At 74.5% G+C, this 106,677-nt stretch carries 81 protein-coding genes; 33 read left to right on the top strand and 48 right to left on the bottom strand.

Features of this window, described 5'->3' with window-relative positions; genetic code table 11:
- Positions 1-156: 156 nt before the first annotated feature.
- Positions 157-1,011: a hypothetical protein gene (locus tag ACH495_RS11930; protein WP_396857717.1), complete on the top strand. Its 855-nt coding sequence runs from the start codon at positions 157-159 to the stop codon at positions 1,009-1,011.
- 57 nt (positions 1,012-1,068) lie between these two features.
- Here ACH495_RS11930 and ACH495_RS11925 read toward each other — a convergent pair whose 3' ends face one another.
- A complete protein-coding gene (locus tag ACH495_RS11925; RefSeq protein WP_396857716.1) occupies positions 1,069-1,539 on the bottom strand; it encodes a hemerythrin domain-containing protein in 471 nt (156 codons plus the stop codon).
- A 353-nt stretch (positions 1,540-1,892) separates the two neighbouring features.
- Between ACH495_RS11925 and ACH495_RS11920 the strand changes: the two genes are divergently transcribed.
- The 5 genes from ACH495_RS11920 to ACH495_RS11900 are packed head-to-tail and all read left to right on the top strand — an operon-like array spanning position 1,893 to position 6,999.
- Entirely contained in the window at positions 1,893-2,753 is an 861-nt protein-coding gene (locus ACH495_RS11920) for a glycosyltransferase family 8 protein (protein WP_396857715.1), read from the top strand.
- Complete coding sequence (locus tag ACH495_RS11915) at positions 2,740-3,810, top strand: glycosyltransferase family 4 protein (RefSeq protein ID WP_396857714.1); 1,071 nt, start codon at positions 2,740-2,742, stop codon at positions 3,808-3,810. The genes ACH495_RS11920 and ACH495_RS11915 overlap by 14 nt, the downstream gene beginning before the upstream one ends.
- Positions 3,811-3,812: 2 nt before the next feature.
- Positions 3,813-4,880 carry a glycosyltransferase gene (locus ACH495_RS11910; RefSeq protein ID WP_396857713.1) on the top strand — a complete coding sequence of 356 codons (1,068 nt, stop codon included), beginning with the start codon at positions 3,813-3,815 and terminating at the stop codon, positions 4,878-4,880.
- Between the two features lie 2 nt (positions 4,881-4,882).
- A complete protein-coding gene (locus ACH495_RS11905; RefSeq protein ID WP_396857712.1) occupies positions 4,883-6,118 on the top strand; it encodes an MFS transporter in 1,236 nt (411 codons plus the stop codon).
- The gene (locus ACH495_RS11900; protein WP_396857711.1) at positions 6,115-6,999 is read left to right on the top strand and encodes an aminoglycoside phosphotransferase family protein; all 885 of its coding nucleotides are present in this window, start codon (positions 6,115-6,117) and stop codon (positions 6,997-6,999) included. Before ACH495_RS11905 ends, ACH495_RS11900 begins: the two co-directional genes overlap by 4 nt.
- Before the next feature lie 105 nt (positions 7,000-7,104).
- On the opposite strand, the gene ACH495_RS11895 is transcribed toward ACH495_RS11900, so the two are convergent.
- Entirely contained in the window at positions 7,105-7,887 is a 783-nt protein-coding gene (locus ACH495_RS11895) for a PIG-L deacetylase family protein (protein WP_396857710.1), read from the bottom strand.
- 27 nt (positions 7,888-7,914) lie between these two features.
- Positions 7,915-10,833 (bottom strand): type I polyketide synthase, encoded by a 2,919-nt coding sequence (locus tag ACH495_RS11890; protein ID WP_396857709.1) that lies wholly within the window; start codon positions 10,831-10,833, stop codon positions 7,915-7,917.
- A gap of 200 nt (positions 10,834-11,033) precedes the next feature.
- On the opposite strand from ACH495_RS11890, the gene ACH495_RS11885 reads away from it, so the two are divergent.
- Both ACH495_RS11885 and ACH495_RS11880 read left to right on the top strand, forming a co-directional pair.
- Positions 11,034-14,117: an amino acid adenylation domain-containing protein gene (locus ACH495_RS11885; RefSeq protein WP_396857708.1), complete on the top strand. Its 3,084-nt coding sequence runs from the start codon at positions 11,034-11,036 to the stop codon at positions 14,115-14,117.
- The gene (locus ACH495_RS11880; RefSeq protein ID WP_396857707.1) at positions 14,114-15,316 is read left to right on the top strand and encodes a cytochrome P450; all 1,203 of its coding nucleotides are present in this window, start codon (positions 14,114-14,116) and stop codon (positions 15,314-15,316) included. The genes ACH495_RS11885 and ACH495_RS11880 overlap by 4 nt, the downstream gene beginning before the upstream one ends.
- Before the next feature lie 11 nt (positions 15,317-15,327).
- On the opposite strand, the gene ACH495_RS11875 is transcribed toward ACH495_RS11880, so the two are convergent.
- Positions 15,328-16,104, bottom strand: coding sequence for a LamG-like jellyroll fold domain-containing protein (locus ACH495_RS11875; RefSeq protein WP_396857706.1), 777 nt, complete (start codon positions 16,102-16,104; stop codon positions 15,328-15,330).
- Between the two features lie 164 nt (positions 16,105-16,268).
- Between ACH495_RS11875 and ACH495_RS11870 the strand changes: the two genes are divergently transcribed.
- Positions 16,269-17,189: a TauD/TfdA dioxygenase family protein gene (locus tag ACH495_RS11870; RefSeq protein WP_396857705.1), complete on the top strand. Its 921-nt coding sequence runs from the start codon at positions 16,269-16,271 to the stop codon at positions 17,187-17,189.
- A 54-nt stretch (positions 17,190-17,243) separates the two neighbouring features.
- Here ACH495_RS11870 and ACH495_RS11865 read toward each other — a convergent pair whose 3' ends face one another.
- Both ACH495_RS11865 and ACH495_RS11860 read right to left on the bottom strand, forming a co-directional pair.
- Positions 17,244-17,990: an SDR family NAD(P)-dependent oxidoreductase gene (locus ACH495_RS11865; protein WP_396857704.1), complete on the bottom strand. Its 747-nt coding sequence runs from the start codon at positions 17,988-17,990 to the stop codon at positions 17,244-17,246.
- Positions 17,987-19,264 (bottom strand): aspartate aminotransferase family protein, encoded by a 1,278-nt coding sequence (locus tag ACH495_RS11860; protein ID WP_396857703.1) that lies wholly within the window; start codon positions 19,262-19,264, stop codon positions 17,987-17,989. Before ACH495_RS11860 ends, ACH495_RS11865 begins: the two co-directional genes overlap by 4 nt.
- A 130-nt stretch (positions 19,265-19,394) precedes the next feature.
- On the opposite strand from ACH495_RS11860, the gene ACH495_RS11855 reads away from it, so the two are divergent.
- From ACH495_RS11855 to ACH495_RS11830, 6 genes are all read left to right on the top strand, one after another.
- Positions 19,395-20,648, top strand: coding sequence for a 6-phospho-beta-glucosidase (locus tag ACH495_RS11855; RefSeq protein ID WP_396857702.1), 1,254 nt, complete (start codon positions 19,395-19,397; stop codon positions 20,646-20,648).
- Between the two features lie 315 nt (positions 20,649-20,963).
- Positions 20,964-22,784, top strand: a complete 1,821-nt coding sequence (locus ACH495_RS11850; protein ID WP_396857701.1) for a non-ribosomal peptide synthetase — start codon at positions 20,964-20,966, stop codon at positions 22,782-22,784.
- Positions 22,781-24,904, top strand: a complete 2,124-nt coding sequence (locus ACH495_RS11845) for a thymidine phosphorylase (protein WP_396857700.1) — start codon at positions 22,781-22,783, stop codon at positions 24,902-24,904. Before ACH495_RS11850 ends, ACH495_RS11845 begins: the two co-directional genes overlap by 4 nt.
- Positions 24,905-24,958: 54 nt before the next feature.
- Positions 24,959-25,885 carry a TauD/TfdA family dioxygenase gene (locus tag ACH495_RS11840; RefSeq protein ID WP_396857699.1) on the top strand — a complete coding sequence of 309 codons (927 nt, stop codon included), beginning with the start codon at positions 24,959-24,961 and terminating at the stop codon, positions 25,883-25,885.
- The gene (locus tag ACH495_RS11835) at positions 25,882-26,871 is read left to right on the top strand and encodes an alpha/beta hydrolase (protein WP_396857698.1); all 990 of its coding nucleotides are present in this window, start codon (positions 25,882-25,884) and stop codon (positions 26,869-26,871) included. Before ACH495_RS11840 ends, ACH495_RS11835 begins: the two co-directional genes overlap by 4 nt.
- Positions 26,868-27,962: an N-acetylglucosamine kinase gene (locus ACH495_RS11830; protein WP_396857697.1), complete on the top strand. Its 1,095-nt coding sequence runs from the start codon at positions 26,868-26,870 to the stop codon at positions 27,960-27,962. The genes ACH495_RS11835 and ACH495_RS11830 overlap by 4 nt, the downstream gene beginning before the upstream one ends.
- Before the next feature lie 40 nt (positions 27,963-28,002).
- Here ACH495_RS11830 and ACH495_RS11825 read toward each other — a convergent pair whose 3' ends face one another.
- Together ACH495_RS11825 and ACH495_RS11820 are read right to left on the bottom strand one after the other, a co-directional pair.
- Entirely contained in the window at positions 28,003-28,791 is a 789-nt protein-coding gene (locus ACH495_RS11825) for an inositol monophosphatase family protein (RefSeq protein ID WP_396857696.1), read from the bottom strand.
- A 2-nt stretch (positions 28,792-28,793) separates the two neighbouring features.
- Positions 28,794-30,029 carry a glycosyltransferase gene (locus ACH495_RS11820; RefSeq protein WP_396857695.1) on the bottom strand — a complete coding sequence of 412 codons (1,236 nt, stop codon included), beginning with the start codon at positions 30,027-30,029 and terminating at the stop codon, positions 28,794-28,796.
- 79 nt (positions 30,030-30,108) lie between these two features.
- Between ACH495_RS11820 and ACH495_RS11815 the strand changes: the two genes are divergently transcribed.
- Positions 30,109-30,531 carry a VOC family protein gene (locus ACH495_RS11815; protein ID WP_396857694.1) on the top strand — a complete coding sequence of 141 codons (423 nt, stop codon included), beginning with the start codon at positions 30,109-30,111 and terminating at the stop codon, positions 30,529-30,531.
- Positions 30,532-30,542: 11 nt separating this feature from the next.
- Here the strand turns inward: ACH495_RS11815 and galE are convergent, their stop codons facing one another.
- The 6 genes from galE to ACH495_RS11785 all read right to left on the bottom strand — a co-directional run bounded on the left by galE (position 30,543) and on the right by ACH495_RS11785 (position 37,088).
- Complete coding sequence (gene galE / locus ACH495_RS11810) at positions 30,543-31,520, bottom strand: UDP-glucose 4-epimerase GalE (protein WP_396857693.1); 978 nt, start codon at positions 31,518-31,520, stop codon at positions 30,543-30,545.
- Between the two features lie 34 nt (positions 31,521-31,554).
- A complete protein-coding gene (locus tag ACH495_RS11805) occupies positions 31,555-32,421 on the bottom strand; it encodes a glycosyltransferase (RefSeq protein WP_396857692.1) in 867 nt (288 codons plus the stop codon).
- Between the two features lie 268 nt (positions 32,422-32,689).
- Positions 32,690-32,962 carry a hypothetical protein gene (locus ACH495_RS11800; protein WP_396857691.1) on the bottom strand — a complete coding sequence of 91 codons (273 nt, stop codon included), beginning with the start codon at positions 32,960-32,962 and terminating at the stop codon, positions 32,690-32,692.
- A gap of 151 nt (positions 32,963-33,113) precedes the next feature.
- Positions 33,114-34,085 (bottom strand): transcriptional regulator protein, encoded by a 972-nt coding sequence (locus ACH495_RS11795; RefSeq protein ID WP_396857690.1) that lies wholly within the window; start codon positions 34,083-34,085, stop codon positions 33,114-33,116.
- Positions 34,086-34,522: 437 nt separating this feature from the next.
- Positions 34,523-35,581 carry a LacI family DNA-binding transcriptional regulator gene (locus ACH495_RS11790; protein ID WP_396857689.1) on the bottom strand — a complete coding sequence of 353 codons (1,059 nt, stop codon included), beginning with the start codon at positions 35,579-35,581 and terminating at the stop codon, positions 34,523-34,525.
- A 142-nt stretch (positions 35,582-35,723) separates the two neighbouring features.
- Entirely contained in the window at positions 35,724-37,088 is a 1,365-nt protein-coding gene (locus ACH495_RS11785) for an alkaline phosphatase PhoX (RefSeq protein ID WP_396857688.1), read from the bottom strand.
- Between the two features lie 216 nt (positions 37,089-37,304).
- On the opposite strand from ACH495_RS11785, the gene ACH495_RS11780 reads away from it, so the two are divergent.
- Positions 37,305-38,462 carry a serine hydrolase domain-containing protein gene (locus ACH495_RS11780; protein WP_396857687.1) on the top strand — a complete coding sequence of 386 codons (1,158 nt, stop codon included), beginning with the start codon at positions 37,305-37,307 and terminating at the stop codon, positions 38,460-38,462.
- A 30-nt stretch (positions 38,463-38,492) separates the two neighbouring features.
- On the opposite strand, the gene ACH495_RS11775 is transcribed toward ACH495_RS11780, so the two are convergent.
- From ACH495_RS11775 to ACH495_RS11760, 4 genes are all read right to left on the bottom strand, one after another.
- Complete coding sequence (locus ACH495_RS11775; protein WP_396857686.1) at positions 38,493-39,155, bottom strand: response regulator; 663 nt, start codon at positions 39,153-39,155, stop codon at positions 38,493-38,495.
- Positions 39,143-40,369 carry a sensor histidine kinase gene (locus tag ACH495_RS11770; RefSeq protein ID WP_396857685.1) on the bottom strand — a complete coding sequence of 409 codons (1,227 nt, stop codon included), beginning with the start codon at positions 40,367-40,369 and terminating at the stop codon, positions 39,143-39,145. Before ACH495_RS11770 ends, ACH495_RS11775 begins: the two co-directional genes overlap by 13 nt.
- Positions 40,370-40,516: 147 nt before the next feature.
- The gene (locus ACH495_RS11765; RefSeq protein ID WP_396857684.1) at positions 40,517-41,191 is read right to left on the bottom strand and encodes an ABC transporter ATP-binding protein; all 675 of its coding nucleotides are present in this window, start codon (positions 41,189-41,191) and stop codon (positions 40,517-40,519) included.
- Positions 41,188-42,195, bottom strand: coding sequence for an ABC transporter permease (locus tag ACH495_RS11760; RefSeq protein WP_396857683.1), 1,008 nt, complete (start codon positions 42,193-42,195; stop codon positions 41,188-41,190). The genes ACH495_RS11765 and ACH495_RS11760 overlap by 4 nt, the downstream gene beginning before the upstream one ends.
- Positions 42,196-42,416: 221 nt before the next feature.
- Between ACH495_RS11760 and ACH495_RS11755 the strand changes: the two genes are divergently transcribed.
- Positions 42,417-43,622, top strand: a complete 1,206-nt coding sequence (locus ACH495_RS11755) for a sensor histidine kinase (protein WP_396857682.1) — start codon at positions 42,417-42,419, stop codon at positions 43,620-43,622.
- A 5-nt stretch (positions 43,623-43,627) separates the two neighbouring features.
- Positions 43,628-44,263, top strand: a complete 636-nt coding sequence (locus ACH495_RS11750; RefSeq protein ID WP_396857681.1) for a response regulator — start codon at positions 43,628-43,630, stop codon at positions 44,261-44,263.
- 92 nt (positions 44,264-44,355) lie between these two features.
- On the opposite strand, the gene ACH495_RS11745 is transcribed toward ACH495_RS11750, so the two are convergent.
- Together ACH495_RS11745 and ACH495_RS11740 are read right to left on the bottom strand one after the other, a co-directional pair.
- Positions 44,356-44,697 carry a DUF190 domain-containing protein gene (locus tag ACH495_RS11745; RefSeq protein WP_396857680.1) on the bottom strand — a complete coding sequence of 114 codons (342 nt, stop codon included), beginning with the start codon at positions 44,695-44,697 and terminating at the stop codon, positions 44,356-44,358.
- Entirely contained in the window at positions 44,694-48,929 is a 4,236-nt protein-coding gene (locus ACH495_RS11740) for a putative inorganic carbon transporter subunit DabA (RefSeq protein ID WP_396857679.1), read from the bottom strand. The genes ACH495_RS11745 and ACH495_RS11740 overlap by 4 nt, the downstream gene beginning before the upstream one ends.
- Before the next feature lie 92 nt (positions 48,930-49,021).
- Here ACH495_RS11740 and ACH495_RS11735 point away from each other — a divergent pair, with 92 nt between their 5' ends.
- A complete protein-coding gene (locus tag ACH495_RS11735; RefSeq protein WP_396857678.1) occupies positions 49,022-49,567 on the top strand; it encodes a carbonic anhydrase in 546 nt (181 codons plus the stop codon).
- A gap of 13 nt (positions 49,568-49,580) precedes the next feature.
- Here ACH495_RS11735 and ACH495_RS11730 read toward each other — a convergent pair whose 3' ends face one another.
- From ACH495_RS11730 to ACH495_RS11695, 8 genes are all read right to left on the bottom strand, one after another.
- The gene (locus ACH495_RS11730; RefSeq protein ID WP_396857677.1) at positions 49,581-50,426 is read right to left on the bottom strand and encodes a DUF6671 family protein; all 846 of its coding nucleotides are present in this window, start codon (positions 50,424-50,426) and stop codon (positions 49,581-49,583) included.
- A 68-nt stretch (positions 50,427-50,494) separates the two neighbouring features.
- A complete protein-coding gene (locus tag ACH495_RS11725; protein WP_396857676.1) occupies positions 50,495-51,658 on the bottom strand; it encodes a M20/M25/M40 family metallo-hydrolase in 1,164 nt (387 codons plus the stop codon).
- A 1-nt stretch (position 51,659) separates the two neighbouring features.
- Positions 51,660-52,421 (bottom strand): amino acid ABC transporter ATP-binding protein, encoded by a 762-nt coding sequence (locus ACH495_RS11720; protein WP_396857675.1) that lies wholly within the window; start codon positions 52,419-52,421, stop codon positions 51,660-51,662.
- Positions 52,418-53,275: an amino acid ABC transporter permease gene (locus ACH495_RS11715; RefSeq protein ID WP_396857674.1), complete on the bottom strand. Its 858-nt coding sequence runs from the start codon at positions 53,273-53,275 to the stop codon at positions 52,418-52,420. Before ACH495_RS11715 ends, ACH495_RS11720 begins: the two co-directional genes overlap by 4 nt.
- 116 nt (positions 53,276-53,391) lie before the next feature.
- A complete protein-coding gene (locus tag ACH495_RS11710) occupies positions 53,392-54,330 on the bottom strand; it encodes a transporter substrate-binding domain-containing protein (protein ID WP_396857673.1) in 939 nt (312 codons plus the stop codon).
- Between the two features lie 92 nt (positions 54,331-54,422).
- Positions 54,423-55,307 (bottom strand): MurR/RpiR family transcriptional regulator, encoded by an 885-nt coding sequence (locus ACH495_RS11705; protein ID WP_396857672.1) that lies wholly within the window; start codon positions 55,305-55,307, stop codon positions 54,423-54,425.
- Between the two features lie 66 nt (positions 55,308-55,373).
- On the bottom strand, positions 55,374-56,801 hold the full coding sequence (locus ACH495_RS11700; RefSeq protein ID WP_396857671.1) for a hypothetical protein: 1,428 nt from the start codon (positions 56,799-56,801) through the stop codon (positions 55,374-55,376).
- A 131-nt stretch (positions 56,802-56,932) separates the two neighbouring features.
- Positions 56,933-58,198 carry a cyanophycinase gene (locus ACH495_RS11695; protein WP_396857670.1) on the bottom strand — a complete coding sequence of 422 codons (1,266 nt, stop codon included), beginning with the start codon at positions 58,196-58,198 and terminating at the stop codon, positions 56,933-56,935.
- A 203-nt stretch (positions 58,199-58,401) separates the two neighbouring features.
- On the opposite strand from ACH495_RS11695, the gene ACH495_RS11690 reads away from it, so the two are divergent.
- The gene (locus ACH495_RS11690; RefSeq protein ID WP_396857669.1) at positions 58,402-59,880 is read left to right on the top strand and encodes an arabinofuranosidase catalytic domain-containing protein; all 1,479 of its coding nucleotides are present in this window, start codon (positions 58,402-58,404) and stop codon (positions 59,878-59,880) included.
- Between the two features lie 62 nt (positions 59,881-59,942).
- Complete coding sequence (locus ACH495_RS11685) at positions 59,943-62,699, top strand: beta-L-arabinofuranosidase domain-containing protein (protein ID WP_396857668.1); 2,757 nt, start codon at positions 59,943-59,945, stop codon at positions 62,697-62,699.
- A gap of 246 nt (positions 62,700-62,945) precedes the next feature.
- Here the strand turns inward: ACH495_RS11685 and ACH495_RS11680 are convergent, their stop codons facing one another.
- The 9 genes from ACH495_RS11680 to araB all read right to left on the bottom strand — a co-directional run bounded on the left by ACH495_RS11680 (position 62,946) and on the right by araB (position 75,154).
- Positions 62,946-63,935, bottom strand: coding sequence for a LacI family DNA-binding transcriptional regulator (locus ACH495_RS11680; RefSeq protein WP_396857667.1), 990 nt, complete (start codon positions 63,933-63,935; stop codon positions 62,946-62,948).
- Positions 63,936-64,254: 319 nt separating this feature from the next.
- A complete protein-coding gene (locus ACH495_RS11675; RefSeq protein WP_396857666.1) occupies positions 64,255-66,333 on the bottom strand; it encodes an RICIN domain-containing protein in 2,079 nt (692 codons plus the stop codon).
- 174 nt (positions 66,334-66,507) lie between these two features.
- Positions 66,508-68,010, bottom strand: a complete 1,503-nt coding sequence (gene araA, locus ACH495_RS11670) for an L-arabinose isomerase (protein WP_396857665.1) — start codon at positions 68,008-68,010, stop codon at positions 66,508-66,510.
- Between the two features lie 26 nt (positions 68,011-68,036).
- Positions 68,037-69,029, bottom strand: coding sequence for a galactofuranose ABC transporter, permease protein YjfF (yjfF, locus tag ACH495_RS11665; RefSeq protein WP_396857664.1), 993 nt, complete (start codon positions 69,027-69,029; stop codon positions 68,037-68,039).
- Positions 69,026-70,096, bottom strand: a complete 1,071-nt coding sequence (locus ACH495_RS11660) for an ABC transporter permease (protein WP_396857663.1) — start codon at positions 70,094-70,096, stop codon at positions 69,026-69,028. Before ACH495_RS11660 ends, yjfF begins: the two co-directional genes overlap by 4 nt.
- On the bottom strand, positions 70,093-71,634 hold the full coding sequence (locus ACH495_RS11655) for a sugar ABC transporter ATP-binding protein (RefSeq protein ID WP_396857662.1): 1,542 nt from the start codon (positions 71,632-71,634) through the stop codon (positions 70,093-70,095). The genes ACH495_RS11660 and ACH495_RS11655 overlap by 4 nt, the downstream gene beginning before the upstream one ends.
- A 75-nt stretch (positions 71,635-71,709) precedes the next feature.
- Entirely contained in the window at positions 71,710-72,708 is a 999-nt protein-coding gene (locus ACH495_RS11650) for an ABC transporter substrate-binding protein (RefSeq protein ID WP_396857661.1), read from the bottom strand.
- A gap of 95 nt (positions 72,709-72,803) precedes the next feature.
- Positions 72,804-73,475 (bottom strand): L-ribulose-5-phosphate 4-epimerase, encoded by a 672-nt coding sequence (locus tag ACH495_RS11645; protein WP_396857660.1) that lies wholly within the window; start codon positions 73,473-73,475, stop codon positions 72,804-72,806.
- A complete protein-coding gene (gene araB / locus ACH495_RS11640) occupies positions 73,472-75,154 on the bottom strand; it encodes a ribulokinase (RefSeq protein WP_396857659.1) in 1,683 nt (560 codons plus the stop codon). The genes ACH495_RS11645 and araB overlap by 4 nt, the downstream gene beginning before the upstream one ends.
- Before the next feature lie 673 nt (positions 75,155-75,827).
- Between araB and ACH495_RS11635 the strand changes: the two genes are divergently transcribed.
- Positions 75,828-77,462 carry a glycoside hydrolase family 27 protein gene (locus ACH495_RS11635; RefSeq protein WP_396857658.1) on the top strand — a complete coding sequence of 545 codons (1,635 nt, stop codon included), beginning with the start codon at positions 75,828-75,830 and terminating at the stop codon, positions 77,460-77,462.
- A gap of 60 nt (positions 77,463-77,522) precedes the next feature.
- On the opposite strand, the gene mmsB is transcribed toward ACH495_RS11635, so the two are convergent.
- The 8 genes from mmsB to ACH495_RS11595 all read right to left on the bottom strand — a co-directional run bounded on the left by mmsB (position 77,523) and on the right by ACH495_RS11595 (position 88,281).
- Positions 77,523-78,773 carry a multiple monosaccharide ABC transporter permease gene (gene mmsB / locus ACH495_RS11630; RefSeq protein WP_396857657.1) on the bottom strand — a complete coding sequence of 417 codons (1,251 nt, stop codon included), beginning with the start codon at positions 78,771-78,773 and terminating at the stop codon, positions 77,523-77,525.
- A complete protein-coding gene (mmsA, locus tag ACH495_RS11625; protein ID WP_396857656.1) occupies positions 78,770-80,308 on the bottom strand; it encodes a multiple monosaccharide ABC transporter ATP-binding protein in 1,539 nt (512 codons plus the stop codon). Before mmsA ends, mmsB begins: the two co-directional genes overlap by 4 nt.
- An 85-nt stretch (positions 80,309-80,393) precedes the next feature.
- The gene (gene chvE, locus ACH495_RS11620) at positions 80,394-81,533 is read right to left on the bottom strand and encodes a multiple monosaccharide ABC transporter substrate-binding protein (protein WP_396857655.1); all 1,140 of its coding nucleotides are present in this window, start codon (positions 81,531-81,533) and stop codon (positions 80,394-80,396) included.
- A 189-nt stretch (positions 81,534-81,722) separates the two neighbouring features.
- Complete coding sequence (locus ACH495_RS11615; protein WP_396857654.1) at positions 81,723-83,039, bottom strand: PHB depolymerase family esterase; 1,317 nt, start codon at positions 83,037-83,039, stop codon at positions 81,723-81,725.
- Positions 83,040-83,118: 79 nt separating this feature from the next.
- Entirely contained in the window at positions 83,119-84,486 is a 1,368-nt protein-coding gene (locus ACH495_RS11610; RefSeq protein ID WP_396857653.1) for an endo-1,4-beta-xylanase, read from the bottom strand.
- A 191-nt stretch (positions 84,487-84,677) separates the two neighbouring features.
- Positions 84,678-85,814, bottom strand: a complete 1,137-nt coding sequence (locus ACH495_RS11605) for an XdhC family protein (RefSeq protein ID WP_396857652.1) — start codon at positions 85,812-85,814, stop codon at positions 84,678-84,680.
- Complete coding sequence (locus ACH495_RS11600) at positions 85,807-86,403, bottom strand: NTP transferase domain-containing protein (protein ID WP_396857651.1); 597 nt, start codon at positions 86,401-86,403, stop codon at positions 85,807-85,809. The genes ACH495_RS11605 and ACH495_RS11600 overlap by 8 nt, the downstream gene beginning before the upstream one ends.
- Positions 86,404-88,281: an ATP-binding protein gene (locus ACH495_RS11595; RefSeq protein ID WP_396857650.1), complete on the bottom strand. Its 1,878-nt coding sequence runs from the start codon at positions 88,279-88,281 to the stop codon at positions 86,404-86,406.
- 202 nt (positions 88,282-88,483) lie between these two features.
- Between ACH495_RS11595 and ACH495_RS11590 the strand changes: the two genes are divergently transcribed.
- Genes ACH495_RS11590 through ACH495_RS11565 form a run of 6 tightly spaced genes read left to right on the top strand, consistent with a single transcriptional unit; the run spans position 88,484 to position 99,209 of the window.
- Complete coding sequence (locus ACH495_RS11590; RefSeq protein WP_396857649.1) at positions 88,484-89,470, top strand: DUF1702 family protein; 987 nt, start codon at positions 88,484-88,486, stop codon at positions 89,468-89,470.
- Between the two features lie 44 nt (positions 89,471-89,514).
- Positions 89,515-91,407: a CRTAC1 family protein gene (locus tag ACH495_RS11585; RefSeq protein ID WP_396857648.1), complete on the top strand. Its 1,893-nt coding sequence runs from the start codon at positions 89,515-89,517 to the stop codon at positions 91,405-91,407.
- Positions 91,408-91,437: 30 nt separating this feature from the next.
- A complete protein-coding gene (locus ACH495_RS11580) occupies positions 91,438-92,439 on the top strand; it encodes an enediyne biosynthesis protein UnbU (RefSeq protein WP_396857647.1) in 1,002 nt (333 codons plus the stop codon).
- A gap of 32 nt (positions 92,440-92,471) precedes the next feature.
- Entirely contained in the window at positions 92,472-98,132 is a 5,661-nt protein-coding gene (locus ACH495_RS11575) for an SDR family NAD(P)-dependent oxidoreductase (protein WP_396857646.1), read from the top strand.
- A gap of 4 nt (positions 98,133-98,136) precedes the next feature.
- Positions 98,137-98,571: an acyl-CoA thioesterase gene (locus tag ACH495_RS11570; protein ID WP_396857645.1), complete on the top strand. Its 435-nt coding sequence runs from the start codon at positions 98,137-98,139 to the stop codon at positions 98,569-98,571.
- Positions 98,568-99,209, top strand: coding sequence for an NADPH-dependent F420 reductase (locus ACH495_RS11565; RefSeq protein WP_396857644.1), 642 nt, complete (start codon positions 98,568-98,570; stop codon positions 99,207-99,209). The genes ACH495_RS11570 and ACH495_RS11565 overlap by 4 nt, the downstream gene beginning before the upstream one ends.
- Positions 99,210-99,214: 5 nt before the next feature.
- On the opposite strand, the gene ACH495_RS11560 is transcribed toward ACH495_RS11565, so the two are convergent.
- Positions 99,215-99,889, bottom strand: a complete 675-nt coding sequence (locus tag ACH495_RS11560; protein ID WP_396857643.1) for a winged helix-turn-helix transcriptional regulator — start codon at positions 99,887-99,889, stop codon at positions 99,215-99,217.
- A gap of 69 nt (positions 99,890-99,958) precedes the next feature.
- Here ACH495_RS11560 and ACH495_RS11555 point away from each other — a divergent pair, with 69 nt between their 5' ends.
- On the top strand, positions 99,959-100,882 hold the full coding sequence (locus ACH495_RS11555) for a hypothetical protein (RefSeq protein ID WP_396857642.1): 924 nt from the start codon (positions 99,959-99,961) through the stop codon (positions 100,880-100,882).
- Here the strand turns inward: ACH495_RS11555 and ACH495_RS11550 are convergent.
- Positions 100,846-102,726 (bottom strand): AfsR/SARP family transcriptional regulator, encoded by a 1,881-nt coding sequence (locus tag ACH495_RS11550; protein WP_396857641.1) that lies wholly within the window; start codon positions 102,724-102,726, stop codon positions 100,846-100,848. The two genes, ACH495_RS11555 and ACH495_RS11550, sit on opposite strands and share 37 nt — an antisense overlap.
- 114 nt (positions 102,727-102,840) lie before the next feature.
- On the opposite strand from ACH495_RS11550, the gene ACH495_RS11545 reads away from it, so the two are divergent.
- Genes ACH495_RS11545 through ACH495_RS11535 form a run of 3 tightly spaced genes read left to right on the top strand, consistent with a single transcriptional unit; the run spans position 102,841 to position 105,343 of the window.
- Positions 102,841-104,202 (top strand): ABC1 kinase family protein, encoded by a 1,362-nt coding sequence (locus tag ACH495_RS11545; RefSeq protein WP_396857640.1) that lies wholly within the window; start codon positions 102,841-102,843, stop codon positions 104,200-104,202.
- 29 nt (positions 104,203-104,231) lie between these two features.
- Entirely contained in the window at positions 104,232-104,786 is a 555-nt protein-coding gene (locus ACH495_RS11540) for a hypothetical protein (RefSeq protein WP_396857639.1), read from the top strand.
- The gene (locus ACH495_RS11535; RefSeq protein WP_396857638.1) at positions 104,783-105,343 is read left to right on the top strand and encodes a copper resistance protein CopC; all 561 of its coding nucleotides are present in this window, start codon (positions 104,783-104,785) and stop codon (positions 105,341-105,343) included. The genes ACH495_RS11540 and ACH495_RS11535 overlap by 4 nt, the downstream gene beginning before the upstream one ends.
- A gap of 26 nt (positions 105,344-105,369) precedes the next feature.
- On the opposite strand, the gene ACH495_RS11530 is transcribed toward ACH495_RS11535, so the two are convergent.
- Positions 105,370-106,497: an SRPBCC domain-containing protein gene (locus tag ACH495_RS11530; protein WP_396857637.1), complete on the bottom strand. Its 1,128-nt coding sequence runs from the start codon at positions 106,495-106,497 to the stop codon at positions 105,370-105,372.
- Positions 106,498-106,677 lie beyond the last annotated feature (180 nt).

Here is a 106,677-nt window from a genome sequence, read left to right as displayed (position 1 = left end):
GCCGCCGCGCCGGTAGCCCGCCCCGCCGGGGTTTGCGGCGGGCCCCGCGTGGCGGGTGGGGGCTGTTGGGGCTCCCCCGGCGTCCCACTCCGCCCCGGGGGGGGGGGGCGCGCCCCCCGCCGCCCCGACCCTCCAGGTCAACCAAAGGAGAGGTGCATGGCCAGGGGTACGCGCAACAACGCGGTCCTGAAACTCGGTGGGGTGGGCGCCCTCGCGGCGCTCCTGCTCGCCGGCGGACTGCAACTGGCGTCCGCCGACGAGAACGGCGGCTCGGCCGCACCGGCCGCGGCACAGACCGTGAACTGCCCGACGGTACGCGACAAGCTGCCCGCGGTGCCGGCGGCGGCGAACGCCGAGGTGGAACGGGAACTGGCCAACCTGGACCAGGAGATCGCCCGGCAGAACGAGCGCCTGGCGCGGCTCGCGGTCAAGCCCGAGGGCGGCCCGAACTTCGTCAACAACGCCATCCTCGGACCGCTGAAGAGCAAGCGCACCGCCGCGCTCGACCGCATCGAGATCGCCTTCAACCGGATCGGCGCGCAGCGCCCGAACCTGGACGCGCTGGCCACCTGCGGGCTCAACGCCGCCGGCGTGCCGAGTGCCGTCAACGGCGGTGCCGGCCAGGGCGGCGCGACCGGCGGCCAGAACGGTGCCGGTGGCCAGAACGGTGCGGCCGGTGGCCAGAACGGTGGCCAGAACGGCGGGGCGGCGGTCGGGGCGGCCCGGACCGTGAACTGCCCCGGGGTGCGGCTCCCCGCCGTCCCCGCGGCGGCCGCGACCCAGGTGCAGGCCGAGCTGGCCGCGTTGGACAAGCAGATCGCCGAGGCGAACGCCCGCCTGGCCCGGCTCGCGGTCAAGCCCGAGGGCGGGCCGGCGTTCATCGACAACGCCATCCTCGGACCGTTGAAGAGCAAGCGCGGCGCCGCGCTCGACCGCATCGAGATCGCCTTCAACCGGGTCGGCGCGCAGCGCCCGAACCTGGACGCGCTGGCCGCCTGCGGCCTGAACTGACATGTGCGGCGAGGGCCCACCCGGCCACCCGGATGGGCCCTCACGTTCGCCGACGGGTCAGAGTGGACCGAGGACCGCCCTCGGGTCGGCGTCCAGCGCCAGCGTCTCCAGCACGGTGAGCAGTTGCCGCTCCTCGTACCGGAAGTGCGACTCCATGATCGCCGCGACCCCGTCCAGGTGACGGTCCAGCTCGTCGGGCGGGGCGCCCCGGGCCACCGCGTCGCCGAGCCCGGCCACCAGGTACCCGATCATCGAGTGGTCCTGCCGCAGGCGGTGCAACGTGTCCCGCAGCTCCGGATGCCGCGCGGCGACCGCCGGGAAGAGCTCCCGGTCCTCGCCCTCGTGGTGCGCGGTGAGCGCGGCACAGAAGCCGTGACAGAACAGCAGCAGGTCACGGGTCGCCGGCCGGGCCGGCGTACCGGCGGCCAACGCCTCCCGGGTCACCCGTAACGCCTCGCGCAGCCGGTCGTGGACGCGCCGCAACTCCCGGCTCCACGCCACCAGCCTGGCCTGCTCGCCCTCACCCACGGGGTACGGGCGAAGGGACGACGGTCATCGTCGTGCTCCCCTCCGGTCCGGCGCCTCCATGCCTGACACGGACTGCCACCGGCACGCGACGCTGGCCCCAGATTACCCCGTGGGCCGGCGACGGCGGAAACGACCGGCCCACCGCAATTCGCGTCGCCGGCGGGGCCGCACAATGCGTCCGCCGAGGACGACAGCGACGCAAGTAGATCTTCCGATCGGTCATCGCGTCGGGGTAGCCTGCGGTCGGCGCCGGACGAGACACCCGGGCGAATCAGGAATGGCACCGCCATGGTCCGCCGTCGCCGTCCCATTCTCTTTCCGAGAACTGTCCGCGCGAGGCCCAGGAGTGTCGCTTGGCTTTCCCCGACGGCCCAGACGATCCGCACGCGAAACACCCGCAGCCCATTCACATCGCTTTCTGCGTCGACGACAACTACGTGAATCCGATGCTGGTCACCGCGCGATCCGTACGCGGCACCATGGCGCCGACCGGCCGGCCGCTCGTCTTCCATCTCCTCGACGGCGGCCTCAGCCCCGAGGGGCGGGACGCCGCCCTCGACGGGTTGGGCCGGGTCGGCGACGCGCGGTTCCACCAGGTGGCGGACGGGCTGCGCATCCCGGACTGGCACGCCGCGGACAACCCGAACTACAACTGGTGGACCTCGGCCAGCCTGCGCCGCCTGCACCTCGCCGAGGTCGTGCCGGAGAGCGTCGAGCGGGTGCTCTACCTCGACGCCGACACGCTGGCGGTCGAGGACGTCACCGCCCTGCACGACACCGATCTCCAAGGCCGGTGTCTGGCCGCGGTGGGCGTGGACCGGCCGCCGGGCTACTGGCCGGAGGCGTTGGCCGCGGCGGGCGACCGGCGGACCCACACCCGCTACTTCAACTCCGGGGTCCTCGTGCTCGACCTGCACCGCTGGCGGGAGCAGCGGGTCGGCCCCCGGGCCGCCGCGCTCTACCAGGCGCACGAGCGGGTGCTTCGGCACCCGGACCAGGACACGCTCAACATCCTTCTCGACGACCAGTGGGTCGGCGTCGACCCACGGTGGAACCGGCTCGTCCAGTACCACCGGGGAGACCCGTTCGGCCTCGAACGGATGGCCGCGTTGGACACCGACGAGGGCATCCTCCACTTCGGCGGCCGCGTCAAACCGTGGCACGACTCCTACCCCGACACCCCGCTGCGGAGGCGCTACCGTGCATACCAGTGAGGCGACCCCGCCGCCCCCGGCCCGTCCGCTCTCCGTCCTCCAGGTGGTGCCGCCCTGGCTGCCCGTCCCGCCGACCGGGTACGGCGGCATCGAGGCGGTCTGCGCCACGCTCGTCGAGGAGCTGGTGGCCCGCGGTCACCACGTCGAGCTGGTGGCCGGCGGCGGCTCCCACGTGCCGGCCCCCCTGCACACCGCGTTCCCCAAGCCGATGCCCGACCGGATCAACGACAACATCGTCGACCTGGTGCACGCGGCCACCGTGCAGGAGATCGTCGCGGCCGGGAACTTCGACGTGATCCACGACCACACCTGGCTCGGCGCGCTCCTCGCCCCGTTGCGGTCGGTGCCCGCGCTCACCACGATCCACAACCATCCGAGCCGGGAGTGGCTCACGTTCACCGAGATGGTCAGCGCGACCAGCCCGCTCATCGGCGTCTCCCAGGCGCACGTGGACAGCCTGCCCACGGTCACCTGGAGCGGCTACGTGCACAACGGCATCCCCACCGCCCGGTACCCGTTCACGCCGGACCGCCCCCGCGAGGAGTGGGTGCTCTACCTGGGCCGGGCGACCCGGGTGAAGGGCATGCACACCGCCATCGACGTGGCCCGGCAGGCCGGCCGACGGATCGTGCTGGCCGCCAAGTGGAACGAGCCCTCGGAGAAGAAGTACTACGCCGAGTACATCGAGCCCCGCCTCGGCGACGACACGGAGTGGCTGGGCGAGGTCGACTTCGACACCAAGGTCGAGCTGCTGTCCAAGGCGACCTGCCTGCTCAACCCGATCGACTGGCACGAGCCGTTCGGCCTGGTGATGGCCGAGGCGCAGGCCTGCGGCACGCCGGTGGTGGCCCTCCGTCGTGGCGCCGCCCCGGAGGTCGTGGAGCACGGGCGCACCGGCTACGTCTTCGAGACGGTGCCGGAACTCGCCGCCGGGATCGACCGGGCCGCGCAGCTCTCGCCGTACGACTGCCGGGAGCGCGCCGTGCGGCTGTTCGACTCGGCGGTGATGGCCGCCGGATACGAGGCGCAGTACGAGAAACTGATCGGCCGGGCGTAGCCATGCTGCGTGTTCTCCAGGTCATCGGACCGCACGTCGAGGTCCCACCGAAGGCGTACGGCGGCAGCGAGCGGGTCGTCGAGTCGCTGGCGGTGCACCTGCCCTCGGTCGGCGTCGAGGTCACCACGTTCACCGTCGGCAGCTCCCGGGTCCCGGGCGCCACGGCCGCGCACTTCCCGGAACCGCCGGCGCGGGTGGACCGCAACGGGGACCGCTTCTGGGACCGCACCGACGACCTGATCCAGGTCGGGAAGGCGTTCGAGCTCGCGGCCGGGGTGGACGTGGTCCACCTGCACACCGAGTACGGGCTGCCGTTCGCGGCGCTGTCCCCGGTGCCGGTGGTGTCCACCCTGCACTCGTACGCCGGCGAGGGCGGCGGCCTGGAACGGCTGGTCGACAGCTTTCCGCAGGTGCCGTACGTGGCGATCAGCGAACGGCAGCGCGGGCTGTGCCGGCACCTCAACGTGGTGGCGACGATCCCCAACTGCATCCCGCAGGACGTGCTCGACACCTCGCCCCACGACCGGCCGGGCGGGGACCCCTACCTCCTCTTCCTCGGCGCGATCGACGAGCGCAAGGGGCCGGACCGCGCCGTGGAGGTGGCCCGCGCGCTCGACCGGCGGATCCTGCTCGCCGGCCCGGTGTCCCGGTCCAACCGGGCGTGGTTCGACCGGCGGATCGCGCCGCACGTCGACGGCCGCCGCGTCGACTACCTGGGCGACGTGGGCGGGGCCGACAAGCGCCGGCTGCTGAGCGGGGCGGCGGCGCTGCTCAGTCCGGTGCGCTGGCAGGAGCCGTTCGGGCTGGTGGCGGTGGAGGCGATGGCGGCGGGCACGCCGGTGGTGGCGACCCGCGAGGGCGCCCTCGCCGAGATCGTCGAGGACGGGATCACCGGTTTCACGGTGCGCGACCCGGCCGACCTGACCGAGGCCGCCCGGCGGGCCATGACGATCGACCGGCGCCGGTGCGCCGCGCACGCCCGGGCCCGCTTCGACCCGGTCCGGATGGCCCGGGCGTACGCGGAGGTCTACCGCCGGGCACGGGCGGACGTCGACCGGGCCGGCGGCTGATCATGCGGCTCACTCGGCACGCGGCCCGGGCGTTGCTGTCCAACGGTCCGCTGGCGCGCTTCCTGGCCACCAAGACGGTCTCCTCGCTGGCCAACGGCGTCGGTGCGGTCGCCCTTCCGGTGTATCTGCTCGCCGACTCCGGCCCGCTGGCGATGGGCCTGTTCCTCAGCATCTCCACGCTGGCCACCCTCGCCATGCTGCCGGTCGCCGGGATCCTGGCGGACCGGCTGCCCCGGGGCCGGCTGATCCGGCTCGGGTACGCCGTCTCGGCGGCGTCCCCCGTCGCGCTGCTGGTGCTCGACGGGGTGCCCCGGGTGGAGATCCTGGGCGCGGCGCTGGCCGGGGCCGGCGGCGCGCTGGGCTCCCCCGCCACCCGGGCCGGCCTGGCCGACCTGGTCGGGCCCGGCCAACTGGCCGCCGCGCAGGGCCTGGTGTCGAGCACCCAGAACATCGTCAGCATCCTGACCCCCGCCCTGGCCGGGGTGTTCCTGACCACCTCGCCGCCGGCGGTGCTGCTGGTCGCCCAGACCGTGACGTTCGGGTTCGCGCTGCTGCTCACCCCGCACATCGGGCGGGCGGTGGACCAGCCGCGGGCGGAGGGTCCGACCGACGCGGAACGCAGCGCCACCCGCCTGATCCGGCGTACCCCGTGGATCCGGACCGGCCTCATCCAGACCTCGGTGCAGATCCTGCTGGGCTTCGCGCCGGGCCTGGTGCTGATCCGGTTGGTCTCCACCGACCGCTACGGCAGCGCCGGGCTGGGCGCGATCCTCGCCGTCTCGGCCGGCGCCGCGCTCGTCGGCACCGTGGTGGCGGCCGTCCAGATGCCGCGACTGCCCGGTCTCTGGGCGAATCTCGGCTTCGTCTGTTACACCCCGGTGTTCCTCTGTCTCGTCGTCGACGTGCCACTCTGGACATTCGTCGCGGCCATCGCGGTGGGCGGTGTGGGAATCAGCCTGCACGGTGTCTGGTGGTACGCTGCGATCAATGAGGGAGTGGCGGTCGGCCTTCGCGGCCGGGTCAACGCCACCGATCTGATGACCACCAAACTCCTCGAGCCGGTCGGCATGGCCCTGGCAATTCCGGCGAGTTCCCAACTCGGTCTGCGAACCGTCTGCCTGATCGGCGCGACGACATTTCTGGTCGCCCCGGTTCTCGCCCTGCTCACCCGGGGATTCCCCCAGTACGGACAGCATCTGGCTCCCGTTCCCAGCCCTATGGAAAGGAATGCCGCATGACCGCGGTCGGACCGGACATCAACGAAGCGCTCGCCGCCGCACTCATCGCGGACCAGTTTCCCCGGTGGGCGGGCCTGCCGCTCGTCGCCGCGTCGCCGCAGGGCTGGGACAACCGCACGTTCCGGCTCGGCGAGCGACTGACCGTCCGGCTGCCGAGCGCGGAAGGCTACGCGCACCAGATCACCAAGGAGAGCCGCTGGCTGCCGTTCCTGGCGAAGCACCTGTCGGTGCCGGTGCCGAAGCCGCTGGAGCTGGGCCGTCCCGCGCTGGGCTACCCGTACGCCTGGTCGGTCAACGAGTGGCTGGACGGCCAGGTGCTCTCCCGGGCCAAGGTGGCGGACCCGGCGGCGCTCGCCGCCGAGCTGGCCGCGTTCCTGGTGGAGCTGCGGGGCGTGCCGGACGAGGACGGCCCCCGGCCCGGCCCGGAGACCGCGCACCGGGGCGGGCCGTTCGCGTTCTACGCGCCCGAGGCGCGCGCCGCGCTGTCCGCGCTCGGCGTGCGGTCCCCGGCCACCGAGCAGGTGCTCGACGAGGCACTGGCGTCCGAGTGGGAGCACGACCCGGTCTGGTTCCACGGCGACGTGGCGGTCGACAACCTCCTCATCGCCGACGGTCGCCTCGCGGGCGTGCTCGACTTCGGCTGCTCCGGGGTGGGCGACCCGGCCTGCGACCTGGTCATCGCGTTCACCTACCTCGCCGACGAGACCCGGCCGGTCTTCCGGCAGGCGGTGGGCCTGGACGACGACACGTGGCGCCGCGCCCGGGGGTGGGCGCTGTGGAAGGCCGCCATCACCGTGCTGGACCCGAACGCCTCGCCGCTGCGCCGGGAGGAGCAGCAGCGGGCGCTGGACGCCGTGCTGCGGGACCGGGCCGGCGACTGATCGTCGGGTGACGGTGGCGTCCCGGCCCGCGCGGGCCGGGGACGTCACCGTCGCCGGGTGCCGTCCGGCGGTGTGCGACCGCGCGATCGGACGGTTGGACAGCGGTCAGGCCGGGCCCGGACCCAGCTCCCAGGTCAGCTCCGACCGCAGCGGCCCGGAGCGGCTCAGCAGGGCGCCGACGCCGCGCACCTCGTCCATCGCGCCGACGAGGCTGAGCTGCGAGGCGTAGCAGAGCACCGCGTCGCGCTTGCCCGCCCAGATGTCGTCCGGCAGCCGCGTCCCGGGCACCGGGGTCAGGCCGTACGCGCCGGCCAGCGCGCGGTACGCGGCACCGGTGCCGTCGGCCGCCCCGGCGATCGCGGCGGCCGGATCGGCGGCCCAGCCCGGGACGATCGCCGTGTACGGCAGGTCCGCGTAGACGCGCGGCCGGGGTCGAGGCCGGGACCGGGTGGTGAACCACGCCAGCGCCGCGTCGCGGACCCGGGCGTGGTCCGGCTGGTTGGTCGCCAGCGGCAGGTACACCCGGACGTCGGGGGCGAGCGCGTCGAGCAGCTCGGTCAGGCCGGCCAGCCGCCCCTCGGCGCGGTACGGGTTGTCCGGATTGTCCAGCACCACCTGGTCGGCGCCGAGCAGCGCGCAGGCGCGGGCGTCCTCCGCGAGGCGTACCCGGTGCGCCTCCTCGGCGGCGAGGAACCCGCAGTCGGCGTCCCACGACGACAGCGGCGACCCCGGCGGCGGGGGCCCGCCGTGCACGGTGACGACGGCCTTCGGTCCGGGCGTCGCCCGCAGCAGCCCGCCCAGGGAGAGCGCGGCGTCGTCGAAGTGGGTGGAGAGCACCACGACCCGCCAGGCGGGGTCGACCGGCGGCCGGAGCGGTACGGGGGACACGGAACCTCCTCGGGGAACGGGTCGGGCTCAGCCGGCCCGGCCGTCGTCCACGAGCCGCCGGACGAGCTGCGTCTGGCGACCGAGGGTGCGGCTGGCCAACAGGTCACGGATCGGCACCCGGATGCCGAGTTCGGCGTTCACCGTCCGGGCCAGCCGGGTGACGAGCAGGGAGTCGCCGCCGAGGTGGAAGAAGTCCGACTCGGGGGCCAGGTCGTGGTGCCCGAGCAGCGCCGCCCAGGCCGCCCGCATCAGCGCCGACGGGTCGGGGGGTGCGGTGGCCCCGGCATCGGCATCGGCCGTACCGCCGGGGGTGGGCGCGGTGGGCGCGGTGGGCGCGGTCAGCTCGGCGGCGAGCCACCGCGGGCCGGCGAACGGATAGCCGGGCAGGCGGACCGGCCGCCCGGTCGGGCACCAGGCCGTCGCGGGCACCGGCTGGCCGACCGTCCAGAGCGCGCCGAGCGCGGCCAGCACGCCGGTTGCCGCGTCCGCCGCGCCGGGGTCGTGCAGCGCCAGGGTCGGCAGGCCGGCAGCTTCCGCCATCGCGGACAGCGCCCGGCCCGGTCCGATCTCGACGACCAGCGCCCGGGGCACCGCCTCGGCGACCGACGCCATGGCCGCGTCGAACCGGACGGTCCGCCGGGCCTGGTCGGCGAAGACGGCGGCCGGCGGCGCGGTGCCGGCCGGGACGATCCGGCCGTCGACGGTGGAGGCGACCGCCACCACTGACGGACGGGTGGTGACCGCCCGCAGCGCGGCCGCGAGCCGGGGCACCGCCGGGTCGACGAGCCGGGAGTGGAAGGCCCGACGGGTCCGCAGCCGGCGGGTCGGCAGACGCTCGCCGACCCGCGTCCGGAGCGCGTCGATCGCCGCCTCCTCGCCGGCCACCACGCAGCTCTCCGGGCCGTTGACGGCGGCCAGGTCCAGCGGCGGGCCGGTGGCGAGCAACGCGCGCGCCTCGTCCGCGCCGCAGCCGAGCGCCAGCATGGCGCCGGGCGGGCAGTCCTGCATGGCCCGGCCCCGCTCGGTCACCAGGGCCGCCGCCGCCGACAGGTCGAGGACACCCGCCACGCAGGCCGCCGTGATCTCGCCGAGGCTGTGCCCGGCGACGACCGCCGGGTGCAGGCCCAGCGCGCGCAACGCGGTCGCCGCGGCGTACCCGAGCGCGAACAGCGCCGGCTGGGCCAGCGCGGTCTCGTCCAGCTCGTCGGCCGGGAACGCGGCGTCGAGCAGCGCGCGACGCACGGTCGCGGCCAGCGGCGCGGCGAACGCGTCGAGGCAGTGGTCCAGGGCCGCGCCGAAGCCCGGCAGCGCGTCGGCGTAGCCGACGCCCATGCCGGGGAACTGGGTGCCCTGCCCGGGGAAGAGGAAGGCCAGCGGGGCGCAGCCGGCGGCCGGGACCCGGCCGCGGGCGACACCGGTGCCGGCGCGCAGTCGCGCCGCCACCTCGGCCGGGGTACGCCCGGCGACCGCGAGCCGCTCCGGCAGCGCGGCCCGCCCGGTGGCGAGCGTGTGGCACACGTCGGCGAGGTCGGGCGCGTCGGCGGCCAGCCGGGCCGCGAGCCGTTCGGCGGCGCGGGCCAGCGCCTCGGGCTCGGCCGCGGACAGCACCGCCAGCCGGACGCCGGGCGGCCCGGCGGTGCGGGGGCGGGACGGCGGCGCCTCCTCGACGACGAGGTGCGCGTTCGTGCCGCCGATGCCGAACGCGCTCACCCCGGCGCGGCGTGGGCGCGGCCCGGTCCACGGCTCCGCCCGGGTCGGGACGCGCAGCGGGGCGTCCGCGCCGGCCAGCAGCGGGTTGGGCCGGGTGAAGCCGGCGACCGGCGGCACGGTCCCCCGGCCGACCACCAGCAGCGCCTTGATCAGCGCGGCCACCCCGGCGGCCGCGTCGAGGTGGCCGATGTTGGCCTTGAGCGCGCCGACCGGCACCTGCCCCGGGCGGGCGCCGCCACGACGCAACGCGGCGCAGGCCGCCGCCCACTCGATCGGGTCGCCGACCCGGGTGCCGGTGCCGTGGGTCTCCAGGTAGCCGATCGACGCGGCGGGCACGTCGGCGGCGCGCAGCGCCGCCTCGATGACGCGTTCCTGCCCGGTCTGGGACGGCGCGTAGTAGCCCGCCTTGGCGGCGCCGTCGTTGTTCACCGCCGAGCCGAGGATCACGCCGTACGGCTCGGCGCCGTCGTCCAGGGCGTCGGCCAGTCGGCGCAGCACCACGGCGGCCACGCCGGACCCGCCGACCACGCCGTCCGCGTCCCGGTCGAAGGGGCGGCAGTCGCCGGACGCGGACTGGACGCCGCCGGCCAGGTGGAGGTGGCCGGCCTGCGGGAAGTCGAAGCCGGTGGCGACCACCAGCGCCTGGTCGCAGTCCCCGCCGAGCAGGTGCTGGATCGCCGTGTGCACGGCCACCAGGGAGGAGGAGCAGGCGGACTGCACCGCCACGGCCGGCCCGGTGAGGCCCAGCTTGTAGGCGACGCGACTGGCCATGAAGTCCGGCTCGGTGCCGTGCACGAGGTCGTCGACAGTCACCGGGTCGGTGACGCCGCGGGCGATCATCGCCCGCAGGTAGCCGCTTCCGGTGGCGGAGGCGAAGACACCGGTACGGGTGCCGCCGTCCCGGGGCGCGACCCCGGCGTCCTCGAGCGCACGCCACGCGGTCTCCAGCATCAGCCGGTGCTGCGGGTCCATCAGCTCGGCTTCCCGGGGGCTGACCTGGAACAGCGTGGTGTCGAAGTGCTCGGCGCGGTCGAGGTGGCCCCGCACCGGCACGTACGCCGGGTCGTCGACCAGCCGGGTCGGCACCCCGGCGGCGAGGAGTTCGTCGCGGTCGAGCCGGGTGGTGAGGACCTCGCCGTCGACCAGGGCCGACCACCAGTCCGCCAGGTCGACCGGTCCGGGGAACCGGGCGGCCAGCCCGGTCACCGCGACGTCCAAGGAACGGTCCCGCGTCATCTCACCACCGACGATCCCCTCCCGGCGTCGGTGACGCCGAAGGGGGTCCACTGTGCACGGGCGGCGCAGCGGCGGGCAACGCCGCGTGTCCGGGTGGCTGGCGCGGATCCGCCGGACCATGCCACCGTTCTCGCCAGCCCGGCCCCGCTTCCGGGGCGGGCGGGGCGAACTCCGCAGCAGCGGGCGAGAGGAGCCGAGCGTTGCGACCGGAATCGACGCCGGAGCGGGCACCGCTCCGGCCCCTGCCCGATGAGGGACTGCACCGGACCGTCAGTCGGATCGCCGCCGCCAGGCCGCACGCGCGGGCGGTGGTAGCCGGGGACCGGGTCCTGACGTACGGCGACCTCGACCGGCTCGCCGACGGCTGGGCGGCACGGCTGTCCGGGCGCGGGCTGGGACCGGGCGACCTGGTGCCGGTGCTGCTCCCCCGCGGCGCCGACCTGGTGGCGGCGCTGCTGGCCGTGCTCAAGACCGGTGCCGCGTACGCGCTGCTGGACCCGACGTGGCCCGGCGGGCGGATCGCCGACGTGGTCGGGCAGCTCGGTGCCCGCCTCGTGGTCGCCGGGCCGGGCGCGGCCGGCGTCGACGGCGTACCCGTCTGGACGCCGTCGTCGGCGCCGGACCCGGCGCCGGACGGTTTCCGGGCGGCCGAGGTGGGCGGCGACGCGGCCTGCTGCGTCTTCTTCACCTCCGGCACCACCGGGCGGCCGAAGGGGGTGGTGAGCCCGCACCGGGCCACCGCGCGGCTGTTCCGGCCCGGCACGTTCGCGCGGTTCACCCCCGGCACGACGGTCCCGCTGGCGGCGCCGACCCCGTGGGACGCGTTCTCGCTGGAGCTGTGGTCGGCGCTGCTCAACGGCGGCACGTCCGTCGTGGTGGACGAGCCCTACCTGTCGGCGCACTCCCTGCGCGACGGGGTGTCCCGGCACGGGGTGGACACGGTCTGGCTGACCGCCAGCCTGTTCACCATGCTCGTCGACGAGGACCTGGACGCCTTCGTGGGGCTGCGGCAGGTGATGACCGGCGGGGAGCGGATGTCGCCCACCCACGCGCTGCGGTTCCTGCGCCGCCATCCGACGGTCCCGCTGCTCAACGGGTACGGCCCGGTGGAGACCACGGTGTTCGCCACGACGCACCGGGTCACCGAGGCCGACTGCGCGCGGCCGGGTGGCGTGCCGCTGGGCCGCCCGGTGCCCGGCACCGAGGTGCTGGTGCTGGACGGGATCCGGCCGTGCGGCCCGGGTGAGGTGGGCGAGATCTGCGTCGCCGGCGACGGCGTGGCCGTGGGCTATCTCGGCGATCCCGAACAGACCGCGTCCCGGTTCCCGGTGGTCACGCTCGACGGCCGGCCCCGTCGCCTCTACCGCACCGGCGACCTGGGGCGGTGGGCACCGGACGGGCCGCTGGAGTTCCGCGGTCGCGCGGACCGGCAGGTGAAGATCCACGGCCACCGCGTCGAACCGGTCGAGGTCGAGCGCCAGATCGAGACGTCGCTGGGCGTACGGCGGTGCCGGGTGGTGGCCCGCCCCGACGCCGACGGGCGTCCCGCCGAGCTGGTGGCGTTCTGCGTCCCGTCGGTCGACGGCGACGCGCTGCCCACCGCGACCGACGACCTCGCCGCCGTCCTGCTGCCGCACCACCGGCCGGCGGCGGTCGTCAGCGTGGACGCCTTCCCGCTCACCAGCCAGGGCAAGGTGGACGAGGCCGCGCTGCTGGCCCGCGTCCCGGCCGGGCCGGGCCGGCCGACCGGGGCGGCGGCGGCCACCGGGCCCGACGATCCGACGGTACGGCTGGTCGCCGACGTGTTCGCCGCCCTGCTGGGCCGCGCCACGGTCCCCGCCGACGTGTCCTTCTTCGACCTCGGCGGGGAGTCCCTGCTCGGCGGTCGGGCGTGCGCCCGGCTCGGCGCCCGGCTGGGCCGTCCGGTGCCGGTGTCCGCGCTGTACCGCCATCCCACCGCCGCCGGTCTCGCCGGTTGGCTGCGTGCCGCCGTCGCCGCGCCCGGCGACAGCGAGGTGGGCGGCGACGCGGCCGGCGGGCTGCCGCTGACCGCCATGCAGCTCGTCTTCCTCACCCGGCACCTGGTCGACCCGGCCGACCGCACCGGCCACTGCCTGCTCGTCTGGCGGGTCGACGGGCCGCTCGACCGGGCCGCGCTGGAGGCGGCGGTCGCGCAGGTGCACCGGCGGCACGAGCCGCTGCGCGCGGCGTACCGGCCCGATCCGCGACCGGCCGCCTGGGTGACCGACATCGCCCCGCCGGCGCTGGAGGTGCTGCCGGCCCAGCCGTCCGTGACGACCGCGCTCGCCGCGACGCGCGCCACGCTCGCCGAGGAGCTCGCCCCGATGGAGGCGGACGTCTGGCGGACCGTGGTCGTGCCGGTGCGCGCGGGCGCCACCTGGATCTTCGGCTGCGTGGTGCACCACCTCGCCTTCGACGGCTGGTCGGAGGCCGTCCTCGCCCGGGACCTGTCCCGGGCGGCCGGTCACCGGGGCACGGCGGCCCCGCCGCCGGTGTCGCTCGCCGAGTCGGCCGCCCGGCACGCCGCGATGCTGGCGCGCGCCGACGTGCCGGCGCAGGTGACGGCGGCGTGCCGGGAGCTGGCCGGGGTGCCGGAGCTGGTCTGGCCCGGCGAGACACGGGAGCCGCCGGGCCCCCCGGGCCGACTGGTGACCGGCCTGTCGCCGGCCACGGTGGCGGCGGTCGACCGCGTTGCGGCGGGCGCCTCGGTCAGCCGGTTCGTGGTGCTGCTCGCCGCCTGGGCGGAGGTGGTGGCGGAGGTGACCGGGCAGTCGGACCTCGCGGTCGGCGTGCCGGTGGCGCAGCGGTCCGACGTCCGGCTCGCCGAGTCGGTGGGCTGCCACATCGGCATGGTGGGCGTGCGCCTGCGCGCCGACGCGGTCAAGGGCGGCGGGCAGGGGGTCCGCGCCACCGGCGCGGCGGTGACCCGGGCGTTCGCCGCGGGCGAGGCGCCGCTGGCCGCGGTCGTGGAGCGGCTCGGGGTGCCGCGTACCGGCCGGCCGCCCGTGTTCCAGGCGCTGTTCGCGGTGCAGGACAACCCGCCGCCCCGGCTCGACCTGCCCGGCACGCGGACCGAGTTCCTCCGGCAGCCCTACCTGGACCTGCCGCTGGAGCTGCACACCGAGCTGTGGCCCGATCCCGACGGCGGGATGCGGATCGAGGTGGCGTTCCGCCCGGACGCGGTGGGCCGGGACGTGGCCGCCGCGATCTCGGCGCGTCTCACCGACCGGTTGACCGACCTGGACCCGGAGGTACGACAGTGACGCCGCCCGCGCCGATTCCCGAGCGACTCCTCGACCCCGACGCGCACGCCGGTGACGAGCCGTACCGGATCTGGCGGTGGATGCGCCGGTCCGACCCGGTGCACTGGCACGAGCCCGGCGACCTGCCCGGGTTCTGGTCGCTGACCCGCTACCGCGACATCCGCGACGTCTACCTCGACCCGGAGCGGTTCAGCTCGGCGCACGGGGTGCTGCTGCGCCCGACGCGGCGCGGCGACGACGCGGGCGCGGGGCTCACGTTGGCGCTCACCGATCCGCCCCGGCACCGGCACCTGCGGGCCATGGTCGCCGACCGGTTCAGCGAGCGGTGCGCGCGTGGGCTGGCGCAGCCGCTGCGGGCGCAGATCCGGGCGGTGCTCGCGGACGCCGTCGAGCGCGGCGAGTGCGACTTCGCCCACGACGTGGGGGCCCGGCTCGCCATCTCGCTGATCTGCCGCCTGCTCGGGGTGCCGGAGGAGGATCACGAGCTGCTGCTGGCCTGGACCACGGAGGCGTTCGAGGCCGGCACGTCGCTGGTGGCGGACGGGCGGATCGTGCGCTATCTCGTGGAGCTGATGGGCGCGCGCCGGGCCGAGCCGGACGACGACGCGATGAGCCTGCTCGTGACCGGGACGGCCGACGGCGACCCGCTGACCGAGATGGAGGTGCTGCTCAACTGCGAGAACCTGGTGGGCGCCACCGAGAACGCCGGGCTCGCCATGACCGCCGGCCTGCTCGCGTTCCTTCAGCACCCGCAGCAGTGGCGGCTGGTCCGGGACGACCGCGACCGGATCCCGACGGCCGTGGAGGAGGTGTTGCGGTGGACGAGCAGCGCCACGCACAGCATGCGGACGGCCACCCGGGACGTGGAGATCGGCGGGCGGCGGATCGCCGCCGGCGACCGGGTGGTGCTGTGGATCCCGTCGGCGAACCGGGACGAGTCGGTGTTCGCCGAACCCGACCGGTTCGACGTCACCCGGGCGCCGAACCGCCACCTGGCGCTGGGGGCCGGCCCGCACGTCTGCGTGGGCGGGACGATGGCCCGGCACCAGATGCGGATCCTCTGCGCCGAGCTGCTCGACATGGTCGAGCGGGTCGAGCCGGCCGGCCCCGTGGTGCCGCTGCGGTCGATCGCCGTGAGCGGCCAGGCCCACCTGCCGGTACGCCTGACCGCTCGCCGGACCCGCCGGTCAGCGCGGTGACCGGGCGCGGTTCACTCGCCGGCCAGCTTGTCCTCGGCGTAGAGGCTGGCGGCGTCCGCGGCGGTGAGCACACCGGAGTAGATCCGCACCGCGCCGATCGAGCCCGGCCACTGGTCGGAGACGTCGTCCCGGAACCGGGCCTGGCCGAGTTGCACCCCGCCCTCGGCCCGCCACGACGGCCAGCCGTCGGGCAGTCGGGTCTCGCCGGCGTCGTCGTTGCCCGGCACGTAGAGCCGCACGAACCCGGCGTCCAGGTCGTAGACGCCGACCAGCAGCACCCACCGGTCCAGTTCGGACGGCTGGATGACCTGGCGGGAGAACGCGTGGCACCACTCGACCGGGCCGGTCTCGCTGCCGTCCACCGGCGCGGCGGTGAAGTTCCACCGGATGGAGTAGTTCGTCTTCGAGTGGACCGGGTCGTCGATCAGTCGCACGCCCAGATAGAAGGGCGTGTGGGAGGGCCCGTTCTGGCTGACCGCGGTGACCGCGTACCAGTCGTCCGGCAGGGCGGGCGTCGGGCCGGTGCGCGCGCTGTCGAGCCGCACCCAGGCCGCCACGCTGAGGCTCCGGTCGGAGCGGACGACCGGGTCGGTGGTGGAGAACCACTGGGTGGCGCCGTCGAGCGCGTACCCGCCACCGAACTTGCCGCCGGCCGTCCAGGTGGGCCCGCCGTGCGGGACCATCGTGTGCCCGTTGCCCGACGCGTCGTCGACCTCCGCCCGGGCCGGGTCGTCGAACCGCCACCAGGCCAACAGGCGGACCGGGGTCGTGGGGCTGCTCTCGGTCAATTGCTTCTCCTCACACTGGGCCAACGGCTCGCGCCACACTATATCGAACAGACATTTATGGGAAGTCGTTGATCGATCCACCAACAATCGGGAGACTTGTTGACGGATGCCCATCGATGGCAGGATGCGAAAATTGCAGACGCACATTCGAGAGGTGCCCAAGAATGCCTGAAGCATCAGCATCCATCGAGGTCAGGCCGCTTGCCGGGGCGATCGGAGCGGAACTCGCCAATGTCGACCTGAGTGGCGCGACGAGCGACGAGACGGTCGCCGGGATCCGACGCGCACTGCTCGCCAACAAAGTGGTCTTCCTGCGCGACCAGCAGCTCGACCTCGACCGCCAGGTGGCGTTCGCCCGACGATTGGGAACGGTCACCGCCGGCCACCCGATCTACGCCTCGCCGACCGGGCAGCCGTTCCTGCGGGAAATGGATTCCCGGCAGGGCAGCCGGGCCAACCACTGGCACACCGACCTCACCTTCATCCGGCGGCCGCCCGCCTTCGCCCTGCTGCACGCCAAGGTGATCCCGCCCGTCGGCGGCGACACCATGTGGGCCAACATGGCCACCGCCTACGCGGAGCTGCCGGCGGAGCTGCGTCGGCTGGCCGACACGCTCCGGGTGGTGCACAGCAACGACTCGGACTACACCGACGCCACGGTCGGGGCACGCCGGGAGTACATCGCCACCCCGTACGAGTCGGAGCACCCGCTGGTGCGGGTGCACCCGGAGACCGGCGAGCGGGCGCTGGTGCTCGGCGGTTTCGCCCGCCGGGTCGTCGGCCTGGGCCCGTCCGCCTCCCGCGACCTGCTGCGCGTCTTCCAGGAGCACGCGGTGCGCCCGGAGCACACGGTGCGGTGGCGGTGGCGGGTGGGCGACCTCGCCATCTGGGACAACCAGGCGACCCAGCACTACGCGATCTACGACTACGGCGACCAGGTGCGCCGGGCGGAACGGGTCACCGTGGCCGGCCCGGTGCCGGTCGGCGTGGACGGGCGGGAGAGCGTCGCCCTGCTCGGCGACACGGAGGCGTACTCCCGGGACGCGCCGGCCGGCGCGGAACAGCTCAGCGCGGCGGCACGCTGACGGCGGGGCGGCGGCGCCCCGGCTGCCGGCGGCGCCCCGCCCCACCTCCGGACCTCACCAGGGCACCGGACCGTCGTCGTGCAGGAAACCGCCGGACGGCCCACCCGCCGGCAGCGTCGCCAGCTCCACGATGATCCGGGCCCCCGCGCTGACGTGGCGGGTGCCCCGGTAGGCGTTCATGTCCGTGGCGGTCCAGCCCGGCGACGCCGAGTTGATCCGGATGTGGGCCAGCTCCGGGTCACGGGCGAACGCCCTTGCGTACTGGAGGGTCAGCATGTTCAGCGCCGCCTTCGAGCTGGTGTACGCCAACCGCCGGTCCGCGTCGCCGGGAATGCTCGCGCCGGAGCCGGTCAGGGCGAGCGACGCGGTGGTGCTGGAGACGTTCACGACGCAGGCCGCGGTGGCCCGGCGCAACAACGGCAGCATCGCGCGGATGGTGGTCACCACCCCGAACACGTTGACCTCGAACGTCCGGCGCAGGTGGCTCGCGGTCACCTCGAGCGCCAGATCCTCCACGATGGTGCCGGCGTTGTTCACCAACCCGTCCAGCCGGCCGTGTTCGGCGGCCACCCGACCGGCGACCGCCTCGACGGTCGCCGGGTCGGTCACGTCCAGCCGTACCGGCGTCACGGCCCCGCCCCCGGCCGCGATATCGGCCGCCGCCTCGCGGCCGCGGTCCAGGTCCCGGGCGCCCAGCAGCACCGTGGCGCCGCGCTGCGCCAACTGCCGCGCGGTCTCCCGGCCGAGCCCCCGGTTGGCGCCGGTGACCAGCACGACGCGCCCCCGGGCCCGGTCGCTCACCGCACCGCCTCGAGCGCCCGGTCGAGCCGGTCGGCGAGCGCCGACACCCCGTCGTCGTCGATGGTCAGCGGCGGCACCGCCATGGCCACCGGGCCGTGCTGGCGCAACAGCAGCCCCTCCGCCCGGGCGCGGCCCAGCACCCGCTCGCAGGCGGCCACGGAGGCGAACTCGAACACCGCGATCATCCCGAGGCCGCGGACGTCGACGACGTCGCCGCTGCCGGCCGACGGGCCGAACCGGTCGAGCATCCGGGCGCAGAACTGGTCGGCCCGGGTCAGCAGGTCACCCTTGTCGAGGACGTCCAGGGTGGCCAGCGCGGCGGCGCAGGCCGCCGCGTGACCGGACGTGGTGTGCCCGTACCGCAGGCCGCCGATGACCGGCTCGTCGACGAAGCTGTCGAACACGTGGTCCCGCACCGTCACCGCGGCGATCGGCAGGTAGCCGCCGCCCAGCCCCTTGCTGGTGACCAGGACGTCCGGTTCCGCGCCCTCGCGTTGGAAGGCGAACATCCGGCCGGCCCGGCCGTACGCGGTGAACACCTCGTCCAGCACCAGCAACGCCCCGCTGGCGTCGCACAGCTCCCGTACCCCGCGCAGGAACCCCTCGGGCAGGACGATGCCGCCGCCCACGTTGAGGAACGGCTCGACCACGACCGCCATCGGCGGGTCGTCGCCCTCGACGGCCTCCCGCAACGCGGCCAGCAGCGCGGACAGCGCGGCCGGCGTCCGCATGTCCTTGGGCGCGGCGGGCAGCGGCACCCGGGTCACCGGCAGCGGCACCTGGAACGGGTGCTCCACCCGCGGCAGGCCGGAGAGGCTGCGGGCGAGCATTGTCGAACCGTGGTAGCCGGCCGCGAGCGTGACCACCCGGGAGCGGGGCCGGCCGCGCTGCGAGAAGTAGCTGTGCGCGATGAGGACGGCCGCCTCGATCCCCTCGGAGCCGCTGTTGACGAACAGCGTCCGGTGGAGCGCCGGCGGCAGGTAGGCGGCCAGGCGTTCGGCCAGCAGGCCGGCGACCTCGTGGCTGGCCACCGAGATGTCCAGGCCGTGCAGCCGCGCGAGCTGGCGGCGCACCGCGTCGACCAGCTCCGGGTGGCCGTAGCCGCACGTCGAGTTCAGCGAGGACGCGTCGATGTACTCGGTGCCGCCGATGTCCTCGACGTGGTGGCCGGTGCCACGCGCGATCATCAGCTGGGTCCGGTCGGCCGTCACCGGGGACCAGGGGTGCCAGACGTACCGCCGGTCGCGCTCGCGGAGCAGACTCTCGTTAGACATTGACGTCACCCAATCTTTGAGAGAGTAATGGAAATGCGCCCAGAAATCCGGGGCAGAAGTCGACGGGAAGCCGAGCAAGCGCCGATCCGAACTATATTCCAGATCGCTGGACGGACGAAGGGTGCACAACGTGAAGCTCGCGGTCATCGGCGGTGGATCCACCTACACCCCGGAACTCGTCAGCGGGATCGGGCTACGCGCCGACCGCCTCGCCGTCGACGAGGTGGTGCTCGTCGACCCCGACCGGGACCGCCTGGCGGTCCTCGGCCGCTTCTGCGCCCGGCTGCTGCGGGCGCTCGACCGGCCGGTGACGCTCCGCTGGACCGACGACCTGGACGACGGCCTGGACGGCGCCGACGGCGTACTGCTCCAACTGCGGGTCGGCGGGCAGGCGGCCCGCCAGCGCGACGAGTGCTGGCCGCCCGAGTACGGCTGCCTCGGCCAGGAGACGACCGGCGTCGGCGGCCTCGCCAAGGCCATGCGGACCGTCCCGGTCGTGCTCGACATCGCCGAGCGGGCGCGCCACCGGTCGGCGCCGGGGGCCTGGATCATCGACTTCACCAACCCGGTCGGGATCGTCACCCGGGCGCTGCTCGACGCCGGGCACCGCGCCGTCGGCCTCTGCAACGTGGCCATCGGGATGCGGTACGCGCTCGCCGACATCCTCGCCGTCGGGCCGGACCGGATCGCGCTCGACCACGTCGGCCTCAACCATCTGACCTGGGTACGGGCGGTACGGGTGGACGGCCGGGACCGGCTGCCGGAACTGCTGGCCGACCACGCCGAGCGGATCGGCCGGCAACTCGGCCTGCCGCCGCGGCTGCTCCACGACACCGGCACCATCCCGTCGAGCTACCTGCGGTACTTCTACCGCCACGACGAGGAGGTCGCCCGTGGGCGGTCGGGTCCCACCCGCGCCGAGGAGGTGGCGCGGGTGGAGCGGGACCTGCTCGCCGCGTACGCCGACCCGGCCCGGGACCGGGTGCCGGACCTGCTCGGCGCGCGCGGCGGCGCGCACTACTCGGAGGCGGCCATGGCGCTGCTCGACTCCCTGGTCCGCGACGTGGGCGACGTCCAGGTGGCGAACGTGCGCAACGCCGGCACGTTCGACTTCCTGCCGGACGAGGCGGTGATCGAGGTGCCGGCCGAGGTCGGCGCCGGCGGGGTCCGACCGCTCCGACCGGCGCCGCCCGCGCCCCTGCTGCGCGGCCTGATCGCGCACGTGTCGGCGTACGAGGAACTCGCGCTCGACGCGGCGCTGCACGGCGGCCGGGACCGGGTGCGGGCCGCCCTGCTGGCCCACCCGCTCGTCGGCCGGTACGACCTCGCCGGGAAGCTGACCGACCGGCTCCTCGCCGAGAACGCGTCCTACCTGAACCGCTGACGGCGGCGGTTGCCAAACAGGTTTGTCGATACGTAATCTCTGATTGTCCGGCCCCGTCAAACGCTGGGAGAAATACGCGCCAGGGGCCGTCACCGCATCGCCTAACTCACGCGCGACGACACGCGCACAATTCTTCGGCGACCTCGTTCACCCGCGTCGGTCGACCATTTTCCGCCAGCCGCTCAGGGGGTCATGTTGTTGTTGTCCGGACATCGGGCCACGCCTTCGCACACACCGGACGGTCCCGGCGGCACGCCCGCCGACTGCCTGGCGCTGGGACGCGGCGCGCCGCTGCCCCCGGTCCCCCGTCCCCCGGTGCACGAGGCCGTGGCGGACCTGGCCCGCCGCCGCCCCGACGCGCCGGCGGTACGCGACGGCACGACGCGCCTCACCTACGCGGAACTCGACCGGGCCGCCGGCCGGGTCGCGGCGGCCCTGACGGCTGCCGGCGCCGGCCCCGGCAGCCGGGTCGCCGTGCTGGCGGAGGCGTCCCCCACCGTGATCGCCGCCGTGCTGGGCGTGCTCCGCTGCGGCGCGGCGTACGTCCCGATCGACCCGGCCCAGCCGGACCGGCACGTCGCGGCGGTCCTCGCGGACGCCGACCCGGCCGCCGTGGTGGTGACCGACGTGACCGCGTCGCGCCTGGCCGGCGTCACGATCCCGCTGGTGCCGGCCGCGGGCACGGACCGCACGCCGGGCCCGCCGCCGCCGGTCGCCGCCACCGACCCGGCCTACGTGATCTACACCTCCGGCACCACCGGCGAGCCGAAGGGGGTGCTGGTGGAGCACGGGCAGCTCGCCGCGTCCACCGCCGCGCGCCACCTGGTCTACCCGGGACCGTCGGTGTTCCTGCTGCTGTCGTCGCTGGCCTTCGACTCCTCGGTGGCCGGCGTCTGGGGCACGCTGACCAGCGGCGGCTGCCTGGTCGTGGCCGACGCCGACGAGCGGCGGGACGCCGAGCGGGTGGTCGAGCTGGTGGACCGGCACGCGGTGACCCGCCTGCTCTGCGTACCGTCGCTCTACCGCATGGTGCTCGACGTGGCCGCGCGGGACGACGGGCGCCCGCTGCGCTCGCTGGAGACGGCCGTCGTGGCCGGCGAGGCGCTGCCCGAGACGCTCGTCGACCGGCACTTCGCGGTGCTGGGCGCGACCGCGCTGGTCAACGAGTACGGGCCCACCGAGGCCACGGTCTGGGCCAGCTACCACCGCTTCACCGGCCCGGAGCCGGTGTCCGTCGGCCGTCCCGTGCCCGGCGTCGACCTGCGTGTCCTGGACGCGGAGCTGCGGCCGGTGCCCCGCGGCGTGGTGGGTGAGCTGTTCGTCGGCGGCGCCACGGTGGCCCGCGGCTACCTGGGCCGGCCCGATGCCACGGCACGGGCCTTCCGCCCGGACCCGTTCGCCGACACCGACGGCGCCCGCATGTACCGCACCGGCGACCTGGTGCGCTGGAACGAGGCCGGCACGCTCGACTTCCTCGGCCGCCGCGACGACCAGGTGAAGATCCGGGGCCACCGGGTGGAGCCGGGCGCGGTCGAGACGGCGCTGCGCGCGGCGCCGGGGGTACGCGAGGCCGTCGTCCTGCCCGACGCCGACGGCGAGCGGCTGGTGGCGTACGTCCTGGGGTCCGCCGGCACCACGCCCGCCGGGGTACGGGACGTCGCGGCGGACCGGCTGCCGCCGATCATGGTGCCGGCCCGGGTGCACGTGCTGGACGACTTCCCGCGTACCGCCAACAGCAAGGTGGACCGGGCCCGGCTCCGTCGGCTCGCCGAGGAACGGACGCCGGAGCCGGAGCCGGCCGCCGCGCCGGCCGGGGACGAGCTGACCGCCCGGGTGTCGGCCGCCTGGGCCGAGGTGCTCAAGATCGCCGAAGTCCCGGTGGACGTCAACTTCTTCGACCTCGGCGGCCACTCGCTGGCCGTGTTCACCTTGCAGGACGCGCTCGACCGGCACGTCGGCGCCCGCCCGTCCATGGTGGCGCTGTTCCAGCACACCACCGTGGCCGCCCAAACCGCGCTGATCCGCGGCGCGGCCGACGGCGCGCCGTCGGAGCCGCCCGATCCCCCGGCCGGGCCACGTCGCGACCAGGTCGCCCGGATGCGTCAGCTCCGCAGCCGCCAGGGAACCGACCGATGAGCGCCGACCCCGGCATCTGGCTGCACCGGGAGGCGGAACGCCCCGGGTCGGGGCCGCGGCTGGTCTGCTTCCCGCACGCCGGCGGCTCGGCCTCGCTGCTGCGCGGCTGGTCCGAGCTGCTGCCCGACGTCGAGGTGTACGTGGTGCGCTATCCGGGGCGCGCCGAGCGGATCGCCGAACCGGCGCCGACGGACCTGCCGGACCTCGCCCGCCGCATCGCCGACGCGGTACAACCGCTCGCCGACCGGCCGCTGGCGTTGTTCGGGCACAGCATGGGCGCCGCCGTCGCCCTGGAGACCGCCCGCGAGCTGGAACGCCGGGGCGTCCGGCTGGCGCACCTGTTCGCCTCCGGCTCCCGCGACGGCGAGCTGCCCGGCCCGGACGAGCTGGCGTTCACCGACGACCCGGACGCGGTCGCCGACGAGTTGGTCCGCCTCGGCGGCACCGACCCGGAGCTGGCCGCCGACCCGATGTTCCGGGAGCTGGTGCTGCCGTACGTGATCAGCGACAGCCGGATGTTCCACGCCTACCGGATGGCCGCCGGCCCGGTGCTGGCGTGCCCGGTGACCACTGTGGTCGGCGACGACGACGAGCACGCCGACCGCCGGCCGTGGCGACGGCTGACCACCGGCGCGTTCCGCGAGGTGGGCCGGCCGGGCGGGCACTTCTACCTGGTCACCGACCCGCCGGTCGAGGCGCTGACCAGCGGGCTGGCCGCCGCGGGCGCGGACGCCGCGGCCGGCGCCGACCCGGCGGGCGGCACCGACACGCGTGGCACCGACACGGCGGGCGGCGGCACCCGCGCCCTGGACGCCTCGGCCCGGATCCAGACCGCGATCCGGGACAAGCGCCTCGGGGCCGAGCTGCGGCCGGACGTCATCGAGGGCATCGTCGCCGACTACGTCGCCGGGCGGGTGCCGGACCACCAGATGGCCGCCTGGCTGGCCACCGTCGCGTGCCGGACGATGAGCATCGCGGAGACCGCCGCGCTGACCCAGGCCTACCTGGCCGGCGGCGAGCGGCTGGACCTGCGCGACGTGGACGGGCCGGTGGTCGACAAGCACAGCACCGGCGGGGTCGGCGACAAGGTCAGCCTCGTCGTGGTGCCGGTGGTCGCCGCGTGCGGGGTGGCCGCGGTCAAGATGAGCGGACGCGGCCTCGGCCACGCCGGCGGCACCATCGACAAGCTGGAGTCCATCGCCGGGCTGCGGCTCGACCTGGACCCGGCCGAGGTCCACGCCGTCCTGCGCCGCACCGGGATGGTGATCACCGGGCAGAGCCGGTCGTTGGCCCCCGGCGACGGCGCCACGTACGGCCTGCGGGACGTCACCGGCACTGTCGACAGCATCCCGCTGATCGCGGCCAGCATCATGAGCAAGAAGATCGCGGTCGGCGCGGACGGCCTGGTGCTCGACGTCAAGACCGGCGCGGGGGCGCTGCTGCCGGGGGCCGACGAGGCGCGGCTGCTGGCCCGCACGATGGTCGACCTCGCCGGGCGGTTCGGCCTGCGCTGCCGGGCGGTGCTCGGCGACATGAGCCAACCGCTCGGGTACGCCGTCGGCAACGCGCTCGAGGTCCGGGAGGCCCTCGACGTGCTGCGCGGCGCGCAGGTGCCGGGCGTGACCGAGACCTGCGAGGTGGTCGCCCGGCTCATGCTGCAGAGCGTCCGACCCGACCTCGACGACGCGACGGCCGACCAGCGGGTACGCGCGGCCCTGACCGGCGGGGCGGCGTACGAGCGGTTCCTGCGGTGGGCCCAGGCGCAGGGGGCCGACGTCCGGATGCTGGACGATCCGGACCTGCTCCCGACCGCGCCCCACCGGGTGCCGGTGACCGCGTCGCGGGGCGGCTGGGTCCGGGCGGTCGATCCCCGGGCGGTCGGCGCGGCCGCGGTGCGGGTCGGCGCGGGCCGGCTGCGTCACGAGGCGCCGCTGGACCACGCCGCCGGGCTCGTGCTGCGCCGGCGCGTCGGCGACGAGGTCGCCGCCGGCGACGTGCTCGCCGAGGTGCACCACGGCGGCGGCGACGTGGCCACCGCGCTCCACCTGGCCGAGCACGCCTTCACCATCGGCGACGAGCCCCCCGGGCCGACACCCGCGGTCCACCACCTGCTCGTGTGACCCGCGCCTCCGGCCGATCCGGCCCGGAGGACCGACGACCCCTGGAGACGGACCATGCACCCAGTTACCGCCGACCGGCTCCTGGCCGCGACCGGATCGGTACGGACCACCTTCGACCGGATCCCCGCCGACCCGGTGACGATCGCCGACCCGGCCCACCTCGGCCACGACGAGGCCGCGGAGACGGTCCGCCGCTACGACCGGCACGGCTTCGCCATCATGCGGTTGCCGCGCGGCCCGTTCACCGAGGAACGGCTGCTGGACGTCGCCGGGTCGCTCTGCCTCGGTGAGCCGTTCGTGCCCCCGCTCTACACGCTGGCCGGTCGGCAGGCGCCCAAGGTGTCCCAGATCTCCGCCGCCCGCAACGCCGGCACCCGGGACGCGGGCCACCCGTCGTTCGGCCACACCGTCGGGCAGGAGCTGCACTGCGACGGCACGCTCCAGGACATCGGCTACGTGAAGGCGTCCCTGCTGCTGTGCGAGATGCCGGCCGCCTCCGGCGGCGACTCGCTGCTGTTCAACGCGTCGGCGGCGTTCGTGGAGCTGGCCGGCGCGGACCTGGCCGCCGCGCAGGCGCTGACCGTGCCCGGCACGCTGGTGCGCCGCGCCACCATCAACGGCAGCGCCGACGTGAACGCCGGTCCGGCCTTCACGGTGCAGGACGGCCGGCTGGTGAACCGGTACAGCGTCACCGAGACCGACTCGTGGGCGGTGCCCGCCGGTGTGGACGCGGCGGCGCTGGAGCGCGGCATCCGGTTCCTGGCCGCCGCGAGCCAGCCGGGCAGCGCCCACTTCGTCCAGCTCCGGCTCGACGCCGGGGAGATCATCGTGTTCGACAACACGCGCATCTCGCACGGTCGCACGCCCTACCGGGACGCCCCCGACCGACGCCGCTGCATGTTCCGCAGCCTGCACCTGCGCCAGCCGCGGGTGCCCGTGCTCGCCGCGGACGGCGCCCGGGGGCCGGAGGCCGGACGATGAGCGTCCCGGTGGACGTCGGGCCGCCGCCGCCGTTCGACCCGGAGCTGGCCGGGCCGCTGCGGGAGATCCTGCGCCGCCGGCCCAGCTCGATGACCCCGGACATGATCCCGGCCGACCGGGACCGGATCCGGGCCGGCGGCCTCTCCGACGACGCGATCTCCCGGGGCGGCGCGTTCCGGGTGTCCCGCCACCGGGTTCCCGGCCCGGCGGACGCGCCGCCGGTGCCGCTGCTGGTCTGCCGGCCCACCACGGTCGCCGGGCCGCAGCCGGTGGTCTACACGATCCACGGCGGCGGCATGGTGGCCGGCACCAGCAACAGCGTGGAGCTGATCGGGGAGCTGGACCGGGCCCAGGCGCTGGGCGCGGCGGTGGTCAGCGTGGACTACCGCCTGGCGCCGGAGCACCCCGACCCGGCCCCGGTCGAGGACTGCTACGCCGGCCTGCGCTGGGTGGCGGAGCACGCCGGGCGGGAGGGGTTCGACGCCGGCCGGATCGTGGTCAGCGGCGCGAGTGCCGGCGGCGGCCTGGCCGCCGGGGTGGCGCTGCTGGCCCGGGACCGGGGCGGCCCGCGCCTGGCCGGTCAGATGCTGCTCTGCCCGATGGTCGACGACCGGTGCGACAGCGCGTCGTCCGTGCAGTTCGACGGGCGCGGTGTCTGGGACCGGGTCTCCAACCTGACCGGGTGGACCGCGCTGCTCGGCGAGCGCCGGGGCACCGGCACGGCGTCCTGCTACGCGGTGCCGTCGCTCGCCACCGACCTGGGCGGGCTGCCGCCGGCCTTCGTGGACGTGGGATCGGCCGAGGCGCTGCGCGACGAGGGGGTCAGCTACGCCAGCCGGATCTGGCGGGCCGGCGGCCGGGCCGAGCTGCACGTGTGGTCCGGCGCCTTCCACAGCTTCGACGAGTGGGTGCCGGAGGCGGAGGTCTCCCGCGCCGCCCGCGCGGCCCGCCTGAGCTGGCTGCGCCGGACGCTGGACGCCGGGTGAGCCGGCCGGCCGGCGCGGCACCACCGGCCGGGTCCGCCGTGGCCGGCGGGGAACTGCCGGCCGAGCACGCCGTGGCCGGCGGGGAGCTGCCGGCCGTGCTCGCCGTGGACGGCGGCAGCACCAAGACGGACGTCGCGCTCATCGCCGCCGACGGCACACCGCTGTCCGAGGTACGGGGGCCGGGCCTGCGGGAGGACGCACCGCCGGCGGCGACCCTGCGCCTGCTCGGCGAACTGGTCGACACCGCGCGGCGGCGGGCGGGCCGGCCGGCCGGACCCGTCGCGCGGCACACCTCGGCCTGCCTGGCCCACCTCGACCTGCCCGACGAGGAGACGGCGATGGCCCGGGCGCTGGGTCGGGCCGGCTGGAGCACGACGGTGGACGTCCGCAACGACACCTTCGCGGTGCTCCGGGCCGGTCTGGCCGGCGACGCCGGGGCTACCTGGGGCGTCGGTGTCGTCTGCGGCACCGGCATCAACGGCGTCGGCCGTGACGCGCACGGGCGGGAGGCCCGGTTCCTGGCCTTCGGCGGGGACACCGGCGACTGGGGTGGCGGCAACGACCTCAGCGCGGCGGCGTCGTGGTCGGCGATGCGGGCCGAGGACGGGCGGGGGCCGGACACCGCCCTGCGCCTGACGATCCCGGCTCACCTCGGCCTGACCAGCATGCGGGCGGTGGCCGTCGGGCTGCGCACGGGCCGGGTGTCCCGCGCCGACCTGGCCGGGCTGACCCCGGTGCTGTTCGCCACCGCGGCCGGCGGGGACGAGGTCGCCGCCGCGCTGCTGACCCGGCAGGCGGAGGAGATCTGCGTGATGGCCGGCGTGCTGATGCGCCGGCTGGACCTGCTGGACGCCGCGACGCCGGTGGTGCTCGGCGGCACCGTACTCGCCCGGCGGCACCCGCCGATGACCGCGGCGATCGCCGCCGGCATCGCGGCGCGCGCGCCCCGAGCGGTGCTGCGGGTGCCCACGGTGCCGCCGGTGGCCGGCGCCGCCCTGCTCGGGCTCGACCACCTCGGCGCGGGACCCGACGCCGAGCGTCGGCTGCGGGCGGCCTACGGCGAACGGACGGCGCCGGCGGTCCGGCCGTAGGGCCTGTTCCGCGGCACTGGCCGGCCCGACGAAACCGGCGCTAGCCGCGTCCGGCCGGCCGGTCCGGGTCGACGAGCCGGCGCAGCGCCCGGTGCAGCGACGGCCCGGCGGCGAGGATCCCGCTGCCCATCGGGGACGAGGCGCCGCCGGCCTCCTCGACGACCAGCGCCCCGGCCGCCCAGTCCCAGCGGGACAGCTCGTCCTCGTAGAAGGCGTCGAAGCGGCCGGCGGCCGTCCAGCAGAGGTCCAGCGCGGAGCTGCCGGTGCTGCGGATGTCCCGCGCCCGGGCCAGGACCCGGGCCACCGCCCGCGACTGCCGCCGCCGGGACCGGGCCCGGTAGGAGAACTCGGTGGCGACGAGCGCGGCGTCCAGCGCCACCGGCTCGTTGACCGCGAGCGCGACGCCGTCGAGCCGGGCGCCCCGGCCCCGTACCGCGGTGAACGTCTCGTCGCGTGCCTCGTCCCGGACCACGCCGACGACCGGCTGCCACCGGCCGTCCCGCCACCGCTCACAGGCGACGCTGACCGCGTAGTGCCGGATGTCGTAGAGGAAGTTCACCGTGCCGTCCAGCGGGTCGACGACCCACCGCAGACCGGTCTCCGGCACCCGGTCGGCGCCCTCCTCGGAGAGGATCCCGTCGCCCGGCCGCGCGGCGCCGATCAGCGCCACCACGGCCGCCTCGCTGGCCCGGTCGGCCTCGGTGACCGGATCGGTGGGGGAACTCTTCCGGCCGAGCTCCACCGCCCCGCCGAGGCGCCGGCGGATCTCCTCGCCGCCCCGGCGGGCGGCCCGGGTCGCCAGCGCGAGCAGGTCGTCCTCGCCCGCCACGGCTATCCCGGTTCGCCGACCCAGGTGACCCGGCGGGCGACCCGGGCCGCCTCCGCGGCCACCGCGTCGCGCCAGCCCGCCGAGAAGCGACCGACCGCCGGCAGGACGCGGGCCTCGTCGACCTCGCCCTCGTCGTACGGCAGGGCCAGCCCGGCCAGCGGCAGCGCCTCGACCGCGGCCCCGTCGTCGAAGAGGTCACCGACCGCCGGGTCGACCGGACGACGCCCGGGGTCGAGCGCCGCGCCGACGACGAGGACGCTCCGGCCGGCCACCCGGCCGCGCAGCGTACCCACCGGCCGGCCCTCCCCCACCGCCCGCAGCTCCCGCCGGAACTCGAGATACCGGGCGTTGGCCTCGACGTCGCCGATCGCGTGCGCCAGCTCCACGTCCGGGCCGGGCCACTTGCGCAGGAAGCGGCGGTAGTTGGCGGTCTCGGTCACCCGGTTCGCGGCGGTGTCGCGCAGGTGCGGCAGGTGCAGGGCGTACACGTCCGGGCGCAGCACGATGGGGGTGCCGCTGGCGCAGACACGGTAGCTCCACTCGAGATCGTCGACGCCCCAGCCGCGGAAGCTCTCGTCGAAGTACAGCCGGTGCTCCCGCACCAGCGCGCGGGGCAGCGCGATCAGGCCGGTCCAGCCGAACGCCCACGGGATCACATGGTCCACCTGGAAGCGCGGGTCGGCCGGCCAGTCCGGGGCCGCGGCCATCGCGTCGAGGTTCGCCAGGTGCGCGTCGTACGGCAGCGGCTCGATCGACGTGACGTCGCCGTCGTTGTTGTTGCCGTACCCGACGACCTGGCCCACGACGCAGACGCGCTGGCCGAACGCGAAGTGCCGGTCGTAGAGGTTGCGCAGGGCGTCCGGCGGCAGCAACGTGTCCGCGTCCATCTGCACCACGATCTCGCCGCTGGCCTGTCGCATGGCGAGGTTCCGGGCGTGCGGGATGTGGAACTCGCGGGAGCTGACCACCGAGACGATGTCGAGCCGGTCGGTGAACCGGCGGCACAGGTCGACGTACTCCTCGGCGTACTCCATGGCGCCCACGACGACCTCGAACTCGGCGCGGTCCATGGTCTGCCGGGCCAGGCTCTCCAGGACCAGGCCGAGGTTGTGCAGCCGTCTGCGGTAGGGGATCGAGACGCTGATCTTCGGCAGCGTCGGTCCCCGGTCGGTCGTCCGGTCATCCGTGTGCGGCGCCGCGACCCGTCGCCCGGCATCCGCCTCCGCAAGGAGCGTCATGCCGGGATCGTGGCACAGGCTTCTCATCGACGGAACTGACTGCCCCGGGCGGGCTGGCCACCACCGCTAGGGTCTGCGCATGGTCGCGATCCGCACCGGCAGCGCCGGGCTCAACGTCTCCGACATCGGCCGCTCGACGGCCTTCTACCAGCGGGCCCTGAACGTCGAGGTGATCCGGTCGTCCGCCGACGCGGACCGCCCGTGGGTCCATCTCGGTCAGGACGGGGAGGTGCTGCTCACGCTCTGGCAGCAGTGCGACGGGCCGTTCGCGCGCCGGCGGGCCGGCCTGCACCACCTGTCGTTCGAGGTGACCGACCTCGCCGAGCTGGGCGCGGTGGAGGCGGCGCTCCGGGCGGCGGGCGTGGCGATCCGCGCCGGTGCCACCGGCCAGCTCTTCTTCCACGACCCGGACGGGATCCGCCTGGAGGTCTACGCCCGGCAGGGCCCGCCGGTGGACTGGACGCTGCCGCCGGCCTGCGGCTTCTACGACGAGGACGACTGAGCCGCGGCGGGTCACCGCCGGGCGACCACGCCCCGGAAGTCCCGGTGGAAGCGCCACGCGTCCTCGACGATCCGGTCGAGCGAGGAGCACAGCGGCTCCCACCCGAGGTGTCGGCGGGCGCGCTCGTTGGCGGCCAGCAGCGTGTGCGGGTCGCCGGGACGGCGGGCCCCGTACGCGACCGCGAAGGACCGCCCGGTGACCTGCTGGACCATCTCGACGACCTCGCGGTTGGTGGCGCCGGTCCCGGTGCCGAGGTTGTAGACCGCGTGCCGGCCGGGACGGTTGCGCCGCAGCGCCAGCTCCACGGCGCGGGCCAGGTCGAGCACGTGGATGTAGTCGCGGACGCAGGTGCCGTCGCGGGTCGGGTAGTCCGCGCCGTGGATGGTGAGGTCGCCGCGCCGCTCGAGGGCCGCCTGGAGCGCCGTCGGGATCAGGTGCGTCTCCGGGTCGTGCCGCTCGCCCACGTCGCGGTACCCGCCCGCGGCGTTGAAGAAGCGCAGGCTGGTGGCGGCGAGGCCGTGCGCGGTGGCCTCGCTCGCCAGCGCCATGTCCACCGCGAGCTTCGTCATGCCGTACGCGTTGACCGGCCGGGGCGGCTGGTCCTCACCGATCGGCAGCCGGACGGGTTCGCCGTAGGCGGCACAGCTCGACGCGAAGACGATGTCGCGGATGCCCCGCTCCCGCATCGCGTTGAGGAGCTTGATGCTCCGGACCACGTTGTTGTCCCAGTAGATCTCCGGTCGGGGCACCGACTCCCCCACGTACGCGTAGGCGGCCAGGTGCACCACGGCGTCGATCCGCTCGTCGCGCGGCACCGCGTCGGCCAGCTCGGAGATGTCGGCCCGCACGAGGCGTACCCCTCGGGGCACCACGTCGGCGAATCCGCGTACCAGGCTGTCCAGCACGACGACCCGGTGGCCGGCGTCCCGCAGGTAGCGGACCGTCACGCTGCCGATGTAGCCGGCGCCGCCGACGACCAGCACGTTCATGCTCGTGACCCGTCCGGTCCGGCGGCCCGGCCGGCTACCGGACTCGGCCGGCGTCCGGAGCGCCGTGTCCCCGGCTCTCCAGTTCCCGGGCCAGCTCCGCGGCCCGGACCCGGGCCCGCTCCGCCCGCTCGGGGTAGGCGTGCGCGGCCCAGCTCCCGCCCTCGGCGTGCAGCACCGGGACGTCCACCGTGGTGTAGGTCCGCCCGAGCGCGGTCATGACCCGGGTGAACATGCCGAACGTGTCGTAGAAGCCGCCGACGGCGGGGTCGCCGCTCATCACCCCCACCGGGCTCATCCCGACGTGCCGGGCGACGGAGACGACCACGTCGTCGCGGCGTACCAGCGTGCAGGCGTGCGGGGAGCGCACGTGCAGGGGCCCCTGGAACTCCTTGCGGCTGGGGCCGTTGCGGCCCCCGCGGGACCGTTCGAAGGCCATCTCGATGATGTCGCCGAACGCGATCTGGGCCCACAGGTCGGCGTCGTCGGACCGGGCCATGGTGGCGGTCGCCGCCCAGAGGTTCCGGTCCTGTTCCATGGCGGCGACGAGCGCGTCGAGGACGCCGGGCGCGGGCACCTCGACGTCCGAGTCGACCAGCCAGTAGTAGTCGCAGTCCTGGTGCTGCACGACGAAGTCGCGCAGGCCGTCGCCGGTCGAGTCGAGGCGCTTCGCGGCGATGACGGGCCCCGGGTGCGGCCACCGGCTGGGCAGGAACGGCACGTCGCACCGTTTCGCCATCTCGGCGACCAGCGCCACGTCCGGGTCGGTGGACGAGTTGTCCATCACGGTGATGGCGAGGTCGTCGCGGGACCACGAGTCGGTGGACAGGACCACGGACGCCAGCGCCACGGCGGCGAGCGCCGAGGTGTTGTGATTGATGATCAGACAGTTCACCTTCGTCATGTCCGAGCTTCTCCCCTGTAGGTGGACGCGCGTCGTCACCCGCCGGGTGGCGGGCGGGTCGTGGCGGGGTGGCCGGTGCGCGGCGATCGGCGGGACCGCCCGCTCCGTACGCGTCGCCGCGGGCCGTCGAGGTCGCCGAAGATATCGAAGGTCATCATAGCAACGTGGATGCTGTCCGGGCGGTACGCGCTGGTCGAGCCGCCGCCGGCCCCCGCGACCGCGGGGCGGGGCCGAGCCCCGCCCCGCGTCGGCCCGGAGCCACCCGGGATCAGCAGTCCGCGGTCAGGGTCGCCTTCCAGTAGTGCTCCGACCCGGCCGGCGAGTAGGTGGTGCCGACCTCCCGGCAGGAGGGGCTGTAGGCGGTCATCTGGTTGACCGCCGCGGTGTGGGCGTCCGAAGGCAGGTAGCCGTAGCCGACGAACGTCCGGGTCGCGGTCACCGTCGCGCCGGCCGGGGCCGCCGTCACCGCCGTCGCGGCGAGCGCGGCCAGCGCGGCGACGCCGACGGTCACCGCCCGGAGCAGACCGGGTCTCCTGGTCATGGTGGGTTCTCCCTCCTCCACCGGCTCGGCCGGAGCCGGACCGGCGGCGCCTGGCGGCGGACGCGGGCCGCCGCCCTTCTCGCGGAGCAGCCTGCCCGTCCGGCGGAGGTGTGTTCAACCGATCGCTCGAGCGGTTGCACACCGGAGGCGGTCAGGCCGAGGCCCGCAACCGGTGCTCCAGCCGCTGGGCGAGGTCCGACCACTGGCGGGCCAGCGATCGCGCCACCTCCGCCACGACGAAGGCGACGTGCGGCGGCAGCTGGTCCATCAGGCCCTCGCAGGAGTGGGGGCCGTTGTTCTGCACGAACATGGTGCGCAGCAGGGCCCGGCCCGGTTCGCTGAACCGCACCGAGGGGTCCCGGCTGAGGCTGTGCAGCAACGCCGGGCCGTTCTTCTCGGCCGGCGCGACGTCCGGCGGCGGGTGACCGTCGTACCGCATCCGGCGGGGACCGGAGTCGGTGGGGCAGTCCCCGAGGCGGTCGAGCGGGTGAGCGTGCGCCGCCTCCCGCGCACCGGCCGGCACCGGGTCCTCGCCGCGGCGCAGTCGCTCGCGGACGTCCCGCACGGTCGACGGGGACACGCCCACCTCCTGCGCCACCTCCCGCAGCGAGGCGTCGGGGCGCCGGGCGATGACCTCGCTCGCCAGCCGGCGGGCGTGGGCGCTGCTCAACGGACGGACCCGGCCGTCGCGCCCGATCCGGCCGGTCGGCTGCGGTCCACCGGCACGGCCCAGGTCGGCCCGGATCGCGGCGACCGTGCTGGGGGCCAGGCCGGTGGAGCGCGCGATCCACCGGTCGGCGCGGTGCGGGTAGGCGCCGAGGATGCGGACCGCCGCCGCGCGCCGGTCCGCGACGGTGAGGGGCAGCCCGTGCGCGATGTTGAGCCGGACGGCCCGGACGAACGCGTCGACCTCGTCGCCGTCGAAGAACTGGACGCTGATCCGTTCGTGGCCCCGTAGCTGCGTCGCGCGCAGGCGGTGCATGCCGTCGATCACCCGCATCGATCCCCGGTGCACGAGGATCGGTGGCAGGTCGGGGACCAGCTCCGCGAGGAGCCGTACGTGCCGCTCGTCCTCACCGTCGAGCCGGGGCGAGTCGGCGGGCAGCAGCGTGCTGACGGCCACGGACTCGCCGGCCGACACCGACGTGACGACGGGTGGACCGCTCCGCTCCGGCGGAGATTCTTCCGGCTCTCTGCTTACCTGTGTGGTCAACCTGCACCCCCGGATTCGCAGTAGGTGGTCGGGGCGCGCCACTGACGTCGCCCCGGCGGCCGGGCCGGTTCGCGGCACGCCGCGGCCCGATCCCTCTGGTTCGATGGGCGGGCGGCGAACCCACGGCCGGAACGGCACGGGACGCGGGTCGGCCCAGCCGCGCGTCTCCGTCGTTCCCCGGTCTCGGCTGCGGCGATCGACGCCATGGGCACCGATTTGAACGTTACACAGATCGTAGTCGACCTCCCTGGAAGTTGCGACATAGACAGGGATGAGCCGGTTTGATCTTCTAGGGGTTCCCCTACCCGGGCGGCGACCGTGCCGCCGACCCGCGTCCGGCGCGCCGGTCAGGTCGTCCGGCGCGGCACCAGACGCGGCGCCAGCAGGCCGGCGGACGGCGCGGCGTCGGCCCCGTCCAGCTCGGCGAGCAGCCGGCCCACCACCAGCGCGCCGCACTGCTCGACCGGCTGGTACACGGTGGTCAGCGGCGGGTCGACAAGCGCCGCGGCCGGAACGTCGTCGAAGCCGGTGACCCCGACGTCCCGGCCGACCGTCAGGCCCGCCCTCCGCACCGCCGCCACCGCGCCGATGGCCATCGCGTCGCTGGCGCACACCAGCGCCAGCCGCCGCTGGGGGTGGCGCGGTCGCCGCAGCACCCGCTCGGCGAGCGCCCGCCCGTTGTCCACACTGTCCGGGCCCTCCTGGATCGCCACCAGCGGCGGCAACGCCCGCCGCCGGAGCGCACGGAGCCACCCGGCACGACGTTCGTCGCTCATCGCGCCCGCCGCCCAGCCCAGGAACGCGATGTCCCGGTAGCCGCGGTCCACGCAGTGCTCGACCGCCAGCTCCAGACCGAGCGCGCCGTCGACGTCGACCCAGGGGAACGTCTCGTCGTCCGGCGCCCCCCAGGGCCGGCCGAACATCACGAACGGCACCCCGGCCGAACGGAGCATCGCCGGCCGGAAGTCGTCCAGCCGCGCCTCCATCAGGACGACCGCGTCGATGGCCGCCTCGACGAACAGGTCCTCGTACGCCTCGACCTCCTCCACGCCCCACGGTGCGGTCACCAGGCGGACGGTGTAGCGAAACGCCTTCAGGCGAGCGCACAGCTCCTGCAGGAACCGGTCGAAGATCGGCCCGTTCAGACCGTCCGGGACCGCCTTGAGCCGGACCGCCACCGACCGGGCGGCCGACGCCCGCATGGCACGTGCCCCGCGGTGCGGGCGGTAGCGCAGCTCCCGCACCACGGCCAGCACCCGGTCGAGCGTCTCCGGCGCCACCCGCTGCGGCGCGTTGATGGCGTTGGAGACGGTCTGGGTGGACACACCCGCCCGGACCGCGACCATCGCCAGGGTCGGCCGGCGACGCCGGCGATCCGCGCCACGGTCTGGGACACCGGGGACCATCGGGAAATTCTAGATCGATCCGGCCGATCCGGCCGACCGGGTCGTTCGGCGGGCGCCCCGGCGACGACCGCGCCGCCGCCGGCCGGGGCCGTGCAACCGCCCGGTACGAGCGGTCGCACGACCCGACCGACGCCGGCGGCGGTCACCGGCAGAACGGGCCGGTCACCGCGAACGTCGTGCCCGGCGCCTGGATGTTCACGTAGAGGGTCCGCCGGTCGTCGGCGAAGCACACGCCCGCGAACTCGCCGAACACCGGCTCGGTGGCCGAGCCGGTGTTCTGCCGGTTGCGGGCGAACGGGTACGGCCGGCCGGCCCGGGTCACGCCCATCAGGTAGTTCTCGCCGTCGCCGTCCTGGCAGATCATCAGCCCGCCGAACGGGGTGACGCAGATGTTGTCCGGCGTCTCGAACAGCGGGTCGTCCGTGCCGTCGGCGTGGAAGATGACGACGAGCGTGAGGCAGCGGGTCGCCGGCTCGTACCGCCACACCTGGCCACGGTGGGCCGCCGCCGCCCCCTCCTCCGGGCGGGCGTAGGACGAGACGAAGTAGGCCGCCCCGTCCACGCCCCACCAGGCGCCCTCCAGCTTGGCGGAGTGGGTGACGCCGGCCGGCCCGTAGTCCTGGTAGCGGGTCGGGGTGGTGGTGGCCGACGGGTCCGGGACGTCCATCCATTCGACCCCGCCGATCGTGGTGCCGGGCTCGCGGACGGTCGACAGGTCGGCGACGCCCGGCACCCGCATGGCCTGGAGCCGGCCGCCGGCCCGCAGGCTCCCGTGCCCGCCGAGCGGCCGCCGCGGGAGGAACCGGTAGAAGCAGCCGAACGCCTGGCCGGACGCGTCCTCGGTCTCGTACACCGTGCCGGTGCGCGGATCGACGCAGATCGCCTCGTGCGGGAACCGTCCCATCGCGGTCAGCGGCGTCGGGTCCGCGTTGCGGGCGTCCCGGAACGGATCCACCTCGAAGATCCAGCCGTGGTCCTTCTCGTACCCCTGGTCGCCTCGGCGGAGTTCGGTCTCCTCGCAGGTCAGCCACGTGTGCCAGGGCGTCACCCCGCCGGCGCAGTTGACCGCGGTGCCGGCGACGCCGACGTACTCGCCGACGCGTCGGTGGCGGCGGTCGAGGGCGAGCACGGTCACCCCGCCCTTGCCGCCCGGGTCGAAGGTCCGCTCGGGCGGCCCCACCACCGGGTGCCGTGCGTCCGGGTGGTTCTCGTGGTTGCGGGTGAGGCGGACCTGCCCGCCCAGGCCGGCGAACGCGCCCATGCCGTCGAAGTAGCCGGGCACCCGACCGCCGGCGTACGGGTCGTCCTCCCGGGACAGGATCGTGTAGCGGAAGCCCGGTGGCAGGTCCAGGATCCCGGCCGGGTCGGGCACCGGGTCGCCGTAGCCCGCTCCCGGATGGGCCAACGCGGGCGCGGCGGTGAACAGGGCGTCCGTCGTGCCCGCCAGGACGATCCCGAGGCCGGCGACGCCGGCCCCGGTCAGCAAGCTTCTCCGGTCGAGAGTCACGTGAGCCTCCATCGTTGTTCGACGTGGATCAATGTTAGGGACGTTCGCCGGATGCACAACCTCGGCGAACCCCTGCCTTCGCCGGTCGCAGGGGTCGCCCCACCCCAGCGGGGTGGTGCCTGCGGTACCCGCGTCGGGCAGCAGGCGGGATGGAGGGCGGGCCCCGGTTGCCCGAGGCTGGAAGCCGTACCCGACACCGTCCACCGAGGAGTCGTCATGACCCGCCGAACCGTCCCGATGGCCGCCGGCGCGCTGGCCGTGCTGACCGCCACCGCGCTGGGCGTGCCCGCCGCGTCCGCCGCGCCCACCACGACCGGGCGGCCCGACGTCGTCCAGCAGCACCTCGACCGCCTGGTCTCCGCGCAGCGCTTCCCCGGCGCGCTGGCCTCCGTCCGGAGCGCCGACGGCCGGGTGCGCGACCTCACCGCCGGGGTCGGCGACCTACGGACCGGTCACCGCGTGCCCACCGACGGCCGGGTGCGCATCGGCAGCAACACCAAGACCTTCACCGCGGTGGTCGTCCTCCAGCTCGTCGGCGAGGGCCGGATCGACCTGGACGCCACCGTCGAACGCTACCTGCCCGGCCTGGTGCGGGGCCACGGCAACGACGGGCGACGGATCACGGTACGCCAGTTGCTCCAGCAGACCAGCGGCCTGCCCGACTACGACGACGTGCTGTTCACCGCACCGCAGGACCTGGTGGACCGCGCGCACGCGTACCTCGAACCGCGGCGGCTGGTGGACGCGGCGCTGACCCGGCCGCGGCGGCACGCCCCGGGCACGACGTGGGAGTACAGCAACACCAACTACGTGCTGGCCGGGCTGATCGTCGAGCGGGTCACCGAGCGCCCGATCGGCGAGGAGATCACCCGGCGGATCATCGAGCCGCTGCGGCTGCGCGACACCTCCTGGCCGGGCGTCGGCGACCAGCGCCTCACCGGCCGGCACCCGCGGGGATACGTGGCGGTCGCGCCGGGCGCGCCCTGGATCGACGTGACCGAGATGGACCCGTCCCTGGGCTGGGCCGCCGGGCAGCTCGTCTCGACGCCGGGCGACCTGCGGACGTTCTTCGAGGCGCTGCTCGCCGGCCGGCTGCTCCGACCCGCGCAGCAGGCCGCCATGATGCGCACGGTGGACGCGCCGGGGTTCGAGCCCACCGGGGGGTGGGCCTACGGCCTGGGCATCGCCCGGCACGACCTGCCGTGCGGCGGCCACGCCTGGGGGCACGGCGGCGACATCCAGGGCTTCGAGACGCGCAACCTGGCCACCACGGACGGGCGCAGCGCGGTGGTCGCGGTGACCGGGCTCCCGACGTCGCTGGACATGGTCGAGGCGGTCTCCGCCAGCGTCGACGCGGCGCTCTGCGCCCGCTGACCTCGGTACCGCCTCCGGCCGGCGCGTCGCTCAGGCGGCGCGCCGGCCGTCGTTCAGGTAGCGCAGCACGGCCGTGACCCGACGGTCGGCGCGGTCGTCCGGCGGCAGGTGGAGCTTCGCGAAGATGTTGCGGATGTGCTTGTGCACCGCGCCCTCGGTGACGAACAGCCGCTCGGCGATCGCCGTGTTGCCGAGCCCCTCCGCCATCAGCGCCAGCACCTCGTGCTCGCGCGGCGACAACTGGGCCAGCGCGTCGTCGGCGCGGCGGTTGCGGGCGAGCAGCTGCCCGACCACCTCCGGGTCGATCACACTGCCGCCGGCCGCGACCCGGTGCAGCGCGCCGAGGAACTCCTCGACCCGCCCGACCCGCTCCTTCAGCAGATATCCGAGGCCGGTGGCGCCGACCGAGAACAGCTCGGTGGCGAACGCCTGCTCGACGTACGCGGACAGCACCAGCACCGCGAGGCCGGGCCGGCGGCGACGGGCCTCGACGGCGGCGACGATCCCCTCGTCGGTGTGGGTGGGTGGCATCCGCACGTCGACGATCGCCACGTCCGGCCCGTGGGCGTCCACCGCGGCCAGGAACCCGTCCGGGTCGCCGGCGGTGGCCACCACGTCCAGGTCCTCGGCCCGCAGCAGCAGCGCCAGCCCTTCGCGCAGCAGCGCGTCGTCCTCGGCGATCACGATCCGCATGGCAGCTCCACGTGCATTCTCGTCGGTCCCCCGGGGGGACTGGTCAGCGTCATCCGGCCGTCGTACGCCTCGACCCGCCGCCGGATGCCGGTCAGGCCGGAGCCCCGCGCCTCGTCCGCGTCGCCGTGCCCGTCGTCGGAGACGGTCACCAGCAGGCGGTCCCGCTCGCGGCGCACCGCGACGTCCACCGCGCCCGCGCCGCTGTGCCGGACCACGTTGGTCAGCGCCTCGGCCACCACGAAGTAGGCGGTCGCCTCGACCGCGACCGCGCACCGCACCGGGACGTCCACGGTGAGCCGGCACGGCACCGCGCACCCGCCGGCCAGGCCGGCCAGCGCGCCGGCGAGCCCCCGGTCGTCCAGCACCGGCGGCAGGATGCCGCGCACCACCGTACGCAGCTCGCCGAGCGCCTGCTCCGCCGCGTCCTGGGCCCGTTCGAGGATCTCGTCGGCCCGGGTCGGGTCCCGCCGCACGGCCCGTCGCGCGGCGCCCAGCAGCACGTTCACCGCGACCAGCCGGTTCTGGGTGCCGTCGTGCAGCGACCGTTCGATGCGGCGCAGCTCCACCGCGTGCGCGTCCAGCGCGGCGGCCCGGGTGGCGGTGAGCTCGGCGACCCGCAGCGACAGGTCGACCCCGGGCGGCGGGGCGAGCAACCAGCGGCCCGGCCGGGCCTGGACGCGCGCCAGTGCCGGGCCGCACACGACCGCGGCGACCAGCCACGCCACCCCGACCAGCCCGACCAGGACCGCGTCGGGCAGCCCGTCGATCCGCCACCAGACGAGCCCCGGTGCGCCGTCCTCGGGCCGCAGCAGCCGGAACCACAGCGGGAAGGTGAGGTCCTGCGCGGCGTAGAGCGGCAGCGCGAGACCCAGCAGCCCGGTGCCGAGGCCGAGCACCGCGTGCAGCGCCACCCAGCCGAGCTCCCGCCGGACCACCGGGTCGCGCAGCGCCGTGCGCCTGTCGACCGGGGACCGTCCGACCTCGGGCAGCGGACCGTCCCAGCGGGACAACCGGGCGCGTTCCCGGTCGGCCACCGAGCGCAGCATGCGCAGCGCCCCGGGCACCAGCAGCAGGCCGACACCGACCAGGCAGGCGGCGGCCACGACGATCAGCCAGATCAGCGCGCCCAGCGCCAGCAGCGCGGTGCCCAGCCCGCCGACCAGGTGCTCCAACGCGTCCACGGAGGCGCGGACCCGCCTGCGTACGTACCCCACACCCGCCCACCCCCGGCGCCACGATAGGTCACCGGGGGTGTCGCCGGCAGCGCCGGCGGCGAAGAGTACAGCCTGCTGTACTTCTCCGGCCGCACCGTACAAGCCTGCCGCAGTTCTTCGGCCGCACCGTACCGCCTGCCGCAGTTCTCAGGCCGCCGGGTGCAGGCGGCCGTCGCGCATCTCGACGATCCGGTCGGCGGCGGCGAGGTGGTCCCGGTCGTGGGTGACCAGCACCGTGGCGGTGCCCCGCTCGCGGGTGAGCCGACCGAGCAGGCCGATGACGGCGGCGCCCCGCTCGTGGTCGAGCGCGCTCGTCGGCTCGTCGACCAGCAGGACGACCGGGTCGTTCATCAGCGCGCGGGCGATGTTGATCCGCTGGCGCTGGCCGCCGGAGAGCTGGTGCGGACGCCGACCCGCCTGGCCGGCGAGCCCGACCGCGTCGAGCAGGTCCCGCGCCCGGTCCCGGGCCCGCGCCGGCGACCGGCCGTCGAGGGTGGCCATCACCTGGAGCTGCTCGGCGGCGGTCAGCGACGGCAGCAGGTTGGGTTGCTGGAAGACGATGCCGATCGCGCGCCGGCGCAGGGCGGCGAGCCCGCCACGGCTCATCCTGGTGGTGGCGACGCCGTCCACCCCGACCGTGCCGGCGTCCGGGGTGACGAGCGTGGCGGCGACCGCGAGCAGGCTGGACTTGCCCGAGCCGGACGGGCCGACGACGGCGGTCAGCTCGCCCTTCGCGACCGACAGGGTGACGTGGTCGAGGGCGGTCAGCCGGGAATCGCCGTCCGGGTAGGTGAGGGTGACGTCGGTCAGGTCGAGGCTCATCGCGCGCTCCCCAGGGCGGTCAGCGGGTCGACGGCGGTGATGCGGCGCACGGACAGGGCGGCGCCGAGCATGCCGAGCATGATCATCACCGCAGCCGGGACGGCGACGGTGGCGGGCGTCAGCACGAACGGCACGTCCGACCCGGAGACGAGCACGCCGAGCCCGGCGGCCAGGCCGGTGCCGAGCGCGGTGCCGCCGACCAGCAGGACGCCGGCCTGCCCGAGGGCGTCGGTGAGCAGTGCGGCGGTGGAGGCGCCCAGGGCCTTCAGGACCGCCACGTCGCCGCTGCGCTGGATCGTCCACACCGTGAAGAAGGCACCGATGACCAGGGCGGAGATGGCGAACAGGAAGCCGCGCATGAGCTGGAGCGAGCCGTTCTCCGAGCGGTAGGAGCCGATCGCGGCGAGCGAGTCGCCGGTGCGGACGGCCCGGGTGCCGGCGGCGCGGTCGGCGGCGGCCACGTCCACGCCCGCGCCGGTACGCAGCGCGATCACGGTGGCGGTGCCCGGGTCGGCGTTGCCGGTCCGCCGCCAGGTGTCGAGGCTGGTCCACACCACCGGGGTGTGGCTGAAGGAGGCGTCCCCGCGTACCGCCGCCACGGTCAACTCCCGGCCGGCCACGGTGAGGCGGTCGCCGGCGCGCAGGTCGAGGTCGGTGGCGGCCGTGGTGGACAGCACCGCCGTGTCGTCGTCGAGGTCGCCGGGGGCGAGGCGGGACCCGGCGCGGACGCCGAACACGGAGACGGCGGCGCTGCGGCCATCGGCGGTGACCCGGGTGGTGCCGATGCCGAGCGGCTCGGCGGCGGTGACGCCGGGCGTGTCGGCCCACCGCTGCCACTGCCGTTCGGTGACTGTCGAGTCGGCGTACGACGGTTGCGGGCCGCCGAAGGCGATCCGGTCGGCCGGCAGGCCGGTGATCGCGGAGGTGTTCTGCCGGCCCAGCCCGGCGGTCAGGCCGGACAGCAGGCCGACCAGCAGGGTGATCAACACGATGACGGTTCCCATCAGGGCGAACCGCCCCTTGGCGAACCTCAGGTCTCGCCACGCGACGAACACTTGTCGACCGGTCCTTTCCACGGCGCTCACGGACGTCTCCCACGGTCGCCCCGGGGTGGCGGGCCGGGCATCCGGCGGGGGGCGGCACTTTCCGGGCGGAACGGCGGCGGGCCGGTTACGACTTTCGACAGATCCCCGCTGACCTGCGCTTCCTCTAGGCTGGGAGGGCCGTGACCACCGTTCCCGCCCTGACCACCTCCACCGCCCGTGTGCTGGCCTGGTGCCTGCACCTGCTGGTGGGCGTCCTCTTCGCGCTCGCCGGCCTGCGTGCCGTCGCCACCGGACGACCGCACGCCGCGGCGATCGCGGCGGTGGCGGCGGCGGGCCTGCTGACGTACGCGGCCGGGGCGTTCCTGCCCGGCGTCCGCCGTTCCCGGCGGGTCGCCGGCTGGTGGCTGGCGGCGGTCGGCGCCGGGTGGCTGGCGCTGACCGCGCTGACCGTGGACGGCCTGTGGATCGCGTTCCCGCTCTATCTCCTGCAACTGCACCTGCTGCCCCGGCGCACCGGGGCGGCAGCCGTCGCGGTGACCGCCGTGGCGGCCGTCGTCGCCTTCGCCGCCCACCGCGGCGCGGTCAGCGTGGCCGGCACGCTCGGGCCGGTGCTCGGCGCCGCCGTCGCGGTGGCCGTGGTCCGGGGCTACCAGGCGCTCTACCGGGAGAACGAGCGACGCCGGCGCCTGATCGAGGAGTTGACCGCCACCCGCGCCGACCTGGCCCGGGCGCAGCACGAGGCCGGGGTGGCGGCGGAACGCGAGCGGCTGGCCGCCGAGATCCACGACACCCTGGCGCAGGGCCTGACCAGCATCCAGTTGCTGCTGCGCGCCGCCGGCCGGGTGCTGCCGGACCGGCCGGACACCGCCGCCCGCCACGTCGAGCAGGCCCGGCAGACCGCGGCGGACAACCTCGCCGAGGCCCGGCGCTTCGTCGCCGCACTCACCCCACCGGCGCTCGACGACACCACGCTGGCCGGCGCGTTGGAGCGCCTGTGCGCCACCACCGGCGCCCGGCACCGGCTCGCCGCCCGGTTCACGGTCACCGGCTCCCCGGCGCCGCTGCCGACCGCGCACGAGGTGGCGTTGCTGCGGGTCGCCCAGGCGGCGCTGGCCAACACCGTCCGCCACGCCCGGGCCACCACCGTCGAGGTGACGCTCGGCTTCCTCGCGGACCGGGTCACCCTGGACGTGAGCGACGACGGCGCCGGCTTCGACCCGGAGCGGCTGCCCGGACCCGACCCCGACGGCGGCGGCTTCGGCCTGGCGGCCATGCGCGCCCGTACCCGGGCGCTCGGCGGCGGCCTGACCGTCGCCGCCGCGCCCGGGCGCGGCGCCACCGTCTCCGCCCGGCTCCCCCGCACCCCGTCCGGCGGGCGACCGTGACCGGCGTGCCGATCCGGCTGCTGCTCGCCGACGACCATCCCGTCGTCCGGGCCGGGCTGCGCGCCGTGCTGGAGACCGAGCCGGGTCTGGTCGTGGTGGCCGAGGCCGCCACCGCCGAGGAGGCGGTGGCCCGCGCCGCCGCCGGGGACGTCGACGTGGTGCTGATGGACCTGCGGTTCGGCGGCGGCATGACCGGGGTGGCGGCCACCGCCACCATCACCGCCCGACCGGACGCGCCCCGGGTGCTGATCGTCACCACCTACGACACGGACGCGGACACGCTGCCCGCCATCGAGGCCGGTGCGACCGGCTACCTGCTCAAGGACGCCTCCCCGGACGAGTTGGCCGCCGCCGTGCGTACCGCCGCCGCCGGCCGCACCGCGCTCGCCCCGGCCGTCGCGGACCGGCTGATGAACCGGCTGCGCACGCCGGACACCGCGCTGACCCGGCGCGAGACGGAGGTGCTCGGCCTGGTCGCGGACGGGCTGTCCAACCAGGCCATCGGGCGGCGGCTGCACCTGACCGAGGGCACCGTCAAGTCGCACCTGTCGCGCATCTACACCAAGCTGCGCGTCGAGTCGCGGACCGCCGCGGTCGCCGCCGCCTCCGATCTGGGGATCATCCGCCGCCGGCCGGCGTAGGCCGGACCGCTCCTCCCGGCCCGGACCGGCGGCGGACGATCGGGCGCCACGGCGGTCCACCGCCGGTGCGGGTGCCGCCGCGCGCGCGGCGGTCAGTCCGGCCGCCGCTCCGCGCCGAAGTACTCGGGTCGGCTGACCCAGGCGTCGCTGACGAACATCACGCCGGGCCGCTGGGCCAGGATGTCGCGCAGGCCGGTCACCACCGGTTCGGCCCGGCCGTGCGGGAGCACGGCGATGACCATGACGAGCCCGGCCCGGTCGTTGAAGAGCAGCCGGCCCTCGTGGGTGCCGTGGTGGCCGAAGCCGGAGACGCCGCTCAGACTCGTCCAGCCGCTCACCCCGGAGGCGTGCAGCAGGGTACGGACGGCGTCGGCGTCGTCGGCGCGCGTGACGACCTCCACCTTGACCATGCGGGTCAGTCCCAGTTCGTTCATGCCGTGTACTCCTTCTCCGCCGCGGGCGCCGGACGGCGCGCGGGCAGCTCGGTGGCGGGTTCGGTGACGAGGTGCAGGGCGGGCAGCGTCCGCCAGGATCCGCCCGGCGCGGGCTCGGTCCACGCGCCGGTGCGGGGGTCGACGACTGTCAACGACAGCCAACCGCCGTCGACCAGGTTGCGGAGCCCGGGGTTGCGGCCCAGCACGGTGTCGACCAGGTGGTGCGGGGCGCGGATCACGGCGAGCAGCCGCAGCGGCTCGTGGACCGGTCGGGTGCCGTCGCCGACGGACTGGAGCGGCAGGCCGACGCGCAGGTCACCGCCGGATCCGGAGAGGACCCCGAGCGCGTCGCCGAGGACGGTGTGGACCGTCTTGGTGCCCGCCCCGAGTCGATGCGGATCGACGGTGGAGAAGTAGTACTGGAGGTTGATCCAGGCGGCGACGACCATCGGGCCGGTCATGATGGTCTCCAGCGCCGCCGCGTCCCGGTCGCCGGCGCAGTCGTAGGAGTGCAGGAACGTCCGGCAGCCGAGGTCGACCCCGGCGGTCAGCTCGCGGGGCGCGGCGATGAACGCGGCGTTGCCGGCCAGCGCCCACTCCGGGCGGACCTGCGCCCAGTCCGACGCGCGCCGGGGCAGGCGCTGTGGACGCGGCCGGCCGGGCAGTCGCGCGGCCCGTTCCGCACGCAACCGCGCGCCCGCCTCGGCCAGCCGGGCGGACAGTTCCTCGACCGCCGGCCGCAGCCCGGCGGGCACGCTGTCCACGTCGTACAGCCGCACCTCGTCGGTGACGGTGTCGTGCTCGCCGGCCAGCACGTGCGTGCCGTCGGGCAGGTGGATGCCCCGGTCGGCCAGGGCGGCGCGCACCTCGGGCCGGTTGAGCACCCCGGCGACGAGACGCGCGCTCACCCCGCCCCGGTTGCCGCCGCAGGCGCCGCAGTCCAGGGCGGCGGCGTACGGGTTGTTGGCGCTGGTGGCGCCGTGCCCGCAGAGCAGCACCAGCGGCGCGAAGCCGGTGGTCAGCCCGACCGTGCGGAGCGTCGCCTCGGCGTAGTAGACCTGCTCGTCGAGCGTCATGGCGGCGGCGAGGTCGGCGGCGGTCGGCGCGGTGTGGTCGGCGGCCGGCGCGAACCGGCCGGGCGCGACGGCGCGCAGGAGCAGGGCGGCGGTGGCGAGCACGCCGGCGACCTCGACGAAGGCGAACGCGCCGACCGGGTTCGCCTTGGCGGCGGCGTACGCCCGGCGCCAGGCCAGCCGGGACCGCGTCGCGTGCCCGGCCCGCGCCGACGCCGGTGCCTCCTCCACCGTGGCCACCGGACGCATCAGGACGGGACAGCGGTCCCGCCCCCGCCGGGCGTCGGCGGTCACGGTCCGCACGGGCAGGCCGAAGAAGCCGGCGAAGCCGTACGTGTCGACCGGCCCGGTCGCCTCCAGGTGGCGGCGCAGGCCCTCGCTGCGTACGTCGATGCAGAACACCGCCTGGGCGAGCGCCGGGGCACCGGCGGCCGGCCGGTCCACGCCCCGGTCCAGCCGGTACCGCAGCCGGCGCCGGTACGCGTGCTCCGCGGCGGCGAGCCACACCTCGGACTGCCGGGACGGCGTCAGCTGGAGCGCCACGTCCCGTAGCGCGTCCACGGTCGGCCCGGGCAGGCACGCCAGCAGGGCGGCGTCGACGTCGAGCGCGGCGGCCAGCCGGGCGAGGGCCTCCGGCGCGATCCCGGCCGCCCTCGGCAGGGGCGTGGGTGTCGCGGCGGCGACCGCGTCCAGCACCGGGGGCAGCTCCAGGTGCCGCTGGGCGGCGGCGCCGCCGAGCGCGTACTCGTAGGTGAGGCGCACGGCGAGCAGGTCCAGCGGGCTCAGGGCCGGCCCCGGCCCGGGGTGGGCCTGCGCCCAGCGGGCGTGCCCGGCCCACCCGGGCAGCCGGAGCAGCGACCGGGACAGGTAGGCGGACCAGGCCTCGGGTGGCACCCCGACCGCGCGCAGGAGCACCGCGACGGCCTGTTCGGGCGCCTCGGGCAGCGCGTCGACCAGGGCCGCGAGGCCGGTGACGCCCCACCGGGCCAGGGTCGGGTCGGCGCCGGCCATCCGCCGCCAGCGCGCCCAGCACCCCTCGTCCGCCGGCCCGGGGACCGGCCAGAGCGCCGCCGGGCGTCCGCTGTGCGCCGCGCACCAGGCGGCCACCAGGTCGTCGACGTCCGCGACGATCCGGGTGCCCAGCGCCCGGTCGAGCGTCTCGGCGAGGGTGCGCGGTCCGGCGTCGTGCGGGGTACGGGGACGGGGTCGCGCGGGCAGCTCGGCGAGTCGGCGCCGCGCCACCGCGAGCAGGTCGGCCGGCGCGGGCGGCCCGTCGTGCACCGGATGGCACAGCACGGCCAGTTGGAGGTCCGTGCCGGCGACCCGCCGGTGGCCGATGGTGACCGCGCCGGCGGCAGGTGGCGGGAGCACGGCGGTGAGGTCGGCCGTCGTGATGCGGCCGTCGCGCAGCCGCTGCCGGTAGTCGGCGGCCGGCAGGTGGGTCCGCGCGCCGGCGAGGTCGCGCAGCTCGCCGGTGGCCCGCGTGAACGGCACGCGTTCCCGGCCGGCGAGGGGGTTCACCGCGACGAAGGCGTCCAGGGGGCCGACCGGGCCGACGTGGTCGGCGGCGGCGGTCACCGCGGCGACGACCCGGGCCCCGTCCGAGCGGTCGAGCAGGCCGGGACGCGGCGTGGAGAGCGCCGCGGGGCTGGTCCGGGCGGGTGGAACCGTCCGGCGTCCCCGCGGGTTCGGGCCGCCGTCGTGCCAGGCCCACCACCACAGCGTGGCGCTCGGCCGGCGTCGTAGGACGATTCCGGCGACGGCCACCACGGCGAGCACACCCGCCACCACGCCGACGCCGAGCAGGCTCGTCCCGGTCGGCAGCGCCAGCCACCCGGTGGCGGCCCGCCCGGCGACGAGATATCCGCCGGCCAGCGCCGCCACGGCGATGGTGAGGGCGAGCGCGGTCCGGGCCGGCAGCGCGCGGTCCGCGAGGGCGGACCACACGGCAGCGAGCGCGGCGGCGGCGACCAGCGCGGCGCCGAGGGCGCCGCTGGCGGTCGCGCCGAGCAGCAGCTCGGTGACCAGCACGGTGCCGACCACCGCCGCCGCGGCCAGGACGCGGGACCGGATGGGCGGCGGGCCCACCGGCTGCGGCGCCCCCGCGGCGCGGGCCTGCGCCTGGAGCGTGCCGCCGGCGGAGAGGAACGCGTACGCCTTGTAGACGGCGTGCCCGACCAGGTGCACCGCGGCCAGCCCGAACGCGCCGAGCCCACACTGGGCGAGCATGAAGCCCATCTGCGCGACGGTGGACCGGGCGAGCGTGCCCTTGACGTCGGTGCGGACCGCCGCGAACAGCAGCCCCGAGACGGCGGTGACGAGGCCGACGAGCACCATCGCCGGCATCATCCCGGGCGCGGCGGTCACCACCGGCGCCAGCGTGATCATGAGGAACCCGGCCACGTTGACCATCCCGGCGTGCAGGAAGGCCGACACCGGGGTCGGCGCGTCCAGGGTGGACGGCAACCAGCGGTGCGCCGGCACCTGCGCGGACCGCACCATGCCGGCCACCAGCAGCAGCGCGCCAGCGACGGCCAGCAGCCACCCGGGCCGGTCGCCGGCCGCGGCACGGACCGCGTCCAGGTCGGCGTCGCCGGCCGGCGTGACCAGCAGCGCGAGGCCGGCGACCAGGGCGGCGTCGCCGACGAGGAACAGCCGCCGGGTCCGGCGCGCGGCGGCCCGCACCCGGGGCTGGTCCCGGTAGTGACCGATGAGGCCGACCAGCAGGTGCCCGGCCACGATCCAGCCGACGGCCAGTTGCACGAGGCTGGGGGCGGTCGCCATCAGCAGCGTCGCGGCGGTGGCCGCCGCCACCCGCGCCTGGAGCGCGCGGGCGCCCGGCTCGCCGTCGAGGTATCGGCGGGCGTAGCTGGCGACGACGGCGGCCAGCCCGCAGACGAGCAGGACGAACAGCGCGGTGAACCGGTCGACGCGGGCGCCGACGGAGAACGCCGGCCCGAACGTGTCGACGCGGGCGAGCGCGCCCGGTACGGCCGGGTCGGCCGCCACCCGGACCAGCAGCGCGGCGGCCACCACCGCGCTCAGACCGAGCAACGCGCCCACCAGCCGGGCCGCTCGGCGCGGGTCGGGCACCGCCAGCGCGCCGAGTGCCGCCGACGCGGGCCCGATCAGGACCCCCAGGACCAGTGCGACGTCCATCGCCACCTCCTTCAGACAAGCGCACTCTATTACACGATTTCTAATTCGTGTATCGTGAGGCGCACGACAGTTGCGCGTCCCGAGGAGCAGTGATGGACATGACCGGATCCCCGCCCCAGGGGTGGCCCATCAGCCCGAGCTTCGCCCTCGCCCGGCTGCGCGCCGGACACCACCGCTTCCGGGTGGGCGGCGCGCCCACGCCGTTCGCCCCGGCCGGCGCCCCGGTGGCGGCGGTCCTCTCCTGCGCCGACCCGCAGCCGGAAGCGTCGATCGTGTTCGGCGGCGCCGACGTGTTCGCGGTCCGGGCCGCCGGCCTGAGCGCCGGGCCCTCGGTGCGCGGCAGCCTGGAGTACGCGGTCGGCCACCTCGGCGCGCCCCTGGTGGTGGTGCTCGGCCACACCACCTGCTCGCTGCCGCACGGCAGCGGACCCGAGCGGGTGCGTGCCACCCTCGCCGCGCTGCGCCGGCACTCCCCCCTGCTCGATCAGGCGGTGCGGTCCGGCCGCTGCGGCCTGCACGGCATGGTCTGGCGCGACGCCGAGCGGACCCTCGTCGAGGTGCGCCCCAGCGCCCCGCCACCGGTCCGGCGCGTCGGCCGCCTGCGACCGCCGAACCGGGCCGAGGCGCGACTGCCCTGAGCGGCGGAACCGGTCAGGGGTTGCAGCGCGGGCACGAAGCGGGGTCGGCGCGGCCGGTCACCGGGCGGCGCGAGCGGTACGCGCAACGGGCGCATCCGGAGACCAGCAGCGCGTCGTGACGGGTGGCCGCGCCGCAGTCCCGGCAGGGCAGGCCGCCCTCGGCGCCCACCGGGCCGAATCCGGGCGCTCCGCAGGCGGGACAGGCCGTGGCGAGTCGACGGACCAGCAGCCGTCCGGCGGTGGCGATGACCCGCATCCTGGTCGGATTGACGTGGGCCCGCAGGTCCGCGCCGAGGACGGCGTTGCCGTCGGCGCTGTCGGCGGACGCCCGCCGGAGCGCGCCGAGCACGTCGGCGAGCCGGCGCAGCCCCTTGTCCGGCCGACCGGGCCCCGTCGCCGGCTGGACGACGACGGCGTGGTGCGGGAACCCGACCCGCCGCAGGAACGCGAGCACGGCGGGCCGATCCCGGCCGTCGGTGACGACCTGCCCGTGGTTGGTCTCCAGGCTCACGACGCGCTCCACCACCGTCAGCCCCGACCGGTCGTCGACCAGGGCGACGTACTCCACGTCGGCGGACATCCACGGGACCGCCGGGTGGGGACCGAACGCGCCCTCGCTGGCCAGGCCGACCGGCGACCCGGTGGCGGCCATCCCGAGCCGGGCCTTGCGGACGACGGTTTCCGGCGCCGACCCCGGCCGGCGCACCTCGCCGGTGAACGTGCCGAGCGCGTCGGTGTCCACCCGCGCCACCCGCAGGCTCATGCCGAGCCCGCGCCGCAGCAGCGGGCGCAACGCCCACTGCTTGCCGTGCATCGTCGCCAGGCAGGCCACCACGCCGCGAAACGGGGAGTCCTCCACAGCAGCGACCCTAGCTCGAAACGGAACCGTTATTCACGAAATGGGTTGCGCGCATTTAGGACGGATGCTCACCCGGTGCCGGCGACCGCGTCGATCAGGCCGGCCAGCAGCGCCACCCGGGGGACCACCGAGTCGAGGTCGAGCCACTCCCCCGGGCTGTGGTCGGCGCCGCCGACCGGGCCGAGCCCGTCGAGCACTGTCGCGCCGGCCTCGGCCAACAGGTTGGCGTCGGCGCAGCCGCCGGTCGCGGTGTGCGACACCGGCACGCCGAGCCCGGCGCCCACCTTCGCCGCCAGCTCGGCCAGCCGGCGTCCGGCCGGGTCCGGCTCCCAGGGCGGGGTCGGCGCGTGCACGGCCAGCTCGGCGTGCACGCCGGAGACGGCCGGCGCGGCGACCAGCCGGCGGATCTCGGCGAGCGCGGCCTCGTACTCGCCGGTGCGCCAGGCGCGCAGGTCGACGAGCATCCGGGCCCGGTCGGCGACCACGTTGGGCCGGCCGCCGGCCTCCAGCGCGCCGACGTTCACCGTCACCCCGGGCCAGCGGCCGTTGAGCTGGTCCAGCGCCACGGTCAGCCGGGCGGCGGCGAGCAGCGCGTTGGCGCCGCGCTCCGGTTCGATGCCGGCGTGCGCGGCCCGCCCGCGCAGCGTCACCGCCAGGTCGGCGACGCCCTTGCGGGCGGAGACCAGGTCGCCGTTGTCGCGGGCGCACTCCAGGCACAGCGCCACGTCGACCTCGGCGCCGAGGGTACGCAGCAGCGGCCGGCTGCCCACCGACCCGATCTCCTCGTCCGGCGTGCAGACCAGCACCAGTTCGCCGTACCGGTGCCGGTCGGTCGTGGCGAGCACCTCGACGGCGGCGAGTCCGGCGAGCACGCCGCCCTTGTCGTCGCTGACCCCCGGTCCGTACGCCCGGCCGTCCTGCACCCGGAACGGGCGGGCGGCGGCGGTGCCGGGCGGGAACACGGTGTCCAGGTGACCGGCGAGCAGGATCCGTCGGGTGCCGGTGCCCCGGCGGCGGGCGATCAGCACGTCGCCGAGCGGCCGGCCGGCCGGGTCGGCGACCGGTTCCCGCTCGACGGCCAGCCCGGCGCCGAGGCACCAGGTCTGCACCAGGTCGGCGACCGCGCGCAGCCCGTCGACCTGGCCGGAGCCGGAGTCCACGGCGACCAGCCGGGCGAGCCGGTCGTGGTACGCGGTCAGCCGGTCGCCGGCGGCGCGCAGCAGCGGATCCATGTCAGAGCACCTTGTCGAGGAAGGCGCGGGTGCGCTCGTGGCGGGGCCGGCCGAGCACCTCGTCCGGTGGGCCGGCCTCGACCACCACGCCGTCGTCGAGGAACGCCACCTGGTCGGCGACCTCGCGGGCGAAGCCCATCTCGTGGGTCACCACCACCATGGTCATGCCGTCGGCGGCGAGGCCCTTCATCACGTCCAACACCTCGCCGACCAGTTCCGGGTCGAGCGCGGAGGTGGGCTCGTCGAAGAGCATCAGCTTCGGGCGCATGGCCAGCGCCCGGGCGATCGCCACCCGCTGCTGCTGGCCGCCGGAGAGCTGGCCCGGGTAGTGGTGCGCGCGCTCGGCCAGCCCGACGCGGTCGAGCAGCCGCATGGCCTCGGCGCGGGCACGCTCGCGCGGGGTGCGCAGCACCCGCACCGGCGCCTCGGTGACGTTGCCGAGCGCGGTGAGGTGCGGGAACAGGTTGAACCGCTGGAACACCATGCCGATGTCGCGGCGACGGACGGCCACCTCGCGGGGTTTCAGCTCGTGCAGCTTGTCGCCCTGGCGGCGGTAGCCGACCAGTTCGCCGTCGACCCGGAGCTGCCCGCCGTCGATGCGTTCCAGGTGGTTGACGCAGCGCAGGAACGTCGACTTGCCGGAGCCCGAGGGGCCGAGCAGGCAGGCCACCTCGCCGGGAGCCACGGTCAGGTCGATGCCCTTGAGCACCTCGACCGGGCCGAACCGCTTGGTCACACCCTCGGCACTGACCATCGCCGTCATCGCACGCCTCCCCGGGCGAAGCCGCGGCCGAACCGGCGCTCGACCAGCCACTGGCCGGCGGAGAGGAGGCTGACCAGGGCGAGGTACCAGATCGCCGCCACCAGGAGCAGCGGGATCACCTTGTAGTTGTTCTGGTAGACGCTCTGCACGGCGGTCATCAGGTCCCGCCCGGCGATGATCGACACGAGCGCTGTCGACTTGAGCATGGTGATGGTCTCGTTGCCCATCGGCGGGATGATCACGCGCATGGCCTGGGGCAGCACCACCCGGCGCAGGGTGAGCGTGGGGCCCATGCCGAGCGCGGCGGCGGCCTCGGTCTGCCCGTCGTCGACGGCCAGGATGCCGCCGCGGATCACCTCGGCGGCGTACGCCATCTCGTTGAGCGACAGTGCGAGCACCGCGGCGACGGTGCCGGTGACCACCACGCTGGTGGGGCGGTCGAACAGCACGGTGCCGGTGAACGGCACGGTCAGGGTGATCCGGGGGAACAGCGCGCCGAGGAACCCGAAGAAGATGATCTGCACCAGCAGCGGGGTGCCGCGGAACACCCAGATGAACGTCCACGAGACGCCGCGCAGCACCGGGTTGTCGGAGAGCCGCAGCACGGCGAGCAGGACGCCGCCGGCGGTGCCGAGCAGCATGGCGAGCAGCGTGAGCCAGAGCGTGGTGACCACGCCGTCGAGCACGTAGTCCTGGAACAGGTAGTGGGCCACGGTGCGGGGTTCGAGGTTGGGGCTGGTCAGCAGCGCCCGCAGGAACAGCGCGGCCAGCCCGGCCACGACCAGCGCGGTCAGCCAGCGGCCGTAGTGGCGGACGGGGACGACCCGTACCGTCGGGGGGTCGGTGGTGGTCATCGTGGGAGTGCCTCCGGCAGGGGTGCGGCGGTCGCCGGGCGCCTTCGGGCCCGCCCTCACGGAGTTCGAAAGGGCGCCCGGCGACCGCGGATCAGGGGGCGGTGGTCCGCCGGGGGTCAGTCGATGGCCTGGTCGACGGTGGCCTTCTCGATCGCGATCGGGGTCTGCTTCCACCGGGCCAGGATCTTGCCGTAGGTGCCGTCGTCGATCAGCGACTGCACGGCGGCCCGGTACGCCTCGGCCAGCTCCTTGTTCGCCTTCAGGAAACCGAAGCCGTTCGGGCTGGCCAGCCAGCCGTTGGGCGAGGACGGGTCGTCGACCAGTTCGGCCTTGCCGGCGAGCGAGCCGGCGGTCTCCACCAGGTTGACCCGGGTGGCGGCGACCACCTGCACGTTGCCGGCGATCAGCGCCTGCACCGCCTGCGGGTTCTCCGGATACTCCTTGACCGCCAGCGGCCGGCCGGCGCAGCTCTGCTTGGCGTACGCGGCCAGGTTCTTCGCCTGGTTGCTGGCCTTCTGCACGGCGACCGTGCGGCCGCAGAGGTCGGCGACCGTCTTCACGCCGAGCGGGTTGCCGGCGGCGACCAGGAACCCGGTGCCGGAGGCGGAGTAGTCGACGAACGTGGCGACCTGCTGGCGTTCCTTCTTGTCGGTGATGCCGCCGGCGATGGCGTCGTACTTCGCGGCCTGGAGGCCGGGCACCAGGCCGTCGAACGGTTGCTGGGTGAAGGTGGCCTTCAGGCCGAGCCGGGCCGAGGCGGCCTGGAACAGGTCGTGGTCGAGGCCGACGAACTGGTCGGTGCGGCCCTCCACCTTGAAGTCGATGAACGGCTGGTAGGGGGCGTTGGTGGCGACCGTGACGGTGCCGCGACCACGCACGTCGGACGGCACCTTGGCGGCGACTGCCTTGTCGGTGTCGACCGCGCCGACGCCGTCGATGGTGACGGAGACGGGCGTGATCTCGTCGGTGGCGCCACCGGCGGAGGAGCCGCAGGCGGCGGTGGCGGCGAGCAGCGCCGTGGTCACGCCGACCAGGGCGAGGGAACGGATACGCATGGGGGGTCCTTCCGGGGGCCGGAACAGCCAGCCCCCGGACTGTAACTCACGTTACGATCTCGATGGGGTTACAGTTTTCTGTAACAGACGTTTCAGTGGTCGCCGAACGCCTGCTGCGCCCCCTCCATCGCCTTGAGCCGCGCGCCGGCCACCGGGCCGAGCCTGTCGATCAGCGCCGCGACCAGCGTCTCCACCAGCGCCAACGTGGGCACGAAGCTGTCGTACGGCGACGGCGAGTCGACCCGGGCCGGCAGTACCACCTCGGCCAGCCCGGCCACCGGCGACAGCCACCGGTCGGTGAACAGCAGCACCCGCGCACCCCGTGCGGTGACCTCCCGGGCCAGCGCCAGCGTCGACTCCTCGTAGCGGCGGAAGTCGAAGAGCACGACGAGATCCCGCTTGCCGACGTCGACCAGCATGTCGGCGCGCTCCACCGGGCCGGCCGGCAGCAGCCGGCTGTTGCCGCGCACCTGCATCAGGTGCAGCACCAGATAGTGGGCCACCAGCGCGGAGAACCGGCCACCGGCCGCGGTGACCCGGACCTGCTGGTCGGCCAGGAGGCGCACGGCCGCGTCCAGCTCGCCCTGCGGCAGGTCGGCCAGCGTGCCGGCCACCGCCTCCGGCAGCGTCGCCGCGGCCCGGGGCAGCGCGCCCGCCGGTGACGTCCCGCCGTGCTCGGCGGCCCGGTAGGCGGTCAGCGGCGACGTCTCCCGCTCCGCCAGCTCGTCGCGCAGCGCCCGCTGGAACTCCGGGTACCCGCCGAAGCCGAGCCGGGACAGCAGCCGCAGCACGGTCGGCGCGCTCACCTCGGCGCGTTCGGCAAGCGCCGCCACCGTGCCCAGGCCGGCGGACGGATAGGCGGCCAGCAACGTGCGGGCGACCCGGCGCTCGGCCGGGCTGCACTCGCCGAGCCGCCGGCGGATCAGCGCCGCGACGCCCACCACGTGCGGTTCGTCGACAGCATCGGAGTTCGGCACGAGCCGAGCGTAGCGGCCCGCCGGTCCGGGGCGGGCGTCGCCGCCCGCCCCCGGACCGGTCCCGGGTCAGGACTTCGTGATCGTGCAGGTGTAGTCGGCGGTGCCGGAGCCGGCGTACGCCTCCAGGTCGAGGTGGTAGGTGGCCGAGCCGGAGGCGGTGCGGGTCAGCGTGACCGACTCGTCCGCCCCGGCGCCGTTGTTCACCGACCGGGTCAGCGTGCTGCCGGTGGCGCTGAGCAGGTAGAGGTCCGCGTCGTACGCGGACGGCACCGCGCAGGTCACGGTCAGCGTCTGTCCACTGCCGAGCGTGAGCGCGAAGTAGTCCCGGTCGGAGGTGCTCTTCATGTCGCCGGTGACGGTGGCCGGGTAGGTCAGCCCGGAGACGTCGTTGGCGGCGGTCCGGGAGTCGTTCGGCTCCACCTCGGCGTAGGACGAGCCGCCCGACGGCGGCGGCGTGGTCGAGCAGTCGGTCACCGGCGTACCGCTGTAGAGGCTGCCGTCCGGCACGCCGGCGCGCACGCTGCGCAGGTAGTAGCCGCAGGTGGGCCGGTTGGCGAAGTCGTAGCTGACCCCGTCGGTCAGCTTCCAGATCTTGACGTTGAGGTAGGTCAGCGGCTGGCCGGACACCGCCACCTCGGGCTGGTGGTCGCCGAGCACCACGTACGCGCTCGGGCCGCTGAGCGTGGCCCGGCCGGCGCGGTCGACGAAGAGCGAGGCGCCCTCCTCGACCCCGACGCCCCAGGCCTTGCCGCCGGAGACCAGCCCGTCCTTGACCGCCCGGGCCACGAACGCCATGGTCCGGCCCATCCGGTCGCGGGTGACGAAGTGCGAGTCGTTGATGGTGCCGGCGTAGTTCGGCCAGCGGAACATGCCGGTGGTGAACGTCATCGACCGGTCGTACGGGTTGGCCAGCGCGGACGCCGAGGTGGCGCTCGCGGTGCAGGCGTCGTAGACCACGTCGCTGTTGACGTGGTGCCCGGCGCTGCCGCCGCCGACGCCGCCGCCCTTGGCCACCACCGACTCCACCGACGCCTCCAGCGCGGTGCCCTTCCAGGCCACGTAGCGGCACTGGTCGCCGCCCGCGAAGTAGACGAACTCGGCGTTGCGGATGTCCGCGTTGACCTGACTGTCGTTCCCGTCCGCGGTGGCGGTCAGGGTGAGCGTGGTGCAGGAGTTGACGCCGGTCAGCGGCGTGATCACGTCGCACTCCGGCGTGCCGGTGCCGGAACCGGCGACCACCACCACGTCGATCGCGCCGGTGCCGCCCCGGATCGCGTCGACCGCCTTCGTCATGGTGGCGGTGACGATGCCGCCGGAGCCGTTCATGGTGAACGCCGGGCCGGACCAGCTCGCCCGGGCGGCGTCGGTGGCGCTGCCCTGGCGTACCCGGGTGACCTGGGCGTGCGCGGCGGTGACGCCGAGCGGGGCGACGGTGAGCAGCGCGGCGGCGGCCGCCGTCACGGCGAGTCGGCGGGAGTTGCGGGAAGGGGACATGGGCACCTCCGAGGGGCCACGAAGCGATGAAACAGAAGTTACATTCATTAAGTTCGCTGTTCAATACGTAACTTCTGTTACATGCCGGTGACGGCGGCGCCGGACGCCCGGCCCGACGCCGCCGCGCCACGTCAGACCGGGCGGATGCCGATCACCACGTCGGTGAACGTGGTCGCCGTCGCACCCCGGTAGGCCGCGAAGCCGGCACCCCGGGTCAGCCGCGCCGACCACCGCGGGTCCTTCTCGTACGACGTGCCGCCGACCGCCACGCACCCGGTACGGGCGGCCAGCCCGCCCTCGACCAGCCCGACCATGGCGTAGTCGTAGAAGACGTCCTCGGACGGCGTCGCGGTGCACGGTCCGACCGCCGGCCGGACGCGCGGCTTGCCGGCGGCCGGGAGGACCCGCCAGCGCGGCGCGTCGTACGCGTCACCGGCGGTCAGCCGGCTCCACCGCACGCCCTCGATCCCCCAGACGCCGCCGTGGTCGGTCACCCGGGCCCGGCGCAGGTCCAGCACGCTGACCCCGCGCTGGCCGAGCACCCGCAGCGACTGGCGACGGCTCCCGACGCCGGTCACCTCCAGTGCGGTGTTCTCGTCCAGGCCGAACACGCGCCGGTGGCGGGTGTCCGAGGCGAGCCGGATCGACCGCGCCTCCCGCCCCCGGCGGGAGAAGTGCGTGTCGACCAGCCCGGCGGTGAAGAACCCGAACCCGCCGCGCGGCAGGTAGCCGAGCACGTCCGGGTCCTCGAAGTAGCCCGGCTTCGCGCCGTCACGCAGCCCCGGCTCGGTGGAGCCGCCGGTGATCATGTCGCGGCCGGCCATGATCTGCGCGCCCGCGCTGGTGCCGGCGACCACCGCGCCGCCACGCAGCTTGCGCCGGATCGCGGCGAGCGCCGCGCTGTCCCGCTGCGCCGCCCCCCGGGTCATCGTGGTGACGTAGCGGTACTGGTCGCCGCCGCCGAGGAAGAAGCCGGTCATCGACTCGATCTGCCGAACCACCGCCGGATCGTCGGCCGCGCCCGGATGATCCAGGTCGATCGGGATCCACCGGGCGTCGGCCACCCGGTAGGACCGGAACAGCTCGGCGTAGAAGTCGCCGTTGCAGACGCTGTTGTTGCAGTCCGGCGTGCCGGCGTCGGGATCCTCGGCGGGCACCGGCGCGCCCGCGGTGAGGATGCCGATCCGGGCCTTTCCGGGGCCGCCGGCCAGCCGGACGATGTCGTCGTAGATCTCCCGGTTGTCGTCGGCGAGCGCGCCGCCGACCAGCACCAGGCTGCCGCCGTCGCGGTGGCTGTGGGACGCGGTGGCCGAGGCCGGGACCGCGGCGACCGGCACGCTGAGCGCGACCGCCGCGGCGGCGCCGACCCCCAGGGTCAGCAAGCGGTTCAAGGGCATGGTTGCTCCTCACAGAACCGTGAGGGCGGACCGCGCGCCCAGAGCGTACGACATCGCTGACGCAGGGACAATCATGAGAGCGCTAACATCGCCGATTGTTGATCTCGCGGCGCAAAGAAACGTTGACAGTCGACTATGTGAACGCCACGCTAAGAACGATTGTTAGCGTTAACCAGGTCGTCATCTCCGTCGGAGGAGGATCGATGGACCCCACCGCCCCCCGTCGCCGCCTGGCGGTCGCACTCGCGCCCCTGGCCCTGCTGGTCGCCGTGACCGCGTCCGTGGTCGGCTCCGGCGCGCCCCCGGCGCGCGCCGCCGGCACCGGCCCCTGCGACATCTACGCCGCCGGCGGCACGCCCTGCGTCGCCGCGCACAGCACCACCCGGGCGCTCTACGGCGCCTACACCGGGCCGCTCTACCAGGTGCGTCGCGCGTCCGACAACACCACCCGCGACGTCGCCCCGCTCGCCGCCGGCGACGTCGCGAACGCCGCCACCCAGGACGCGTTCTGCGCCAACACGAGTTGCCTGATCAGCGTCATCTACGACCAGTCCGGCCGCGGCAACCACCTGACCCAGGCCCCGCCCGGCGGGTTCTCCGGCCCGGCGGCCGGCGGTTACGACAACCTCGCCGACGCCACCGGAGCCCCGGTCACGCTGAACGGCCGCAAGGCGTACGGGGTGTTCGTGGCGCCCGGCACCGGCTACCGCGACAACACCACCAACGGCATCGCCACGGGCGACCAACCCGAGGGCATGTACGCCATCTTCGACGGCACCCACTACAACGGCGGCTGCTGCTTCGACTACGGCAACGCCGAGACCAACAGCCGCGACAACGGCAACGGCACCATGGAAGCCATCTACTTCGGCAACATCAAGGTCTGGGGCTACGGCACCGGCAACGGCCCCTGGATCATGGCCGACCTGGAGAACGGCCTGTTCTCCGGCGTCAACCCCGGCTACAACGCCAACGACCCGTCGGTGAGCCACCGGTTCCTGACCGCGATCGTCAAGGGCGAGCCGAACCACTGGTCGATCCGGGCCGGCAACGCCCAGTCCGGCGGGCTGTCCACGTACTACAACGGGCCGCGTCCCAACGCGCCCGGCTACCACCCGATGAAGAAGGAAGGCGCGATCATCCTCGGCATCGGCGGCGACAACAGCCACGGCTCCGCCGGCACGTTCTACGAGGGCGTGATGACCTCCGGCTACCCGACCGACGCCACCGAGAACGCCGTCCAGGCCAACATCACCGCCGCCGGCTACGCGGCGTCCACCGGCGGCAGCCGGCAGAACGTCGAGATCGTCGGCAACCAGTCCAACCGCTGCGTCGACGTGCCGAACGGCAGCACCACCAACGGCACCCAGGTGCAGCTCTGGGACTGCTGGGGCGGCACCATGCAGCGCTGGACCTACACCGCCGCCCGGCAACTCCAGGTGTACGGCAACAAGTGCCTCGACGCCGAGGCGTCCGGCACCACCGCCGGCACCCGGGCCATCATCTGGGACTGCAACGGCCAGGCCAACCAGCAGTGGAACGTCAACGGCAACGGCACCATCAGCAGCGCCCAGTCCGGGCTCTGCCTCGATGCCACCGGCCAGGGCACCGCGAACGGCACCAAGGTCGCGCTCTGGACCTGCAACGGCGGCGCCAACCAGCAGTGGAACCTGCGCAACTGATCCCGCCGGCCGGGCGGGCGACGGCCCGCCCGGCCACCCCGTACCCCGGCCCGGAGGCCCGCATGCCCGCTCCCCTCATGAACCGCCGGATGCTCCTGCGCGCGACCGGCGCGACCGCCGTCGCGACCGCGGCCGGCGCCGCCGCCGGTTCCCTCACCGGCGGTGGCCCGGCCGGCGCCGCCCTGGCCCCGGCCCGCCCGGACATCGGTGTCTCCGCCTACGCCTTCGACCCCGGCCAGGTCCGGCTGACCGCGAGCCGTTGGCTGGACAACCAGAACCGCACGCTGGCCTACCTGCGGTTCGTCGACGTCAACCGGCTGCTCTACAACTTCCGCGCCAATCACCGGCTCTCCACCGCCGGGGCCGCGGCCAACGGCGGCTGGGACGCGCCGACGTTCCCGTTCCGCACCCACATGCAGGGCCACTTCCTGACCGCCTGGGCGCAGGCCTGGGCGGTGACCGGCGACACCACCTGCCGGGACAAGGCGGTCACCATGGTCGCCGAGCTGGCGAAGTGCCAGGCCAACAACGGCGCGGCCGGCTTCAGCACCGGCTACCTGTCCGGTTTCCCGGAGTCCGACTTCACCGCGCTGGAGGCCCGGACGCTGAGCAACGGCAACGTGCCCTACTACTGCGTGCACAAGACGCTCGCCGGCCTGCTCGACGTGTGGCGTCTGATCGGCAGCACGCAGGCCCGCGACGTGCTGCTGGCGCTCGCCGGCTGGGTCGACTGGCGCACCGGCCGGCTCACCTCGGCCCAGATGCAGGCCATGCTCGGCACCGAGTTCGGCGGCATGAACGCGGTACTCACCGACCTCTACCAGCAGACCGGGGACGCCCGGTGGCTGACCGCGGCGCAGCGCTTCGACCACGCCGCCGTGTTCAACCCGCTCGCGTCCAACTCCGACCAGCTCAACGGGCTGCACGCGAACACCCAGGTGCCCAAGTGGATCGGGGCGGCCCGGGAGTACAAGGCCACCGGCACCACCCGCTACCGCGACATCGCCACCAACGCCTGGAGCATCACGGTCGGCGCGCACACGTACGCCATCGGCGGCAACAGCCAGGCCGAGCACTTCCGCGCGCCCAACGCCATCGCCGGCTACCTGCGTAACGACACCTGCGAGGCGTGCAACACCTACAACATGCTCAAGCTGACCCGGGAGCTGTGGCAGCTCGACCCGGACCGGGTCGGGTACGTCGACTTCTACGAGCGGGCGCTGCTCAACCACATGATCGGCCAGCAGAACCCGGCCGACAGCCACGGCCACGTCACGTACTTCACCCCGCTGAACCCGGGCGGCCGGCGCGGAGTCGGCCCGGCCTGGGGCGGCGGCACGTGGAGCACCGACTACAACTCCTTCTGGTGCTGCCAGGGCACCGGGCTGGAGACCAACACCAACCTGGCCGACGGCATCTACTACCACAACGGCACCACGCTGACCGTCAACCTCTTCCTGCCCTCGGTGCTCACCTGGAGCCAGCGCGGCATCACGGTCACCCAGAGCACCTCGTACCCGGTCTCCGACACCACGACGCTCACCGTCACCGGCTCGGTGAGCGGGTCGTGGACGATGCGGATCCGGATCCCGGCGTGGACCACCGGGGCGACGGTCAGCGTCAACGGCACGGCCCAGGGCATCGCCACCACACCGGGCAGCTACGCCGTCCTGACCCGCGACTGGACCGCCGGCGACGTGGTCACCGTCCGGCTGCCGATGCGGGTGACCACGGTCGCCGCCAACGACGACGCGGCGGTCCAGGCGGTCCGGTACGGGCCGGTGGTGCTCTCCGGCAACTACGGCAACACCACGTTGAGCGCGCTGCCGACGCTGGACACCGGCTCGGTCACGCGGACCGGCAGCGGGTCCCTGGCGTTCACCGCCACGGCGAACGGCGCGACCGTCAACCTCGGCCCCTTCTACGACGCGCACGGGTTCAACTACACGGTCTACTGGCGTGCCGGCACGAGCGGCGGCGGTGGTGGCGAGGCGAGCTTCCGGCTGGCCAACGCCGCGAGCGGCCTGGTGCTCGGCATCCAGAACATGTCCACCGCCGACGGCGGGCTGGCCCTCCAGTGGGGCGACACCGGCACCGCCGACCACGACTGGCAGCTCGTGGTCGACGGGTCGGCGCTGAGACTGCGCAACGTCAACAGCGGCAAGGTGCTCGGTGTGGAGAACATGTCCACCACCGACAACGCGCGGATCCTGCAGTGGGCCGACAACGGCACCGCGGACCACCTCTGGACCGTGGTCGACGTCGGCGACGGCACCCACAAGCTGCGCAACGTCAACAGCGGCAAGCTGCTCGGCATCTCCGGCGGCTCGACCGCGCAGGGCGCGACGGCGGTGCAGGACCCGGACAACGGCAGCGCGGACAACCAGTGGCGGTTCCTGCCCAACGGCGCCCGCCGGCTGCAGAACCTCGGCAGCGGGCTCGTGCTCGGCGTGCAGGACATGTCCACCGCCGACGGCGGGCCGGTCGTCCAGTGGGGCGACTCCGGCACCGCCGACCACCTCTGGACCGCGCTGGTGGACACCGGCGGCTACCTGCGGCTGCGCAACTCGAACAGCGGCAAGGTGCTCGGCGTCGAGGGCGGCTCCACCGCCGCCGGCGCGCGGATCGTCCAGTGGGCCGACAACGGCGCCGCCGACCACCGCTGGCGGCTGCGTCACGGCGGGAACGGCTACTTCCGGATCCAGTGCGCGAACGGGGGCCGGGTGCTCGGCCTCAGCGGCGGCTCCGCCAGCCAGGGAGCACAGGCCGTGCTCGGCGACGACACCGGCGCCGCGCACCAGCGCTGGCGCTTCGTCTGAGATTCGGGATACGCGTCGCGGCGCGCGTACTCCCGTGGTGACGCCGTCGCCGCCGGGCCGGGCGACCCGGCGGCGACGGCTCCGCCCCGCCGCGCGAGCCCGCTGACCGGACGGGCCCGGCGGACGCCCGGTCGGCAGCCGCCGGCGCCCCTGCCGACCCCGCAGGCTCGGTGCGCAACCTCGGTGGCCCCTGTCGAGGACATGGCCGTCCGACGCGATGCGGGGCCGGGGTAGGCCGAGAACCGCTCAGCGCGGCGGTGGCGGGCCGACGCTGCGGCGCGGGACCAGCGTCGGCGCGATGGTCTGCCGCAGCGGCCCGGCGCTGGCGGTCTCGATCTGCGTCAGCAGCAGATCGAGGCTGGCCCGGGCCACCGCCCCGAAGTCGGGCCGCACGGTGGTCAGCGGCGGGATGAAGTAGGCCGCCTCGGGCACGTCGTCGAAGCCGACCACGCTGATGTCGTCCGGCACCCGTCGGCCGTGCTCGTGCAGCGCGCGCAGCACGCCGAGCGCCAGGTGGTCGTTGGCGGTGAAGACCGCGGTGACCTCCGGCATCCGGGCCAGCATCTGCCCGCACCGGTAGCCCGCCGCGGCGGACCAGTCCGCCGGGACCAGCGGCGGCACCTCGGCGCCGGCGAGCCGCAGCGCCTCGCGCCAACCCTCGATCCGGCCGGCGCTGTCGAACCAGTCCGACGGGCCGGACACGTGCCAGACCGTGCGGTGCCCGGCGTCGAGCAGGTGCTGGGTGGCGGCCCGGGCGCCGGCCACCTGGTCGACAGTGACCAGCGGGATCGGCCGGCGCGGATCGCCGTCGACGGTCACCAGCGGCACGTCGTGGGGCAGCCGTTCCAGGGCTTCGCCGGCCGACTCGACCGGCGCGATCACCACGATGCCGGCCACCCGGTGCGCGAGGTGACGCTCCACCGCGGCCGAGATGGAGCGGTGGTCGAGGTCGCTGACGCTGCCGACGCTGACCGCGAAACCGGCCTCGGCGGCGGTCTGTTCCAGCGCGGCCAGCAGGGAGGCCGGGCCGTAGAGCGTGGTGTTCTGCGCGACCACGCCGATCACCTGGGACCGGCCGGTGACCAGCGCACGGGCCGCGCGGTTGGGCCGGTAGCCGAGTTCGGTGATGGCCGCCTGGACCCGCAGTCGGGTCTGCTCACGCACGTTGGGATGCCCGTTGAGAACCCGGGAGACCGTCTGGTGCGAGACGCCGGCGAGGCGTGCCACGTCCGTCATCGCAGGACCGCGCACGGCCACCTCACTTTCGCCATTGCCCGCGTGGCCGAACCGGGTCGACGTCGACCGGGCCGGCCCGGGGTGGCGACAGTCTACGCCAGTTGTCCCGCCGGTCACGGCGCGACCGATCCACCGTTCGCGCCATCCTGTTGGATTGTCGGGGAATTGACGCCGGGCCCATTCCCCATTCGCGGTGACCGACGGGAAGTGGCAGCTCCGACCCGGTCCACGGCCCCGGGGTGGGGCATTTCCGGCCGGTGCCGGAACCCCACCCCGGGCCATTTCCCGCCGCCTCAGGCGCGGGAAATGGTGACCCGCGTCACGGCGTCGTCAGAGCGAACTGGCGCACCGTCACCGCACCGCCCAGCGATTGGGTGGCGTAGTTGAAGAAGCCGAACCGGTATCCCATGAAGAACTGCCACGCGTTGTTGAGCGTGAGCGCGTTGCCCAGGGGGACGAACGTGACGCCGTCGGTGCTGTAGGAGAACTTCGCCTGCCGCCCCGAGCCGGGTCGGATGTCGGCGTTGGCCCGCAACCAGATCCGCCCGCCGGAAACCGGGGCGCTGGCGATCTCGGTCCCGGTGCTGGTGGTGTTCCAGTCGCTGCCCATGGTCAGACCGTTGGTCATGACCACCCGGGTGGCGCCGTTGTCGCGCCGGACGCCGATCCAGGCCGAACTGTCGCGCAGCATCGCCAGCCCGGCCCGGTCACCGTCACGCATGGCCGAGTAGTCCAGCTCGATGGTCCCGGTGGAGGTCGGACCCTGGATCCGGTGGGTCAGGGTGTTACGGGCCCGGTAGAGGTCGTTGGTCACGGTGGCGGTCTGCAGGCGCAGGCCGTTGTTCACCGACCACCGGCTGTTGTCCGGGTTGTGGTTCCACTCGTACTGCACGCCGAGCGTGGTGCCGGCGAACGTGTCCGTGCCGGTGAGCGGCTTCACCGGGTGCAGCGGCAGCGGGTTGGGGTAGCTCGCGCCCCAGGCCCCGTTGACGGTCTGCACCTGCGGCCAGCCGTCGGCGGTCCAGGTGATCGGCGCCAGCGTCGGCATCCGGCCGCCCGGGTACGCGTCGGTGAAGGCCATGTAGTACCAGGCGCCGGTCTGCGTCTGGACCAGCCCGCCCTGGTGCGGCACGCCGCCGCCGGAGATCGGGCCGGGCAGGTTGAGCAGCACCTGCCGCTGCTCGTACGGGCCGAACGGGCCGTTGGTGGACTTGAGCACGTACTGGCCGTTGGCCGGCCGGGTCAACCAGATGTAGTAGGCGCCGTTGCGCTTGTAGAAGCGGGCACCCTCCAGCGTGCCGATGTTCGACGGCGTCTGGTAGACCTGCTGGGCCCGCACCTGGCTGCGCCCGTCCGCGGAGAGCTGCGCCACGCTGATCGTGCCGTTGCCGTACGCGACGTACATGGTGTCGTTGTCGTCGATCAGCATGCCGGCGTCGTAGTAGCAGTTGGGGATCGTGGTGAGCTTGCTCCACGGGCTGTCGACGGCCGACGCGGTGTAGATGTGCGTCTGGGCGAAGTCGACGCACCCGGCCCAGTAGTAGGTCTTGTTGCTGGGCCGGTAGTTCAACGTCGAGGCCCAGATGCCGTCCACGTACGCCTGGCTGCCCGGGGGCAGGTCGTACTTGGTGCCGAAGTCCAGCCGGGGCACCGAGTGGCCGGCGAACTCCCAGTTCACCAGGTCCCAGGAGCGCAGCACCGGCGCGCCGGGCGAGTAGTGCATGGTCGAGGCGGACATGTAGTAGATGTCGCCGACGCGGATGATGTCGACGTCGGCGAAGTCCTGCCAGACCGCCGGGTTGGTGAACGTGCCGCTCGGCGGCGGGGTGGTCGGCGGCGGGGTGGTCGGGGTGCCGCCGCCGTCGACGCGGGCCAGCTGCCACTGCTGGTTGGCGCCGTTCCAGTCGTCGTACTGGACGATGTTGCCGCCGTCGGCGGTCGAGGCGTTCTGCACCTCCACCGCCTTGTTCGAGTTGCGGTTGATCAGCCGCACGTAGCCGCCGTCCGAGTCGGCCAGGCGGAACTGCTGGTTGGTGCCGTTGTGGTCGCTCCACTGCACCACGGCGGCGCCGTTGGCGGTGGACGAGCCGGTCACGTCGAGCACCTTGCCGGAGTGCCGGGACCGCAGCCGGTAGAAGCCGCCGCCGGAGTCGACGAACTGCCACTGCTGCCAGGCACCGTCGTTACGGGACCACTGGGTGATCCGGGCCCCGTCGGTGGTGGCCTGGTTGTAGAGGTCCAACGCCTTGCCGCTGTTGCGGTTCACCAGCACGTAGTACGCGTTGGTGTCCACGGTCGCCGCCGAGGCCGGCCCGGGGGCCGCCCCCACCAGCACGCCGCCAACCACCATCGCCGCCAACCCCGCCAGGAGCCGGGACAGCCGACCTGTCGCCTTCATGACCCTCCTTGTGATCGTTAACAGTCGTCCTGCCCGGTGGACGTCCGTAGCTCAATACATCGACTGTGAGCGATAACATGGAGTTCGTCAAGCCGTAACGGCGGAGACACGAACGGGTGGCGTGCCCGACGCGGACGTCGGGGCACGCCACCCGTCACGGTGGTCCGGCGGCGGTCAGAAGCCGCGGGCGAGCCGGTAGTACGCCTGGTTCCAGCGCAGCTCGTCGGCGAAGCGGTGCGCCTCGGTGTCGCCGTCGATGACCGCCAGCTCGGTACGCGTCATCGCGGCCAGGTCACGCAGCTCCTCCACGCCCACCGCCTGGGAGAGCACGGTGTGGTGCGGCGCGCCCGCGGTGATCCACGCCTCCGCCGAGCCGGACAGGTCCGGGCGGGGCCGCCAGACCGCGCGGGCCACCGGCAACCGGCGCAGCGGATGCGGCGGCGGCACCACGTCGACCACGTTGGCCACCAGTCGGAACCGCTCCCCCATGTCGGCCATGCCGAGCACGACGGCCGGGCCCGACGCCGCGTCGAAGACCAGCCGGACCGGGTCCTCCCGACCGCCGATGCCCAGCGGATGGATCTCCGCGGTCGGCACGTCGGCGGCGATGCTCGGGCACACCTCCAGCATGTGCGCGCCGAGGACCAGTTCGTGGCCGAACGTCAGGTCGTAGGTGTAGTCCTCCATGAAGGACGTGCCGCCCTCGACGCCCACGGCCATCGCCTTCAGCGTCCGCACCAGCACGGAGGTCTTCCAGTCCCCCTCGCCGCCGAACCCGTACCCGTCGGCCATCAGCCGCTGCACGGCGATGCCGGGGAGCTGGCGCAGGCCGCCCAGGTCCTCGAAGTTCGTGGTGAACGCGCGGAAACCGCCAGCGTCCAGGAACGTGCGCAGGCCCAACTCCTGGCGGGCGGCGTAGCGCAGCGAGTCGTGCCGGTCGCCACCGGGACGCAGTGCGGCGTCCACCCGGAAGGTGTCGTCGTACTCCTTGACCAGGTCGTCCACCTGCGCGTCGGCGACCTGGTCGACCACCTCGACCAGGTCGTTGACGCCGTAGGTGTTGACCGAGACGCCGAACCGCAGCTCCGCCTCGACCTTGTCCCCCTCGGTCACCGCGACGTCGCGCATGTTGTCGCCGAACCGGGCCAGCCGCAGCGTCCGCATCGACGACAGGCCGACCGCCGCGCGGGCCCAGGCCGCCACCCGGCCGACCACCCGCGGGTCGGTGACGTGGCCGGCGACCGTCTTGCGGGCCACCCCGAGCCGGGTCTGGATGTACCCGAACTCGCGGTCGCCGTGCGCGGCCTGGTTCAGGTTCATGAAGTCCATGTCGATGGTGTCCCACGGCAGCGCCACGTTCGCCTGGGTGTGCAGGTGCAGCAGCGGCGTCTGCAGCGCGTCCAGCCCGGCGATCCACATCTTCGCCGGCGAGAACGTGTGCATCCAGGCGATCACCCCGACCGCGCCCTGCACGGCCGCGTCCCGGCACACCGCCAGGATGTCCGCGCTGGAGGTCAGGACCGGCTTCCAGCACACCCGGACCGGGAGGTCCGGCGAGGCGTCCAACCGGGCGGCGATCTCCCGGGACTGGTCGGCGACCTGCCGGAGCGTGTCCTCGCCGTAGAGGCCCTGGCTGCCGGTGAGGAACCAGACCTCGGGCTGGGGGTGAGTTGCCATGTTGTTGCCTTCCGCGCTAGGAGCAGTCACTTGAACCGGATGCCGATGAGGCGCTGGAGGAGGATGAACGCGAAGAGCAGCCCGCCGATCACGATCTTCGTCCACCAGGAGTTGAGGCTGCCGTCGAACGTGATCAGCGTCTGGATGACGCCGAGCACCAGCACCCCGAGCACGGTGCCGAAGACGTAGCCGGACCCGCCGGTGAGGACGGTCCCGCCGATCACCACCGCGGCGATCACGTCCAGCTCCATGCCGACGGCGATCAGCGGCGCGCCGGACAGCGTGTAGAACGACAGCAGGATGCCGCCGATGGCGGAGCACAGCCCGCTGATGGTGTAGACGGCGATCCGGGTCCGCCCCACCGGCAGGCCCATCAGCAGCGCCGACTGCGCGTTGCCGCCGACCGCGTACACGTTGCGGCCGAACCGGGTGTACGCCAGCACGTACGCGGCCACCAGGACCACCGCGAACGCGATCAGCACGCTGATCGACACGAAGTTTCCGGCCGGGTTGCCGATCCGCTCCTGGGACACGGCGGTCCAGAAGCCATCGGTGATGGAGATCGAGGCGCCGCTGATGAACGTGCACATGCCCCGGGCGAAGAACATTCCGGCGAGTGTGACGATGAACGGCTGGATGTCGAAGAAGTGGATCGCGCAGCCCATCAGGAACCCCAGGATCGGGCCGATGAGCAACGCGATCACGAGCACCAGGGCCGCCGGCATCCCGTCGCGCAGCAGCGCGGCCGACACCATCGCGGTCATCGCGACCACCGCGCCGACGGACAGGTCGATCCCGCCGGTGAGGATCACGAACGTCATGCCGACCGCGACCACCAGGACGAAGCCGTTGTCGATGAAGACGTTGAAGACGACCTGGACGTTGGAGAAGGCGCGGTACTGGGACACGCCGATGCCGTACATCACCAGCAGTAGCGTGAGCGTGGCCAGGACGGGGACGTGCCGGCGGGACAGGCTGGGCCGCCAGGACCGGCCGGTGGTCAACGACGTGCTGGTCATGCCGGCACCTGCTCCTTCTCCCGCTGCGGCGCCGCCGGACCGGGCTCGACGCCGCGTCGGCGGCGACGGAACCGGGCCCGGAACGCCGGGGCCTGCACGAGGCAGACGGCGATGACGACGACGGCCTTGAACAGCAGCGACGTCTGCGGCGAGATGTTCATGGCGTACACGGTGGTGGTCAGGGTCTGGATGATCAACGCGCCGAGGACGGTGCCGCTCAGCGAGAACCGGCCGCCGGCCAGCGAGGTGCCGCCGATCACCACCGCGAGGATCGCGTCCAGCTCGATCCAGAGCCCGGCGGCGTTGCCGTCGGCGCTGGACACGTTCGCGGTGACCATGAAGCCGGCGAGCGCGGCACAGGCGGCGCTGACCACGTAGACGAGGAAGACGATGCGCCGGGACCGGATGCCGGCCAGCCGGCTGGCCTCGGCGTTGCCGCCGACCGCCTCGACGATCAGCCCGAGCGCGGTGCGCCTGGTGAACGCGGCCACGAGCAGCGCCGCGGCGAGCGCGATCAGGATGGCCACCGGCAGCGTCAGGAAGTGCCCGAGCCCGATGGCCCGGTACGGACCGGAGTTGATCGTGATGATCTGGCCCTCGGTGACGAGCTGGGCGATCCCCCGGCCGGCCACCATGAGGATCAGCGTGGCGATGATGGGCTGGATGCCGATCACGGCGACCAGCACCCCGTTCCACGCGCCGAGCACCAGCGCGACGCCGAACGCCAGGGCCAGCGCGGTGAGCACGGTGGACGGGCTGTTCGGGTCGGCGGCCTCGCTGATGTGCAGGCAGGCGATCGCGCCGCTGATGGCGCAGAGCGAGCCGACGGACAGGTCGATGCCGCCGGTGGCGATCACGAGCGTCATACCGAGCGCGACCAGGATCAGCGGCGCGCTCAACCGGAGGATGTCGATCGGCGTGCCGTACAGGTGGCCGCTCTTGACCTCCACGGCGAGGAAGCCGGGCCGGTAGACCGTGTTCGCGACGATCATGACCACGAGCACGAGGGCCGGCCAGAACAGGCGGTGCCCGGTCAGCGGGCGGAGGCGGTCGGTGAGGGTGTTCATCGGTTCACCTCCTCCCGGGGGGTTCCGCTGGCGATGGTGCGCATGACACGGTCCGCGTCGAGCGTGTCGTCGTTGGTGAGCTGGGCGACCATCTCGCGGTCCCGCATGACCGCGACCCGGTGGCTCAGGCGCAGCACCTCCTCCAGCTCGGCGGAGATGAACAGCACCGCCATGCCGCCGTCGGAGAGCTGCACCACCAGCTTCTGGATCTCGGCCTTGGCGCCGATGTCGATGCCACGGGTGGGTTCGTCGAGGATGAGCAGGCGCGGCTCGGTGATGAGCCAGCGTGCCAGCAGCACCTTCTGCTGGTTGCCGCCGGAGAGGTTGCGCACCGGCAGCTCCGGGTTCGCCGGGCGGATGCTGAGCGCCTCGACGTACTTCTGGACCAGCTCGTCCTGCCGGCGGCGCGGGATCGGGCGCAGCCAGCCGCGCGCGGCCTGCATCGCCAGGATCATGTTCTCCCGGACCGACAGCTCACCGACGATGCCCTCCGCGCGGCGGTTCTCCGAGCAGAAGCCGATGCCCTGGTCGATGGCCTGGATCGGGGTACGCAGCGGCGACCGGCCGCCGTCGACGACGATCTGACCATGGTCGGCGCGGTCGGCGCCGAAGATCAGCCGGGCCACCTCGGTGCGGCCGGAGCCGAGCAGGCCGGCCAGGCCGACCACCTCACCGGCGTGGATGCGCAGGCTGAACGGGGCGACCGCGCCACGGCGGCCCAGCTCCGTGGCGTCCACCAGCGGGGCCTTGCCGTCCGGCGCGACGGTGGCGCGCTTCTGCTGCTCGTCGAGGCGCTCCAGGACGTCCAGCTCCTGGCCGATCATCTTCTCCACCAGGCTGAACTGGGGCAGCTCCGCGGTGCGGTACTCCCCCACCAGGGTCCCGTTGCGCAGCACCGTGATGCGGTCGGCGATGCCGTAGACCTGGTCCAGGAAGTGGGTGACGAAGAGGATCGCGATCCCCTCGTCCCGGAGCTGGCGCATGATCCGGAAGAGCTGGGCCACCTCGCCGGCGTCCAGGCTGGAGGTCGGTTCGTCCAGGATGAGCACCCGGGCCTGCACGTCGATCGCCCGGGCGATGGCGACCATCTGCTGCACGGCGAGCGAGTACGTCCCGAGCGGCGCGGCGACGTCGAGGTCGAGGTCGAGCCGGGCCAGGAGCGCCCGGGCCCGGCGACGCATCTCGCCCCAGCGCACGGCGCCCAGCCGGCGGGGTTCCCGGCCGATGGAGATGTTCTCCGCCACCGACAGGTTCGTGCAGAGGTTGACCTCCTGGTAGACGGTGCTGACGCCGGCCGCGGCGGCCTGCATCGGACCGGAGAAGGACACCTGCTCACCGGCGAGCGTGACGGTGCCGGCGTCGGTGCCGTAGACGCCGGTCAACACCTTGATCAGGGTCGACTTGCCGGCGCCGTTCTCGCCCATGAGGGCGTGGACCTCGCCCGGGAACAGCCGGAAGTCGACGTCGTGGAGCGCGCGGACCCCGGGGAAGGTCTTGCTGATTCCGGTCATGGTCAGGACCGGACGGTCACCCGTCATGCCATCGGACCTCTTCTGGAAACGGTGGTGGCACGGGGGCCGCCGTCGGTGCGACGGCGACCCCCGATGTGGGGCTCAGTACTTGCGGTTGGGCAGCGCTTCCTTCGCCGTCTCCTGGGTGAAGGTGGTCTCCTCGGTCTCGATCCGGGGCGGCACCTCCTCGCCGGCCTTGACCTTCTTGGCCAGGTCCATCAGCTGCGGGCCGAGCAGCGGGCTGCACTCGGCGATGAAGTTGAACTTGCCGTCCGCGAGCGCCTGCATGCCGTCCTTCACCGCGTCCACGGTGATGATGGTGATGTCCTTGCCGGGCACCTTGCCGGCCGCGGTGATCGCCTCGAGCGCGCCCAGGCCCATGTCGTCGTTGTGCGCGAAGAGCACGTCGATCTTCGGGTTGGCCTTGAGGAACTGCTCCATGACCTGCTTGCCGCCGGCACGGGTGAAGTCACCGGACTGCGACGCGACGATCTTCAGGTTGGGGTTGGCCGCGATGGCCTCGCCGAAGCCCTTCTTCCGGTCGTTCGCCGGGGCCGAGCCCGTCGTGCCCTGCAGCTCGACGATGTTGACCGGACCGGTGGCCGCCTTCTTCTGCTCCACCAGCCACTCACCGGCGAGCCGGCCCTCCTTGACGAAGTCCGAGCCGAGGAACGTCTTGTAGAGCGACTTGTCGGCCGAGTCGACCGCGCGGTCGGTCAGGATCACCGGGATCTTCGCGTCCTTGGCCTCCTTGAGCACGGTGTCCCAGCCGGACTCGACCACCGGCGAGAAGGCGATCACGTCGACCTTCTGCTGGATGAAGTTCCGGATCGCCTTGATCTGGTTCTCCTGCTTCTGCTGCGCGTCGTCGAACTTCAGCTCGACGCCGGCCTGGCCCGCCGCTTCCTTGATCGAGGTGGTGTTGGCGGTCCGCCAGCCGCTCTCCGCGCCGACCTGGGAGAAGCCCAGGACGAGCTTGTCGCTGCCGCCGCCGCTGCCGGAGTCGCCGGTGTCGCTGTTGCCACAGGCGACCATGCTGCCGGCGAGCAGCACGCCGGCCAGCGCGGCGATGACCGTGCGTGCCGTGCTCCTGGTTCTCATCGGTTCTCCTCGGGGGTGGGGTGATCCGGGCGCGTGACCGGCAGGGCCGGGCGACCGGTTGTGGTGGTGGGGATGAGGTGGTTGCTGGTCCGGGGTCACCCGACGGGCGGGCGCTGGCCGTACACGTTCTGGTAGCGGTCGTGGAGCGAGTCGATGTCGGCCGGCGCGATCGGCAGCGGCGGCCCGAGCGCGCGGGCCAGGTGGGCGGTGCGGGCGACGTCCTCGCACATCACCGCCGCCTTGACCGCCGCGCGCGCGTCCTTGCCGATGGTGAACACGCCGTGGTTGCGCATGAGCACCGCGGGTGAGCGGTGCCCGGACAGCGTGCTGACGATGCCCTTGCCGATGTCGTCGCCGCCGATCAGGGCGAACGGCCCGACCGGGATCTCGCCGCCGAACTCGTCGGCCTGCGCGGTGAGCCAGCACGGGATCGACTCGCCCCGGGCCGCCCAGGCGGTCGCGTAGCCGCTGTGCGTGTGCACGACGCCGCCGACCTCGGGCATCGCGCGGTAGACGTAGGCGTGCGCGGCGGTGTCGCTCGACGGCGAGCCGCCGCCGTCGACCACGACCCCGTTGAGGTCGCAAACCACCATGGTGTCGGCGGTCAGGTCGTCGTAGTCCACCCCGCTCGGCTTGATGACCATCAGGTCCTGCCCGGGTACGCGGGCCGAGACGTTGCCGGCGGTCCAGGCGACCAGGTGGTAGCGGGTCAGCTCGCGGTGCAGGCGCGCGACGGTCTCGCGCAGCGCGGCGATCTCGGGGTTCATCCCACCACCTCCAGGGCCGGGTCGTGCTGCGCTGCGGCGGCCTCGACCGCCGCGTTCCGGATCGCCCGCAGGCGGAGCATGACGTCGTTCGCGCCCCGACCGAAGTGGTCGTGCAACGCGCGGTACTCGGCGTAGAGCGCGTCGTACGCCCGCACGTTCTCCGGGATGGGCCGGTAGACGGCCTCGTCCACCCGCCCCATGGCCGCCGACGCCTCGTGGATCGTCGGGTAGGCCCCGCCGGCGACCGCCGCGTGGATGGCCGACCCGAGCGCCGGCCCCTGGGCGGAGCCGATGATGCCCAGCGGCCGGTTGGTGACGTCGGCGTAGATCTGCATCAGCAGGCGGTTCGAGGTGAGCCCGCCGGCCACCACCAGGTCGTCCACCGGCACGCCCGCCTCGGCGAACGCCTCCACGATCATGCGGGTGCCGTACGCGGTGGCCTCCAGCAGCGCGCGGTAGACGTCCGGCGGCCGGGTGGCCAGCGTCAGCCCGACGACCAGGCCGCTGAGGTCGTGGTTGACCAGCAGCGAGCGGTTGCCGTTCCACCAGTCCAGCGCCACCAGGCCGTGCGCGCCGACCGGCTGGGCGGCGGCCAGCTCGGTGAGCCGCTCGTGCGAGTCGAGACCGGCCGGGGCGGCGTGCCGCACGAACCAGCCGAAGATGTCCCCCACGCCGCTCTGCCCGGCCTCGTAGCCCCAGGCGCCCGGGCTGATGCCGCCGTCGACCACGCCGCACATGCCGGGAACCTCGGCGGGGTGGGTGCCGTTGAGCACGTGGCAGGTGGAGGTGCCCATGATCGCCACCAGCCGGCCCGGGCGCAGCGCCTGCGCGGACGCGGCGGTGACGTGCGCGTCGACGTTGCCGACCGCGACCGCGATGCCCGCCGGCAGCCCGGTCCAGGCCGCGGCGCGGGCGCCGAGCACGCCGGCCCGGTCGCCCAACGGCAGCAGCGGGCCGTCCAGCTTGGTCACGAAGTCGGTGAAGCCGGGGTCGAGCGCGGCGAGGTACTCCGGCGAGGGGTAGCGGCCGTCCTGCCGGATCCCCTTGTAGCCGGCGGTGCAGGCGTTGCGCGTCTCCACGCCGCACAGCTCCCAGACGATCCAGTCGGCCGCCTCGATGAGACGCTCGGCCCGCCGGTAGACCTCGGGGTCCTCGGTCAGGATCTGCAATCCCTTGGCGAACTGCCACTCGGCGGAGATCTTGCCGCCGTAGCGGCCGATCCACGGCTCGCCGCGCTCGTGCGCCAGCGCGTTGATGCGGTCGGCCTGCGGCTGCGCGGCGTGGTGCTTCCACAGCTTGACCCAGGCGTGCGGCCGGTGGCGCAGCTCCGGGACCTCGCACAGCGGGGTGCCGTCGGCGAGCGTCGGCAGCACGGTGCAGGCGGTGAAGTCGGTGCCGATCCCGATCACGCGGGCCGGGTCCACCCCGGCGGCGGCCAGCGCGGCCGGCACCGCCTCGCGCAGCACGTCGCGGTAGTCCTCCGGGTCCTGCAGGGCCCAGTCCGGGGGCAGCGCCGGGCCCCCGTCGGGCAGGGCCGCCTCGATCACCCCGTGCCGGTACTCGTGCACCGCCGTGCCGAGTTCGGCGCCGTCCCGGACCCGCACCACGAGCGCCCGCCCGGACAGCGTGCCGAAATCGACCCCGACCACGTACCGGTCGGTCGCCTCCACGTCGCTCATCTACACCTCCGCCGCGTCACGGAGTTAGTGTTAGCGCTCACATATACATCCGTCAAGACACCCGAACGCAACGGCTACGTAACGGGAACGGTCGCCACGCGGCACCCGCCGTGGACGGCGCGGGGACCGGCCCGCCCGCCCCTCCCGTGAGACCCACCGGAGGCGCGGACGGTCGGCGACACGGCGCTCGTCCATCGTCGTGTTAACGAAAACAATCGATGCCTCACGTCGCCGCTCGTCGATCATCCGGGCCCACCCCGGCACCGCGTCCGAGCCGCCCGTCCCACAGGCCGGCAAAGGCGCTCTCAACGGCGCTTTTCCCCGCCGGCCGAGCGCCGATCGGCGCGGCCTACGGCCGGCGCACGGCGAGTCCTGCTATTTACACAGTTTGATGTCAGCGATAACATCCGCGACATCAATGCACCGGCGTGCCATCCCCGGGCGGACGCAACTGGCACGCAGCGAGACGGCAGCCGGCGGCGTTCCCGGCCACCGCCGGACCCACCACCGAGGAGCAGTTGCCAGCGGTCCACCGTCCCTCGACGCCCCGGGCTTCCCGGCACTCACCGACGACCCGTGGCACGGACCGCGTCAGGCCGCCGCTCCCGCCGGGACGCCGCCTCGTCGGCGCCCGGTCAACCGAGGAGGACCTGTGCGCAGAAGGACACGATGGATGCTGGCCGCCCTGGGGGTGGCGGCGGTGGCGCTCGCGGCCACCGTCACCGACGGGGTCGTCGCCCCGTACCCGGCGCGGGCGCTGGAGAACGGCGCGGCGCGGACGCCGCCGATGGGCTGGAACAGTTGGAACACGTTCGGCTGCAACATCAACGAGACGTTGATCCGGCAGATGGCGGACGCGATGGTCAGTTCCGGGATGCGGGACGCCGGCTACCAGTACGTCGTGGTCGACGACTGCTGGATGAACCCGAACCGGGACTCGGCGGGAAACCTCCAGGGCGATCCGAGCCGGTTCCCGTCGGGGATGAAGGCCCTGGGTGACTACATCCACGCCCGGGGGTTGAAGTTCGGCATCTACCAGGGTCCGTTGACGAAGACGTGTGCGCAGTACTTCAACAGCTATCCGGGGTCGACGGGCGCGCAGGGGCACGAGGCGCAGGACGCGCGTCAGTTCGCGGCGTGGGGGGTGGACTACCTGAAGTACGACTGGTGTTCGCCGAGCGGGACGATCGACGATCAGGTGCGGGTGTTCAACCTGATGCGCGACGCGCTGGCGGCGACGGGTCGGCCGATCGTCTACAGCATCAACTCCAACAGCGTCCACTCCAAGACCGGTCCGCAGCGCGACTGGGGTGACGTGGCGAACATGTGGCGGACCACGGAGGACATCACCAACACGTGGAACTCCGGGCAGACCAACGGCTACCCGATGGGCATCCAGAACATCGTCGACGTGACGGTGCCCCTGGCCGGGCGGGCGAAGCCGGGGGCGTTCAACGACATGGACATGTTGGAGGTCGGCCGCGGTGGGATGACCGACACCGAGATGCGCAGTCACTTCGCGTTGTGGGCGGTGATGGCGTCGCCGTTGATCGCCGGTAACGACCTGCGGACCATGACCGCGGCCACGAAGACGATCCTGACCAACGCCAACCTGATCGGCATCAGCCAGGACCCCCTCGCCCTGCAGGCGGGTCAGGTGTCGTTCGACGGCACGCGTCGGGTGCTGGCCAAGCGGTTGGCCAACGGCGACGTCGCGGTCGCGCTGTTCAACCAGGGCGGCACCACCACGACGGTCTCCACCACCGCGGCGGCCGTGGGCAAGAGCGGCAGCTCGTTCACGCTGCGCGACGCGTGGACCGACGCCACCTCCAGCACCACCGGCGCGATCTCCGCCAGCGTGCCCGCGCACGGCACCGTGGTCTACCGGGTCAGCGGCGGCGGCACCACCACCCCGCCGCCCACACCGACCACGTTCCGGCTGCGCAGCGAGTCGGCCGGCCGGTGCCTCGACGTCGACAACGGCGGCACCGCCAACGGCACCGGCACGCTGATCTGGGACTGCCACAGCAACCCCAACCAGCAGTTCACCCAGAACGGGCAGACGCTGCAGGTGCTGGGCAAGTGCCTCGACGTGCCGACCAGCGCGACCACCGGCACGCGGGTGCAGATCTGGGACTGCAACGGCGGCACCAACCAGCAGTGGACCTTCAACGGCACCGGCACGGTGAGCAACGTGCGCTTCCCGTCGCTGTGCCTGGACGTCGACGGCGGCGGCACCGCCAACGGCACCCGGGTGATCCTCTGGACCTGCCACGGCAACACCAACCAGCGGTGGACCCGGGCGTGAGCGACCGCGACCGGTGACCGGACGGCCGGCCGGACGGCGCACCTCCGTCCGGCCGGCTGCTCACCGGCTGCCCGCGGCCCGGCGCTTGTTCCAGATGTCGAACGCCACCGCGGCGAGCAGCACCAGCCCCTTCACCGCCGACTGGATCGACTGGTCGACGCCCATGAGCTGCATGCCGTTGCTCATCACCGCCATGATCAGGCCACCCACCATCGCGCCGACCACGGTGCCCACCCCGCCGGTGACCGCCGCGCCGCCGATGAAGGCCGCCGCGATCGCGTCCAGCTCGAACATGTTGCCCGCCGCCGGCTGGGCCCCGTTCGAACGGGAGGAGTAGATCACTCCGGCCACCGCCGAGAGGAAGCCCATGTTGACGAAGACCCAGAAGTTGACCGTCTTCACCCGGACGCCGGAGAGCGTCGCCGCCGGCAGGTTGCCGCCGATCGCGTAGACCTGACGGCCGAAGACGGTACGGCGGGTGAGCAGGCCGTAGACGAGCACCAGCACGGCCAGGATGATCAGCACGATCGGGAGGCCGCGCGCGTGCGCGAGCTGCCAGGCGAACCACATCACGACGGCGCCGACCACCGCCACCCGGAGGACGAAGAGCGGGAACGACTCCACCGGCTGCTCGTGGCGGACCCGGGCCAGCCGGGTCCGGAACACGCTCGCCGCGTACCCCGCCACCGCGAAGACGCCGATGAACAGCGTGAACGCGTCGAAGCCCTGCCCGCCGAGCAGGCCGTTGAGGAAACCGGCCGCGACCCGTTGGTACTCGTCCGGGAACGGCGACAGCGAGATGTTGTCCAGCACCCGCAACGTCAGGCCGCGGAACAGCAGCATGCCGGCCAGGGTGACGATGAACGCCGGGATGCCGGCGTACGCGACCCAGAGGCCGTGCCAGGCGCCCACCGCGACGCCCACGGCGAGCGCGGCGAGGATGCCGACCCACCACGGCATGCCCTCCCGGATCACCAGCACCGCCGAGACCGCGCCGGTGAGCGCCACCACCGACCCGACGGACAGGTCGATGTGCCCGCCGATGATCACGATGACCATGCCGATCGCGAGCACCAGGATGTAGGAGTACTGGAGCACGATGTTCGTGAGGTTGCCCGGGCTGAGCGAGACGCCGTCGGTGAGGATCGCGAACAGCGCGACGATCACCACCAGGGCGATGTAGATGCCGCTCTGCCGCAGGTTGCCGAGGATCAGCGTCCGCGGGTCGCTGGTCCCGGTGTGCAGGGTGGCGGCCGCACCGGTGTCGGGCGCGTCGACCTTTCCGGAGGTGGCGGGCTTCGTGCTGGTCATCCGACGAGATCCCTGTCCTTGGTCATGAGTTCCATCAGGTTCTCCTGGGTGGCGTCGCCCACCGGCACCTCGCCGGTGATCCGGCCGGCCGCCAGGGTGTAGATGCGGTCGCACATGCCGAGCAGCTCGGGCAGCTCGGACGAGATGATGACGACGGCCTTGCCGTCCGCCACCAGGCGGTTGACGATCGTGTAGATCTCGAACTTCGCCCCGACGTCGATGCCCCGGGTCGGTTCGTCGAGGATCAGCACGTCCGGGTCGGTGAACAGCCACTTCGACAGCACGACCTTCTGCTGGTTGCCGCCGGAGAGCTTGCCCACCGTCGACATGACGCTCGGCGCCTTGATGTTCATGTCCCGCCGTCCCCGCTCGGCGACGTCGATCTCCTCGTTGCCGTTGATCCAGCCGTGCCGCGCGAGCTTCCCGAGCGCGGCAGCCGAGATGTTGCCGCGCACGTCGCCGATCAGGTTGAGGCCGTAGTGCTTGCGGTCCTCGGTCGCGTACGCGATGCCGTCGGCGATCGCCTCGGCCACCGTGCGGGGCCGCACTTCCCGGCCGTTGACGAAGATCCGCCCGCTGATGTCCCGGCCGTACGCCCGGCCGAACACGCTCATCGCCAGCTCGGTGCGGCCGGCGCCCATCAGCCCGGCGATGCCGACCACCTCGCCGGCGCGGACCGTGAGCGAGGCCCGGTCCACCACCAGCCGGTCCTGGGTCGGATGGCGCACGGTCCAGTCCTCGACCCGCAGCACCTCGGCGCCGGGCGTCGACGTCCGGGTCGGGTAGAACGCCGCGAGGTCGCGACCGACCATGCCGCGGATGATCCGGTCCTGGGTCGCCGCGCCGTCGCCCATGTCGAGGGTCTCGACCGTACGGCCGTCCCGGATCACGGTCGTCGAGTCGGCGACCGCGGTGATCTCGCCGAGCTTGTGCGAGATCATGATGCAGGTGATGCCCTGGTCGCGGAGCCGCCGCAGCAGGTCCAGCAGGTGCGCCGAGTCGACGTCGTTGAGCGCCGCGGTCGGCTCGTCCAGGATGAGCAGCCGGACCTTCTTGGACAACGCCTTGGCGATCTCCACCAGCTGCTGCTTGCCCACGCCCAACTGGATCACCGGGGTCACCGGGTTCTCGTGCAGCCCGACCGACCGCAGCAGCGCCGCGGCCTCCGCGTTGGTCCGGTGCCAGTCGATCAGCCCGCCGCGACCACGCCGCTCGTTGCCGAGGAAGATGTTCTCGGCGATCGACAGGTACGGCACCAGCGCCAGCTCCTGGTGGATGATGACGATGCCGTGCGACTCGCTGTCCCGGATGCCGCGGAACCCGACCGGCTCGCCGTCGAAGACGATCTGCCCGTCGTAGCTGCCGGTCGGGTACACGCCGGACAACACCTTCATCAGCGTGGACTTGCCCGCGCCGTTCTCGCCGCAGATCGCGTGGATCTCGCCGCGCCGGACGGCGAGCGAGACGTCCTGGAGCGCGGCCACTCCGGGAAAGGTCTTCGTGATGTTCCGCATTTCGAGGATGTGATCGCTCATGGAAACCGTCCTGCTCGTGGCCGTCGCGTCGATGCGCCGACGGGCCCGGCGACGTGGTGCGTCACCGGGCCCGCCGGAGAGCGGCTCAGCCCGCCCGCCCGGCGGCGACCTCCTGGGCGGTCAGGTAACCGGAGTCGACCAGCACCGACTTGATGTCGTCCTGGTAGACGGTCTGCACCGGCAGCAGGAACGACGGCACGACCTTGACGCCGTTGTCGTACGTCTTGGTGTCGTTCGCCTTGGGCTCCTCCTTCTTCAGGAACGCCTCGGCGGCCACCACCGCCTGGTCGGCCAGGAGGCGGGTGTCCTTGAAGACGGTCGAGCTCTGGATGCCGTCGTTGATGAGCTTGACGGAGGCGACCTCGGCGTCCTGGCCGGTGATCACCGGCATCTTCTTGGCGCCGCCGCGGTAGCCGGCGTTCTGCAGGGCGGTGATGATGCCCCGGGACAGGCCGTCGAAGGGCGACAGCACGCCGTCCACCTTGCTGCCGTCGTTGTAGCTGGAGGTGAGCAGGTCCTCCATGCGCTTCTGCGCGGTCTCCTGCTGCCAGCGCAGGATCGCCACCTGCTCGATCTTCGTCTGGCCCGACTTCACCTTCAGCGTGCCGGCGTCGAAGTACGGCTTGAGCGTGTCCATCGCGCCGTTGAAGAAGAAGTGCGCGTTGTTGTCGTCGAGCGAGCCGGCGAACAGCTCCACGTTGAACGGGCCGGTCGCGGTGCCCTTCGAGCCGTCCTTGTTCTGCAGCCCCAGGCCGACCAGCAGCGCGTTGGCCTGGGCCACGCCGACCTTGTAGTTGTCGAAGCTGACGTAGAAGTCGACGTTCGGGCTGTTGCGGATGAGCCGGTCGTAGGAGATCACCGGGATCTTCGCGGCGGCGGCCGCCTGGAGCTGGCCGCTCAGCGCGGTGCCGTCGATGGCGGCGATCACCAGCACGTCCGCGCCCTGCGTGATCATCTGGTCGATTTGCTGCGACTGGGTGGGGATCTCGTCGCCGGCGTACTGCAGGTCGACCTGGTAGCCCTTGGCCTGGAGCTTCTCCTTCACCGCGTTGCCGTCGGCGATCCACCGCTCCGAGGTCTGGGTCGGCATCGAGACGCCGATGGTCAGGTCGCCGGGCTTGGCGGAGCTGGTGTCCCCGCCGCCACCGGCGCCCTCACCGCTGCATGCGGCCAGGCTGACGGCGATCGCGACGCCGCCGAGCGCGGCCAGAAATCGTCTGCGCACGAGCTTTCCTCTCCCCTACGTACTCCACGAACCGCACCGGAATCCTCTCGGGAGTGTTAACGCTCACAAGTTGCACCGTCAACCGATCGGGCGAAACGCGCATGTCTCGTTCTCGTAACAGAAGCGCCGTCGACGGCACGCGGGGCGGCGCGTCGACGCATCGACGCACCGCCCCGGTGACGGACGGAATCAGGAGGCCGTGCAGGTCGGGGTGAGGTTCGACGCGCTGCCGGTGCCCTGGAACCCGAACTCGGTGCTCTGCCCGGCGGCGAGCTGGCCGTTGTAGTCCACGTTCGTGAACCGCACCGCACCACTGCTGCCACTGGCGGTCGCGCTCCACGTGTTCGTCACGCTCGCCCCACCCGGCAACGTCAACGCGACCGACCAACCCCGGGTGCCACCCGAGCCGGCCGTCACCTTCACCGTGGCCACGAACCCACCGGTCCACGAGTTCAGCGACACCGTCGCCGAACACCCACCCGTACCCGGCGGCGGCGTCGTCGGGCTGGGCGGCGGCGTGGTGGGCGCGGGCGTGGTCGGGCTCGGCGGCGGCGTGGTGGGGCTCGGCGGCGGGGTGGTCGCCCCGGTGCCGTCGAAGCCGAGGAACCGCACCGCCTGGGCGGCGTCGAACGGGATCGAGTGGCCGTAGCCCTGGAAGCTGATCGCCTCCACCGGCGGCGTCCCACCGGTGCCGCCGTAGCGGGTCCGGGTGGCGCTGGCCTGCGGGTAGTCCGTCATGCTCGGGGTCTGCGAGACACCCAGCACGTTCGTCCACTGCTTGATCTGCTCGCCGAAGTTGACGTAGCTCAGCGTGGTGTCCGTGGTGCCGTGCCAGATCTGCATGCGGGGACGCCGGCCGGTGTAGCCGGGGTACGCGTTGCGGACCAGGTCACCCCACTGCTGCGGGGTCTTGGTGATCCGCCCGCCGGAGCACTCGCTGTTCCACTCCGAGCCGTTGGTGGTGGCGAAGCAGCCGAACGGCACGCCGGACGAGCTGACCCCGGCGTGGAACACGTCCGGGTAGACGCCCGCCATCACGTTGGTCATCATCGCGCCGGACGATGCGCCGGCGACGCCGATGCGGGCCGAGTCGACCGGGTAACGGCCCGTCACGTAGTCGATCATCGACTTGAGACCGACCGGGTCGCTGCCGCCACCGCGCCGCAGCGCCTGCGGCGACGACACGTCCCAGCACTTGCTGCTGCGGGTCACCGACGGGTAGATCACGATGAACCCGTAGCGGTCGGCCAACGGGCTGTAGCCGGAACCGGTGTGCATGGCCGGACCGCTGCCGGTGCAGTAGTGCAGGACCAGCAGCAGGGCCGGCCGGGCCGGGAGCCGGTCCGGCACGTACAGGTGCATCTGCAGGTTTGTCGGGTTGGTGCCGAAGTTGGTCACCTGGGTGAGCGCGGCGGCGGACGCCGGGCCGGCGGCGGTGACGACAGCGACCGCCGTCGTCAGGGCCGTCGCCAGCACGGCCGCGAGCAGCGCGATCTTCGCTCTCATCGACGGTTCCTCCAAGCGGGGGTACGGACGGAGGCCGCCGGCCCGGCCCACGGTGCGCGGGGCCGGGCCGGCGACCGGCTCAGCTGGCGGCGCAGGTCGGGGTCAGGCCCGACGCGCTGCCGTTGCCCTGGAACCCGAACTCGGTGCTCTGACCGGCCCCGAGCTGGCCGTTGTAGTCCACATTGGCGAACCGCACCGTGCCGGTGCTACCACTCGCGGTCGCACTCCACGTGTTCGTCACACTCGCCCCACCGGGCAACGGCACACTGACCGTCCAACCGCGGGTGCCGCCGGAACCGGCAGTCACCTTGACCGTCGCCACGAACCCACCGGTCCACGAGTTCACCGACACCGACGCCGAACACCCACCCGTCCCGGGCGGCGGCGTCGTCGGGTTCGGCGGCGGGGTGGTCGGGTTACCCGGCGTCGTCGGCGGCGGCGTGCTGGTCCCGCCGGCGTTGAGTGCGTTCAGCACCGAGGTGTAGGCGGCCTTCTTGTTGCCGGCGCAGTCGAAGAGCAGCGCGTTGTCCGAGCCGCGCCACGAGTCGCAGTCCCGCACGCCCCACACCGTGATGCCGGTGCAGCGCGACACCGCCATGCAGGACCGGGCGACCGTGCCGAAGATGTTCGCCTGGTTGCCGCCGGTCATCACGTCGAGCTCGGTGATCTGCACGTCCACGCCCAGGTCTGCGAAGCGCTGGAGGTTGGCCTGGTAGTCGCCGGGGATGCCGGTGCCCAGGTGCGACTGGAAGCCGACGCAGTCGATCGGCACGCCCCGGGACTTGAAGTCCCGGACCATGTTGTAGACGCCTGTCGACTTCGCGTTGACCCCGTCGGTGTTGTAGTCGTTGTAGCAGAGCTTCGCGCCCGGGTCGGCGGCCCGCGCGGCCCGGAAGGCCGCCTCGATCCAGTCGTTGCCGGTGCGCTGGAGGTTCGAGTCGCGGCGCCCGCCGCCGCCTCCGTCGGCGAACGCCTCGTTCACCACGTCCCAGGCGTAGATCTGGCCCCGGAAGTGGGTGGCCACCTGGGTGACGTGGTTGATCGCCGCGTTGCGCAGCGCGGTGCCGGACAGGCCCTGGGCCCAGCTCGGCTGCTGGGCGTGCCACAGCAGGGTGTGGCCGCGCACGCTCATCCCGTTGGCCCGGGCGTGGCTGACCAGCCGGTCACCGCCGGTGTAGCTGAACCGCCCCTGCTGGGGCTCGGTGGCGTCCCACTTCATCTCGTTCTCGGCCACCACGGAGTTGAACTCGCGGTTCAGCACCGTCACGTACGTGTTGTCGGACAGCTTGCCGGTCGCGACCGCGGCGCCGAAGTAGCGGCCCTTCTCGGCCGCCGACGCGCCCAGGGTCGTGCCGGCGCTGGCGTGCGGGGCCAGCGCCACCGCCATGCCGGCGGCGAGCGCGCCGGCCAGCAGGCCGGTGGACAGCAGGGCTCTCATGGGTCTCATGCGGATTCCTCTTCCGGGTTGCAGCGGTGGTGGTGCGACACCTCGTCCCGCCTCGGTGGCGGCGACGAGGGTCCGGCCAGCGCGGCTCGCCCGGTGAGCCTTGCGGTGCCTGTGCCCTGCCATCGACTGTGAGCGATAACATGCCGCGCGTCAAGACGCGGGGCGGAGCCGGCTCCGGCCGGTGCCGCCGGTCAGCGGTCGCCGGCGGAACCGGCCACCCGCGCCGGAGCCCCGGCGTGGATGCGCCCCGCGCCGTCGGTGAGCGACGCGCCGGTGCCGCCGCCGCGCATCGCGACGATCTCCGCGGCGATGCTGACAGCGGTCTCCTCCGGGCCGGCGCCACCGAGGTCCAGCCCGATCGGGGCGCGCAGGCGGGCGAGCGCCGCCGCGCCCACCCCGGCCGCCCGCAGCCGGTCCCGCCGGTCCTCGGTGGCACGCCGGGAACCCATCGCGCCGACGTACGCCACCGGCAGGTCGAGCGCGTGCCGCAGCACCGGCACGTCGAACCGCGCGTCGTGGGTGAGGACGCAGATCACCGTACGTTCGTCGAGCCGGCCCGCCGCCGCCTCGCCGGACAGGTAGCGGTGCGGCCAGTCCACCACCACCTCGTGCGCCGCCGGGAACCGGCGGGGCGTGGTGAAGACCGGCCGGGCGTCGCACACCGTCACCCGGTAGCCGAGGAAACGGCCCATCCGCGCGACCGCCGCCGCCACCTCGACCGCCCCGAACACCAGCATCCGGGCCGGCGCCGGGTACGCGACGACGAGCACCGACATCGGCGCACCGTCGTCGTCCGCCCGGAGCAGGCCGGACCGGCCGTCGACGAGCAGCCGGCGGGCCTCCGCGACGACCGCGGCGTCCACCGCCGGCGTCCCGAGGCTGCCCCGCCAGCCCACCTCGTCGAGCAGCAGCCGACGACCGGGCCGGCCGGCGGCGCCGGCGACGCAGGTGGCCACCGCGGTCGGCTGGCCGGCGGTCACCCGCGCGGCGAACCGGTCGAGGTCCCCGAACGTGTTCCGGTCGATCCGCTCGACGTACACCTCGATCGTCCCGCCACAGGTCAGGCCCGCCGCCAGAGCCTCGTCGTCGGCCATGCCGTAGCGGGTCAGGCGCGGGACGCCGTCGGCGGCGGCGTCCCGGCACAGCTCGTAGACCGCCGCCTCCACGCAACCGGCCGACACGCTCCCCACCGCGCTGCCGTCCGGGCCCACCAGCAGCGAGGCGCCCGGGCGGCGGGGCGCGCTGCCCCAGGTGCGGGTCACCGTCGCCAGGCCGACCGGGACGTCCGCCCGCCACCAGCCCAGCAGCTCCGGCAGCACCTCACGCACGGCCCGCCCCCGCCGGCCGGTCCAGATCGGTGCCGTCGGCGACGTCGGCGCAGTCGACCACGCGCAGCTGACCCGGACGCGCCCGCAGGTAGGCCCGCGCCCCGCGGTCCCCGACCGCCGTCGCGGTGATCCCGGGCCAGTGCCGGCGGCCGAGCAGCACCGGATGCCCCCACCGGCCGGCCGGATATCCCGCCGCGACCAGCGCGTCCGACCCGACGTGCCGGGCCACCCGGCGCACCGCCGTGGCGGTCACGCCCGGCAGGTCGACCAGGAGCACCACCGTGGCACGGACCGCGGTGCCGGCCAGTGCGGCCAACCCGACGCGCAGCGACGAGCCCATGCCGTCGGCCCACCGCGGGTTGTCCACCAGCACGACGCCGGGCAGGGCCGCGGTGGCCCGGACCTCGGCGGCGGACGCGCCCAGCACCACGACGACCGGCGCACAGCCCCCGCCGGCCAGCACGCCCGCCGCGCGCTCGACCAGGAGCCGGCCGTCGGCGTGCCGGACCAGCGCCTTCGGGCCGCCGTAGCGGCGTCCGGCCCCGGCCGCGAGCAGGAGCCCGGCCGGGCCGGGGGGCGCCGGCGGCATCTAGCCCGCCCCGCCCGACAGCACCGGCGCGGCGCCGTACCGGCCCGGCTCACCGGCGAGCAGCCGGGCGGCGAACTGGTGCACGGTGCGCAGCATCGTGTACGTGGGACGAGCCGCGTGGTGCCGGGCGGTCAGCAGCGACTTCGCCACCAGCCCGTCGAGCACGACCCGGGTCCGCAGTCGCCACCAGGGCGCGGCGCCGCAGACCCGATCCACCTCGTCCAGGCCGAAGAGCCGGGGCAGCCCACCGAGGCGGACGAAGCACCAGCGCTCGGCCGGTGTCAGGCAGTCGAGGCTGCGGTGCAGCGCGGCGGAGAGCGACCGCGGGGACGCCGGTTGCCCGTGCCGCCGTGGCGGCTCCAGCGTGGTGAGTGGATCGTCCAGGTGGTGCAGCAGCTCGTCCAGGGTCTCGTCGGCCATCCGTTCGGCGGCCAGCTCGACGGCGAGCGGCAGCCGGTCGACCAGCCCGCAGATGGTGGCCACCGTGCCGACCTCCTGGAGCCCCAGCTCGAAGCCGGGTCGGGCCTGGGCGGCGCGGCGGGCGAACAACTGGACAGCCGGCATGCCGCGTACCCCGTCCGGGCCGGTGGTCAGCGCCGGCAACGGCGGCAACCGCCACACCGACTCGTACGGCAGACCGAGCGGCTCGCGTGAGGTGACCAACGCGGTCACCCGACGCCCGACCTGCACGACGTCGTCCACCAGGCCGGCGCAGGTGTCGGTGAGATGGTCGACGTTGTCCAGCACCAGCAGCAGGTGCCGGTCGGCCAGCAACCGGGGCAGGGGCGTCGAGTCGGAGCCGGGCCGGCGGATGCGCCGGCGGACCGCCCGTACGGCGTCGGCGGGGGTGCGGGCCGCGGCGAGGTCGACAGTGAGGACGCCGTCGGCGTACCCCTCGCCGGCCCGGTGCGCGACGGCGGCGGCCAGCGCCGACTTGCCCCCGCCCGCCGGCCCGGCCACGGTCACCACCCGCTGCTCGGCGAGCAGGTCGGACAACGCCGCGAGGTCGGCCTCCCGGCCGACCAGCTCCGCGCCGCCCCGGGCCGGGTCCCGCCCGGGCGGTCGCCGGTGCGCCGGGCCGCGGATCGGCAGCGGCGTCGCGGGCCGGCCCGACGCGGGACCGCACCGCAGCTCCCGGCGCGCGGCGGCCAGCTCCGGGCCGGGCTCGATGCCCAGCTCGGCGGTGAGCCGGGTGGTGATCTCGGCGAACCGGTCCCGGGCGGTCGCCCGGCGGCCGGTGCGCGCCAGCACGCTGACGTACCTGGCCTGCACGGCCTCGTGCAGCGGCTCGGCGGCGGCGAGCCGCTCGGCGATGGCCAGCACCTGGTCCGGTCGGTCCAGCTCCAGGCCGAGGCTGACCAGGTCGAGGCAGGCGTTGACCCACTCCCGGCGGAGCGCGGCGACGGTCTCCTCCCCCGGCAGCAGCGCGCGCAGGTCGGTCAGGTCGGGGTCGGACCAGCCGGCGACCGCGGCGGCCAGCAGCTCGAACGCGGTCGCCCCATGGGCCCGGCGCACCAGGACCCGCGCCGCCTCGGTGAGGCGCCGGAACCGGGGCAGGTCGACCTGGTCCGGGTAGAGCTGGAGGCGGTAGGCCCGGGGCGAGGAGACGATGACGTTGGTGCGGGCGTGCCGGGGCGACCCCGGCTCCAGCGCGCGACGCAACCGTGCCACGTAGGTGTGCAGGAGGTGACTCCCGCTGGGCGGCGGGCTGTCGCCCCAGAGGGACCGGGCGAGCGTCTCGATCGGCAGGTTCTCACCGACGTGGAGGGCCAGCAACGCCAGCAACGCGCGCTGCTTCGACGGACCGAGATCCACCGGCGTGACGCCGTCGTGGACCTGGACCGCGCCGAGCACGGTGACGGAGAAGTGACGTTTCACGGACCGGCGATCCTTCCACTGGCCTTCCCTCAAGCAGAGTAGGCACTTCGGCGATCACTTACCAGACATGAATGACTGCGAGGCGTGAGCGTCTCACTATATGCGCTTCAAGAATGCTGCATACCGCTCATGCAAGGCTGCTCCATGTTTGCCGGCCCCGGCGCGGAACGTCCGACCCGGACGCAGACGAAGGGGGAGCATTGTGACATCCACTGTGGAACGCGCGGAGATCCACCGACCGGAGGGCTGGCGACGCCGGCTGGCGCTGAGCCCGGACCTGGTCGACTTCGCCAACCGCGGCTTCCGGACCGACCGGCCCGCGACGAGAGCCGTGCTGGAACGCGCCGCGGGGGCGTTCCTGGACGGCTACAACCGGGGCCTCGACACGCCGTACGGCCATCCGACCGATCTGGACGGCATCGCGGTCGAGCTGCGGGGATTCGCCGCGGAGGGCTCGGCCATGGCAGCCGTGCTGCTGGATCGGCTGTCGCCGCGCCGGCACGGCCGCTTCGCGGCCCAACTGGGTGGCCACCCACGCCACGACTACCTGCTGCACGTCGGCGCCGGCTGGGCGCTGGCGAAGCTGGACGACGTCACGGCCGGCACGCTGGGCCGGCTCGGCCGGCTCGGTGAGCAGAACGGCCTGCTTCGCTGGCTCGCGTACGATGGCTATGGGTTTTTCAAGGTCTTTTTCTCCCGGGATCCGACGCTCGGCCGGTGGCGGCGGCACCGCAAACCCTGCGACCCGACCTGCGCCATCCGCTACCAGGGGCTGGGGCGGTGTCTCTGGTTCCGGGAGAGCGGCGACCCGACCGCGGTGGCCGAACGCGTCGCCGGCCTGCCCGCCTCGCACCGAGGCGACGTGTGGAGCGGGATCGGCCTCGCCGCCACCTACGCCGGGGGCGTCGACCCCGACGCGCACCTCCTGCTGCGGCGTCTCGCCGGCAACCACCGGACCGCGCTCGCCCAGGGCGCCGCGTTCGCCGCCGAGGCCCGCCGGGCCGACGGGACCGCCGGCGGCACTGTCGACGCCACCACACGGATCCTGACCGGCGTGTCCGCGGAGACCGCCGCCGAGTGGACCTGGCAGGCCCGCCACGGCCTGGACCGGCCGGGCGCCGGTCCGGCCGACTACGGCGAGTGGCGGACCCGGATCCAGCGGTTGGCCGCCTCGCACGTCGCCGGCTGAGCGCCGGTCCGCCTCCCCCTCCCCTTCCCCGACCTGGAGTCGCCATGCCCCGCCCCCACCGTGCCCGCCACCTCCTCGCGCCGCTGCTGGCCGTGCTGCTGGCCACCACGTTCGGCCTGGCCACCCGGCTGCCGCACGCCGATGCGGCGCAGCGCAGCGCGCTCGCCGACCGCTTCGCGTTCGCGGTCCGCGACCTGAACGACGACCCGGCCGACGGTCGCACCCAGCGCGCCGTCGAACCGGCCCTGGAACACCTGCGGGCCTGGATCTCGTCGGTCGGCGCCGGGGTGGCCCTCGCCGACCTGGACGGCGACGGGCTGCCCAACGACACCTGCCTCGTCGACCCCCGCGACGACTCGGTGCGCGTCACGCCCACCGCCGAACGGACCGGCCGCTACCCGGCCTTCCCGCTGCGCCCCGACGGGGTGCCGTTCGACGCCCGGACCACCGCGCCGATGGGCTGCGCCACCGCCGACCTGAACGAGGACGGCCGGCTCGACGTGCTGGTCTACTTCTGGGGCCGGGCGCCGCTGGCCTACCTGCGCCGCGCCGACGCCCCGTTCGGGCCGGCCGGGTACGTCGCCACCGACCTGGTCGACCGCCCCACCGAACGCTGGAACAGCACGACCGCCAACGTCCTGGACCTCGACGGCGACGGCCACCTGGACGTCATGGTCGGCAACTACTTCCCGGACGGCGCCCGGGTCCTCGACCCGACCGCCGCCGACGACCCGCTGATCCGGATGCAGGACTCGATGTCCTGGGCCCGCAACGGGGGACGCAACCGGATCCTGCGGTTCACCGGCCTCACCCCGGTCGCCGGCGGCCCGGCCCGGCCCACCTTCGCCGACGCGTCGTCGGCGCTGACCGACGCGCAGGCCCGCTCCTGGACGCTCGCCATCGGTGGCCAGGACCTCGACGGGGACGGCCGGCCCGAGGTCTACGTCGCCAACGACTTCGGCCGGGACCAGTTGCTGCACAACGTCTCCCGGCCGGGCCGGATCCGGTTCGTCGAGCTGCGCGGCCGGCGGGACGCCGACATGCCCAAGTCCAAGGTGCTCGGCAACGACTCGTTCAAGAGCATGGGGGTCGCCTTCACCGACCTCAACGCCGACCGGCGCCCGGACATCCTGGTCAGCAACATCACCACGCCGTACGCGTTGCAGGAGAGCAACTTCGCGTTCGTCAGCACCGGCACCGGCCCGCTCACCGACCACGCCCCGTACCGGGACGAGAGCCAGGCGCTCGGCGTGGCCCGCACCGGCTGGGCCTGGGACATCAAGGCCGCCGACTTCGACGGCGACGGCACCGACGAGGTCGTCCAGGCGCTGGGCTTCCTGCGCGGCCGGGTGAACCGGTGGGCCGAACTCCAGGAGCTGGCCATGGGCAACGACGTGTTCCTCCAGCACCCCTACGCCTGGCCCAACTTCCGCGACGGCGACGACATCGCCGGGCACCAGCGCAACCCGTTCTTCGTCCGCGACGGCAACCGCTTCGTCGACATCTCCGCGCAGCTCGCGTTCCGCCAGCACGCCACCACCCGCGGCCTGGCGGTCGGCGACGTGGACCACGACGGGCGCGCCGACCTGGTGGTCGCCAACCAGTGGGCCCGCTCGCAGTTCCTGCACAACACCGGTCCGGCCCGCGCCCACCTCGGGCTGACGCTGCTGCTGCCGGCCACCGGCCCGGGCGCCGAGCCCCGACCGGCGGTCGGGGCCAGCGTCGAGGTACGCGGGGCCGACGGCACCACCCGGGTGGGACAGCTCTACCCGTCCAACGGCCACACCGGCGGCAACGCGCCCGAACTGCTGTTCGGCCTCGGCGACGCGTCGACGCCGGTCTCCGTCACGGTGACCTGGCGGGACCAGGCCGGCCAGCACGCCATGACCCGGTCGCTCGCGCCCGGATGGCACTCCCTCGTGCTCTCCGCCGCGTAGCCGACCCGCCGACCCCGAGGAGGTTCCCCGATGTCCCACCCGACCCCCACCCCCACGGCGAAGCGACCGGATCCACGGATCACGGCACTGCGGCGCTTCGCGCTGTCCATCACCGTCTTCAACATCGCCGGGCACCTGATCCTCGGCTTCGAGCAGGCGTACCTCACCCCGATCGTGGCGGTCCTCGCCGCGTACGCGCTGGACCTGACGCTGGAGACGGTGGAGGCGCGGGCGACCGCCCGCCCGCCGCGGTACCGGGGCGGGCCGGTGGCGCTCGTCGACTTCCTGCTGCCCGCGCACATCGCCGGCCTGGCCTGCGCCATGCTGCTCTACGGCAACCAGAGCCTGGCGCCCACCGTGTTCGCCGTCTCGGTGGCGGTCGGCAGCAAGTACCTCATCCGGCTGCCGGTCCGCGGCCGGATGCGGCACGTGCTCAACCCGAGCAACTTCGGCATCAGCGTCACGCTGATCCTGTTCAGCTGGGTGAGCATCGCCCCGCCGTACCACTTCAGCGAGAACGTCGACGGGCCGGTCGACGTGGCCATCCCGCTGGTGATCCTGGCCGCCGGCACCATGCTCAACGGGAAGCTGACCCGCCGGCTGCCGCTGATCCTCGGCTGGGTGGGCGGCTTCCTGCTCCAGGCGGTGCTGCGCGCGGTGTTCTTCGACGCCCACCTGGCCGCCGCGCTGCTGCCGATGACCGGGATCGCGTTCATCCTCTTCACCAACTACATGATCACCGACCCGGGCACCACCCCGACCGCCCCGCGTCGGCAGGTCCTCTTCGGCCTGGCCACCGCCGCCGTCTACGGGCTGCTGGTGCTCGCGCACATCACCTTCGGCCTCTTCTTCGCGCTGGTGATCGTGTGCGGCCTGCGGGCGCTGGTGATCCTCGGCGCCTACCTGCGCGACCTCGACCGCGGCGCCGCCGAGCCGCGACCCGGCCCGCTTCCCGAGCCCCGGCCGGTCGAGACCGCGCCGGTCGAGGTGGCCGGGCTGCCGGTGCGTTCCGCCGCCCGTACCGCCGGCTGACCGCAACCCTCCGTTCGAGCAAGGAGACCGTGATGGTCGACGACGACGTGGTGATCGTGGGTCTGGCCTGCCGGTACCCGGCAGCGGAGAACCCGGCCCGGCTGTGGGACAACGTCCTCAACCGACGGCAGGCGTTCCGCCCGATGCCCCCCGGCCGGCTGCCGTTGACCGAGTACGGCGGCGACGACCCCGACCGGACCACCATCCGGCAGGCCGCCGTGCTGGACGGCTGGCACTTCGACCGGGCCCGCTTCCGGATCCCCGGCAGCACCTTCCGGGCCGTCGACCTGTCCCACTGGCTGGCCCTGGAGACCGCCGCCGACGCCCTGGCCGACGCCGGCCTGCCCGAGGGCGCCGGCACCGACCGCAACCGGGTCGGCGTCGTCATCGGCAACTCGTTGACCGGGGAGTTCTCCCGCGCCGCCGCGCTGCGGATCCGGTGGCCGTACGTCCGCCGGGCGGTGGCCGCCGGCCTCGGCGACGCCGACGTGCCGGCCGGCACCGTGGCGGCCGTCCTGGAACGGATCGAGGAGCGGTTCAAGGCACCGTTCCCGGTGCCCGGGGACGAGACCCTGGCCGGCGCGCTGTCCAACACCATCGCCGGCCGCATCTGCAACCAGTTCGACTTCCACGGCACCGGCTACACGGTCGACGGCGCGTGCGCCTCGTCGCTGCTGGCGGTGATCAGCGCGGCGGAGGCGGTGGCGGCGGGCCAGCTCGACGTGGCGCTGGCCGGCGGCGTGGACCTGAGCCTGGACCCGTTGGAGCTGGTCGGCTTCTCCCGGGTCGGCGCGCTGGCCGGCGACGAGATGCGGGTGTACGACGCCCGGCCGACCGGGTTCCTGCCCGGCGAGGGCTGCGGCGTGGTGGTGCTCACCCGCGCCGGGTACGCGCTGGAGCACGGCCTGCGCCCGTACGGGCGGCTGCTCGGGTGGGCGCAGTCCTCGGACGGCAGTGGCGGGCTGACCCGCCCGGAGGAGAGCGGCCAGCGACTCGCGCTGCGCCGCGCCTACCTGCGGGCCGGCATCGAGCCCGGCGCGGTGCGGCTGGTCGAGGGGCACGGCACCGGCACCGCCGTCGGCGACGAGGCGGAACTGCGGGCGCTGCTGGGCGTCCGCGGCCCGGACGCGCCGCCCGCGGTCCTGGGCACCGTCAAGGCCAACATCGGCCACACCAAGGCGGCGGCCGGCGTGGCCGGACTGATCAAGGCGACGCTCGCGGTGCACCGCGAGGTGCTGCCGCCGACCACCGGCTGCCGGCAGCCCCATCCGCTGCTCGCCGACGCCGGCACGCTGCGCGTCACCGACTCGGCCCGACCCTGGCCGGGCGGCGAGCGGTACGCGTCGGTCAGCGCGATGGGCTTCGGCGGCATCAACACCCACGTGGTGCTCGGCGGGATGTCCCCGGCGCCGTCCCGCCCGCTCAGCACGCACGTCCGGCGGTTGAGCCGGCCCCACCCCGACCACGAGCTGGTGGTCTGCGGCGCGCCGGACGCGACCGCCCTGACCGGGCTGCTCACCCGGATCCGGTCCGCCGCCACCGCGCTGTCCCGCCCGGAGCTGACCGACCTCGCCGCGACGCTGGCCGCTACCCACCACGGCGACGCCCCGGCCCGCTTCGCCGCCGCCGTCCGGAACGCCGACGGTCTCGTCGCCGCCGTCGACCGGGCGCTCGCGCACCTGGCCGACGGCGATCGGCGCCTCCTCGACCCGGACCACCGGGTGTTCCTGGTGGTCGGCGACGCGCTGCGGGTCGGGCTGCTCTTCCCTGGCCAGGGCGCGCCGGTGCACCCCGACCGGGGTGCCCTCGGGCACCTGCTCGACGACGCCGAGGAGACCACCGTGGCGTTGCCGGCGCCGGCCGAGCCGGTCGACACCGCGGTGGCGCAGCCGGCCGTCGTCGCCGGCAGCCTCGCCGGGCTCCGCTGGCTGCGGCGGCTCGACGTCCGGGCGGTCGGCGCGGTCGGGCACAGCCTGGGCGAGCTCACCGCGCTCAGGTGGGCCGGCGCGCTGGACGCCGACGACACGCTGGCCCTGGCCCGGGCCCGGGGAGCGGCCATGTCCGCGGCCACCGACGAGCCCTCCGGGATGGTGTCGCTGCGGGCCCCGCTGGCCGTCGCCGCCGAGGTGGCCGCCCGGACCGGCGCCGTGGTGGCGGCGGACAACGGCGACCGGCACGTGGTGCTGGCCGGCCCCCGGCCGGCGCTGGACCGGGTCAGCGCCGACGCGGCCCGGGCCGGGATCGAGGTCACCCCGCTGGCCGTGTCGCACGCGTTCCACTCCCCGCTGATGGCGCCGGCCGCCGACGCGCTGCGGGACGCGGCCGGGCGGGTGCGCTGGCAGCGCCCGCAGCGGCCGGTGGCGTCCACGGTGACCGGTCACTGGTGGGGCGACGAGGACCCGGTCGAGACGCTGGTCGAGCAGCTCACCCGACCGGTCCGGTTCCGGGAGGCGCTCGGCCGGCTCGACGCCGACCTGCTGGTCGAGGTCGGCCCGGGACGGATGCTCGGCACGCTGGCGACCGCCGCCGGGCGTACCGCCGTCAGCCTCGACGTCGGCGCGGCCGACGCGGCCGGCGTCGCCGCCGGCACCGCGGCGCTCTTCGCGGCCGGCGCGGTGGACGACGTGACGGCCTTCTTCGCCCGTCGCTTCACCCGCCCGTTCGACCTGGACCGGGAGCGGTCGTTCCTGGTCAACCCGTGCGAGCGGGACGCGCCGCGGGTGGCCCTGCCGGTGGCCCGCACCGCGCCGCCGTCCCCGTCGCCCCGACCGGTCCCGCCGACCGCGGCGGACGAGCAGGACACCGCCGGGCTGGTCGTCGCGCGGGTGGCGCAGCTCGCCGAGCTGCCCCCGGCCGAGGTCGGGCCGGACACCCGACTCCTCGCCGACCTGCACCTCAACTCCATCCGGGTGGGCCAACTCGCCGCCGAGATCGCCGGCGAACTGGGCCGGGCGCTGCCCGCCACCCCGCTGTCGCTGGCCGGCGCCACCATCGGCGAGTTCGCCGCCGCGCTCGACGGGCTGCCGGCGGCGGACGGTGCCGCCGCCGAACTGCCCGCCGCCGGGGTCGGGCCGTGGGTACGCGTGTTCAGCCACCATCTCGCGCCCCGCCCCGCGCCCGCCGTGGCGGCGACCCGGACGGCGTGGGAGGTGGTCGCGCCGGTCGCCGGGCATCCGCACCTGGACGCCGTGCGGACGGCGTTCCGGGACGGCGCCGACGCCCCGGCCGGCCGGGTGCTCGTGCTGCCGCCGGGCCTCACCCTGCCCACCGGCGCCGAGCTGGTCGCCGTGCTGCACGCCGCGGTGGCGGACCACCGGCCGCTGGTGATCCTGCACCACGGCGGGCTCGGCGCGGCCCTCGGCCGGAGCCTGGCGGTGGAGTCCGAGGCGCCGGTGCTCGTGGTGGAGACGCCGCCCGACCCGCACGGGGTGCGCCTCGCCGCCACCGAGGCGTCCCGGCCGTGGACGGGCTACCGGGAGGTGGTGTACGGCGCCGACGGGGTGCGTACCGTACCGGTCACCCGGCTGCTCGACGGCGAGCCCCGGCCGGATCGGCGCACCCCGCTGCGGCCGGGCGAGGTGTGCCTGGTGACCGGCGGCGCGAAGGGCATCGGCGCGGCCTGCGCGGCGGTGCTCGGCGAGGCCACCGGCGCCCGGATGGTGCTGTTCGGCCGCAGCCCGGCGGACGATCCGCAGGTGCGGGCCGCGGTCGAGCGGACCGGCGCGACCTACCGCCAGGTGGACCTGACGGACCGGGCGGCGCTGGTCGAGGCCGTCGCCGCGATCCGCGCCGAGCACGGTCCGGTGCGTGGCCTGCTGCACGCGGCCGGCCGCAACGAGCCGGCCCCGATCACCGAACTGACCCCGGCGGAGCTGGACCGCACGCTGGCGCCGAAGGCGTACGGCTTCGACCACCTGGTGGACGCGCTGGACCTGACGGAGCTGCGGTTCGCGGTCGCGTTCGGGTCGGTGATCGGCCGGACCGGGCTGCCCGGGGAGACCGCGTACGCGACCGCGAACGAGTACCTCTCCCGGCGGTGCGCGGAACTCGCCGCCGCGGTCCCACAGGTGCGGTGGCTGAGCATCGAGTGGTCGGTCTGGTCCGGCACCGGGATGGGCGTCCGCCTCGGCGTGCTGGACGGGCTGCTGCGTCGCGGCGTCAGCCCGATCCCGCCCGACGAGGGCACCCGGCTGCTGCTGGAGCTGCTGGCCACACCGGCGTTGCCGCCGGTGGTGCTGGTCGCCGGCCGGCTGCCGGCCGGGAACACCCTGGAGTGGGAGGAGTGCGCCGACGAGCAGGGCCGGTTCCTGGAGCGCCGGCTGGTCGGCACGCCCGGCGTCGAGCTGGTCAGCGAGGCCCGGCTGTCCCTGGGCGCCGACCCGTACCTCGACGACCACCGCATCGACGGCGCGGCGGTGCTGCCGGCGGTGCTCGGGCTGGAGGCGATGGCCCAGGCGGCCGCCGCGCTCGGCGCGAAGCAGGTGCCGACCGTGATCCGGGACGTGACGCTGACCCGGCCGGTGACGGTCGGCGACCGGACGCCGCGCCCGATCCGGGTGGCCGCGCTGACCGGCCCGGAGGGCACCGTCCGGGCCGCGGTGCGCAGCGCGGAGACCGACTTCGCGGTCGACCACCTCACCGGCGTGTACGGCGGCGCGATCGATCCGGGCGACCCGGTGCCGGCGGCGCCGGCCGGGCTGCTGGTGCCCGGCCGGCCGCTCTACGGTCCGGCGTTCTTCCACGGGCCACGGTTCCGCCGGGTGGCCGGCTACCACGGTCTCAGCGCCTACCGGTGCGCGGCCGAGGTGCACGCCTCGCACGACGCCTGGTTCGGCGGGTTCCACGACCAGCGGCTGCAACTGGGGGACCCGGGTGCGCGGGACGCCTTCCTGCACCTGCTCCAGGCCTGCGTGCCGGACCGGCGGGTGCTCCCGGTCGGGGTGGACCGGATCGACGTGCACGCCCGCCCGGAGGGTGTGTTGACGGTGCACGCGCGGCAGGTCGCCGAGGCGGACGACGAGTTCCGGTTCGACCTGGTCGCCATCGACCCGGACGGCTCCCCGGTGGAGCGCTGGACCGGGTTGCGGCTGCGCGCGGTCGGGCCGCTGGACAACGCGGTGTGGCCGGTCGAGCTGGTCGCCCCGTTGGTGACCCGCCGGTTGCGCCGCTGGCGGCCGGCGCTGCGGATCGACCTGGCCGCCGCGCCGGCCGGCCGGGACGACCGGGACCGGGGCCGCGGGCTGGCCGGCTGGCTGCTCGACAGGGCGGTGGTCGGCGACGCGGTCGGCCGGCCCCGGCCGGCCGGCCGGGACGGGCGCGGCGTCAGCGTCAGCCACCTCGACGGGCACGTGCTGACCGCGGTGGCGGACCGGCCGGTCGGGGTGGACTGGGAACCGGTCGGGCCGGAGCCACCGCTGTCCGGCCCGGCGGCCCGGGTGGCCGCCGCGGTGGCCGGGCTCACCGGCGAGGACGCGGCCACCGCCGGCGCCCGGGTGTGGACCGCGTCGGAGGCGGTGACGAAGGCCGGCGGGGCCCTGGACGCGCCGCTGGTGCTGCGCGACGAGACCGGTCCGGACGGCTTCGTGGCGCTGCGGTCGGGCCGGTACACGGTCTACGGGACGGTCGTGCCGACCCCGGTCGGGCCGGTCGCGGTGAGCCTGGCGGTGGCCGACGACGGCGACGGGGAGGCGTGAGGCGATGCCGCGCAGCTACGTCCACCGGCACGTGGTGACGTTCGACGAGACGAACCTCGTGGGCAACGTGTACTTCGCCCACTACCTGCACTGGCAGGGACACTGCCGGGAGCACTTCCTGGCCGAGCACGCGCCCGGCGTGGTGGGCGCGCTCGCCGACGGCTTGGCGCTGGTGACCGTCGACTGCCACGCCGACTTCTACGCCGAGGGGAACGCCTTCGACGAGATCGAGGTGCGGATGACGCTGGACCGGCTCGACGGCCCCCGGATCGCGATGTCCTTCGACTACGTCCGGACCCGGCCGGGGCCACCGGGTCTGCTGGCCCAGGGCCGGCAGACGGTGGCGTGCATGCGCCGGGGCGCGCACGGTCTGGAGCCGGTCGAGGTGCCGTCCGAGCTGCGCGAGGCGCTCAGCCGGTACGCGGGGGTGGCGCGGTGACCGTCGGCGTCCTGGGCCGGGGCCGGATGGGCGGCGCGTTCGCCGCCGCGCTCCGGCAGGCCGGCGTTCCGGTCGTGCCGGTGCCCGGCCGGGCCGATCCGTGCCGGGTGGCCCGGTTGCTCGACCCCGCCGCCGTGGTGGTGCTGGCGGTGCCGTTCCCCGCCGCGGTGGACTTCCTGCGCGGCCCGGCGGGCGGGCGGGGCCGGGGCCGCACGCTCGTCGACCCGACGAACCCGGTGTTCGGCGACCCGCCGCCGCCGGCCGGCCGCTCCGGCGGGGAACTGCTGGCCGACCTGGCCGCCGAGGTGGGCGGCGAGGCGGGGTGGCGGGTGGTGAAGGCGTTCAACACCGTGCCGGCCGGGATGCTGAGCCGGTGCCGGCTGAACGGGCTGCCGGTGTCGCTGCCGGTCGCGACCGATCACGGCAGCGCGCTGCGGGACGTGTTCGCGCTGGCCCGGGCGCTGGGCTTCGACCCGCTCGAGGTCGGCGGCATCCGCGCCGCCGCGCACCTGGAGGCGCTGACCGGGCTGCTGATGGCGATCAGCGACCGGCAGGGGATGCGCGGCCGGGTGTCGATCCACATCGGCGTGCCGGGCGACGACCGGAGCGTGCGGGAGCCGGCATGTCGGGCCGGCTGACCGGCTCAGCCGGCCGGCGTTCCGGCCAGCCCCAGCAACCGCAGGCAGCGGGACATCGCGGCCGGCGGCCCGGCGACCTGCACCGCCCCGGACAGCACCGCCTCCAGCGGGTCCAGCCGCCGCGCCCCGAGCTGGAAGAACGTCACCGCGTCGGTCTTCACCTGGAGCGTCGGCTCCACGGCGGGGGACGGATGCAGTACCGCCCGCCCCTCCTCGACCACCACGTGGAACTGTTCGCCGTCGACGTCGAAGCCGTACACCTCGTCGACGCCGGGCGTCCGGCTGCCGTCCAGCAGCGCGTCGGTGGCCAGGATCGCCCAGGCCGGCCGCGCCACCGACGCGGCGGGCGGCGGCTGGTGGGCGGCGTACGTGAGGCCGAACCGGGCCAGGCTGAGCACCGGCTCGCGCATCCGTTCGCCCAACTCGGTGAGCGCGTAGCCCGCGGTCCGCCGGTGCGCGTCGAGTGGCCGGACCAGCCCCGCTTCGACGAGGAAGCCGAGCCGGTCGGCCAGCAGGTTGGTGCCGATTCCTTGCAAAGCATCGAGGAGTTCGCCGTAGCGGCGGGGCCGGATCAGCAGCTCCCGGACGATCAACAGCGTCCACCGCTCGCCGAGAACGTCCAGCGCATAGGCCAGACCGCACTGCTGGTCGTAGGTGCGTCGATCCTTCAGCTGCCCCATCCCGCACTCCCTCGTGGGCGTCCCGTTCCCTTCACTATTCCATGGCTCCAGCTTCAGGGAGGATCGTCAATGACCACGCTCGTCAATCCCACAGGCAATCGCCCGCTCACCCGGGGCCGCCACCCGGTCGCCGCGGTGGTGGCCGTGGCCGGGGGTCTGCTGCTCGCCATGCTCTGGTCGTTCGAGCTGGTCGATCACGTGATCGGTGACTCGGTCGCCAACTCCGTGCTCGGCACCGACGCCAAGCAGACCGTGATCGGCGGGTCCGCGGCCGGCGCCCTGTTCGCGTTCGTCTCCGGCTTCGCCGGCACGTTCACCGCCTGCAACATCGCCGTGTTCGGCGCGCTGCCGGACGTCGCCGGCCGGGCCGACGGACCACGCCGGGGCCGGGTCGCCGCCGTGCTGGCGCCGCTGGGCTGGCTGGCGGTCGGACTGGTGTCGGTGGCCGCGGTGTACGGCTTCGTGGCCGTGCTGATCGGGTCCCGGCTCCCCCAGCTCTCCACCGCCACCGTCGGCTCCGGTTTCCCGGTCCGGCTGGTGCAGGCGTCAGTGGTGTTCGGGCTGATCGGGCTCGCGTTCGCCGCGCTCGGCCTGGCGGCGCTGGGGCTGCTCCCCGACCCGTTCGCCGGCCGGCCCACGGCCCGACTGGTGACGCTGGGCGCCCTGGTCGGCGGCTTCCTGGTGGGGCGGCCGTACCCGCTGTTCCACAAGCTGCTGGAGCAGGCCGTGGACAGTCACAACCCGTTCTACGGCGCGCTGGCGCTCGTCCTCCAGTCGCTGGGCAACATCCTGGTCATGGCCGTGCTGGCGCTGCTGCTGGTGCTGGGCACGCGCGGCGGCGTACAGCGGTGGTTGTCCCGGCCCGGCCGGGCCGCCCTGCTGGTCGGCGTCGCGCTGCTGGTGCTCGGCGCGTTCCTGGTCTTCTACTGGGACGTGCGGCTGCCCGCGCGGTTCGGTTACGGCTGGTTCCCGACCATGCCCTGGAACGCCTGATGCCCCACGTCGTCCCCGTCGCACCCGTCGGCCGCGGCCAGCGCGACGGTGCGCAGCAGCCGGTAGCGGGGGCCGTCCGAGCCGGGCCCCGGATCCAGCAGGGACTCGCCGGCCAGCCGGTCGAGCACGTCGCTCACCTCACCGGCCGGGACGATGCCGGCGCAGCGCGCGACCGCCTCGTCGAGGGAGAAGTGCCGGTCCCCCTCGCCCAGCCGGGCCAGGCACGCCCGGTCGGCCGGACGCAGTGGGGCCAGGCTGCGGCGCAGCGCCGAGGTGAGCGACCGGTGGTGCCGCGGGTGTCCCCGCCGCTGCGGTCGCAACAGGTCGAGCGGATCGGCGACCCGCCGGAGCACGCCGTCGAGACTGTCGGTGTAGAGGCAGGCGGCGGCGAGTTCCAGGGCCAGCGGCAGCCCGTCCAGGTCGCGGCAGATCCGGGCCACGGTCGGCGCGTCGGCCGGCGACAGGCGGAAGCCGGGACGGACCAGCCGGGCCCGGTCGACGAAGAGGCGCACCGCCGGGTTCGCGGACAGCGCGTCCGCGTCCTCCGGCCCCGGCACCGGCAGGGGGCCGAGCCGGAACACCGCCTCGCGGGGCAGGCCGAGCCGGCGGCGGGAGGTGACCAGCATGGCCGTCCGGGGGCAGCGGTGCAGCGCGTGCTCGACCATCTCCCCGGCGCGGGCGCCCAGGTGCTCGACGTCGTTGAGCACCAGCAGCATCCGGCGCTCTCCCACGGCGTGCAGCGGATCGGCGGCGGCGGCCAGCTCCAGCGTCTCGGCGAGCAGGCGCAGCACCGCGCCGCAGTCCGGGGCCTCGGCCGCGTCCACGGTGGCGACGCCGTCCGGGAACGCGGCGGCGACCCGTTCGGCGACCGCCAGCCCGGTGGCGGACTTGCCGCAGCCGGCCGGGCCGACGATCGTCACGTGCCGGTGCGCCACCAGCAGCGTGGCGCAGTGGGCGACCTCGGCGTCGCGGCCGATCAGCGGTCCGATGGCCGGCCCCGGCCCGCGCCAGCCGGGCAGCCGTCCGGTAGGCGGCCGGGCCGGGGTGCCCGGCTCCGTCGGCGCCGGTTCGTCCCCGGCGCGCAGCAGCGCGGCGTGCATGCGACGCAGTTCCGGCCCGGGCTCCACGCCCAGCTCGGCCCGGAGCCGGGTCCGGACCTCGAGGTAGTGGTGCACGGCGGCGGCCCGCTGGCCGCTGCGGGCGAGCACCTCCAGGTAGCGGGCCTGCACCGCCTCCTGCAACGGCTCGGCGGCGGCGAGCCGCTCGACCACCGGCAGCACCTGCGAGGGCTGGCCCAGGGCGATCGCCACCGAGGCGTGCAGCAGGCCCGCCTCCACCCAGTCGCCGCGCAGCGCGGTGACGTGGCGCGGACTGGCCAGCAGGCCGGCCAGGTCGGCGAGCGTCGGGTCCTGCCACAGGTCGAGCGCGGTGGCGAGCAGCTCGAACGCGTCGTCGAGCGCGCCGGCCGCCCGCCGGCTGCGGGCCCGGCCGAGCAACTCCCGGAACAGGGACGCGTCGACGTCCTCCGGGGGCACGTCGAGCCGGTAGCCACCCGGCACCGAGGCGATGACGTTGGTGCGGGCCCGCGGCGCGGTGTCGGGCTCCAGCACCTGGCGCAGCCGGGCCACGTACGTCCGGATGAGGTGTTCGCCGCTGTTCGGCGCATCGTCGCCCCAGAGCGCCTCGGTGAGCGCGCCCAGCAGGACCGGCTGTCGGGGGTGCAGGGCGAGGTAGCCCAGGACCGCGCGTTGCCGGGAGGGACCCAACGGGATCTCCACCGTGCCGCGGAGCGCGGCGACCGGGCCCAGCACCTTGATCCGGACAGTGTCCACGGCAGCGGCCATGTACGCCTCCCCCCACCGGAAGGCTAGGCGATCAATAGAAACCTGTCCATGACGGAGTGCCACCCACGGGTAACCCACCGCACACAATTTCATCCCTGCGTACAGGAGGCGTCGATGCTCCCGGAGAAGCCCCTCCCCGGCGACCCGTCCGCCGGTCTCCCCCGTACCATTCCCCGACCGTCCCGCCTGGCGATGGCGCTGCGTGGCGGATACGTCCTGGCCAGCACCGTCGCCCACCTGGTGCCGGCGGCGGCCGGCGCCGCGCTGCTGCGGCCCGTGCGGGGCCGGGCCGCCGCCGGGCGCTTCTTCTACCGGCGGCTGGTGCGGCATCTCCAGCGGCTGGGACCGGCACCGGTCAAGTTCGGTCAGATCATGGGCACCCGGCGGGACATCCTGCCGCCCCTGCTCTGCGACGAACTGGGCCGGCTGCACGACCGCGTCCGGCCGATGACCCGGCGCGAGCTGCGCCGCGCGGTGGCCGAGGCGTACGGCGGGTCGACCGACCGGCTGTTCGCCCGGATCGACCCGGCGGCGCGCGGCAGCGGCAGCATCGCCGGCGTCCACCACGCCGTGCTGGCCGACGGCCGCGAGGTGGCGCTGAAGCTCCAGCGTCCGGGCATCCGCCGCCGGATGGAACTCGACCTGGCGCTCATCCGCGCGGCGGCCGAGCTGGGTGAGAAGCTGCCGCCGGGCCGGGGCGTGCCGCTCGGCGAGCTGACCGGCTTCGTCTGCGCGGCCGTGCTCGGGCAGCTCGACTTCGCCACCGAGCGGGTCAACCTGACCGAGCTGCGGCGCAACTTCGCCGAGTCGGACCACGTCTGGATCCCGGAGGTGCTGCCCGAGCTGTGCCGGCCGACGTGCCTGGCCATGGAGTTCATCCCGGACCTGGTCGCCCGGCCGGTCGCCGAGATCGACCCGGCCCGCCGGCCCCGGTTGGCCGCCCGGACCGTCAGCGCCGTCTACCAGATGCTGTTCCTGGACGGCTTCGTCCACTGTGACCTGCACCCGGGCAACGTCTACTTCAAGGGCCCCCGGGTGGTCGTGCTGGACGCCGGTTTCAGTGTCCGGCTCGACCCGATCGTCCGGCGGCAGTTCGCCGACTTCTTCCTCGGCCTGGCGCTCGGCCGGGGCCGGCAGTGCGGCGAGGTGGTGGTGGACAGCGCGCTGCGGGTGGCCCCGGACGCGGACGTCGCGGGCTTCGTCGACCGCGTCGCCGACCTGGTCCGGCGCAACACCGGGGTGCCGGCGAAGGAGTTCCAGCTCACCCGGTTCGGCACCGAGCTGTTCACCCTGCAACGGGACTTCGGCCTCTACGCCGCCTCGGAGTTCGTCTTCCCGCTGCTGTCCCTGCTGGTGATCGAGGGGACGGTCCGCGACCTCGACCCCGACATCGACTTCCAGGCCGCGGCGCGGCCGATGCTGCTGCGCGCCGCCGCCGCCACCGCCCATCTCGCCCCCCAGCGGCGAGCGGGCTGACCGTTCCGCACCGATCCGAGGAGGACACCGTGACCGATCGACCGCGTACCCGACTGCTGTCCCGACTCAACGGCCGCTGGCACCGCACCGCCGTGATGCTGTTCATGCTGATCGTGCTCGGGCACTGGGCCGAACACATCGCGCAGGCCGTGCAGATCTGGGGCCTCGGCTGGCCGGTGCCGAAGGCCCGCGGCGTGCTGGGCATGCCGTTCCCCTGGCTGATCAGCTCGGAGTGGCTGCACTACGGCTACGCGCTGGTCATGCTCGTCGGCCTCTGGCTGCTGCGCCCCGGCTTCACCGGCCGCGCCCGCACCTGGTGGACGGTGGCGCTGGCCATCCAGTTCTGGCACCACGTCGAGCACCTGTTGCTGCTGGTACAGGCGCAGACCGGGGCGCACCTGGCCGGCCGGCCGGTGCCGACCAGCGTGCTCCAGCTGTGGTTCCCCCGCGTCCAGCTGCACCTGTTCTACAACGCGGTGGTGTTCCTGCCGATGGTGGTGGCCATGTACCACTACCTGCGCGACACCGACCGCCGGCCCGCCACGCCGGCCGACCGGGACGACCCGGCCCGGGTGGCGGCGTGACCGCAGCGGACGGCCGCCGGGGCGGGGCGTGGCGCCGCGTCCCGGCGGCGTTGGTGCTGCTGGTCGGCCTGGTGCTGCTGCTCCGGCCGCTGTTCCGGGTGCCGGACCAGCCGGTGGTGGTGGCGCGGCCGGGCAACGGCGCGGTACTGGCCGCCGCGCCCGCCGAGGTGGCGCTGGCGTTCCCCACGCGGCCGCTGCGGGACGACGCGCACGTCACGGTCACCACGCCGGCCGGGCAGCGGGTCGACCGGGCGCCCGCGGTGGTCGACGGCGACCGGGTACGCGCGCCGCTGCCCCCGCTCGCCGACGGCTGGTACGTGGTGGCGTACCACGTGACGCTCGCCGACGGCGCCGAGCCCAGCGACGCGTACGCGTTCGCTGTCGGTCGGCCGGTCGGGCCGCCGCCCCGGGTCGGCACCGGCGCGGTGGCCGACCCGCACGCGGGGCACTCCGGGCCCCCGGATCCGCTGACCACCGTGGCGCTGGCCGCGAACGTGGTGGTGCTCGTCGTCCTCGGCTTCCGGCTGTGGCGGCACCGGCGCCGGCGGCGGGCCTGATGGGCGCCCGCCGCCGTCCGAGTGGCCTACCGGCTCCAGCCGTGCGGGCCGGCGTCCACCCGCTGGCCGTTGCCGGTCCCGTTCAGGTCGGCCGGCAACTCCAGGCCACCTCCGGTGGGCGCGGCACCCGGGCCGCCGGGGCCGCCCGGCTCACCGAAGGCACGCTGGCAGAGCATCGCCGCGCGACCGAACGCGCCCACCCAGTAGCCGGTGAGGATGCGGCGCTCGTCGAGCGGCGGCCCGCCGGCGCTGAGCACCTCCCAGTTCGAGTGGAAGACCTGCAGGATGCTGCCGCCCAGCCCGGTCGGCTCGATCCAGAGGTGGCCGGCCAGTTGGCCCGACCAGCCCGGACGGTCCACTGTGAACTCCAGCCGGGGCAGGTAGGAGGGAAACTGCTGGTACGCCTCGACGTGCCGGGTCACGGTGATCGTGGCGACCCCGCTCGCGTCGCCGAGGATGAGACCGACCTCACCGCCGGCCTCGAGGCTGCCGCTGGTGCGGCTGAGCCAGAACTGGGTGGCCTGGGTGGAGGTGAGCAGCGACCACACCTCGAAGGTGCTGCCGGGCAGCTCGGTCTGCACGTACGGGCCCATCCGGCGCCACGGCCAGCGCCACGGCGTGCCGGTGCGCAGGTAGTCGGCGAGCTGGTCGAGGATCCCGGGCCAGCCCATCCCGTTCCAGGACCGCCAGTCCGACGGCGGGTTGACCGCCTCCTCGACGACGGTGACCTGGGTGCCGTGGCCGGTGGCGGCCAGCTCCCAGGTGACCTGGGTGGCCGGTCCGATGCCGACCCATCGCCAGAGGTAGGTCAGCTTCCCCTGGCCGCCGGAGGCCGGTTCCCGCACCTCGCGGATCCGGCAGAGGAAGAACTCGCCGTCCTCGAAGTCCAGGATCGCCTCGCCGTCGGTGGTGGCCCAGCCGCCACGGACGACCGCGAGCCACTGGGCGACCTGCTCGGGGTCGGTGAGCGCGGCCCAGACCCGGTCGGCCGGCGCGGGGATCTGGATCTGGCTGACCAGCCGCTCCCAGCGGTCCTGGGCCAGCGGGTAGCCGCCGTTGCGGTGCAGCAGCGGGAAGTCGTCGGGCTCGACCCCGGTGAAGCCGGGTCGGGCCTCCAGCCGGGGAGCGGGAGTGCTCCGGTCGTGCACGGGCATGCCTACCTCCGGGTGTGGTCGCGCCAGCGGATGACCGCGGCCGGCCCGCGAGGGGCCCCGGGCCGGCCGCGCCGGGGGGGGGGGGGCGGCCCCGGCCGCCCCCCCCCCCCCCCCGGGGGGGCGGGCCCCACCGGGGCGGGGGGCGGCCCCCCGGGGCCCCCCCCGCGGCGGGGGTCCGCG

The sequence above is a fragment of the Micromonospora sp. NPDC018662 genome (genome assembly GCF_044391475.1).
Taxonomy (GTDB): Bacteria; Actinomycetota; Actinomycetes; order Mycobacteriales; family Micromonosporaceae; genus Micromonospora.
Note: the sequence above shows the minus strand (reverse complement) of the source record. Positions and strands in the feature narration are given on the sequence as shown.

Excerpts from the sequence above, each read along its gene's own strand:
- ACH495_RS11760 (WP_396857683.1), bottom strand. The coding sequence starts at position 42,195 with ATGGGAACCGTCATCGTGTTGATCACCCTGCTGGTCGGCCTGCTGTCC.
- ACH495_RS11675 (WP_396857666.1), bottom strand. The coding sequence starts at position 66,333 with ATGAAGGCGACAGGTCGGCTGTCCCGGCTCCTGGCGGGGTTGGCGGCG.
- ACH495_RS11530 (WP_396857637.1), bottom strand. The coding sequence starts at position 106,497 with ATGCCCGTGCACGACCGGAGCACTCCCGCTCCCCGGCTGGAGGCCCGA.
- ACH495_RS11745 (WP_396857680.1), bottom strand. The coding sequence starts at position 44,697 with ATGAACGAACTGGGACTGACCCGCATGGTCAAGGTGGAGGTCGTCACG.
- ACH495_RS11545 (WP_396857640.1), top strand. The coding sequence starts at position 102,841 with ATGCTCCCGGAGAAGCCCCTCCCCGGCGACCCGTCCGCCGGTCTCCCC.
- ACH495_RS11650 (WP_396857661.1), bottom strand. The coding sequence starts at position 72,708 with ATGAGAACCAGGAGCACGGCACGCACGGTCATCGCCGCGCTGGCCGGC.
- galE (WP_396857693.1), bottom strand. The coding sequence starts at position 31,520 with ATGAACGTGCTGGTCGTCGGCGGCGCCGGCTACATCGGCAGCGTGACG.
- ACH495_RS11910 (WP_396857713.1), top strand. The coding sequence starts at position 3,813 with ATGCTGCGTGTTCTCCAGGTCATCGGACCGCACGTCGAGGTCCCACCG.
- ACH495_RS11635 (WP_396857658.1), top strand. The coding sequence starts at position 75,828 with ATGCTGGCCGCCCTGGGGGTGGCGGCGGTGGCGCTCGCGGCCACCGTC.
- ACH495_RS11845 (WP_396857700.1), top strand. The coding sequence starts at position 22,781 with ATGAGCGCCGACCCCGGCATCTGGCTGCACCGGGAGGCGGAACGCCCC.
- ACH495_RS11575 (WP_396857646.1), top strand. The coding sequence starts at position 92,472 with ATGGTCGACGACGACGTGGTGATCGTGGGTCTGGCCTGCCGGTACCCG.
- ACH495_RS11560 (WP_396857643.1), bottom strand. The coding sequence starts at position 99,889 with ATGGGGCAGCTGAAGGATCGACGCACCTACGACCAGCAGTGCGGTCTG.
- ACH495_RS11905 (WP_396857712.1), top strand. The coding sequence starts at position 4,883 with ATGCGGCTCACTCGGCACGCGGCCCGGGCGTTGCTGTCCAACGGTCCG.
- yjfF (WP_396857664.1), bottom strand. The coding sequence starts at position 69,029 with ATGACCAGCACGTCGTTGACCACCGGCCGGTCCTGGCGGCCCAGCCTG.
- ACH495_RS11890 (WP_396857709.1), bottom strand. The coding sequence starts at position 10,833 with ATGACGCGGGACCGTTCCTTGGACGTCGCGGTGACCGGGCTGGCCGCC.
- araB (WP_396857659.1), bottom strand. The coding sequence starts at position 75,154 with ATGAGCGACGTGGAGGCGACCGACCGGTACGTGGTCGGGGTCGATTTC.
- mmsA (WP_396857656.1), bottom strand. The coding sequence starts at position 80,308 with ATGAGCGATCACATCCTCGAAATGCGGAACATCACGAAGACCTTTCCC.
- ACH495_RS11715 (WP_396857674.1), bottom strand. The coding sequence starts at position 53,275 with ATGACCACCACCGACCCCCCGACGGTACGGGTCGTCCCCGTCCGCCAC.
- ACH495_RS11700 (WP_396857671.1), bottom strand. The coding sequence starts at position 56,801 with ATGTCCCCTTCCCGCAACTCCCGCCGACTCGCCGTGACGGCGGCCGCC.
- ACH495_RS11775 (WP_396857686.1), bottom strand. The coding sequence starts at position 39,155 with ATGCGGATCGTGATCGCCGAGGACGACGCGCTGCTGCGCGAAGGGCTG.
- ACH495_RS11815 (WP_396857694.1), top strand. The coding sequence starts at position 30,109 with ATGGTCGCGATCCGCACCGGCAGCGCCGGGCTCAACGTCTCCGACATC.
- ACH495_RS11780 (WP_396857687.1), top strand. The coding sequence starts at position 37,305 with ATGACCCGCCGAACCGTCCCGATGGCCGCCGGCGCGCTGGCCGTGCTG.
- ACH495_RS11740 (WP_396857679.1), bottom strand. The coding sequence starts at position 48,929 with ATGGACGTCGCACTGGTCCTGGGGGTCCTGATCGGGCCCGCGTCGGCG.
- ACH495_RS11805 (WP_396857692.1), bottom strand. The coding sequence starts at position 32,421 with ATGACGAAGGTGAACTGTCTGATCATCAATCACAACACCTCGGCGCTC.
- ACH495_RS11555 (WP_396857642.1), top strand. The coding sequence starts at position 99,959 with ATGACCACGCTCGTCAATCCCACAGGCAATCGCCCGCTCACCCGGGGC.
- mmsB (WP_396857657.1), bottom strand. The coding sequence starts at position 78,773 with ATGACCAGCACGAAGCCCGCCACCTCCGGAAAGGTCGACGCGCCCGAC.
- ACH495_RS11655 (WP_396857662.1), bottom strand. The coding sequence starts at position 71,634 with ATGACGGGTGACCGTCCGGTCCTGACCATGACCGGAATCAGCAAGACC.
- ACH495_RS11870 (WP_396857705.1), top strand. The coding sequence starts at position 16,269 with ATGCCTGAAGCATCAGCATCCATCGAGGTCAGGCCGCTTGCCGGGGCG.
- ACH495_RS11550 (WP_396857641.1), bottom strand. The coding sequence starts at position 102,726 with ATGGCCGCTGCCGTGGACACTGTCCGGATCAAGGTGCTGGGCCCGGTC.
- ACH495_RS11600 (WP_396857651.1), bottom strand. The coding sequence starts at position 86,403 with ATGCCGCCGGCGCCCCCCGGCCCGGCCGGGCTCCTGCTCGCGGCCGGG.
- ACH495_RS11720 (WP_396857675.1), bottom strand. The coding sequence starts at position 52,421 with ATGACGGCGATGGTCAGTGCCGAGGGTGTGACCAAGCGGTTCGGCCCG.
- ACH495_RS11615 (WP_396857654.1), bottom strand. The coding sequence starts at position 83,039 with ATGAGAGCGAAGATCGCGCTGCTCGCGGCCGTGCTGGCGACGGCCCTG.
- ACH495_RS11835 (WP_396857698.1), top strand. The coding sequence starts at position 25,882 with ATGAGCGTCCCGGTGGACGTCGGGCCGCCGCCGCCGTTCGACCCGGAG.
- ACH495_RS11765 (WP_396857684.1), bottom strand. The coding sequence starts at position 41,191 with ATGAGCCTCGACCTGACCGACGTCACCCTCACCTACCCGGACGGCGAT.
- ACH495_RS11570 (WP_396857645.1), top strand. The coding sequence starts at position 98,137 with ATGCCGCGCAGCTACGTCCACCGGCACGTGGTGACGTTCGACGAGACG.
- ACH495_RS11860 (WP_396857703.1), bottom strand. The coding sequence starts at position 19,264 with ATGTCTAACGAGAGTCTGCTCCGCGAGCGCGACCGGCGGTACGTCTGG.
- ACH495_RS11735 (WP_396857678.1), top strand. The coding sequence starts at position 49,022 with ATGGACATGACCGGATCCCCGCCCCAGGGGTGGCCCATCAGCCCGAGC.
- ACH495_RS11725 (WP_396857676.1), bottom strand. The coding sequence starts at position 51,658 with ATGGATCCGCTGCTGCGCGCCGCCGGCGACCGGCTGACCGCGTACCAC.
- ACH495_RS11660 (WP_396857663.1), bottom strand. The coding sequence starts at position 70,096 with ATGAACACCCTCACCGACCGCCTCCGCCCGCTGACCGGGCACCGCCTG.
- ACH495_RS11800 (WP_396857691.1), bottom strand. The coding sequence starts at position 32,962 with ATGACCAGGAGACCCGGTCTGCTCCGGGCGGTGACCGTCGGCGTCGCC.
- ACH495_RS11685 (WP_396857668.1), top strand. The coding sequence starts at position 59,943 with ATGCCCGCTCCCCTCATGAACCGCCGGATGCTCCTGCGCGCGACCGGC.
- ACH495_RS11690 (WP_396857669.1), top strand. The coding sequence starts at position 58,402 with ATGGACCCCACCGCCCCCCGTCGCCGCCTGGCGGTCGCACTCGCGCCC.
- ACH495_RS11610 (WP_396857653.1), bottom strand. The coding sequence starts at position 84,486 with ATGAGACCCATGAGAGCCCTGCTGTCCACCGGCCTGCTGGCCGGCGCG.
- ACH495_RS11840 (WP_396857699.1), top strand. The coding sequence starts at position 24,959 with ATGCACCCAGTTACCGCCGACCGGCTCCTGGCCGCGACCGGATCGGTA.
- ACH495_RS11645 (WP_396857660.1), bottom strand. The coding sequence starts at position 73,475 with ATGAACCCCGAGATCGCCGCGCTGCGCGAGACCGTCGCGCGCCTGCAC.
- ACH495_RS11790 (WP_396857689.1), bottom strand. The coding sequence starts at position 35,581 with ATGGTCCCCGGTGTCCCAGACCGTGGCGCGGATCGCCGGCGTCGCCGG.
- ACH495_RS11900 (WP_396857711.1), top strand. The coding sequence starts at position 6,115 with ATGACCGCGGTCGGACCGGACATCAACGAAGCGCTCGCCGCCGCACTC.
- ACH495_RS11820 (WP_396857695.1), bottom strand. The coding sequence starts at position 30,029 with ATGACGCTCCTTGCGGAGGCGGATGCCGGGCGACGGGTCGCGGCGCCG.
- ACH495_RS11580 (WP_396857647.1), top strand. The coding sequence starts at position 91,438 with ATGTCCCACCCGACCCCCACCCCCACGGCGAAGCGACCGGATCCACGG.
- ACH495_RS11585 (WP_396857648.1), top strand. The coding sequence starts at position 89,515 with ATGCCCCGCCCCCACCGTGCCCGCCACCTCCTCGCGCCGCTGCTGGCC.
- ACH495_RS11710 (WP_396857673.1), bottom strand. The coding sequence starts at position 54,330 with ATGCGTATCCGTTCCCTCGCCCTGGTCGGCGTGACCACGGCGCTGCTC.
- ACH495_RS11680 (WP_396857667.1), bottom strand. The coding sequence starts at position 63,935 with ATGACGGACGTGGCACGCCTCGCCGGCGTCTCGCACCAGACGGTCTCC.
- araA (WP_396857665.1), bottom strand. The coding sequence starts at position 68,010 with ATGGCAACTCACCCCCAGCCCGAGGTCTGGTTCCTCACCGGCAGCCAG.
- ACH495_RS11930 (WP_396857717.1), top strand. The coding sequence starts at position 157 with ATGGCCAGGGGTACGCGCAACAACGCGGTCCTGAAACTCGGTGGGGTG.
- ACH495_RS11695 (WP_396857670.1), bottom strand. The coding sequence starts at position 58,198 with ATGCCCTTGAACCGCTTGCTGACCCTGGGGGTCGGCGCCGCCGCGGCG.